Here is a 113,021-nt window from a genome sequence, read left to right on the forward strand (position 1 = left end):
CGGGGCGACCTTGTGAATCACATCTCGACGTAATTGGGCCCGCCGCCGCCCTCGGGGGCGACCCAGACGATGTTCTGGGTCGGGTCCTTGATGTCGCAGGTCTTGCAGTGCACGCAGTTCTGCGCATTGATCTGCAGGCGCTTGCCCTGAGGGCTGGCTGCATCGTCGATGAACTCGTACACGCCCGCCGGGCAGTAACGTGCCTCGGGTCCGCCGTATTGCTTGAGGTTGACCTGCACCGGCACGCTGGCATCCTTGAGCGTCAGGTGCGCCGGCTGGTCCTCGCTGTGGTTGGTGTTGCTGATGAATACGCTCGAGAGCCGGTCGAAGGTGATGACACCATCGGGTTTCGGATAGTCGATCTTGGCGCACTGCGCCGCTGGCTTGAGGAAGGTGTGGTCGGGCGCGGGGTTCCTGAGCGTCCACGGCGGTGTCTTGATGCCCAGCCTGGGCAGCAGCCAGTGCTCGATGCCGGTCATCAGCATGCCAACGGTGCGGCCTTTCTTAAACCATGGCTTGAAGTTGCTGGCGGCCTTGAGCTCCTGGTACAGCCAACTCTTCTCGAACGCCTGCGGGTAGGCGCTCAGCAGATCGTGCTGGCGCCCGGCTTGTACCGCCTCGAACACCGCCTCGGCCGCCAGCATGCCGCTCTTGATCGCCGCGTGGCTGCCCTTGATGCGGCTGGCGTTGAGGTAGCCTGCATTGCAACCCACCAGCGCGCCACCGGGGAAGATGGTCCTGGGTAGACTGGGGATGCCGCCGTTGTTGATCGCCCGCGCGCCGTAGCCCAGGCGCTTGCCACCTTCGATGTGCTTGAGAATGGCTGGGTGTTTTTTCCAGCGCTGCATCTCCTCAAACGGGCTCAGCCACGGGTTCTTGTAGTCCAGGCCGATGACAAAGCCCAGCGTGACCTTGTTGCCTTCCATGTGGTAGAGAAAGCCCCCGCCGAAGGTTTCCTTGTCCATCGGCCAGCCGGCTGTGTGGACCACCAGGCCAGGCTGCGCCTTCTCGGGCGGCACTTCCCATAGCTCCTTGATGCCGATGCCAAAGCTCTGCGGCGCCGAGTCGGACTGGAGGTTGAATTGCTCCAGCAGCTGGCGCCCGAGCTGGCCACGCGCGCCCTCGGCAAAGATGGTGTACTTGCCGTGCAGTTCCATACCGAGCTGGAACTCGGCCGTGGGCTGGCCGTCCTTGCCCAGCCCCATGTTGCCGGTGGCAATGCCCTTGACGGAGCCGTCTTCGTTGTAGACGACTTCGGTGGCGGCAAAGCCGGGGAAGATTTCCACGCCCAGTGCTTCGGCCTGCTGGCTGAGCCAGCGCACGACGTTGCCCAGGCTGATGACGTAGTTGCCCTTGTTGTGAAAGTTGTCGGGCACCAGTGCCGCAGGCGTCTTGGTAGCGCCAGTCTCGCTGAGTAGCAGCACTTCGTCGGCGGTGACAGGCTGGTTCAGCGGCGCGCCCTTGTCCTTCCAGTCGGGGATGAGCTCGCTCAACGCAATCGGGTCCATCACCGCGCCCGAGAGGATGTGCGCACCGGGCTCGGAGCCCTTCTCAAGCACGACGACGTTGATCTCCTGGTCTTTCTCGGCTGCCAGCTGCTTGAGCCGGATCGCCGTAGCCAGCCCGGCCGGCCCGGCGCCAACAATCACCACGTCGTATTCCATCGACTCACGCGGGCCGTACTGCTCTAGGATTTCTTGCGGGGTCATCTTGGCTGGTTCCTGTGGGGGAGGTGCCGAGTGCATCGCTCGGCACGCACATAGGTGTGTCTGTTCTGGCGGTGTCGATGGGCAAATGCCCTGCGGCAAGCTTGCCGCTTTCTTGTGGCAATGCCTGTCCTGTGTGTGACCGGGACAAGCCTTGTTACTGCTAACAATGGGCCAGTTCTAACTTGGCCCGATGGGCGGTCAATCATACAAGGAAGCACCCATGGCTTACAGCATTGATCTGTCGGGGAAAACGGCGCTCGTCACGGGGGCCTCCAGTGGACTGGGGGCGCAGTTCGCGCAGACGCTGGCAGCAGCCGGTGCTGCCGTGGTGCTGGCCAGTCGGCGCCGCGCCAGCCTGGAGGCGTTGCAAGCCAGCATTGCCGAGGCTGGCGGTACGGCCCATGTGGTCCAGCTGGATGTGACGGACTTTGGCGGCATTGATGCGGCCATCGCGTGCGCCGAGCAGATCGCCGGTCCGATCGACATCCTGGTCAATAACTCCGGTGTGAGCACGACGCAGAAGCTGCAGGACGTGATGCAGCAAGACTGGGACTTCGTGCTGGACACCAATCTCAAGGGCGCATTCTTTGTCGCGCAGGCGGTGAGCCGGCGCATGCTGGCACGTGCGCGCGCCAATGGCGGCTGGATCGAGGGCGCGCGCATCATCAATATCGCATCAATGGCTGGACTCAAGGTGCTGCCCATGATCGGCATCTATGCCATCAGCAAGGCAGGCGTGGTGCAGATGACCAAGGCCATGGCCATCGAGTGGGGGCGCTATGGCATCAATGTCAATGCGCTGTGCCCCGGCTACATCGAAACGGAGATCAACCGCGCTCATTTCCAGACCGATGAAGGCAAGAAGCTGGTGAATATGCTGCCGCGCAGGAAGGTTGGCCAGCCGCAGGATCTGGACGGCCTCATCGTGCTACTGGCCAGTGCCCAGAGCCATTTTGTCAACGGTGCGGTGATTGCGGCCGACGATGGCTTTGCCGTGTGAGGATGGCGCGGCGGATGCCGATATCCAAGGAACGTTGCAAGCGCTGTTGCCAGCGCGAGAGCGTGCAGCGGAAGCAGTGTGCAGGCAGCTTGCGGGCGTTTCGGCTGTTTCCTACAGTGCGCAGCGCGCCATCGCGTTAACATAGCTCCCAGCAAGGGGCATTCGGCGCGCGGTGCGCAGGCATCGGCAGGACATGGTCTTGTCCTGGCCCGGGATGCCACTACATGGTTTTTTTGCGGCCGTTGGCCGTATCACAAGGGAGGTTCAGCATGGGAATTTTTTCTGGCAAGTCGCAACCGCGTGACGATTTCGAGCGTCTGGTCAACGAGCTGCGTGACGTGATCTCCAGCCGCGATCTGGATGATGTGCCGCAGATTCGCCAGTTGCGTCAGAAGTTCGACGATGGCGTGCACAGCCTGCAGGATCTGCGTGAATCGGCGGTGCGTACCGCACAGGAGGCTGCTGCGCGTGCCCGTGAGGGCGCCGATGTCGCCAATCGCTACGCCCACGATGAGCCGTGGCAGGTTGCCGGCGTGGCGCTGGCTGCTGGTGCGCTGATTGGCTTTCTGCTCGCCCGTCGCTAAACGCCGCATGCATGGCTGCGGTTTGGCCTTGCTGCTTGGGCAGCATGGCCTGCCAGCCAAGCGCTTGCGCCAGCTGTCTGGTCATGGGATCCCGGGCCTGGCAGCTGGCGTTTTTCATGGCCGGCCTATGCACGGTTTTCGTAGTCCGTGACGCATCCTGGCGGTGCACAGCGGGGAAGGTCGTGCACAGCGCTTCAAGGAGTTGATCGTGTCCATTGACTGGCAATCATTGCTTGGTATTACGCGTGTTCGCGAGACCGCGCGCTATTGGCTGGAGGAAGGCAGCATCGCCGTTTCCGACCGGCTCGATCTGTTGGGCATTGAAGCCAAGCGCCAGATGGTGGCGGTAGTTGGCGTGGTCGTTGGTGCGGTGCTGGCGCTCGTGTTCCTGTTTGGCCTGCTGTTCATCGGCTCGATCGCCGCGCTGCTGCACTACGCCCACACTCCCGCATGGGGTACCGCATTGTGGGTGGTGCTCGGCGCCTGGGCACTGGCGTTGGTCATTGCTGCGGTGGTTGCAGCATGCATGGTCCGGCGCCTGGCCAAGCCCTTTGCGCTGACCAGGCAGGTGATTGCTCAGGACATTGCCACATTCAAGGAGCGACTATGACGACGCAACGAGCGCCGGGAACCGGTGCCATGCATTCGCGCAATGACAGCCTTGCCCGCATGCAAGAGACGTTGGACGTGGCCGCCACGGGCGCGCTTGCTGGTGTTCCTGTCAGCGCCGAGGAAGAGCAGGTACTGCGACGCATCGCCGAGCAGCGCAGGCGCATCATCGAGCGCCGTGCGCGTGCGGGCAGCCAGGCGGTGGCTATGGGCCTGCATGGCCAGCGGGACGAGGGCGGTGCGCCGCATGCTTCCTCATTGCTGGAGCATCCGGTGGTTGCTGCCGGGCGCGATGCTGTCCTGCGCCATCCGATTGCCATTGGCTTTGCCCTGGGTTCGGCGCTGGTGCTGGGGCCGCGGCGGCTGTGGCGCGTGGCACTGGTGGCCGCGCCGTGGGCGCTGCGCGGCTGGCGGCTGATTGAGCGTACCAATCGGGGCAAGGTGCGCGCACGCCGCTGAGGATCGGTTCTCGATCTTTTCATGCGTTGTGTTGACGCAGCCGGTGGCGCTGCGGTAGCGGCATGCGCGGCGGATTTGTGCTGAAATGAGCGCTTTCTGTTGTCGTTATCTGACTGAACCGCCATGCACGCTTTGCCACTTTCGCAGTCGCTAGCGCCTGATGCCGCGCTGTCGCATCTGACGCGCAAATGGGACGAGGACATCCTCGATTGCCTCAAGCGCTACATTGAGGTGCCTGCCAAGTCGCCGATGTTCGAGAGGGACTGGGAGACATTGGGTTTCATTGACCGTGTCGTCACCGACGCTGCCGACTGGGTTCGGGCACAGCAGATTCGTGGCCTGCAGCTGGAGATCGTGCGCCTGCCAGGGCGCACCCCGGTGCTGTTCTTCGAAGTGGCAGCTTCCGGGCATGCGTCGCAGCAGACCGTGCTGGTCTATGGCCACCTGGACAAGCAGCCGGAGTTTTCCGGCTGGCGCAGCGATCTGGCGCCGTGGACGCCGAAGTACGAGAACGGCAAGCTCTATGGGCGAGGCGGTGCCGACGACGGCTATGCGGTTTATGCCAGCGTGGCGGCGATTCAGGAGCTGCAGCGCCAGAACGTCGCGCATCCACGCATCGTTGGGCTGATCGAGACTTCCGAGGAAAGCGGCTCGGTCGATCTTTTGCCGTATATCGAGGCGCTCAGGCCGCGCATTGGCGACGTTGCGCTGGTGGTCTGTCTTGATTCGGGCGCAGGCAATTACGACCAGCTGTGGCTGACAACCAGCCTTCGCGGCAACATCACCGGCACGCTGAAGGTGGAAATCCTCACGGAAGGCGTGCATTCGGGTGAGGCGTCGGGCCTGGTGCCGTCGTCGTTTCGCATCATGCGCGAGGTACTGGACCGGCTGGAGGACAGCCGCAGTGGCCGGCTGCTGCCCGAGATTTTCCATTGTGCTATTCCCCCAGAGCGCATCGCGCAGGCGCGTGCGACCGCCGCCATCCTCGGCAATGACAGCCAGACGCGCTTTCCCTGGGTGCATTACGACTGCGGCGGCACCACGCAATGGGCGTTGCCGACCACGCAGGATCCCGTGGAAGCGCTGTTGCGGCGCACCTGGCGGCCTACGCTCAGCGTCACCGGTGCGGAAGGCCTGCCGCCCCTTGACAGTGCCGGCAACGTGCTGCGGCCTTACACGGCCTTCAAGCTGAGCATTCGCACCCCGCCGCTGGTGGACGTGGCCGCCTGCGTGGCGCAGATGAAGCGCCTGCTTGAGGACAATGCGCCCTACCAGGCGCGCGTGACCTTCGAGGACGTGCAGGGTGCCGATGGCTGGAATGCGCCTGCCATGGATGACTGGTTCCGCAGTGCCGTGCAGCAGGCCAGCCAGACTTATTTTGGCGCCGACTGCGGCTACATTGGTCAGGGCGGCACGATTCCGCTCATGGGGCTGCTCAGCCAGGGCTTTCCGGCCGCACAGATGATGGTCTGCGGCGTGCTGGGGCCCAAGAGCAATGCCCATGGCCCCAACGAGTTTCTGCATGTGCCCTATGCCAAGCGCCTGACGGCAGCGGTTGCGCACGTCATTGCCAGCATGCCGGCAGGCCAAGCATAGCGGTCTGTGCCGTCGCGGGGCGGCCGGTGCGACTGCGCGAAAGTTTTAGCCCGCGCCTTCGCGCAGGCACAAGGAGTCGGTCAACTGGGCCAGCATGGCGTCACAGGCGTCGAGCTGGGCCAGCTCGATGTATTCGTCGGCCTTGTGTGCCACCTCGATGCTGCCGGGCCCGCAGACGACGACGGGTGTCTTGTCCCACAGTTGCTGGAACAGGCCGCCCTCGGTGCCAAAGGCCACCTTGGTGTGGGGCGTGTGCGCAGGCAGGCAGCGGGCCAGCAGCTGCACGCCCGGAGCGTTGCTGGCGGTGCGCAGGCCGGGGTAGGCCACCAGCTGCTCAATGGCGGGTGCTGCGGGCGCTGTGGTGCAGCCCTGCAGCTGCGCTGCCTGCTGCATGCGCACCAGTGTCTTTTCGCGTACGCATGCCAGGACGTCGTCCGGATGGTCGTCGGTCACGAAGCGGATCTCGAAATCCAGCACGCATTCGCCGGGCACGATGTTCAGGGCCTTGCCGCCTTCGATCCTGCCGGCGTGGATGGTGGTGTAGGGGATGGCGTAACCCGCTTCGCGCGGCCCGGTCGTGGCCAGGTCACTTTGTACCTCGCGGATGGCGCTGACCAGATCGGCAGCGGCGTGGATGGCATTGGCAAAGCGTGGCGCAAGCCCGGAGTGGCCTTCCTGGCCACAGCAGCGCGCGCGGTAAGCCGACTTGCCCTTGTGACCCAGGCCGATCTGCATCAGCGTGGGCTCGCCGACCAGGCACAGCAGTGGCGCAGGCAAGTTGCGCTGCCGTAGCGCCTGCAGCAGGTGGCGCACGCCAACGCAGCCGATTTCCTCATCGTACGACAGAGCCAGGTGCAGCGGCCTCTGCAGGGGCTTGTCGGCAGCCTGCAGCATGGTGTGCACGGCACAGGCGACAAAGCCCTTCATGTCTGCACTGCCGCGGCCGTAGATGCGGCCATCGCGCTGCGTGGCCTCGAAGGGCGGGCTGGTCCATGGCTGGCCTTGCACTGGTACGACGTCGGTGTGGCCCGACAGTACGATGCCGGGTGCATCCATCGGTCCGGTACTGGCAAACAGGTTGGCGCGGCCCGGATCCGTGGGATCGCACACCAGCGAGGATGCAATCCCGGCCTGGTTCAGAAGCGCCTGGATGCGTTCGAGCAGCGCAATGTTGGGGCTGCGCGAGACGGAAGGAAAGGCAATCAGCTCGTGCAGCAACGCCAGGCTGGATGGGGTGGCAGTCATGGTCTCAGGCGCCGCTGTCGGCGGCAGGGGTGGTCATGTGGGGGTCGAAGAAACTGGGCGCGCTCATGCCCGGAATGTACTGGTCGGAGATGTAGGCGCGGCAGCGCTGCATGAACACCCGTGTGAGGTGGGATTGCTCCATGGGCTTGTAGGTTGCCAGACCCAACAACATGGGACGCTGCTGACCGGCCAGGCGCACGCGCACGAAGCGCTTGCCATCGAGCGAGTAGTTGGAGCGCGGGCGCACGTTGAACAGGGCGTAGCCAATACCGTTGGCCACCATGGAGCGCACCACATCCTCCGAGCGCGAGCGGGCCACGATATTGGGCTCCAGCCCCTTTTGCGCGAACACCGAGAGGAAGTAGTCCCGGCTCATCGGCAGGTCCAGCAGCACCATGGGCAACGCGGCCAGCTCTTCGAGCGTGACCGCCGACTGCTGCGCCAGCGGATGCAGCTCACTGACCAGCACGTGCAGCGGCAGGCGTGCCAGTGCCTCGAATTCAATGCCGTCGCTCAGCTGCAGGTCGTAGGTGAGCGCGACGTCAATCTCGACGTTTTGCAGCCGGGCCATCAGCGTGCGCTGATCGCCCTCGACCATCTGCAGGTTGACCTTCTCGAACGCCCGCGCGAAGCCGTAGATGACCTCCGGCGCGATCATCGGCGCCAGTGACTGGAAGCACCCCACGCGCAGCGCGCCCTGCATCACGCCGTTGGCCGCAGAGGCAATCTCGTACAGGCTGGAGGCGCGCTCCAGCAGGGCCTCGCACTCTTGCTTGAGCTGGGTGCCAATGGCGGTCAGTGCCAGCCCTTTGGAGGGATGGCGCACGAACAGCTGCACGCCCAGCTCCGCTTCAATGTGCGCGATGGCGGCCGAGATGGAAGGCGAGGAAATGTGGATTTGCGCGGACGCCGTGGCGATGCTGCCATGTTTGGCAGTGGCCACGAAGTACTCCATTTGACGCAAAGAGATGCGGTTGAGCATAGGGGTGATCAGCGGGCTGGAGGGAGGCTGCGTATTCTCCTGCGAAGTGTCGCGCGCGTTGGCAGGCAGTCGGCGGTGGGGTTATTGGCGAGCTGGCCATTGGCCAGGCTCTGCGGGGGGGCGCAACTCAAGGATTGCCGGGCACCCCAAAGCTGGGCGCAGCGCGCGGATCGAGCGCGCGGGTGACGTAATCCTGCGCCTGGGGTCCGTAGACCGACCATGCGCGCTGCAGCGCGGCAATCGGGTCTTCCTCGACCCAGTCGATGCGCAGATCAATGATCGGCCACTCCAGGCGGTCGCACACCAGCAGGCCTGCTGAATGGACCGGGCCAGCTTCGCCGCCCGCTGCCTCGCCCGCAGCCAGTGCCTGCATCAGGCGATCGGCCAGGCATCCGTGTGCCTGCTCGAACGCCGCCAGCATCGCGGCAGGCACGGTGTCGCTGGCCAGCAGGTTGCCGGCGCAGGCGGCGTCACGGCCACTGGCGCTGGCAATGGTGCCCAGCGTGGCTGCCCCAGTGAAGATGGCCGGCGCATGGGCGGCATCGATGGCCATGAGCTGTCGGTATTCGATGAACGGCACTTGCGCAAAGGAGGCCAGTGCCTGCTCGGGCGTCATGCCGGCGGCCATGCGGTCGAGCGCTTGCGGGCCCAGCTGCGGGTCGGTGGTGCACTGGCTGACGGCAGCGCCAATGCCGCTGCGCACGCGGATGCAACGTGCTGCCACGGCGGGTGAGGAGGAGGCCACGGCCGCGCCGAACTGGCCGGATGCGGGGCAGCGTGCAATGATGGAAAAGGTCATGCCGATGGGGCGGGTAGGGGCTGCGATCAGTCGGGGATGACGGCGGTGGCATCGATCTCCACCAGCCATTCCGGCCGGGCCAGGGCGGAGACCACCAGACCGGTGGAAACAGGGAACACGCCCTTGAGCCAGCGGCCCACGACGCGGTAGACCTCCTCGCGGTAGCGGGGGTCGACCAGATAGATGGTGATCTTGCAGATGTCCTGCAGCTCGCCGCCCGCTTCGCGCAGCAGCATGTCGATATTGGCCATGGCCTGCTCGGCCTGGCCCTTGGCGTCGCCGATGCAGACGCTTTCGGAGGTGTCCAGGTTCTGGCCGATCTGGCCGCGCAGAAACACGGTACGGCCCCGCGCGACGACGGCCTGGCAGAGGTCGTTGTCCAGGCGTTGCTCCGGGTAAGTGTCCTTGGTGTTGAAGGTGCGAATGCGGGTGTGCTTCATGGCAATCAGGGGAAGGGGACAATGCAACCGGCCGGCGCTGCCGCCGTGTCGGAGGTGGGCTGCGCCCGTGCGGCCAGCCTTGACGGGGCGCAATCGTCGCGCAACGGCGCAGTCCTGCCTATTTGGGATTTCCGGCTGCGTGTGTCGGAATTTCCGATCCATGGCGCGTGCGTGTGCCCTGCAATGCCGGTGGGGGGCTGCGCGGGCGGTTCGTCAGGAATTGCGAGCCATCCGTAAGGAAAAGGCGACTTGGCGTAGTGCCGGGCCTCTTTCATCATTCATGCGCACCACACTGGCGGGCGCCACGTTCCTGCGCTGGGCTGGTGTTTTCCGACAAGGCGCCTGCGTCGCCTCCGCTTTCCTGGTTTTACCCATCTCCGATTGAAAGAGGTTTTCCATGATCCAAAAATTGATTGCCGCCAGCACATTGGCCAGCGCGGTACTCGCCAGCACCGCCTGGGCGCAGGAGCCACTGGTTGTCAGCACCTGGGGCGGCAGCTTCCGCGACCTGATCGATGAGAACATCGGCCAGGAGTTCACCCGCCAGACCGGTGTGCCGGTGCGGTACATCACTGGCGGCACCATTGATCGCCTCAACAAGGCCAAGCTCGCCAGCACGCCCGAGAGCGACATCACCTTCACCACCTCGCACATCGGCTGGCTGTATGCCGATGCCGGCCTGTTCGAGCCGCTGGACACCAGCAAGCTGGCCAACTACGACCATGTGGTCGAGCAGGCCAAGATCAGCCCCTACCACGTCGGTAGCTGGGCCTATGTCTACACCATTGGCTACCGCCCGGATCTGGTGCCCCCCAGCATCACGTTCGAGAGCTGGGAAGACCTGTGGAGCGAGCAGCTGCGCGGGCGCATCGCTGCACCGGACTTCGATCCCAGCCACATCATCGCCGTGGCGGCCAAGCTCTCCGGTGCGGATGCGGGGAACTGGGAGCAAGGCCAGGACAAGCTCAAGGCGCTCAAGCCCAACTTCAAGGCGTTCTACACCAACGATGCCAACAGCCAGCAGCTAATTGCCTCCGGTGAGACGCCCATCCAGGTTGTGCTGTCCATGAATGCCTACCACATGATTGGGCAGGGCGTTCCCATCAAGGTGGTCGTGCCCAAGGAGGGGGCCGTGCTCGGCGTGGACGCGATGGGCATCATGAAGGGCAGCAAGCAGCAGGAGCTGGCCTACAAGTTCATGAGCATCGCCCTCTCTCCGGAGGTGCAGGCCAAGATCGTGGCTGCCAAGAAGGCTAGCCCCGTGGTCGATAACGCTACTGTCAGTGCCGAGGATGCGGCACTGCCCGGGGTGTTCACGACGCCCGAGCAGTGGCAGACGCAGGCACTGGTGATTGACCACAAGTTGCGTGCCGAGAAAACCGCTGAATGGCGCAAGTGGTTCACGGAAAACATCATGAACTAAAGCGCCTGCGGGGCGCCGGCAGACAGCCTGCGGCAGCCGATGCGGTTGCCGGGCCCGTCACGGTGCCCCGGCAGTATTTGTGCAACCCCGAGGGGCGCCGGAGCAGGCGGCAGCCTGCGAAGCCCTCGGCACTATTTTTTTTGACATGAATCAGCGATCCGGGTTGAAGGCGTGGCTGGTCTCGCCTGCCATGCTGGTGGCGCTGTGCATCTGTGCCGCGCTGCTGACCGTCTTCCAGTTCAGTTTCCGTGCATTCGTTCCCGGCTCGCTCGGCGTGGGTGGCTTCACGCTGGAGAACTTTGCCGGGTTTGGCAAGGCCATCTACGCGCAGGCCTTCTGGAACACCTTTTTGCTCAGCCTTGAAACCACCGTGGTCACGCTGGTGGTGGCGTATCCGCTGGCCTATGCCATGGTGCGCGTGCGCCACCGCGGTCTGAAGGCATTCATTCTCATCGTCTCCATCACACCGCTGTTTCTCGGCGAGATCGTGCGCACCTATTCCTGGCTGATCGTGCTGGGAAGCACGGGCTTCATCAATACGGTGTTGCGCCAGTTGGGCGTGATCGAGTGGCCGCTGCAGCTGATGTTCTCGCATCTTGGCGTGCTGATCGCGCTGGTGCATGTGACCATTCCGGTGGTCGTGCTGATGCTGGCAACGGCCATTTCCCATATCGACCGTGACTACGAGAAGGCAGCCCAGAGCCTGGGTGCCGGGCCGGTGCGCACCTTTGTGACGGTGACCCTGCCACTTTCCATGCCGGGCATTCTCGCCAGCATCACCACGGCCTTCGCCTGGACGTTCAGCGCCTTTGCAACGCCACAGATGATCGGTGGCGGTCGGGTGCATACGGTCTCCACTTTGGTGTATCAGCTGGGCTTTTCCTCGATGAATTTCCCCCTGGCAGCAAGCCTGAGTGTTGCTGGCCTGGTGCTGACCGTGGTGTCGCTGATGGCACTGGGCGTGGTGACACGCAAACTCAAGAAAATCGGAGGGCACTGACATGCGCATGCGTTCTTCTCTGCCGTTGCCCCTGCGCATGGCTGGTTACCTGGTCGTGGCGCTGCTGCTGGCCTTCGTGCTGCTGCCGGTTCTGGTGGTGACCGTTGCGGCCTTCAACGAGCAGGCCATTTTGAGTTTCCCGCCCCAGTCGTGGTCGTGGAAATGGTTCGAGCGCGTCTTTACCTACCCGGACTTTCGCAACGGCTTTCGCGCCAGCCTGATCGTCACCGCCTGGGCTTCCGTGCTGGCGCTGGCGATTGGTACGGCGCTGGCGATTGCCGTCAAGCGCATGGACTTCGCCGGCAAGCAGACCCTGCAGGCCATCTTGCTGTCGCCGTTGGTCATTCCCCACTTCACGCTGGGCCTGGGGCTGCTGATGCTGACGGCACAGTTCAATGTCGGACGCAATTATGCGGTGGTCATTCTGTGCCACGTCATGCTGGTATTGCCCTTTGTGCTGCGCAGCGTCTACGTCTCGATGGAAAACCTGGATGAACGCCTGGAGCAAGCGGCCGCGAGCTTGGGGGCATCGCCCGTGCGGGTGCTGTGGACGGTCACCATTCCGCTGCTGGCACCCGGTCTTTTCGGGGGCTGGCTGTTTGCCGCCATCATGTCGTTCAACGAGTTCACGGCGTCGCTGTTCATCACCAACCAGAGTACCCAGACGCTGCCGGTTACCATGTACAACTATGTGCGCGAGTATGCCGATCCGACACTGGCGGCGCTGTCGGTGGTCTACATCGTGGTGACGGCCAGCCTGCTGGTGGTGGCCAACCAGTTTCTCGGCCTGGGCAAGGTGCTCAATATCGAGCAGGGGCGCTGACCCGCAAGTCCCGAAGTCCTGGGCAAGCGAAAAAAAGCCGCGTTGGTTCGCGGCTTTTTTGCTGCCTGCGGCAATCGTCAGTAGCCGCGTGCGGCCTCGACCTGGTGATGGGGAGGCTGGCCCTGGCTGACGCGCAGGATGTTCTGGGCAATCTGCTCGGCGGCCGAAGCGGGAATCGCCACGGACGCCAGGTGCGGCGTGATCAGCACGTTCTCCATGCGCCATAGCGGGTCGTCGGCAGGCAGGGGTTCGTGCTCGAACACATCCAGCGTTGCGCTGCCCAGGTGGCCCTGCTGCAGCAGCTCGGTCATGGCGGTCTGGTCGATGAGTGCGCCCCTGGCGACGTTGACGACGGCCGCACCTTGGGGCAGCAGTTGCAGGCGTCGGCGATCGAGCAGGCGGTGGGTCTGCGCCGTCAGTGGCAGCATGACCACCAGGATGTCCGCAAGCCGCAGCACGTCCTCCAGCGTCTCCATGCCGCTGTGGCAGTGCACCCCGGCGATGGTGCGTGGGCTGCGTGACCAGCCGTGGACCTCGAAGCCCTGGCGCTGCAGCTCCGCTGCGGCATGCGCGCCCAGTGCCCCCAGCCCCAGCACACCCACCCGGATCTCGGCCGGTGCGCGCGGGTGGCGGTAGGCCCAGGTGCGTTGGCGCTGCGCCTGCTCGAAGTAGGGGATGTCGCGGGCATGGCGCAGCACGGCAAAAAGCACGTAGCCGGCCATCATCTGCGACATTTTCGGATCGACGATGCGGGTGATGGGAACGCCGCTGGGTAGATCGCTGCGGCCCACCAGCGAATCGACGCCGGCGCCGAGATTGATGATCAGCCGCAGGTTGGACATCTGCGCGAAGAAGCCCGCAGGGGGCTTCCAGACCAGCGCGTAGTGGATGGCGCGGGGGTCATGCACTTCATCGGGGTGCAGGATCTGCAGTTGTGGCAGCTGCGCCTGCAGCGCGCGCTTCCAGACGGAGAAATCGTCGCACGCGCTGAAGAAGACCAGCGCGCCGGAAGGGGGTGTTGCGGTCGAGGGTGTCATGGCGTCAGCGTCAGTGTGCACGGGCGATCAGGCGGGCCATCGCCTCCAGTGCCATTTCATAGCCATCGGCACCCAGGCCTGCGATCACGCCGTCGGCGGCCTTGGAGATGTACGAGTGGTGGCGAAACGCCTCGCGCCGCCAGATGTTGCTCATGTGCACTTCGAGAATGCGCCCCGGATAGGCCAGCAGCGCATCGAGGATCGGCACCGAGCTGTAGGTCAGCCCCGCTGCGTTGATGATGATGCCGGCACTGGTGCCGCGCGCCTGCTGGATCCAGTCGACCAGCTGCCCTTCATGGTTCGATTGCACGAACCGCAGCTGCAGCTGCAGCTGCGCAGCCCTGGCCTCGCAGCGCTGCTGCAGGACGGGAAAGCTGTCGCTGCCGTAGGTCTGGTTGGCATCCAGTCCATACAGGTTGGCATTGGGGCCGTTGAGAAACCAGACGGTGGGCGCGGTGGAGACAGATGTAGTGGGCATCACAGACAAGGGATTCAGGCTTCGTGAGGAATGGTGGCCTGCATGGCCGGCAGCGCGGCAAAGCGCGCAAACCACGCCGCCGCTTCAGGGTGTGCTGCGCGCCAGTCCAGCTCGGGGAAGCGGAAGTCGAGGTAGCCCAGCGCGCAGCCGATGGCGACTTCGCCAATGCTTGGCGCCTGCACGGCAAGCGTGGCGGCCTGGGCATCGATGGTCGCCACACAAGCCTGGACCTTGCCCAGCTGGGCCTGCCGCCACGCGGGGAACTGCAGCGCGGGCGGGCGGGCAACCGTCTCATAGCGGGCCAGCAGGGCGGCGTCCAGCAGGCCATCACCCAGCGCCTGCAGCGTCAGTGCGTGCCAGCGCTGCGGCCCGCTGGGAAACAAGGTCGCAGGCGATTGCGTGCTGGCCAGGTATTCGCAGATGACCCGGCTGTCATAGAGGCTCTGCCCGTCGGGCAGGATCAGCGTGGGGACCTTGGCCATGGGATTGTGGGCTGCAATGCGTGCATCGCGCCGCAAGGGGTTGGCCGCGCTGTCGAGCAGTTCGATCTGGTCGCGCAGCCCGCACAGCTGGGCGCAGACCATGACCTTGCGGACAAAAGGGGAGGTAGGGGCGTAGAGCAGTTTCAGCATGATGGGTCAACAATTTCGGTGAGGCGGTTGCACTGGCCTTGACGTCCTGAACCCGTGGTGCTCGTAGCGTCCTGGTAGCTGGCAGAGTACGGCGCAGAAGGCCTTTCCATGCCATTTTTCTGCTGGCGCTTTGGAGGGGGGCGTTTGCAACGCCCGCTTTGCCTGCATCACGGTCACTGGGTTTGCAGCACGAGCTTGCCGAACACCGCGCCACTTTCAAGCAGCGTGTGCGCCTTGGTGGCCTCGTGCAGAGGCAGCGTGGCATGCAGCGTCGGGCCGACGCGGCCATCGGCAACCAGCGGCAGAACGTGCTGGCGCAGCGCGCGCGCCATGCGGGTCTTTTCGGCGTGGGTCTGCGGGCGCATGGTCGACGAGTGCAGGCTGAGCTGTTTCTGCATCAACGTCAGCAGATCCAGTGCCACGGTCGCGCCGCGCATGAAGGACAGGCTGACATGACGCCCGCCGAATGCCAGCGCCTCGAGGTTGCGTGCCACGTAGTCACCGCCGACGATGTCCAGCACCACGTCCACGCCGCGGCCCTGAGTGAAGGCCAGGCATGCCGCGGTGAAGTCGGCGCTGGTGTAGTCGATCACCTGCGCTGCGCCCAGCGCCTGCAGGGCCGCAGCGCGCGCCGCGTGCCCGTCCGTGGTGATGACTGTTGCGCCCGCGGCATGCGCCATGCGGATGGCCAGGGTGCCGATGCCACCGCCGCCGCCGTGAATCAGCACCGTCTCGCCCATGCGCAGCCGGCCCAGCTCGAATAGGTTGTGCCAGACCGTGAACAGGCCTTCGGGCAGCGCCGCGGCGGCTTCGACGCCAAGGCCGGGAGGGCAGGGCAGGCAGTGGTCCAGGTCGGCAACCGCCCATTGCGCGTAGCCGCCGCCCGGCAGCAGCGCCATCAGGCGCTGGCCGAGCCAGCACGACGCCACGCCGGGGCCACAGGCTGCGACGACACCGCATGCTTCGAGGCCCAGGATGTCGGTCACGCCGGCAGGGGGCGTGGCCTTGCCTTCACGCTGCATGATGTCGGGCCGATTGACGCCGGCGGCATGAACCTGCAGCAGGACTTGCCCGGGCCCTGGCGTCGGCACGGGACGCTCGACCAGCGTCAGCACGCTGGCGTCGCCCGGTTCGCGGGCGATGATCGCCTGCATCGAGGAGGGGATGGTGCTCATGCGTGTCTGGCCTCCGGCTGGAAGATGCTGATACCGTCATCGGGCAGGGCCAGGCCGACGACGGCGCTGACGGGCCACTGCTGCATGGCCTGCAGGCCGGGGCTGCGCACCATCACGCGCTGGCGGCCCTCCACCGGGATGTCCACGTCGACGTAGGTGTTGATGTGATCGCCCTGGAAGACGTGGTTGACGACGGTGCCGCTGAGCACCGACTGCGCGTGCAGCGGCTCAAGCTGGATTTGCTCGGGGCGGATGTAGACATCCAGCCGGCCGCCGTCATGCTGCTGGCCGACCAGGCGCGTGCGATTGACGCTGATCAGGCCGCTGCCCAGACGCAGCTGGATCATGCCGCCCTGCTCGCCGTGGTATTGCGCCGGCAGGATGTTGACGTCGCCGAGGAACGAGGCCACGAACGGATCCTGCGGACTGCGGTAGAGCGCATCCGGCGTGGCGATCTGGCGGATTCTGCCTGCCGACATGACGGCGATGCGATCGGACATGCTCAGCGCCTCGCCCTGGTCGTGCGTGACGAAAACGGTGGTGACGCCCAGCTGGCGCTGGATATCGCGGATCTCCACCTGCATGGCACCGCGCAGGCTCTTGTCCAGAGCGGAGAAAGGCTCGTCAAGCAGCAGCACCTTGGGGCGGATGACCAGTGCGCGTGCCAGCGCCACACGTTGCTGCTGGCCGCCCGAGAGCTCCTTGGGCTTGCGCTGGCCCAGTCCATCGAGTTTGACCAGCCGCATCACATCTGCCACGCGCTCGGCGATTTCCTGTGCCGGCACGCCCCGCATCTTCAGGCCGTAGCCGATGTTGCGCTCGACGTTCATGTGCGGGAACAGCGCGTAGTTCTGGAACACGATGCCGATGTGGCGCTGGTGGGCCGGCAAATTGGTCACCAGTTGCCCGTCGATGAAGATCTCGCCGTTGTCGGCCTCGGCAAAGCCGGCGATCAGGTTGAGCAGGGTGGTCTTGCCGCAGCCCGATGGGCCGAGCAGGGTCAGGAACTCGCCACGCGCGATCTTGAGCGTCAGCGCGTGCAGAACGGTCTGGTCACGGTATTTCTTGACCACGCCTTCGAGACTGACGGCGATGTCGGCGCCGTGTGGGTCCTCTGCGGACATGGGGCTATCACTGGAGCGCATGGTGTGCTGGTTCGGTTAGGTCCTGGCGGCGCATACGGCATGCCGTGCGCGCCGCAGCGGGAACGAAGGCAAAGGGCGCGGGCGCGCGATCTGCGCGGCGCGGCAAAAGCGGGAAAAGGTGGTCAACACCTCCTGGCGAAAAAGTGTGCCAGATGCGCTGCGCAAAAGGTTGGCTTGGCGCTTTGTCGTTCCTGATGACCATGTTCGGAAAAACGAAAGCGGCAGCGACCACGCCGTGCGGCACCGCTGCGTTCCAACGGCCGTGGGCGGGCTTTGCTTTTTCCGAGGCGCCGCGTCCAAAAATCCAAGTTCTCAAGCGGTGGCCGTTTGCGCACACTTGCCGGCGAAGCGATCGGGCACAAGCGCCGCGCCCATGCCCTGCGAGGCCGGCGCGCGTGCCTGAGCGCAGATGCGCGGCGTCAGCCCGTGTGAAGCCCAAGCGGCCGGGCGTGCGCAGTGCGCGCCGTACTCTTGATACTTGATGAAGGAAAAAAATGGCAGTCGAACATTTCGATACGGTGGTCGTCGGTGCCGGCCAGGCAGGCGTTGCGATGAGCGAGCACCTGCGCGACCAGGGCATCGAGCACGTGGTGCTTGAGCGCAGCCGCATTGCCGAGCGCTGGCGTTCAGAGCGCTGGGATTCGCTGGTGGCCAATGGGCCGGCCTGGCATGATCGTTTCCCCAACATGCAGTTCGACGATGTCGACCCGGATGTGTTTCCGCCCAAGGAACGCATGGCCAAATACTTCGAGGACTATGCGCGCATGATCCAGGCGCCGATCCGCACCGGCGTGAATGTGGAATGGGTCCGGGCCAACAAGGGACGGCCTGGTTTCACGATCAAGACCTCGGAAGGCACCATTGAGGCCAACCACGTGGTGGCCGCGACGGGGCCGTTCCAGAAGCCGAGCTTTCCGGACATCGTGCCGCAGTCTGCAGGCATCAAGCAGCTGCATTCGTCGGCCTACAAGAATCCGTCGCAGTTGCTGCCGGGCGGGGTGTTGGTGGTCGGGGGTGGTGCATCGGGTGCGCAGATTGCCGAGGAGCTCAACAAGGCCGGACGCAAGGTGTATCTGTCCATCGGCGAGCACTACCGTCCGCCGCGCTCCTACCGCCAGCGCGACTACTGCTGGTGGCTGGGCCCGCTGGGCATGTGGGACGAGGTCGGCAAGCAGAAGAAGAAGCACGTCGCGTTCGCCGTCAGCGGCTATGACGGTGGTCGCACGGTGGACTTTCGCCGGCTCGCGCACGACGGCATCACCCTGGTGGGCGTGACCAAGAGCTTCGAGAACGGCACCGTGCATTTCGCCGACGACCTGGTGCGCAACATTGCCCAGGGCGATGCGGATTACTTCGAGGTGCTGCGCGAAGCCGACGCCTACGTGGAGCGCACCGGCATGGATTTGCCGCCGGAGCCCGAAGCGTGGGAGCTGCTGCCCGATCCCGAATGCCTCAAACATCCTGTGCTGAGCCTGGATCTGGCTGCTGCCGGCATCACCAACATCGTGTGGGCCACGGGCTTTCAGTTCGACTTCAGCTGGCTGCAGGTCAACGCCTTTGACGAAACTGGCGCGCCGCTGCACAAGCGCGGCATCTCCTCGGAAGTGGGCATTTACTTCGTGGGCCTGCCCAATCTGACCAACCGCTCGTCGTCCTTCATCTGGGGCGCATGGCGCGATGCCAAGTTCATCGCGGACCACATCGCCATCCAGCGCAACTATCTGGCCTATCGCAAGGCGTAATGGCGCGCGCGGCGCAGCGCCGGCGCCGCTGTCACTGGGCTTTGCCCGCCTGTTGCGCCTGCCAGCTGCGCTGCCACAGCTGCAGCTGCCATTCCAGCCGCGCCTTGGCCGCCGGCAGCGCCAGGGTGGTCCAACGCGCGCGGGCTGCGGCGTTGATGGGGCCAAAGGCGCAGCGGCTGGTCAGCGCGATGGCCAGGCCCGTTTGCCGTGCAAGCTGCTGCAGCGCGATCTCCAGGTTATGGTGCAGCGTCCCGTTGCCGGTGGTGGCTACCAGCAGGCCATCCAACCCAGCGCCTGCCAGCGCCTGCAGCCATCGCGCATCGAAGCCGGCGTGGCTGGTCAGCCAGCCCACCACCGGTGGGGCTGGCAAGCGCTCTGCTGCGCACTGCAGCAGCCAGGCATGGCCCCCGGCTGGCATTGCGGCATCGTGCTCCGGGCCTGCCGTGTGCAGCGTCACGGCGCCGCCCTGAATCTGGCCGAGCGGCCCGACGACGCCGCTGGAGAAGGCGCGCAGTGCCCAAGGGTGCACTTTCTGGACGTACTGCGCAGCATGCACCTCGCCCGCAGCGACGGCCACGACTCCACAAAACCGCCCGTCCAGTGCTGCCACGCAGCCGTCGTACAGGTTGCGAGGGCCATCGGCATCGGGCGCATCGGCCGGGCGCATTGCGCTGACCAGCACCACGGGCTTGTGCTGCGCGGGCAATACGCGGTGCAGAAACCAGGCCGTCTCCTCCAGCGTATCGGTGCCGTGGGTGATGACGACAGCGGTGACCTGTGGGTCCTGCAGCGCCTGCCAGGTGGCGGTGGCGATGGCCAGCCAGTCCTGCGGATCCATGTCCTTGCTGTCTTTCTGCAGCAGCTGTTGCGCCTGGATCCGGGCAGGCAGGCCGTGCAGCTGCGGCACGGCCTCCAGCAGTTGCGTGACATCGCGTCGGGCGGCATGGTAGCCACCGCTGGCGGTGGCATCACGCTGGCCAGCAATGGTGCCGCCGGTGGCCAGGATGCGCAGGATGGGCGTAGCGCCCTGCTTGGCTGTCATCATGGTCAGGTTCCAGTGACGCTGTCGCGCAGGTCCAGCAGGTGGGCGTGCACACTGCCTGCGCGCAGGTAGCGCAGGCGTCGCCACCCCAGGCTTGCGAGTTGCGGCGCCGTCCATTCGCGGCTGCTCTCCAGATACACCTGACCGTGCGGCGCCAGTGTCGTGCGGATGGCTGCGAGCGCCTGCGTCTCCAGCGCCGATGCGTAGGGGGGGTCGATGAAGGCAACGTCCCACCCGCCCGCGGCAGCTGCAGGCCGCTGTGCGAGCGCCCGCAGGCCGTCGCCACGCTGTACGAGCAGATTCTGGGCCCGCAGGCGCTGGGCATTGGCCTGTAGCTGCGCTGCGACCTTCGCATCCTGCTCAACCAGCAGCACATGCGCGGCGTGGCGCGAGGCGGCCTCGAACCCCAGCGCGCCGCTGCCGGCAAAGGCGTCGATGCAGGACAGTCCCGTGAGATCCTGCCCCAGCCAGTTGAACAGCGTTTCGCGTACGCGATCTGGTGTGGGGCGCAGGCCGGGCTTGGTCGCAACCGGCAGCAGGCTGCGTCGCCACTGGCCGCCGATGATGCGCACCTTGCCCGTGCCTTGCTGCACGGCAAGGGAGGTCCGGGGGCGCACCGCCGCACCGGATAAATCGCGGGGTGTGCTCAAGGCTTGCTGCCTCCGACGATGACGGTGACCATGCGCTCTGGCTGCAGCACGCGTTGCACGACGCGGCGGACATCGCCAACGGTGATGGCGGCGACACGGTCGGTCCAGTGCTCCAGATAATCGAGCGGCAAATCGTTCCAGGCGATGTTGGCAACGTTGCCCAGCAGCTTCTCATTGCTGTCGATACGCAGTGCAAATCCGCCGATCAGGTTGGCCTTGGCATCTTGCAGTTCCCGATCAGTTGGCCCGTCGGCAACGAACGCGCGCACGACCTGATTGACCAGCTGTGTGGCCGCCTCGGCCTGATCGGCGCGAGTCTGCAGTGCAATGGTGATGGCGCCAGCATGGTTGCCGGGGTTGAAGCTGCTGTAAATGCCATAGACCAGACCGCGCTCCTCGCGCACCTGCTCCATCAGCCGTGAGCCAAAGCCGCTGCCGCCGAGAATGTGATTGGCCACCAGATAGGTCAGAAAGTCCGGATCGTTGCGGCGGATGCCGGGTTGGCCAATGAGAATCTGTGCCTGCTCGGCATCGAACGAGATGCGCTCAGTGCGCGCCTGCGCAAGAGGCGTGACCTCGGGGATTTCTGGCAAAGGCGCGCAGCCTGTCTGTTGAGGAAGACCTGCCAGCAGCGTGCGCACCAGCGCATCGGCCTGCGCACGGTCCACCGCACCGACGACCGAGACCTTGGCACGGCAGGGCAGGACGTGCCGGGCATAGAAGGCCTGCATGTCTGTCACGTCGATGCGCGCCAGCGTCTCAGGGGTGGTCTGCTGGCCGTAAGGGTGCTCGCCGTAGACAGCGCGCTCGAACGCCTGGCGAGCCACCACGTCAGGGCGGGTCTGCGCCTCGCGCAATGCGGCGCTCCAGCGCTGGCGCTCGCGCTGCCAGATGGCCGCAGGCCAGCTGGGCTGGCCGATCTGGCGCGCGGCCAGTTTTGTCGCCTGCTGCAGCACGGGCTGTTGCGTCAGGCTGCGCAGGCGCAGGGTGAAGCGGTCGTTGCCAGCGGCTGCCGACAGCGAAGCCCCGAGATCGGCCCAGGCCTGCTCCAGGGCCTCTTCATCGAGCGCCGGATGGCCCCCGCCTGCGGCAATGCCCTTGCCGAGCATCGCCGCGGTGGCTGCCGCCAGACCAGCCTGCGGGGCCGGGTCGCGGCGGGAGCCGCCGTCGAAATCGATCTGCACGTCGACCATGGGCAGGCTGGGGCTGGTGACCAACCAGACCTGTGCGCCGCTGGGCTGTTGCCAGTGTTCAATGGGCAGCAGCTTGTCTGCAGCCAGGGCGCCCAGACTGGTGCCTGCGAGCAGGCAGGTGCAGGCCAGGTATCGACAGGCCTTGAATGCAAGGGTGAAGGGTGAGCGTGACGCGATCATTGCGTGGCTCCTTGAATGTCCATGGATGTGGCGGGAACGGACTGGCCTGAGGTGGGGGCGGCCCCAGAATCGGGCTGCAGTTCGGCGATGGTCAGGGCGCTGCCGCCGAAGTACTTGCGCGCGACCGCCTGCACCTGCGCCGGCGTGACTTCGCGCAGCAGGGCGAGGGTGCGTTCGGTGGCGTCGAGCGGCCAGCCGAGAATCCAGTTGCTGCCCAGTTCGCTGGCCTGTGCGTACATGGAATCCTGCCCATAGATGGTGGCGGCCGACCATTGCGTGATGACGCGGCGCAGCTCCTGCTGGCTGATGCCGTGCGTGGCCACATCCTGTATCGCCTGTTGCAGCGCCTGCTGGACCTCTGCCGTACTGCGACCTGCGGCGGGGATGGCGCTGAGCAGGAACAGGCCGTTGCCGCTGCGCCCGCTGAGCGTGGCACTGCTGCCGGCGCTGTCGGCAAGGCGCGGGATGCCGCGCGTGAGGCTGCGTTCAAGCCGCGCGCCGTCGTAACCACTGAGTACGCCATCCAGTGCCATCAGTGCCAGTGCCTCGCGGTCGCTGCTGCTGGGGTTGGTGATATTGGTAAGTGCCGGCACCTTGTAAGCCATCAGCAGCACCGCCTGTTCCGCGCGGTCACGCAGAACCAGATGGCGCGGCCCCTGCTGCAGGGGCTCGCGCGAAATCTTGCGCGCTGGAATCGCTCCAGCAGGGATGGCACCGTAGTGGCGTTGCGCCAGCGCCAGCACCTGGCGGGGCTCGACATTGCCCACGACCACTACTGCGGCGTTGCCTGGCACGTACCACTGGCGGTGAAAGGCGCGCACCTCATCGGCGGTGATAGCGGCGATGTCGTCCATCCAGCCGATGACCGGGCGTCGCTCGGGCGAGGCCAGATACGCAGTGGCCATCAGCTGCTCAAACAGCTTGGCGCGTGGCTGGTCATCGGTGCGCATGCGGCGCTCCTCCTTGATGACCTCCAGCTCGCGGGTGAACTCCTCATCGGGCCACTGATTGGTGGCGAGCCGGTCGGCCTCCAGCGCCATGACCGCACCCAGCTGGGCAGAAGGCACCTGCTGGAAGTAGCCGGTGTAGTCCCGGTTGGTGAACGCGTTGTCGCGCCCGCCCAGTTCCGCCACCCGGCGGGAGAATTCGCCCGCTGCGAGCTTTTCGCTGCCCTTGAACATCATGTGCTCCAGCACATGCGCGATGCCCGTGGTGCCATCGTTCTCGTCGATGGAGCCCACGCGTACCCAGAGCATGTGGATGGCCGTGGGAGCGCGCCGGTCCGGCTTGACAATGACTTCCAGGCCATTGGCCAGGCGATAGTGTGCGAGCGTGTCGCTCTCCTGCAGGATTTCCACTGCAGGATCCGGCGTGACGGTGGCGTCTTTTGCTGCGCCACCGGGTGTGGCGCACGCTGCCAGCAGGCACGCCAGCAGCCAGGTGCAAATCGTTGACAATCGCTTCATACAATCGATCAGAGGTAGTTGCGGGAGGTGGCGTGGCCGGCGACGGCTCGCAAGCCGCCTGCCGATCAACAGCCCTACACTTGCTTGGTGCGTGCGGCGACGCATCGCCTGCACACAGGCCGCCAAGCACTACCGCATCAGACGGTCATCCAACCATTATGTTCAGTTTTCTCAAGAAAAAATCCGCGCCCAACCCTCCTGCCCCTTCGCCGGCGCCGCTTCCTGACGGTGGCGATGCCGCGCAGCAGGCGCCTGCCGATGCCGCATCGGCTGCGCCGCAGGCTCCCCAGCCGGATGCCGCCGAACCGCCCCGCACGGGGGTGATGGGTTGGCTGCGCAAGTCGTTCGGTGCGGGCGAGGTCGAGACGCCCGCGCCTGCAGAGCATGCGGCTGCGCAGGAGCCGCCCCCGGCCACGCACGAAGCCGAGCATGTGGCAGCGCCCGTAGTATCCGCAGAGCCTGCACCGCAGGAGCATGCGGCTACGCCTGCGGTGCCGGTGGTGCCGGAGGCCGACAGCCAGACCTCCGCCCAGACGGCGGCGGCTGAGCGCAAAAGCTGGGTCGAAAAGCTCAAGGCGGGCCTGCGCAAGACGGGCAGCACCCTGACCACGGTGTTCACCGGCACCCGCATCGACGACGAACTCTACGAGGAGCTGGAAGCGGCCCTGCTGATGGCCGATGCGGGCGTGAAGGCCACGACCTTTCTGCTCGATGATCTGCGCGCGCGCGTCAAGGCCGCCAAGGTGACCGACCCCGCCCAGGTCAAGGGCCTGCTGATCGATGCGATTGCCGATCTGCTGCAGCCGCTGGAGAAAACGCTGGTCATCGGCGAGCACGTGCCCACGGTCATCATGGTGGCGGGGGTCAATGGCGCGGGCAAGACCACCTCGATCGGCAAGCTCACGCGCCATCTGGCCGAAGCCGAGGCCCAGGTGCTGCTGGCCGCAGCCGATACCTTCCGCGCGGCTGCGCGCGAGCAGCTGGGCGTTTGGGCCACGCGCAACACGGTGGAGATCGTCGGACAGGAAGGGGGCGATCCCGCCGCCGTGAGCTTTGACGCCGTCAGCGCGGGCAGGGCGCGCGGCAAGGACGTGGTGCTGGTCGATACCGCCGGGCGGTTGCCGACGCAGCTGCATCTGATGGAGGAGCTCAAGAAGATCAAGCGCGTGATTGGCAAGGCCGATGCCGGTGCACCGCATGAGGTGCTGCTGGTCATCGACGGCAACACCGGCCAGAATGCGCTGGCGCAGGTCAAGGCCTTTGACGACGCGCTGCAACTTACCGGTCTGATCGTTACAAAGTTGGACGGTACCGCCAAGGGTGGCGTGCTGGCCGCCATTGCGCAGGAGCGGCCCGTGCCCGTCTACTTCATCGGCGTTGGCGAGAAACTCGAAGACCTGCAGACCTTCAACGCGCGCGAATTTGCGCAGGCGTTGCTGGGCTGATGCCGCGGTAGCCCGAGCATCAGCCAAACCATTCCGACTCAACACCACGAATGACCAAGACACTGACCATTACCCGCCCCGACGACTGGCATCTGCACCTGCGCGACGGCGACGCCCTCCGAACCACGGTGGCGCACGCGGCGGCACAGTTTGCCCGCGCCATCGTCATGCCCAATCTGCGCCCGCCGGTGACGGATGTCGGGCAGGCGCGGGCCTATCGCCAGCGCATTCTGGACGTGCTGCGCGCTCAAGCGCCGCACGCTGCGTTCGAACCCTTGATGACGCTGTATCTGACCGACCGCATGACGGCCGCGACGATCCGCGCAGCCCATGCCGAGGGTGTTGTGGCCTGCAAGCTCTATCCGGCGGGGGCCACCACCAACAGCGATGCGGGCGTGACGGCCATGCGCAACATCTATCCGGTGCTGGAAGCCATGCAGGACGTTGGCATGGTGCTGCTGGTGCATGGCGAGGTTACCGATCCAAACATCGATCTGTTCGACCGTGAGGCGGTTTTCATCGATCAGCAGCTGATCCCGTTGCGGCGCGACTTTCCGCAGCTCAAGATCGTGATGGAGCACATCACCACGCGTGAAGCGGCGCAATACGTCGCCGATGCCGGCCAGTACCAGGCCGCCACCATCACCGCGCACCACCTGCTCTACAACCGCAATGCGCTGTTTCTGGGCGGCATCCGGCCGCACTACTACTGCCTGCCCGTGCTCAAGCGCGAGATCCACCGCCAGGCGCTGCTGCAGGCGGCAGCGTCGGGCAACCCGCGCTTCTTCCTGGGCACCGACAGTGCGCCGCATGCCGCGCCCCTGAAGGAGGCCGCGGTGGGATGCGCCGGCTGTTACACGGCTGCGGCGGCCATCGAGCTGTATGCGGAAGCGTTCGAACAGGCCGAAGCGCTCGATCGGCTGGAAGCGTTCGCAGCCTTCCACGGTGCTGACTTCTATGGCCTGCCGCGCAGTACGGCCACCATCACGCTGGAGAAAAAGCCCTGGCAGATGCCACAGTCCTACCCCTACGGACAGACAGAGCTCAAGCCCCTGCGTGCCGGCGAAAGCATGGCTTGGCAGATTGCGCACCAGTCGTGAACGGCCCCAGCTTTTCCGATCCCAAGCGTTCTATGCGCAATTTTGAAACCAGAAAACTGGCATGAAACCGCGGCGACGGTCAAAGAGCAAGCAGCTGGCGCAGTGATGGTGCGCCAGGCGTGGCTTCTCGCCACGGTGTGTGTTGCAAATGCGATTTTGCAAGCGTGTGGTATTGAAATCCTGGTGCAATCGTTCTTGGGGTGTAAAACGGCATGAATCCATTGAGACGGTTCAAGGACGAGCGTTTTCGCCTCCATCTGCACGGCAATGTATGCGAAATCAGTAGTCGCTTAATGTGGTACCCGGCCTTGTACCTATTCGGCGTGTTCCCGATCGCAGTGCCTTTCCTGGGCATCCTGAGTGGCGCGCTGTTGCCATGGGACGACAGGAACTGGGCGGGTATGGCGTTGTTTCTGACTGCAGCGATGCTATTCATGCTTGTGAGCGGGCGGCGCTACGTCTACAGGCAACGGGTGAAAATCGACGTGGCGCAGCAAACGATCACGGTTGAGCGTCGCAGTGTTTTGCGCCGGCATCCCGTGCAGACGATACGGTATGCATCGCTCGAGAGGTTGCAAGTGCTGTATGCGACGAACCGGCGTATCTCAGTCAAGTTGCTGCTCGTCTACGATGGAGGGCAACAGTTGCCGTTGCTGCAGGATGCAGTCTGGGAAAGTGAGTTCAAGGACAGGCGAAATCTGCTGGCCGAATTTCTGAAGGTGCCCCTGCAGGGGCCGGAATGAGCACGAGCGTATCGGCAGGCGCCATGGTCGCGATGGCGCGGTACGCCTCGTGTGCCGATGCATGGTGCTCAGCGCCTGCGCAACGCTTTTTCACCCGTCGTGCAGCCAGGCAAAAATGCGGTGGGCAACGCCCGGTGCAGGGGCGTTTTGTCTGGGCGGCCCTTCAGGTTGCCTCGCCCGCGGCGCGTCCTTGGGTTATTCCTGCTGCCGCCGCGCGCGTGCCTTGGCCATGATCTCGGCCAGCAGTTTGCTGCGCTCAGGCTGGGCGGAGTGGGGCGTTGCCGGTGCAGGGGCGGATGTGCCGTCCGCAGCGGGGCGCAGTACAGGTGTGCGCCGCTGGTGAAGCGGAGCCGGGGCGTCGCCAATGGCCTGGCCCAGCCTGCGCGTGCGGCGCTCGTAGGCCTGGCGCGCGCGTTGCGCCTGGGTGTCGCTCCAGGCCTGCCAGCCGGTGCGGCTGCCGCTGGCATTTTCGAGTGTGATGCAGTCCACCGGGCAAACCGGTACGCACAGCTCGCAGCCTGTGCAGTCCTGCTCGATGACGGTGTGCATCGTCTTGTTGGCGCCAACGATGGCATCGACCGGACAGGCTTTCAGGCACAGCGTGCAGCCGATGCACCAGTCTTCATCGATGACGGCCAGCGTGCGTGGCAACTCCTGACCGTGTGCCGGATCAAGTGGTCGCGCGGCAAGGCCTGTGATCTTGGCGAGCCGGGAAATGCCCTCGGCCCCGCCTGGCGGGCACTGGTTGATGCCCGCCCTGCCTTCGGCAATGGCCTGCGCATAGGCGCTGCAATCGGGATAGCCGCAGCGGGTGCACTGGGTCTGCGGCAGTGCCGCGTCAATGCGCTGCGCGAGCGCCAAGGTGCTGCCTGCCTGGACTGTCTCTGCCATTGGGAGATGGGACTCTGATTGCGCGGACGGGAAGTTTATGTGCTGCTGTCGTTTGCGGCGCTGCCGCTGGGGGCGGGCACTGTGGCGGCGGGCGCTTGCGGTGATTGCGCTCCGGCCTGGGTGGTGCCCGGGCGAGAGCGTGCAGCGGCTTCGAAGGCGTTGAGTGGCTCGCGTGTCGCGCGCGCGCGGCCTGGAGGCGGTGTTTTCTTGGCCGCAGCGGGACGCTGGAGGGCAGAAGATGGCTTTTTCGTTGCTGGCTGCGCTGCGGGCGCAGCAGCTTGACTGTCTGGCGCACGGCCTGCGCGCTTCGCGGCAGCCGCGGCGCGGCCTGAGGCAGTGCGGGGCGGGTTATGCGCAGGCGTCGCTGCTGGAGCGTCAGCGGCGGCCGCTGCTGTCGTGCCGCTTGGCTCAGCCGATGTGCGCGACCGCTTGGCATTGGTGCTGCCTGCGCGGCGAACTGGTGCCTTCGCGGCTGGTGTCCGAGAGGGCTTGGCCGCCGCTGCCGTCGGTGTTGCCGGCTCGGAAGGCGTGGGCTGCACGGTCGCGGATGGGGCGGGGTCATCGCCATGCATGGCAACGTGCGCCTGCGTGCCGGGGCGAGCGATGGGCTGGCCCGATGGGTCCGTCTGCCGGGCTGGTTCGAAGCGGCGGAAAAATGCCGCCAATTCCGGATAGACGATCTTGCGCCAGCGGCTGCCGCTGAAAATGCCGTAGTGTCCGGCGCCGGGCACTTCCAGATGCGCACGGTGCGTCGCAGGAATGCCTGTGCACAGCCTGTGTGCTGCACGGGTCTGGCCGATCCCAGAAATGTCGTCGAGCTCACCCTCGACGGTAATCAGTGCGGTGGTCCGGATGTCCTGCGGCCGCACCAGCTCCAGTGCTCCCTCGGGATTGCGCACCTGCCACGTGCCCTCGACGAGTCGGTACTTCTGGAACACGGTGTCAATGGTTTCCAGGTAGTAATTGGCGTCCATGTCGAGTACGGCGTTGTACTCGTCGTAGAACTTGCGGTGGTGTTCGGTGGCATCCTCATCGCCCTTGATGAGGTTGCGGAAGTAGTCGTAGTGGCTGCTGGCGTGGCGATTGGGGTTCATGGCCACGAAACCCGTGTATTGCAGAAAACCCGGATAAACGCGCCGCCCCTCGCCCGGATAGCCGTAGGGGACGCGGTAGATCAGGTTGTTCTCGAACCACTCAAAACTGCGCTCGGTGGCGAGATTGTTGACGGTGGTCGGCGTCTGGCGCGCATCGATGGGGCCTCCCATCATGACCATGGACAGTGGCGTGGTTTCCCCACGCGAGGCCATCAGCGAAATGGCAGCCAGCACCGGCACGGTGGGCTGGCACACGCTCATGACATGGACGTTGCCATGCTTGGCCTGCAGGTGGCGGATGAACGCCTGCACGTAGTTGACGTAGTCGTCCAGGTGGAAGTCGCCCTCACTCAAAGGCACCATGCGGGCATTCTTCCAGTCCGTGATGTACACCTTGTGGCCCGAAAGCAGCATGCGCACGGTTTCACGCAACAGCGTGGCGTAGTGGCCGGAAAGCGGCGCGACAACCAGCACAACGGGTTGCTCCAGCATGGTCTGCAGCGTTTGTGGATTGTCCGAAAAGCGCTTGAAGCGGCGCAGCTCGCAAAACGGCTTGTCCATTTCGATGCGCTCGTGAATGGCCACTTCGACTCCATCGACCGGCACGGTTTCAATGCCGAACGCGGGTTTTTCGTAATCCTTGCCGAGGCGGTAGAGCAGGTCGTAGGTGGCGGCAATGCGCTGTGACAGCGGCAGCTGGGAGAACGCAAGTGAAGGGTTGGAGAACAGCTTCGAGGTGGCCTTGGCAAAGTCGGCAAAGGGCTCGGAGATGGCGCGCTGGACTTCGTAGAGCTGGTAGAGCATGGCAAGGACTCCAAGTTTTGTTGCGTTGCACAATATAACAGCCGCCCGTTGCATTGCCTATTCTGTGCATCCCGCAGGTGCCGGGCTGTGGTCGGCCTGACAACATGTCACAGGGCTTGCCGCGGTGCAGGCTGCCTTGCCAGACGCCAGCGTGCCGCACAGGCGCCTGCCTGGACCTAGAAGTCCCAGGCGAAATGCCAACGCAGGCGCGCTGCCTGGGTCAGTTCCAGCACGTGCTGGATGTCGTTGAGGTCCTGAAGTACTCCTTCGGGATCTTCCAGCGCGTCGGGCTGCTCCTGAATCAGGTCAATGACGGCCTGTACCCAGGCCACGCCATCGGCGGCGTCAAACCATTGACCGGTATCTGCAGTGTCGTCCTCATCGTCTTCGCCTGCGTCGTCCTCGAAACGCTCCAGTGCATCGGCCTCCTGGCCGACGAAGCTGTCGAGCAGCGGCAACCCTACCTCCTCGCACAGGGCATCGATCTCGTCGGCAGCCTGGGCGATGGCCTTGCCTTCGACGAACACGTCAAATCCGGGGTCGATCGCATCGACGACGATGTAAAGCGCCAGTGACATCGGTGAACTCCTTGGCTGCGGGCCATTGCAGGCCCGCGATTGTCACACAAGGCAGGACCGCGCAGGCTGGCGTTATGGCAGGTCTGCCACAGCAACCGGATCGACGTCCCGGCGCGGTCCGATGGACTCGCCAAGGCGGGCATGCAGCGTCTGCGGCTTGCCGCTGAGAATGGCGCCGTACACGGTCGCGTTGGCCAGCACCTTCTGCACATAGTTGCGGGTTTCGTTGAACGGGATGTTCTCGGCCCAGATGGCCGTCTCCAGCACCGGGCCATTGCGCCAGTTGCGCGGGCGGCCTGGCCCGGCGTTGTAGGCTGCAGCGGCCAGCGGCATGGAGCCGGAGAATTCGTCCAGCGCCAGCTTGAGATAAGCGGTGCCGATGGTGATGTTGGTGTCCTTGTCGTTGATGTCGCTGGCCTTGAAGTCGCTCAGGCCGATCTTGCGGGCCGTCCATCGCGCGGTGGCGGGCATGACCTGCATCAATCCTGACGCGCCGACACTGGAGCGTGCGTCCATGATGAAGCGGCTCTCCTGGCGGATCAGGCCATAGACATAGGCGGGGTCGAGGTCGATCTGGGCTGAGCGGGCGACCACCGCTTCCCGGAACGGCATAGGGTAGCGCTGGGCAAAGCTCATGAAGGCCTTGGTGCGCTCACTGGTGTTGATGCAGCGGTCCCAGACTTGCTCCTGGCAGGCCAACTCGGCCGCAGCCAGCAGCTCACGGTCGGCCATGCCACCGGGCTGGTGCAGGTTGGTGGTGTAGTTCCACTCGCGCACGCCCTCGCTGCGCAGCCCTGCGCGGATTGCGTACAGGCTGCGTTGCAGCCCTGGATTGTTGCGCGCGCGTGCCATTTCCGCTTGCGTCAGCGCCGCAGGTTCAGGCGGGACCTGAATGGTGCCACCCAGCGCGTGGTAGGCCAGCTGCTCGTAAAAGCCCGTCAGTCCTGCAATGCTCTGGAGAATGGCCTGCGCGCGGGTCTGGTCCTCGGCGTTGCCGGCTGCCTGCAGCGCGCGCGCGCGCCAGTAGGCCCAGGTGGGCGATGCCTGATCCGAGGCGCTCATGGCGTCGATGGTTTGGGCTACCTGCTGCCAGTGGCCGGCACGCAGGGCAACGCGCACCTTCCAGTGCTGTTGCTCGTCAAGCAGGTTGCGGTCGTCTTCGACGCGCGCGAAGTACGCAGGCGCATCAGGCGAGAGGCGGATGCCGGCCCAGCGGCCAATGGCACCCCAGACGAAGTCGCGCTCGGCAGCGCTCAGGCGCGAGCCCCAGCGCGCATCCATCAGTTCGGCAGCGGCGACGTGGTCGGCAGCCGCCAGCCGTGCCAGTGCCAGCGGCACCAGGGCGCGGCGGGCCGGGTCGGTGGGCGTGGCGCTATGGTTCAGAAAGGCGGCGGCCTTGCCCATGGCATTGGCCACATGCCGCAGCGATTCGGGTGCCACGATGGCCACGGCTGAGCGCACGACCGCAGCGCGGTTGTAGTGGGCGCCGATGCGGGCGCGCTGCCAGATGGCATCGGCCTGGATGCGCCCGTCCGCATACAGTTCGCTGACCGCGTGAGTGCAGCCGTCATCGGCGTTGCGCTGCCCCCACCACAGTGACAGCAGCTGCTGCGCGATGGTGGCCGGTGCCTGGCCCTGAATGTCCTGAATCAGCAGTTCGTAGCACTTGACCTGCGGATCGTCCTGCATGCGAAAGTCCGCCGCATAGTGGCTGAATTCAGCCCATTGTCGGCGCTCACCGAGCAGCAGCATCCAGTCATTGCGCAGCCGGTCCTCGTAATAGGTGCCCTGCCATCTGGCGAGAAAAGCGTCAATCTCCTCGCGCTGGGCATCGCGCAGGCGGTTGTTCAGCTCCCAGTAGGCACCCCAGCCCTCGAGCGTGTGGCCACGTGCCTGCGGCAGCAGCTGCGCCAGTCGCGCGCGGTCCTTGGCAGCGTAGGCCTGTCGCATCTCCAGGATGATGCGGTCGTCCTCCTGCGCAGAGGGCGCAGCAGTCTGCGCGTGCGCGGCGGCGCAGGCCAGCGCCAGGCAGGCGCAAAGTGATGTCAGAATGGAAGGCAGTCGCATGCTTGGGATTATCAAATGGACAAAGCCACGCTGAGAAAAAGGCTGGTGCAGCAGCGGGTCAATATGGCTGCGCGCGCCGAAAAGAATGCCCGGCTGCAGCAGGTCATGCGGTTCTGGCTGGTGGACCGCCCCGAGCTGGTGATCGGCGCGTACTGGCCCATCAAGGGAGAGTTCGACCCGTTGCCAGCGCTGCACCGCTGGAAAGAAGATGGTGAGCTGCTCGATGACCCGCAGATGCGCCGCATCGCGCTGCCGGTGGTGGACAAGCAGTCGGGCACGCTGCGCTTTCACGCATGGTACCCCGGTTGTCCGATGGAGGAGGACGCCTATGGCATTCCCAAGCCGAAGGACACGGAGATTCTCGAGCCGGCGCTGCTGTTCGTGCCATGCGTTGGCTATGGGGCCGGGGGCTACCGCTTGGGATATGGCGGGGGCTTTTACGACCGCACGCTGGCACAGCTGCAGCCCCGGCCTTTCACTGTCGGGCTGGGCTATACGGAAGGGTTTGTGGTGGATTTCGAGCCCGAATCACACGACGTGCCACTGGACGCCATCCTCAATGACAATGGGGTGGTCTGGCCGGTGTGAAAAGAGCGTGCGCAGGTTCCTGGCGCGCAGCCGTTCGTAACGGTCCAAGCCCCACCGAGGAGATGCAGCCATGTCCGAAAGCCTGACCCTTTACATCGGCAACAAGAACTACTCATCCTGGTCGATGCGGGCCTGGGTGCTGTTGCGCCAAAAGGGGATCGCGTTTCGCGAGGTCAAGGTGCGCTTTGACAGCTTTGCCGCCGATTCGGAGTTCAAGAGGATCATCCGAGCCATCAACCCCACGGGCACGGTACCGGTGTTGGTCGACGGCAATCTGGTCATCTGGGATTCGCTGGCCATCGCGGAATATGCCGCCGAGAAATATCCCGCACTGGGTCTGTGGCCGTCTTCCGCGGCGCATCGCGCGCGGGCGCGCAGCATCTGCGCCGAAATGCACGCGGGTTTCGCCGCCCTGCGCAGCAGCTGCCCGATGAACATCGAGGCGGATCTGCACATCGCTGGCGCGATCGCTTGGCGCGACAACGCGCGGCTGCGGCAGGACGTGGCTCGCCTGGAAGCGATGTGGGGCGAGCTGCTGCGCGTCCATGGCGGGCCCTTCCTGTTCGGCGATTTTTGCGTGGCAGATGCGTACTTCGCGCCGGTGGTCATGCGGCTGCTGCGCTACGCCTTGCCGGTTGGCGAGGCGACGCGGCATTACATGGACACCGTATGCGCCACCAGTGCCGTGCAGCAGTGGGTGGCAGATGCGTTGAACGAGCATGACTTTCGCCCATTCGAGGAACCTTATCGCATGCAGGGCAGCACGTCATGAAGGAGGCGGTCAAGTCGCAAGTGCAAGGTCCAACCATTGCGCTGGCGCCGCCGGCGCAGGTCTATCTGGTGGGCGGCGCGGTGCGCGATCGGCTGCTGGGGCGACCTGTGCACGACCGTGACTGGGTGGTTGTTGGCGCCACGCCGCAGCACCTGCTCGATCAGGGCTTCGTGCCGGTAGGCAAGGACTTTCCGGTATTCCTGCATCCCGACACGCACGAGGAGTACGCGCTGGCGCGCACCGAGCGCAAGAGCGGCAAGGGCTACAAGGGCTTCGCCGTGTATGCCAGCCCCGACGTCACGCTGGAGCAGGACCTGGCGCGGCGCGACCTGACCATCAATGCCATGGCTGAGCGCGTGCTGCCCGACGGGCGCATCGAACACATTGATCCGTTTGGCGGCGCGCACGACCTACAGCACAGGCTGCTGCGCCACGTCACCGAGGCGTTTGCCGAAGATCCGCTACGCGTGCTGCGCGTGGCCCGCTTTGCCGCGCGCTTTGGCGACTTTACCGTCGCTCCCGAAACCATGGCTCTGATGCGTACGATGGTGCAGTCGGGCGAACTGGACCAGCTGGTGCCCGAGCGCATCTGGCAGGAACTCGCCCGCGGTTTGATGGAGCCATATCCGGTGCGCATGTTCGAAGTGCTGCAGACCTGTGGTGCGCTGCCGGTCCTGTTGCCGGCATTGGCGCAGGCCATGGCATCGGGCGATATTGCGCACAGCCTGCCGATGCGGGCACTGACACTGGCGGCTGCAAGCCAGGCGCCGCTTGCAGTGCGCTATGCCTGTGTGTTCTCGCAATGCGAGGAATCCGGGCTGGAGGCGGTGGCCCAGCGCCTGAAGACACCGCTGGATGCGCGGGAGGTAGCGGCAGTGCTGGTGCGCGAGCAGGCAACCCTGGCGCGGGCCGAGGCACTGTCCGCACAGGCCTGCATGCAACTGCTGGAGCGTTGTGACGCGCTGCGCCGGCCGCAGCGCTTTGCGCAGGTGCTGTGGGCCAGTGCCTGCGTCGAGGTGGCGCGCAGGCAGCCGGACGCGGCAGAGGCGCTGGCGGTGCAGCTTCACCCCGCGCGCCAGCGCATGCTGGAGGCGCTGGCCGCGACCCAGCAGATCGATCGCCAGGCCATCACCCGCCAGGCGCAAGAAGACGGCTTGCGGGGGCCGCAGATGGGCGCACGTATCCGCGCGGCCCAGATCACCGCCATTGCAGCGGCGAAAGTCCCGCAGCCTACATACCCAGAATCGGCACCAGCGACGCCACCAGCAGCGCCGCCATCACCCGATTGAAGGCACGCATGCGGCGTGCACTGCGCAGCCAGTGCCGCAGACCTACGCCAAACCATGTCCACACGGAAATGCTGGGAAGATTGACCGCGCCGGCAATCAGGGCAGCCAGCGCCAGTTGCAGTGCGAATGGGCCGCTGGGAATATAGAGCGCCACCACGCCCAGGATCATGGCCCACACCTTGGGGTTGACCCACTGGAATGCAGCCGCCTGCCAGAAGGACAGCGGTCGGTCGGTCTCCGGCGCGGACGCCGCCGGGGCAGCGGCGAGAGAAGTGGGGGCAGTGGCAGTGCGCCATGCCAGGTGCAGCAGATAGGCGCCGCAGGCGAGCTTGAGTAGCGTATGCAGCAGCGGCCAGCGCACGAACATCTGGCCAGCGCCCATGCCCACCACCAGCAGCATGGCCATGCAGCCGGCACTGATGCCCAGCATGTGCGGCACGCTGCGGCGAAAGCCATGGCGCAGGCCGGAACTCGCCAGCATGATGTTGTTGGGCCCCGGAGTGATGGAGGAGACAAAGAAGAAAGCGGCCATTGGCCACCAGGTGGCGAGTGTGTTTTCCATGCTGTGAACAAGCGAGAGGAGGATGCAAGGGAAGGGCTGCGCAACGCAATGGGCACTGTAGGACTGGTTGCCTGTACAGTACCGGTACACTTCACCAATTAATTCATTAGCTGTATTGGTTATCTGCCATGGCAACTATCCGCGTCGATGCTTTCGTTGCGCCGCAGCGGGATGCAGACCAGTCACTGGTCGCGCAGCTCGTGGCCATGGTCCGCCACCGCATCGAACTGTTGGCCTTGCGTCCGGGCAGCAGGCTGCCGTCGATCCGGGCGATGGCGGACCATCTTGGCGTCAGCCGCTTCACGGTGGTGGAGGCGTACGAGCAGCTCTGCGCGCAGGGCTGGCTGCAGGCGCGCCGTGGCGCAGGCTTTTACGTGGCAGCGCGGGCTGTACCGCATGATGGCAACGCGCTGGCGGTGCCCGCAGAGGGAGGGCAGGGAGAACGCGCAGCCGCGCCTGCCGATGCCGCGCAGCCACTGGATGTGCGTTGGCTGCTTGAGAACACGTTACGGGAGATGGGCGGCGTTGGCACTTTGCGGCCGGCATCTTCGGCACTGCTGCCGGGCGACTGGCTGGATGCAACCATGCTTGCCGAGGCCACCCGCAGCGTGGCGCGCGTGCCGCACGCGTCGCTGCTCGGTTATGGCTCGGCACAGGGGTACTTGCCATTGCGCCGCACGGTGGCCGAGCACCTGGCATCGGTAGGCGTGCCGGCCGATGCACAGCGCAATCTGGTGCTGACCAGTGGCGTCACGCATGCAGTCGACCTCGTGCTGCGGGCACTTACCCGTCCCGGCGACACGGTACTGGTAGAGGATCCCGCGTGGTTTCTCGTGTTTGGCCGGCTGGCGGCAGCCGGTGTGCGCGTGCTGGGCGTTCCGCGCACGCCGCACGGGCCTGATCTGCAGGTGCTGGAGCACCTGGCGCGCTCCTGGCGGCCACGTCTGTTTCTTGTCAACAGCGTGGTGCACAACCCGACCGGACACAGCCTGTCACCACGCACTGCCCATGCGCTGCTGAAGCTGGCGCAGGAGCACGATTTCTACGTGCTGGAAGATGACACCTACGCCGACTTGCATCCGGGCGGTGCCATCCGCCTGGCGGCGCTGGACGGGCTCGAGCGCGTGTTGCTGACATCGGGCTATTCCAAGACGCTGGCGGCAGGCCTGCGCGTGGCCTGGCTGGCAGGCGATGCTGCGCTGATTGCGCAGATCACCGACGTGAAGCTGCTTTCGGGATTGACGACGCCGGAGCTGCCCGAGCGTGTCGTACATACGGTGCTGGGTTCCGGCCAGTATGCCCGGCAGGTGCAGCGCGTGCGCCAGCGTGTCAACGAAGCGCGCGTGCAGCTGCTGGCCTTTCTTGCCGAATTGGGCTACGGGGTCGCGCAGCCGCCTGCGGCGGGCATGTTTGTGTGGCTGGACTGTCGGCAGGACAGTGAGCAGCTGGCGCGCCGCGCCGTACAGCGGGGGCTGGTGCTGGCGCCGGGCCGGCTGTTCTCACCGTCACAGGCGCCCAGCACGCATGTGCGCATCTCCGTTGCCGCCGCGCAGGAGCCGCATACGCTGGCTTTGCTACGTCAGGTGCTGCAGTCGCGCTGACCGAGCCCGCACATGCGCTTTCAGCCGACAGGGCATGGCGGATAGCGGCTAGAGAATGCGGGTCGGAGCGCACGGCTTTGTGCGAGCGTGCACGCCATGGGTAACAAGGAGTAGCGCCATGCGACTGAATGTGGGATGTGAACTGGAAATTCAGGCTGATGCCGATTGCCCCATCGTGGCCATGCTGCGTCCGCGCAGCGGTCAGGCGTAGTGGCTGCACAGCGAGCGCTATGCCTTCAGCCCCTGGGTGCGCACGACCGAGCACATTGATGGCTTCGGCAACCTGTGCCAGCGCCTGGTGGTGCCGCAGGGCAGCATGCAGATCAGGGTTGAGGCGGTGGTGGAGACCGATGAGCGCGTGTCCATCGACCACGACGCCCCGGCCGACCTGATCAGCCAGTTGCCCGAGGACGTGCTGCAGTACCTGTTGCCCAGTCGCTACTGCCCTTCTGACAAGGTATGGGAGCGCGCACGCAACGTCGCGGCCGATCTTCCGCCTGGCTACGCGCAGGTGGAGGCCATCCGCCACTGGATCAATGAAAACATCGAATACCGCTACGGTACCAGCGATGCCAGCACGGATGCTCTGGAGACGCTGGCCAAGGGGGTGGGCGTATGCCGTGACTTTTCCCACATCGGCATCTCGCTATGCCGCAGTCTGCAGATTCCGGCCCGGATGGTGGTGGGCTATCTGCATACACTTGAGCCGATGGACCTGCATGCGTGGTTCGAGGCCTTTCTTGGTGGGCGCTGGTACACGTTCGATGCCACGCAGTCGGATGCCCGGGGCGGGCGGGTGGTACTGGGCTACGGACGTGATGCCGCGGACGTTGCATTCATCACGAATTACGGTCCGTTGGAGACCACCCAGATGCGTGTCTGGGTCAACGAGGTGGCGAGCGATCGCCTCGCTGGACCAGATCAGGCATCGTCATGAGGGTTCGCCTTGGCGCGGCTTGCGCCCGCGCCCGGCCAGTGCCCGGTCGAACAGCCAGTTGGGAAGCACACGCAGCAGGCGTGCCACCCAGGCCATTTGCCAGGGGATGACCACATGGCTGCGCTGCGCGGCGATGGCGCGTACGGCACGCGCGGCGAAGGCATCGGCCTCAATGAGAAACGGCATGGAAAAGGGGTTCTTGGCCGTCATGGCGGTTCTGACAAAGCCCGGGTTGATGGTCACGACGGCCACGCCCGAGCCGCGCAGGTCGCCGCGCAGGCTCTCGCAATACGCGATGGCGGCGGCCTTGCTGGCACAGTAGCCGGCATGGCCGGGCAGGCCCCGCACGCCAGCGACACTGCCAATGCCCACCAGCGTGCCGCTGCCACGCGCGCGCATCGGTGCAATGAACGGGATGAAAGTGGCAGCCATGCCAAGGTTGTTGGTACGCCAGATGCTGTGCATGGCCTCCAGGTCTTCCCAGGTGGCCGTGTCGATGCCGTGACTGATGCCGGCACTGGCAATGACGACATCGGGCAGTCCCTGCTCGGCCAGACAGGCCTGTGCGGCGCTGCGGATGCTTTCAGGCTGCGCGACATCGGCGGCGTAGATGTGGCATTGACCTGCATCCAGACCCTGGGCGCGACGCCAGTCGGTCAGGACTTCGCCGCGGCGCGCGACCAAGGCCAGGCGCCAACCCTGCTGCGCATACCGCGCCGCCAGTGCCTGGCCAAGCCCGCTGGAGGCGCCGGTAATGAAGGCCAGCGGCGCGTCGGCACGTGCTGGGGCTGCGGAGGGGTCGGTGGGGCTGGGCATGGATCTTCAGCGGTTGGGAGCGGTGGTGCTGCCGGGCTGCAGGGTGGTGCGCACGCGTCCGTCCAGCGTCATGGTCTGGCTTTTGCGGTCGTAGGTCAGGCGTTCACCGGTCATGCGGTCACTGCCGCGCATCAGTTGCACGGGCAGGTCGCTGCGCACACGCTCCTCCTGCGGCCAGAGGTACAGCTGTTCGCCGCGGAATTCCAGGCGCGGCGTGTCCCCTGTCGCCTGCTGGATGATCACGGCGTTGCCCCTGAGCTGCAGGTGCGAGCCATCGCCATTGCTGGTGCCGGTGTCTGCGGTGGCAGTGATGACGCGCCCGTCCTCGGTGAAGATGCGCGCGCGCAGCACATCCACTTGCAGCGTGTCATCGAGCGGATAGTGGCGCGCCTGATCGCCAAACAGCTCCAGCGTCGGGCGTCCATCGGGCGTATAGCTGCGCACGGCAAAGCGGTGGATGCGGTAGTCCGGCTCGTCGGGCTGGACTTCGACGGTAGGGGCATCGTCCGCCGCCTGCTCGGTGCGCAGCAGCCAATAGGTGGCCAAGGCCAGCAGTGCCATCACTAGGGCCGGTGCATAGACCGTCAGTTTCTCGAGCCGGTAACGCAGGCCGCGACTGGCATGGTTCATGGCTGCAACCGGTGCGCATCGGGCGCGTTGAGAGCCTGCTGCAGCAAAGCACCATAGAGGCCGTGCGCACTGAGCAGCAGATCGCAGAGCTCACGCACCGCACCCTGGCCGCCGCCTGCCTGCGTGACGTAGTGCACGCGCGTGAGAACCTCGGCATGCGCACCGGGTGGCGCCGCCGCAAATGCTGTGCGTGTGAGCACGGGCAGATCGGGCCAGTCGTCCCCAATGGCGGCGGCCTGGTGCCATTGCAGTTGCAGTTGAGCAAGCAGGCTTTCAGCGGCCGGCAACTTGTCCTCCGTGCCGAATACGGCATGCTGCACGCCCAGCGCGGCCAGCCGCACCCGCAGCGCAGGGCTGTCGCGCCCGGTGATGACGGCAGGGGTCACGCCCGCCTGCATGAGCAGCTTGATGCCGTGGCCGTCCAGGGTGTGAAAACGCTTGAGCTGCTCACCCTCCGGGCCGAAGTACAGGCTGCCATCCGTCAGCACGCCATCGACATCCAAAAAGAGCACACGCACCGGTACCGCGCGCTCAAGCAGGCAGTGGGTAAAACGCTGGGGGAGTGCGATGGCGGGCATGACTGGTGTGGAAGCGGGAGACGAAACGGCGGATGGCCGCTCAAATGACCTTGGCGCGCATCAGATCGCCCACATGTAGGGCGCCCACAAGCGTGCCGTCGGCCTCGGTGACCAGCAAGCAGGTGATGCGGTGGCGCTCCATCAGCTCTGCGGCCTGTGTTGCCAGTGCATCGGGCGCGATGGTGAAGGGGTTGGCGTGCATCAGATCGCCAGCCGTGACGGCACGCAAATCCTGACCGGCTTCGATGCAGCGGCGCAGGTCGCCATCGGTGAACACGCCAAGCAGGCGGCCCTGCGCGTCGGTGATGGCGGTGGCGCCCATGCCTTTGGAGGATATTTCGTGCATCAGGGTGGCAAACCCGGCGTCGGGCGGAACCCGGGGAATATCCTGGCCGCTGCGCATCACGTCCCGCACATGGGTCAGCAGGCGCCGGCCCAGTGCCCCGCCCGGGTGCGAGCGGGCAAAGTCCTCGGCGCGAAAGCCGCGAGCATCCAACACGGCAATGGCCAGTGCATCCCCCAGCGCAAGCTGCACGGTGGTGCTGGATGTTGGCGCCAGACCCAGCGGGTCGGCCTCCTGCGTGACATGGCTGTCGAGCACGACGTCCGCGTGGCACGCCAGCGAGGAGTGGACGCTCCCCGTCATTGCGATGATGCGCGTACCCAGCCGCTTGATGACCGGCAGGATGCTGACCAGTTCCTCGCTTTCGCCACTGTTGGAGATGGCCAGCACGACGTCAGCAGCGGTGACCATACCCAGGTCGCCGTGGCTGGCCTCGGCGGGATGGAGAAAGAACGCCGGCGTTCCGGTGGAGGCGAGCGTTGCGGCGATCTTGCGCCCGACATGACCGCTCTTGCCCATGCCGGTGACGATGACCCGCGCCGGTGTTTGCAGGATCATCCCCACGGCCTGCACGAAGGCGTCGTCAAGCCGGTCATGCAGGGCCTGCAGCTGTGCAATCTCGATCAGAATCGCCTGACGGCCTATGGCCAGTGCCTGCTCTGGCACGACAGCGGGGGAGGGCGGTGTCACAACTTCGATCATCAGGCGATTCTAGTGCGCTGCTGCCTCAGCAGGCGGCAATGGCCGGGCACTTGGCGCAGGTGCTACACGCCGCGCCTTGGCAAGCCAGCCGTGCAACGTTTAGCGTAGCCAGCGCATCACGTCCTGCGCGGCGGCCTCGTCAGGCTGGTGGGCCGCGAGAATCTCCTTGGCCAGCGACTTGCCCAGTTCGACACCCCACTGGTCGAAGCTGTTGATGCCCCACAGACGGCCCGCCACAAAGGTGCGGTGTTCATACAGTGCGATCAGCGCGCCGACGGAGGCCGGATCCAGCCGGTCCAGGACCAGCATGGTGCTGGGGCGATTGCCGGGACAGTGCTTGTAGGCCGGGCCATCGTGCTTGCCAAATGTCAGCGCGCGTGCCTGCGCCACCGCGTTGGCCTGCAGGGCGCGGTGCTGTGCGGCGGTGCCGAGTCCGTGTTCACGCAGGACGATGAACTCCACCGGGATGACTTGCGGTCCCTGGTGAATGAGCTGGAAGAATGCGTGCTGGCAGTTGGTGCCAGCCTCGCCCCAGATGACAGGGGCGGTTGCCAGCGTGATCGGGTCACCATTCCAGTCGCAGCCCTTGCCGTTGCTTTCCATCTCCAGCTGCTGCAGGTACGCGGGCAGACGGCGCAGCCCGTGGCTGTAGGGTGCGATGCAACGTGTGGGAAAACCGTGGAAGTTGCGATACCAGATATCCAGCAATGCGAGTTGCACGGGAAGGTTGCGTGCGACGGGGGTCGTTCGGAAATGCTGGTCCATCGCGTGGGCGCCAGTCAGCAGGGCGCGAAAGTGCTGCGTGCCAATGGCAATCGCAATTGACAGGCCGATGCTCGACCACAGCGAGAAACGCCCACCCACCCAGTCGGCGAAGGGGAAGATGGTGGTGATGCCGAAGGCATTGGCAGCCTGGGCATTGCTGGTCATGGCGACGAAGCGGCGCGAGAGCAGCGCGCGCAGCGCATCGGGCACGTCATCGGGCAAGGGCTGAACGCCCTGCTGCTGCGCCTCCGGTAGCACGTAGCCGTGCGCGGCGAGCAGCCAGGCGCGCGCCACCTGCGCATTGACCATGGTCTCAGCCGTGCCAAAGGATTTGGAGGCCACAAGAAACAGCGTCCGAGCGGGGTCAAGGCCACGCAGGGTCAGACCCAGATCGTCGCCATCCATGTTCGAGACGAAATGGATGCGTTTGCCCGCAGTCCGGTAGGCCTCCAGCGCCTGCACAACCACCGCTGGCCCCAGGTCCGACCCACCAATGCCGATGTTGACGACATCGGTGATGCTCTCATCCAGACGCACCTGCTCGGCATAACTGAGAAATGCATCCTGCGAGGCCTGCACGTTCATCAGTGCCTGGGCCATCGCCGGGTGCTCCGGCGCAAAGCCCGGAGGGCAGCGCAGCAGCACATGCCATGCAGCGCGCCCCTCGGTGGTATTGAGTGGCAGCCCACTGAACAGGGCATCGATGGAGGCTTGCAACTGGCATTGCTGTGCCAGTGCATTGAGCAACTGCAGGGTGCTTGCATCCAGCAGGTTGCGCGAGAAATCGGCCCGCACGTGAGGTGCCTCAATGGCCATCTGCGCAAAGCGCTGCGGCTCTGCCTGCAGGGCCTGACGCACATCGAAATGGCGGCCTTGCGTCTCGAAATAGCTTTGCAGGTCGCGCCAGGCCTGTGTCGTATCGCAGCGCGGCGTTGCCAGAAATGCGGGGCCCGAAGAAGTCGATGTCGTCATGGTCATGCAGCGAGGGCTCGTGGAGGCAATTCAGGTGGCGGCCTGCAGCAGGGCGTCGAGCTTGATGGCGTCGGCCGCAAATGCGCGGATACCCTCGGCCAGCTTTTCCGTTGCCATGGCGTCCTCATTGAGCGCAAAGCGAAAGCCTGCCTCGTCGAAGTGCACGCGCTGCTGAGGGGTGGCCCTGGCGGCCTGTGCGTCGAGCGCAAGGGACACTGGCCCTTCGCTGCTGGCCAGCTGCTGCAGCAGCTCGGGCGAAATCGTCAGCAGATCACAACCGGCAAGCGCCAGGATCTGGCCGGTGTTGCGAAAGCTCGCTCCCATCACCTCGGTCTCGATGCCAAAGTGTTTGTAATAGTCGAAGATGCGCTTAACGGACTGCACGCCAGGGTCGTTGACGCCTGCGTGTGCGGCCTCGTCCCATTGGCTGCCCGCCTGCTTCTTGTACCAGTCGTAGATGCGGCCGACAAAGGGCGAGATCAGCTGCACCTGCGCATCGGCGCAGGCCACTGCCTGGACGAAGGAAAACAGCAGCGTCAGATTCGTGCGGATGCCACGCTGCTGCAGCGCTGCCGCTGCCTGAATGCCTTCCCACGTTGCCGCAATCTTGATCAGCACGCGGTCTGAGTCGATGCCTTCGCTGCGGTAGAGCGCCATGATGCGCTCGGCGCGCGCGATCGTCGCAGCCGTGTCAAAGCTCAGCCGTGCATCGACTTCAGTGGACACGCGCCCCGGGATGTGCTGCAGGATCTCCAGCCCGAAGCGCACGATGAGCCGATCCATGCGCTCGTCCAGGCTGCCGGACTGCACCGTCTGCTTCAGCAGCCCCGCATAGTCGGGCTTTTGCACGGCCTTGAGAATCAGCGACGGGTTGGTGGTGGCATCCTGCGGCTGGTAGGCCGCGATCTGGTGAAAATCTCCGGTGTCGGCTACTACCTTGGTAAATTGTTTGAGTGAGTCTAGTTGCGATGGCATGCAGCAATGTTTGGGGATATATGGGATAAGCAAGTGTAGCGGTTCAAACAACGACTTTGCGTCTCGTCACGAGAATGCCATAGGCAAAAAAAAGGAGCATGCGACGCATGCTCCCTTACAACTCTGGCCGTTAGGCCAGATTTTTTCGCTTCAACCGAAACTTGGCGTTACGCCAAGCACTCGATTAGAAGTTGTGGCGGATACCGATACCGAAGTTGTCCTTGCCCCAATCGTCAGGACGGGCAATGCGGCCAGCCTTGCCGGTAGCCTTCTCATTGTAAGCGTACACGCCGTAGATGAAGGTGCGGTTCGACAGTGCATACTTGGCTTCGACCAATGCATCGGTGGTGTCACTTTCGTCTTCGTAAGCGACCGAAGCGCCGAGGCTGAATGCGCCAAACGGAACCAATGCACTCAGGCTTGCACCTTTGTAGTCTTGGCCGTTGAATGCGGCATTGTTGCCACTAAAACCGTAGAACGTGCCTTGGTGGTAGGAAGCTGCCAGCTGGAAGGAACCGAAGTCGTAGCTCGCGCCAAGTTCCCAGCCTTCTGCGTCATTGCTCTTGCCGGTACCGACGCCATTGCCACGATCCTTGTTCCAATCATCTGCACTAGCGTAGTTCAGGGCTGCTGCCAGAGGACCGTTTTCATACATCAAAGCCAGTTCGTACTTGGCGTTGCGGTCGGCGGTGTCCGGCTCACTGTAATCGTTATCTTCGAAGACATACGCTGCTTGGGCGCTGAAGCCACCAAACGAAGGGGTGACATAAAGAACTTGAGCGTTGTTGCGCGAACCAGAAGCCCCAGCGTAACCGAACTGGTTGGAGATCACCGAGTAGTTCGGGTCGCCCAGGATGTCCCAAACGGCGCGGGCGTTGCCAGCAGGCGACGTAGCGCGGCCAAGGCGCAGCAGACCAAAGTCACCACCCAGTGCGACCCAAGCCTGACGCTGAAAGCCGCCGGATGAGCCATCAGCCAAGCTCACACCTTGTTCGAAATTGAAGGAAGCCTTCAGGCCATTGCCCAAGTCTTCCACACCGCGGAAGCCAATGCGGCTGGTGCCGTTATTCAGGGGGCCGTTGGCGAACGCGCCGGTAGTGTCATCGTTGTTCTTGGACTGGTAACCGAGACTGACGTCAGCCACGCCATACAGGGTCACGGAAGATTGCGCCATCGCCAGGCCAGAAGCGGCGAGGGCGGCCAATGCGATCAGGGATTTTTTCATTGCGGATACTCCAAGGTTAAACATAGGGCTCCGGTACGGGGGGTCTAGGGCTGTAGTGAGCCTGGTTAGCAAGTCCCGCCGGTTCCCCGAGCCAACCTCCTGGTGGGGAAGTTGGATGTATTGCAACAGAGCCCCGCGAAGTTGGCAAAGGGTATTTGCCGTTTGAGGCCGCTTGCGTGCCAGATTGTTGTGCATCGGCAACAAGGAAAGTGATGAATTGGGGCGTGCATGCACCAGCAAAGGGCTTGTTGGGGCGCCGCGCCCGTTAATGTGTTGCTGGATCGCAACATGGCATGGCTGCGGAGCGCCATTCCTTTCCGTTGCCCGTCGGCACGTTGTCTATGAAACGCAGCGTGTAGGAATAGTCTGTCATTGAATCATCGCTGAATTGTCTCTTCATTGTCACGTGGCTTGGCTCCAATCGCTCCCACTGCACCACCTGAGCTTGTCAACCGCGCACTGGGCGACTGTTTGGGAGTGTCAGCACAACCCTGGCCTTGCCGGCAGTTTTCCGGGAGGCTGCGCACAACCTGTTTGGAGTGAAGACGATGAAGAAGACTTTGATTGCGGTGGCAACCGCTTCGATGCTGGTAGGCGGCGCTGTTGCGCAGTCGAACGTGGTGATCTATGGCGAGCTCGATGCCGGTATCGGCCAGCGCTACAGTGGTGAGGACGTTGGGATGATCTCCAACTACGCAGGTACCTCGCGTTGGGGATTGCGTGGTTCTGAAGATTTGGGTAATGGACTGAAAGCCAACTTCAACTTCGAGTCCGGCTCGATTGAACTGGGGGATGGCTCAGTTGGCGGGAGTGGCAGCTTCAATCGCCAAGCGTGGGTAGGCCTGAGTGGTAGCTTCGGTAGCTTGATGGTTGGTCGTACCACGACGCCACAGAATCGTGTCATGGGCACCTTTGATTTGAACGGTACAGCCGATGGTTCTTCGGCCCTTAAAGCGATCGGCCTCGCGGCAAATGGTAACTTGGGCGGTTCACGCCAAAATGCGCAAGTGCAATATGCGACGCCGAATTTTAACGGTTTGCAATTGCGCGTTGCCTACGCCACTAATGACAACACCGAAACTGACAAAGCGTTTGCGCAAGCTGCAGTCAGCTATAAGACGGGTGGCCTGACGATCGGCGGTGTGATTCACAAAAAGATGAACGACGCGCAGCGTACAGGATATGCCTTGGGTGCCAAATACGATTTTGGCAGTATTGTTGTGAGTGGCTTCTACACACGCGACGAGACTGAAGATACCCGCACCAACCTCGGTGGCGGCGATGGCTTTGGTCTGGGGATTGCTGCGCCTATCGGTGCATTCACCGTGGGTTTGCAGGCAGCCTACCTCAATCACGACAACAATGCTGTGGACGGCGCTACGGCGTATGAGCTTTTTGGTAACTACAGCTTGTCCAAGCGTACCAAATTGTATGCCGCTGCTGGTTATGTCAACGATGAGGCTGAGCGCCGGGGTGGATACAAGGAAGACACCACCTTCGGCATCGGTATCTTGCACAAGTTCTGATCGGGCATTGCCTGCAGGCCCATGGTTGTGGGACATCCATGGGCCGATGATGACAGCCGCTTAAAGCGTGCGGATACTCCAAGGCATACTGGGTCGCTGTGGTGGGCGACCCTTTTTTTATTGGGCGTGGTGCGCAAGATTGGTGAAGGTTCAGGTCAGTGCGTGGTCGGAGTCGGTGTTTCCGTCGCGCCGTTGGACGGGAAAACGGCCTGCCATAGTGCCAGGCCGGCCTGGCGCAGCGGGGCGGCTTCCTCCGGTTCGAGCCGCGAGGGTTGCTCGTTCAGGCGTGCGGTGTGCTGGCGTCGGCGCATCTCGCGGTACGCGTCGGCAGCCCGCGTGCCGATTCCAGCCGGCAAAAGCTTGAGCGCTTCGGCCAGCCGCAGCAGGGCGATGTTGCCGGTGTTGGCGGCCAGCTCGGCGTGGTCAATGGCGTGAGCGAGCACCAGGTATTGCGTGGCAAATTCAATGTCGATCATGCCGCCGCGACTGTGCTTGAGATCAAACAGGCCGCCAGGCTCCGGATGCGCCTGGCGCATGCGCTCGCGCATGGCGATGATCTCGGCGCGCAGCGCGGCGCGGTCGCGCGGTGCCTGGATGACGGCCTGGCGCACCTGCGCAAAGCGTTCGGCCAGCGCGGGCTCCCCCAGCACGAAGCGCGCGCGCGTGATGGCCTGGTGCTCCCAGGTCCATGCGGTGTTGCTGCCGCGCTGCTGCTGGTAGTTGGCGTAGGCGGAGAAGCTGGTCACGAGCAGACCGGAGTTGCCGTTGGGGCGCAACGCAGTGTCGATCTCGTACAGGTCGCCCTCGGCGGTCTTGGCGGTCAGCCAGGTGATGAGCTTGCGGACCAGATTGGCGTAGACCTCCGGGGCGTCGTCATGGTCGTCGTCGTAAACGAACACGATGTCCAGATCGCTGCCGTAGCCCAGCTCCTTGCCGCCCAGCTTGCCATAGCCGATGATGGCAAAGGCGGGCGTGTCCCGATGGCGCCGCCGCAGGCGCTGCCAGCACCAGCTGGTGGTGGTGGCGAGAATGCTGTCGGCCAGTGCGCTGAGGTCGTCGGCAACGGCCTCCACGCTGATTCTGTGTTCGACGTCGCGCGCCAGGGTGCGGAAGACTTCGGCGTGGTGGCCTCTGCGCAGCACGTTCATGAGTGCTTCGTCGTCGTCCTCGCCGGTGCGCTGCAGCGCGGCGCGGCGCAGTTCCAGCTCCTGCATGAACGCGCCGGCGTCAAAACGCTCATCCAGCATGCTGCCGCTGGCCAGCTCATCGACGACGACCGGGTGGCGCAGCATGTAGCGCAGCGGCCATTTGGCCGCGCCCAGCACGTGCACCAGGCGGGCATGGATGGCCGGGCGCTCGATCAGCAGCGCGAAATAGGTGTCGCGCCCCAGCAGGGATTCGAGCCAGTCGCAAAAGCGCAGCGCTGCATCCAGTGTGATCTCTTTCCTGGCCAGCCACTGGCCGGTGGTGGCCAGCAGTGTCAGCACGCGTGCCAGTGCATCCTCACGCAAGGTATCCAGGCGCGGGCGTTCCAGCCAGCTGCGCAGGTGTGCTGCCATCTCGGGCGGCACTTGCTGCAGCAGCTGCTCGAAAGTGACCGGCTGGGCCGCGTTCTTCACGCATTTGCCGCCACTGCACTTCCTGGTGTGCTGCGCGCCAAGCAGGGCGTCGAACTCCTCGGCGACGCGCTCGCGGTGCTGGTCGAGCGTGCGCAGGTAGCTGGCGGTATCGGCAAAGCCCATGCTTTGCGCCAGCCACAGCAGATCCAGGTCGTTGGTGGGCAGGATGTGGGTTTGCTGGTCGTCCAGATACTGGATGCGGTGCTCGGTACGTCGCAAAAAGACGTAGGCGGCATGCAGCTGTTCGGCCGTCTCTTGCGGCATCAGGCCAGCGCGTGCCAGGCGGGCGAGCGCCTCCAGCGTCGGCCGGCAGCGCAATTCGGGGAAGCTGCCGCCGCGCACGACCTGCAGCAACTGCACGATGAACTCGATCTCGCGGATGCCGCCGCGCGAGATTTTCACGTCGTTGGCACGCTCGGGTCGGCCCGCGCAGCGCGCGCTGGCGTGCTCGCGGATCTGGCGGTGCAGTGTCCGCAGGGCATCGAATACGGAATAGTCCAGATAGCGGCGAAACACGAACGGCAGCACCGCATCGCGCAGCTTGAGCACGTTCGCGCTGTTGCGAATGCAGTCGGTGGGGGCAACGACGCGGCTTTTCAGCCAGGCAAAGCGTTCCCACTCACGCCCGTGCGAGAGGAAGTACTGGTGCAGTGCGTCCAACGCGATTGCAGGCGGACCGGACTTGCCGTGCGGGCGCAGCGCCAGATCCATGCGAAAAACAAAGCCGTGCTCGGTGGTGTCACCCACCAGCGTCTGGATGTGGCGCACCAGCTGCGCGAAGTATTCCTGATTGCTGATGATGCCGCGTCCATCGGCGTTGCCACTGGTTTCGCCGTCGCGCTCGTAGACGTAGATCAGGTCGATATCGCTGGAGACGTTGAGCTCGCGCGCCCCCAGCTTGCCCATGCCAACAACCCAGAACTGTACGTCCCGCCCTTTCGCATCGCGCGGTACGCCATAGCGGGGCTGCAGCAGCGCGTGGGCTTCGGTGCAGGCCTGGTCCAATGCCAGCTCGGCCAGGCAGGTCATGGCCAGGGTAATGGTTTCCATCGGAGCGCCCTGCTCGACATCACTTTCGATCAGGCGCAGCAACAGCAGCTGGCGTAGAACCCGCAGCGCCGCGTCCAGTGGATATTGCGCACGCAGGGCCTGCAGCGTGGTCTCCAGCGTTTCGCGGCTGTATTCGCCCGGTGCCAGCAGGTCCAACTGCGCCGCATACCGCCGCTTCACACGTTGGTAATAACGGGAGTAGGTGGCGCAACCCTCGCAACCGGTGGCAGGCTCGGCAGTCTGGGGTTGCAGCAGGGCGGGGCGATCGGGTCGTGGCCTCAGGACAGGCAGCGCATCGGCAGACGAATTCATCGGGACGATATCGGGTGGGTCACATGCATTTCATTGTGTCGCAGACTGGCGCTTGCTGTCGCGCCGTCCGACATATCCATCGCCCAGCATCAACTACCGTTTGGAAGGACTCCTAAACAGGTTCTTACAACGCACATGCCCAAGGATGTACAGGTTCTCGGGATAATGTCGCACTTGCATGCGCCAATCCAACCTCGCCCCCCTTTCCGATAGCCACGCGCGTCAGCCTGTGCGCCGCGCGCGCTGGTTGCGCTGGTTGCGCGGGTTGTTGGTGCTGGCTGGCGCTGGCGCGCTGGCCGTGGTAGGGGCACTGCTGGCGGCGCATCTGTGGCTATTGCCGCGCCTGGACGACTGGCGCCCCTGGCTGGAGCAGCGCGTGCGCACCGCAACGGGCCTGGAAGTGACGTTGTCTCGTCTGCAGGCCGAGCCCGGGGGCTGGTTGCCCACCGTGTTGGTTGGGCCGGGGCAGGTACGCGATCCCGCAGGCCGCTGGCAGGTGAGCTGGCAGGCGCTGCGCCTGGAGTCGAGTCTGCCTGCCCTGTTGCGCGGTGGCGCCCAGGCGATCGTCGTGCAACAACCGCGCCTGCAGTGGCGCGGCAGTCAGGCATCGACAGCAGCAGCGGCGGCACCAGACGCGCAGCGGGCATGGATGCAGCATCCCGCATGGCGATGGCTGCTGGCGCAGCCCATGGTGCGCATCGTTGATGGCCATGTACAGGTGGAGGGCGCAGCGCTTGCCGCGCCGACTGGCCAGACGGTGTATCTGGACATGGATGCCACGCTGCAGCGCCAGCGTCTGTCAGGCCTCCACCATCTGGTGCTGCGCGTGGGCGGGACAGAAGGCGCGCAGCTGGCGGTGGATGCGCGGCTGCGGGGACTGACGCAGCTCCCCCGCCATGGGCAGGGCTGGCCTGCTGCCAGTGGTGATGTGCGGCTGAATGTGACGGGGTGGACTCTGCGGGCCCTGGAGCGCGCCAGCGGCGTGCACCTGCCGGATGTCGGGGCGCTGGCTGGCGAGGCCCATCTGACGCTCGAAGAAGGGTATCTGCGCGACAGCGATCTGGCGCTGCGCTGGCAGGCAAGCGCAGCGGATGCCGGTGCCCAGACCGACGGGTGGGAGCAGCTGGCGCTACGTGCGCGACTGCAAGAGGCGCCCGTGGGGGAGTCTGCAACGCGCTGGACGGCGCGCAGCCTGCAGCTGCAGGTGCAGCGCGACGGTCAGCAATGGGACAGCGGTGAACTGCGCGGCGCGCTGCAGCTCGCGCACGGCTGGATGCCTGCATCGGCCAATTCGCTGGCAAGCGTGCAGCAGATGCAACTGCAGTGGAAGCAGCTGGACCTGACGGCGCTGCAGGCTGTACTCGCCAGTGCCGGGGACGCAGGTCCGGCTCCCTCGTTGGACAGGCCTCAGGATGACTGGCTGGTGCAGGCCTGGGAGTGGCTGCAGCAGCAGCAGGTGCGCTGGCGGCCCGCTGGTGTGGTGCGCGACCTCACGCTGTCGTGGCAGGCGCCGCAGGACGCCGACGCCATGGCCGTGCCTGACAACGCCGTCGAACAGCTCTCGCGCGGTCAGTGGCAAGCGCAGGCGACGCTGCAGGCGCTGGCACTGGGTGTGCCTGCTGACACCATAGGCGAACCGCCCGCCAATGCCGCCCCGTGGGGCGTGCAAGGGCTCTCCGGGCACGTAGCAGGCAGCAGCGGCAATGGCCGCGCGCAGCTGGAGATCGCACAGGGCAGCCTGTACTTGCCGCGGCTGTTCGAGTATCCGCATATGGCTGTCGAACATTTGCGTACTACGCTGCAGTGGCAGCGCACCGCAGAAGGCGGCATTGCCGTCAACTTCGATGCCCCGGAGTTTGCCAACGTCGATCTGCGCGGTCAGGTCCGAGGCTTCTGGCGCCCCTCCACGCGGCAGGAGGTGGCGCAACTGCCCCCGCGGCACGGTCGTGCGGCAGCGGCCTTGCCTGGCTATCTCGACCTGCAGGGGGTGCTGACGCAGGCCGATGGCACGCAGGTCTGGCGCTACCTGCCGCTGGTGATCAAACCGGACGTACGCCGCTACGTGCGCGAAGCCGTGCAGGCAGGCAAGGCTTCAGATGTGCAAATCGCCGTGCGCGGCCAGCTGCAGCGCTTTCCATTTGCGCACGAGCGCCGCGACGACGAATGGTTTCGCATCCGGGCCGCCATTGAGGATGCCGCCTACCGTTACGTGCCGCATTACCTGATGCGCGGCGAGGACGCCGGTCGCAGTTGGCCCGACCTGCAGGATGTGAAGGGATTGCTGACGTTCCAAGGCAGCGCCATGGCTTTGCAGGTGTCAGAGGGGCGGCTGGCGCAGCAGCCCGAGGTCGCGATCACGCAGGGCAGCGCCATCATCCGGGATTTCGAGGCGGCCAGCGTGGCGGTGAAGGTAGATGCCCAGGGCCCACTGCAGCAGCAGCTGGATGCGCTGGGAGAAACGCCGGTGGCGCGCATGACCGATGGCCTGCTGAATGCCTTGCGTGCCGATGGCCAGGCCAGCCTGCAGCTGGCGCTGGAGATTCCCCTGGGCAAGCAAGCCGCCACGCACCGCCCCCGCGTGCAGGGCACCATTGCGTTGCCGGGTAACACCCTGCGCTGGCTGCCTGCAGTGCCGCAGCTGCAGCAGGCCAGAGGCCGAGTGCAGTTCACCGACCGAGGGTTTCACACAACGGGCTTGCAGGCAAGGGCGCTGGGCGGGCCGGTCGCGCTGGACGTGACCATGGCCGACCGCGAGCCTGGTGCGCCACCGCGCGTGCAGGTGCGAGCGCAGGGCCGCTTTACGGCAAGTGGATTGCAGCAGTATGCCGCGCGGGCCACGCGCAACCCTACCGTCGATGCCCTTGCGCGTGCACTGGAGGGAGAGGCCGACTACGCGCTGCAGGTGCAGACGATTGGCGCTGCAGTCTACCTGACGCTGGACAGTGACCTGGTGGGCCTGGCCAGCAGACTGCCGCCGCCGCTGGACAAACAGGCACAGCAGGCCAGTGCGTTGCGCATCGACTGGGCACCGCCCGACCAGGCCGGCGAGGAAGTGCTGCAGCTCACGTTGGGAGAGCGCGTTTATGCGCGCTACCTCCTGCAATCGGATGTGACGGCTATGACGGCGGCTGGCCAGCCCGAGGAGGCGCTTGCGCACCGCGCGGCCGGTTCCGGGCCGAGCGATTCCGCAACGAGCCGGTCCTCCGATCGGCCTCAGCAGCGCCGCGTGAAATCGGGCAATGTGCTGATCGGCGCCTTCACGGAGGACGAGCGACGCCTGTCGGGCTTTATTCCGCATGACTTCGCCGCGCCACCAATACCCGAGACAGTGCGTGCCACCATCATGTGGGATGAATGGGACGCCGCGGCGTGGCTGCCCTGGCTGCGTGGGGCCCCGCTTCAGGATGCGGGCCCGGAGCTGGGCCATGATGGTGCGGCCAGTGGTGTGATGGCGCAGTTTCTGCCGGATGTCTGGTACGGCAACTTCCAACGCTGGCGCTGGGGGGCGCTCGCCATCGACAATGTGCGCGCGCAGCTCTATCGGGAAGGGCCTACGCGCAACATCTGGGTGGCCAAGGTACAGTCCGACCAAGCGCGTGGCACGGTGGAATACCACCCGGACTATCTGCAGGCCACCGGCCTGCTGCGCGGCAAGATCGAATACCTGGAGCTGCCCGCAGGACTTGCACAGCCGCATGCCGAACAAGGCGCGGCGGCCAGCCAGGATTCGGCTACGCCGATGCTCGCAGGCCAGCTGCGCAGCCTGCCCACCGTTGATCTGGAGATTGAGCGGCTGCTGTTTGCCAACCGCGATTGGGGCAAGGTGGCGTTACAGGCGATCAATCACGTCGAGGCCGGCATACCCAGCGAGTGGCGCATCCGCTACCTGACCGTGCAGACGCCCGAAGCGCGGCTGACGGCGCGCGGCAGCTGGCAGTCGGCCGAGCAGAGCGCGCAGCAGCGGTGGCAGCCGCTGCTGTCAGGGCGCAAGCGCATGGACATGCAGTTCACGCTGGAGGTGTTCGACGGTGGGCAGCTGCTGGCGCGGCTGGGCCGCCCCAGCCTGCTGGCGCAAGGCCAGGGCGTGCTCGATGGCCGGCTGAGCTGGCTTGGCTCGCCGCTCAAACTCGATCTGCCGTCACTGTCCGGCACTGTTCATATCGACATGCGCCGGGGGCAGTTCCTGCCGGCGGACGCGGGGGCAGGTCGTCTGCTTGGCGTGCTGAGCCTGCAGGCCTTGCCAAGGCGGCTGAGCCTGGACTTCCGGGACATATTCAGTGCCGGCTTTGCCTTTGATCTGGTGCGCGGCGACATTGCCCTGCAATCGGGCGTAGCGCGAACCAACAATTTGCAGATGCAGGGCATCAACGCCGGCGTGGTACTGGAGGGGCAGGCCAGTCTGGTGGACGAAACCCAGGATCTGAAGGTGGTGGTCGTGCCGGAGCTCGACGCCAGCACCGCAGCGCTGGTTGCCACCGCGATCAATCCGGCGGTGGGGGCAGGTGCATTCCTGGCGCAGATGTTTTTGGCCAAGCCACTGGCACAGACCGCTGCGCGCACCTTTCACATTCACGGCAGCTGGGCCGATCCGGTGGTCGAGCGCGTAGAAAGTGCTGTGGCGGGCCGTCCCGCGCAGTTGCCGTGAGAGCCTGCTTGGGCAGGCACGAAAAAGCCCGCCTGTCTGGCGGGCGTGGGGCTGGCGGTGCAGCCGGGTGGCGTTACTGCGCAGGTTCGCCTACGAAGATTTCCACGCGACGGTTGCGCGCCCGACCTTCCGCGGTGGCGTTGCTGGCGACCGGCTCATAGGAGCCACGGCCCTCGATCTGGATGCGGTGGGATGCCACACCACGCGAGACCAGGTACTGGCGCGTGGCTTCGGCACGGTTGCGCGACAGCGGGTTGTTGATGGCGTCATTGCCGGTGCTGTCGGTATGGCCGACGATCAGCACTTCCGTATTGGGGTTTTCCTGCAGGCTGCGCGCAAAGCGATCGAGCAATGGCGCGAACTCGGGCTTGATGTCGTAGCGGTTGGTATCGAACGAGATGTCGCTGGGGATGTTGAGCTTGAGCCGGTTGTCGGACGTCTGGGTGACGACCACGCCGGTGTCAGCCATGGCGCGGTCCATCTCGGCGCGCTGGCGCTCCATGCGCTGCGACCAGACATAGCCGCCCAGGCCCCCGAGGGTGGCCCCGACGGCGGCACCGCGGCCATCGCCAACCAGGCCGCCGACGATGGCACCAGCTGCGGTGCCGATGCCCACGCCAGTGGCAGTATTGCGCTGGCCTTCGGTCATGTTGGCGCAACCTGTCAGAAACAGGGCGCAGCTAGCACTGGCAGCCAACAGGCTGCGTGCGAACGTGCCCGGCAAGCGGGCGGTCGTAGTGGTTTGCATGGTCATTCTCCTTTTGTGCAGCGATGGCAAATGAAAGGCTTGTTAATGATTGCTGAAATGCGTTACCTCAGCACGTGCGGCATCTGTGGATAATGCGCGTTTTCCCGTCAAAGCCAGTCTGCTGCGTCAGCGCCATGTGCGAGCAGCTTCGTTGGCAACGGGCGCAGCGGCAACGGGTGTCGCGAATTGTCCGAAAGAGCCTGCGCGCAGGAAGCAAGTGCAAGCAGGCTCTTGCCCCCACACGAGCAATATAACGTTTCAGCGGCGCACGCGTTGTCAGATCGCTTCTGCAATTGCCAACATTGGCGTCCTGCCTGGCTGTGATACGGGTTGTTGGCACCTTTTTACGAATGCGGGGGGTAAGGCTGCTCCGTCGCCGACAGCGGTGGCGCCAGTGTGGCGCGGTGACCTTGCGCGATGCGTTGCCCCTGCGAGATGGAAATGGATTGTTGTGGCAAGCTCTGAAGTCCGTATGTTTCGAACCCTGATGCGCGCCGCGGCCGTTTGCGCGACGGCCGTGTTGGCTGCTTGCAGCACCCCTCCTGCCAGTGTCCCGTCCGAGGGAGGGGCACTGCCTGCGTCTGATGCCGTGGTGCGTCCCAGTGCCCTGCCGCAGTTGCGCCCGCATGCCATCGGCCCCACGGTGCGACGTGAGGCGGCGTTGTGGACGCCCGTGCCCTGGAGCGATCTGCCAGGCTTTGAGCAGGACGATCTGAGCGATGCATGGGCCTCCTGGCTGCGCAGCTGTGAGCGTCCGCTGCCCGCCTGGCAGCAGGCCTGCGGCGAGATTCGTGCACTGCAACTGGCGGATGACGCCACGCGCCGCGCCTGGATGCGCCGCAGCCTGCAGCCGTATCTGGTGCGCAGCCACGAAGGCAGCGACCTGGGGCTGCTGACGGCGTACTACGAGCCGGTGATGCGTGGGCGGCGCCTGCGAGGCGGCGGTTTTGACGTGCCGCTGTATGCCATGCCAGCGGGGTATTCCGGACAGGGGCGCTGGTTCAGTCGCCAGCAGATCGAGTCCAATCATCCCGCTGCCGCGATGGCGCTGGCGGGGCGGGAGATCGCCTGGCTGGAGAATCCGGTCGATGCGATGGTGCTGCACATCCAGGGATCGGGGCGCCTGATCCTGCAGGAGCCCAACGGAGACATTCACCAAGTCCGCCTTGCTTACGCCGGCACCAACAACCACGCCTATGGCAGCGTCGGGCGCTGGTTGCTGCAGCGTGGTCTTGTCAAGGATGCGACGTGGCCGGGCATCAAAGCCTGGGTCGAGGCCAATCCGCAGCGCGTGCAGGAGATGCTGTGGAGCAATCCCCGCTACGTATTCTTCCGCGAGGAGCCGTTGCTGCTGGAGGAGCAGAATGTCGGTCCCAAGGGCGCCCAAGGCGTGCCGTTGACGCCGGGCCGCTCGATTGCAGTCGATCGCCGCAGCATTCCGTACGGCACGCCAGTATGGCTGATGACCGCAGGCCCGACCCTCAATGAAAAGCGGCTGGTGCTGGCGCAGGACACGGGCAGTGCCATCGTCGGCGCGGTGCGCGCCGACTACTTCGCAGGCTGGGGCGAGCAGGCGGGAGAATTGGCCGGGCGCGTCAAGCAGGATTTGTACCTGTGGGCCTTGTGGCCCAAGGGCATGCCAATCCCATGAGTGCAGCCGATCTCATTCGCCGTCGAACTCGACCAGCTTGAACAGGGGCTTGCCGGTTTGCGCCAGCTTGGCCGAACCGCCAAGCTCGGGCAGGTCGACGATGACGGCGCACTCGGTGACGATGCCGCCAAGGCGCTCAAGCAGCTTGATGCCGGCAATCATGGTGCCGCCGGTGGCGATCAGGTCGTCGATCAGCAGTACTTTCTGGCCGTTGGAGATCGCATCTGTGTGCAGCTCAACAGTGGCGCTGCCATACTCCAGTTCGTAGGTTTCAGCCACCGTCGTGAAGGGCAGCTTGCCCTTCTTGCGGATGGGCACAAAGCCGACATTCAGCTCGTAGGCGACAACCGCACCAATGATGAAACCGCGCGCGTCAAGGCCAGCGACCACGTCGGGGCGTAACCCAGGTGCCATGTAGCGGTGCACGAAGGCATCGATCAGCACGCGAAACACGCGCGGATCCTGCAGCAGCGGAGTGATGTCGCGAAACTGCACGCCGGTGCTGGGCCAGTCGGGCACGGTGCGGATGTGCTGGCGCAGAAAGTCGGAAACATCGAGTTGGACGGTGGAGGCGGTCATGGCAATGGTCGGCGGCGGTATCGCGGCAGAAGTGTCGCGGCGGTAGTGTAAAGTCGTTGCGTCGCAGGCTCGGGCGCAACGTGCGCCTAGGCAGTGTCAATGCCGGGTGGTGGCACCGCGATTCTTCCAACAAACATTCGAGACAGGTTGAACTATGAGCATTCAGACAGTAGGCATCATCGGTGCTGGCACCATGGGGAACGGGATTGCGCAGGCCGTCGCAGCGGCGGGCTTGCATGCCACGGTAGTGGACATTTCCGATGCGGCGGTGGAAAAGGGCATCCAAACCGTGGCCAGTAGCCTGGACCGTCTGATCAAGAAGGAGAAAATCAGTGCGGCCGACAAAAATGCCATCCTCGGGCGCATCCATGGCACGACCGACTATGCCGCCCTCGGCGAGGCTGACCTGATCATCGAGGCTGCGACGGAGAACTACGAGCTCAAGGTCAAGATCCTTCGGCAGATTGAACAGGTGGCCAAGTCGCAGGCCATCATTGCTTCCAATACCTCTTCGATTTCCATCACCAAGCTGGCAGCGCAGACGCAAAAGCCCGAGCAGTTCATCGGCATGCACTTTTTCAATCCGGTGCCGTTGATGGCGCTGGTAGAGGTCATCCGCGGGATCCAGACCAGCGACGCGACGCACGACACCGTGGCGGAGCTGGCGCGCAAGCTCGGCAAGACGCCGGTTTCCGTCAAGAACGCGCCGGGCTTTGTCGTCAACCGCATTCTGGTGCCGATGATCAACGAGGCCTTCTTCGTGCTGGCCGAAGGCGTGGCCGAGCCCGAGGCGATCGACGAAGCGATGAAACTCGGCGCCAATCATCCGATCGGACCGCTGGCGCTGGCCGATCTGGTCGGCCTGGATGTGTGTCTGGCGGTCATGGAAGTGTATCTGCAGGAGTTTGGCGACAGCAAGTATCGGCCGGCCCCGCTGCTGCGCGAACTGGTCGCTGCCGGTCACCTTGGGCGCAAGACTGGCCGGGGCGTCTACCGGTACTGAATCAACGTCAGCCAAAATGGGCCCGCTGCGCGCGCACGTTGGCTGGCCACTGTGCAAAGCAGGTTGCCTTTTCTGCCAACGCGGCAGGTAGCAAGGGCGGTGGGCAGGCGTCCGTCCCACAATGTCTGCATGCCGCCTTCGTGGCGGCGCAGCACACAAGGAGACATGCAATGAGCAACCTGCCGGGTCTGAACTTCCAGCTGGGAGAGGACATTGATGCACTGCGTGATGCAGTGCGCGAATTTGCCCAGGAACAGATTGCGCCGCTGGCTGCGCAGATTGACCGCAGCGACCAGTTTCCCATGCACCTGTGGCGCCAGATGGGCGAGCTCGGCGTGCTGGGCATTACCGTGCCCGAGGAATATGGCGGCGCCAACATGGGCTACCTGGCGCACATGATCGCCATGGAGGAAATCTCCCGCGCATCGGCCTCCGTGGGCCTCTCGTATGGCGCGCACAGCAATCTTTGTGTCAATCAGATCCGCCGTAACGGCAGTCAGGCGCAAAAGCGTAAATACCTGCCCAAGCTGGTCTCGGGCGAGCATGTCGGGGCACTGGCCATGAGCGAGGCTGGTGCTGGCTCGGACGTGATCAGCATGAAGCTGCGTGCCGAGGACAAGGGCGGCTATTTCCTGCTCAACGGCACCAAAATGTGGATTACCAATGGACCGGATGCCGACACGCTGGTGGTGTATGCCAAAACGGATCCGGACCTGGGCGCGCGGGGCGTGACGGCCTTCCTGATCGAGAAAGGCATGAAGGGCTTTACGGTGGCGCAAAAGCTCGACAAGCTCGGCATGCGCGGAAGCCACACCGGCGAGCTCGTGTTCGAAAATGTGGAAGTGCCGCAGGAGAATATCCTGGGCGGCCTCAACCAGGGCTCCCGGGTGCTGATGAGCGGGCTGGATTACGAACGTGCCGTGCTGGCTGCCGGCCCGGTCGGCATCATGCAGGCGGTGATGGACAGTGTCGTGCCCTACATTCACGAACGCAAGCAGTTCGGCCAGAGCATTGGCGAGTTCCAGCTCATCCAGGCCAAGATGGCGGACATGTACACCGTGCTGCAGGCCGGGCGATCCTTTCTGTACACCATTGGCAAGCACCTCGATCTGCTCGGCGCCGAACACGTGCGTCAGGTGCGCAAGGACTGCGCTTCGGTCATTCTCTGGTGCGCCGAACAGGCCACCAGGATGGCGGGCGAGGGCATCCAGATATTCGGCGGCAATGGCTACATCAACGAGTATCCGCTGGGGCGCCTGTGGCGCGATGCCAAGCTTTATGAAATCGGTGCTGGCACGAGTGAAATCCGCCGCATGTTGATCGGGCGCGAGCTGTTTGCCGAAACCGCCTGAGTCGCCGCGCCCCGGATACCGTCGGGCGGTGCTGTCAAGTCGGCGAGGCAGGCGCCTTGGCGCCGTTGTGGCCATCGGCTGGTGGCATGTTGCGGTGCGACAATACAGCGGTTAACGTTCAAACTACAAAGGCGATGCCCACACTGAAGCAACTTTTCGAGAACAACCGCAAATGGGCCGAGAGCGTCGAGCGTGAGCGCCCCGGTTTCTTCACCCGCCTGCAGGCGCAGCAACATCCCAAGTACATGTGGATCGGCTGCTCCGACAGCCGCGTGCCGGCCAACCAGATCACCGGGCTGGATCCGGGGGAAGTCTTCGTGCATCGCAACGTGGCCAACGTTGTCGTGCCGTCGGACCTGAACTGCCTGACGACCATTCAGTACGCGGTGGACCAGTTGCATGTGGAGCATCTGATGGTGGTCGGTCACTACGGCTGCGGCGGCGTGTACGCGGCATTGACCGACCAGCGTGTCGGACTGGCCGACAACTGGATCCGGCACGTCAAGGACGTGCGTGACAAGCACTGGAAGCTGCTGGAACAGGTGCCGGAGGCGCGGCGCCATGATGCGCTGTGCGAGCTCAATGCGATCGAGCAGGTGCTCAATGTGGCGCATACCACCGTCGTCAAGGATGCCTGGGCCAATGGTCAGAAGCTCATCCTGCACGGCTGGTGCTACCACCTCACCAATGGCCTGATTACCGATCTGGAAATGACCGTGACCGGGCTGGACAGCCTGCGCCAGGCCTACGCCACGGCGCTGCAACGTGTTGCACGGGTGCAGCGCGATGGCGATCCTGCCAATGGCGTCAGCGCGCCGCCGCCCGGTGTGCTGGAGGCCAGGCCCTGAACGGCCGCAGGGACTGTAGCGTGCGCTGTGTATGATATGCCGGGAGACCGCATGCAGGTTGTGAACAAACAGCACAGGAGTTGGAGATGAGCAACGCAAGTGAATCGATCGTCATCATTGGCGCTGCGCGCACCCCGATGGGCGCATTTCAGGGCGCGTTCAGTCCCATGCAGGCATGGCAGCTCGGTGCCGTTGCGATCAAGGGGGCGCTGGAGAAGGCCGGTGTGGCGCCCGAGCGGGTCGATGAGGTGTTCTTCGGCAACGTGCTGACGGCTGGCCAGGGGCAGAACCCGACGCGTCAGGCTACTTTGGCGGCAGGCCTGCCCAAGGGCGTGTCGGCCACGACGGTTGGCAAGGTGTGCGGCTCGGCGATGAAAGCCACCATGCTCGGACACGATGCGCTCAAGGCAGGCTCGGCAGACGTCATCGTTGCCGGTGGCATGGAGAGCATGACTAATGCGCCCTATCTGCTCAAGAAGGGCCGCGGCGGTTATCGGCTGGGCCATGACAAGCTGTTCGATCACATGATGCTCGATGGCCTGGAGGATGCCTACACCGGCGGCTCCATGGGCACCTTCGGCGAACTGTGCGCCGAGAAGTACGCGTTCACGCGCGCGCAGCAGGATGCGTTTGCCACCGCCAGCGTCACGCGGGCGCAGCAGGCGATCGAGTCCGGCGCGTTCAAGGACGAGATCATGCCCGTCACCGTCAGCACCCGCAAGGGCGATGTGGTGGTTGAGCAGGATGAGGGGCCAACTCGGATCAACGTCGAGAAGATTCCGCAGCTCAAGCCGGCCTTCAAGAAGGATGGCACCATCACCGCAGCGGCCAGTTCCAGCATCAACGACGGCGCGGCGGCGCTGGTGCTGGTGCGCGAGTCGACCGCGCGCGATCTGGGCGCCACGCCGCTTGCCCGTATCGTCAGCACGGCGCAGCACTCCCAGGAGCCCGAGTGGTTCACCACCGCACCGGTCGATGCGGCCAGAAATGCGCTCAAGAAAGCCGGCTGGGGGGTGGAGGACGTGGACCTGTGGGAGGTCAACGAAGCGTTTGCGGTCGTGACCATGGCTCTCATGAAAGAGCTGAATGTGCCGCACGAGAAGGTCAACGTCCATGGCGGTGCCTGTGCGCTGGGTCACCCCATCGGTGCCAGCGGCGCGCGCATCGTCGTCACGCTGCTCAATGCGCTCAAGCGCCGCGGCCTGAAGAAGGGGCTGGCCACGCTGTGCATCGGCGGCGGCGAGGCCACCGCCATCACAGTGGAAATGCTCTGAGCGACGGCCGATGTCTTTGCAACGAGGCGCCGCAGACGGCGCCTTTTTCGTGCGTCCAAGCCGTTGCGTCAGCGAAATCCTGGCATGTCCGGCACTTCGTTGGGCTGGCGCGTGGCCGGATCGTGGCGCGGGAAATGCGCGGCAAGCAGTACGCCAACTTCCTCTACCGCCAGTTGCAGGCCCCTGGCGTAGTCGCCGGCGCGCAGCGCTGTGCCCAGGTGCTCGACCACCGGTTGCCATGCTGCGTCATCGAGCCTTGCGCGCAGGCCGCGGTCGGCCACGATTTCGATGGCGTGTTCGGCAATCAGGAGATAGATCAGCACGCCGTTGTTGTCGGCCGTGTCCCATACGCCCAATTTTCCGAACAGCGCCCAGGCGCGATCGCGCGCTGTCTTGTCCTCGCGGACGTAGTGGCCGGGCAGGCCGCCTTCAACGTAGATGGCGATCTGGCCCGTGTGGGTGGCTTCGCTGCGGCTGATCTGCTCGGCCAGCGAGCGCTGCAGTGTCGGCGTCATCAGGCGCCTGGCCTGCGGTTCATCCCAGCGATGGCGCAGCAGCCGCATGAAGCGCTGCCACCAGTTGCGCGTGCCGCGCTGACCGGTCGCTGCCGTTGAAGTCGGTGTCTGAGGGGTGCTCGCTACCATCGTCCTGAAGCGCCTCCGCCGCCAAAGCTGCCACCGCCGCCGGAGCCAAAGCCTCCGCCGCCAAAACCGCCGCCACCAAAACCGCCGCCGCCGAATCCACCGCCCCCGCCACGGGGTCCGGTGCCGATGCCCACCTGGCTACCCATCGAGAAGGCGATCAACATTCCGGCAATGCCAGCAATCAGGGCCACCAGAAGCGCGCCTGAAAAAAGGTAGACCACTGCACCGATGGCACCACCACTGGCGAGTGCACCCAGCTTGCGCCCGAGCAGCTGGCGCATCAGGGGAGCGCCCAGGGTCAGTGCGAAGTAGGCCAGCACGATCAGTGTGGGGATGTCCACGCCAGCGTCGCCGAATGCGCGCATGCCGGCGTTGCGTTCCGCGCCGCTGGCAGGGGGAGGCGGAGGATCACCCGCCAGCGCAGCCTCCACGCCATCCAGTCCCGCCAGAATGCCCGCAGCAAAGTTGCCTTGCCGGAATGCGGGAGTGATCTGCTCGTCGATGATGCGCGCAGCGCGCAGGTCCGGAATGGTGCCTTCCAGCGCCCGAGCAACCTCAAAGCGCAATGTGCGGTCGTTCTTGGCGATCACCAGCAACAGGCCATCGCCCACATCGGCGCGGCCGATTTTCCAGGTATCGGCCACCCGATGCGCATAGGGCGCAATGTCTTCCGGAGCGGTGGTGGCAACCATCAGCACCACCACCTGTGTGCCAAAGCGTTCTTCCAGCGCCGCGAGCTTTTGGCGGATCGCAGCCGTCTCGGCTGGCGAAAGCGTTGCGGTCTGGTCGATGATGCGATCCGTCAGCGCAGGCACCGGTTGCAGGCCCGATTGTGCCGCCAGCGTAGCGGCAAAGAGCAGCAACATCAGGGCAGCCACCCACTGGCTCAGCCGGCGCCAGCCAGCGCGCATGCGCCGCCCTGGGGACGTGTCCAAAATGGGCATGGATGCCATGGCGCGGATGGTCAGGCCGGTCACGGAGTGGCCGGGCTGCCTTCGGTGCTCAGGTTGGCCGGCATCTCGATGCGTGGCGGCGTGGCGATCTCGGCCTCATTGGCGACGCTGAAGTTGGGCTTCTCGTCGTAACCGAAGATCATGCCGGTGAGATTGGTGGGAAAGCTGCGGCGCAACACGTTGTACTGCTGCACGGCCTGGATGTACTGGTTGCGGGCCACGGCGATGCGGTTTTCCGTGCCCTCCAGCGTCACCGCCAGGTCGCGGAAGGCCTGGTTGGTCTGCAGCTCCGGATAGGCCTCGGCGACCGCCATCAGTCGCGCCAGCGCGCTGCCCAGCTGGTTCTGTGCCTGCTGGTATTGCGCCAGCGCTTGCGGGTCCTGCAGCGTCTCGGGCGTGACCTGGATGGAGGTTGCGCGTGCCCGCGCTTCGATCACGGCGGTGAGTGTGTTGCGTTCGAAATTGGCCTGCCGCTCCACGACGGCCTGCAGATTGGGGATCAGGTCGGCACGGCGCTGGTACTGGTTGACGACTTCACTCCAGGCCGCCTTGGTCTGTTCGTCCAGACGCTGGTAATCGTTGTAGCCACAGCCGCCGACGAGCAGAGTGATAAACAGGGTCAACATCCATCCAAGGCGTTGCATAGTTGTTCTCCGTGGTTTGTCTAGCGCGCCCATTGTGACACGGCGCCTGTGCCGTCCGACCATCCCGTGGGCTTATTGCGGCTTTGCCGCACCTGCGGTGTCGACCGGCACGATGGACTCGTTCTCACTCAAGCCCAGCACTGTTGCGGCATCGTCTGGTGGCGGCATTCCGGTCCGTGCCGCGCCAGCCTGCAGGACGGCCTGGCGCAGACGCTGCAACTCCTGTTGCTGCTGCAGGCGGTACTGCGCACGCTGCTGTGCGGAGGCAGTGCGGTGCGCCGCTTCGTTTTCCTGGCGCTGACGCGTCAGCGGATCGACGAACAGGTCGCCAGCAGTGGCCTGCGGACACGGTGTCTGCTGGTAGGAGACGTGGCCCTGGGCATTGGTGCACTTGAAGGCCTGGGCTTGCACGTACGCAGCAGTGCCGCATAGGGTGAGCACCAAGGCGCACGGCAGGGCGATGCGTCGCAGCGCTGTCCGTTCGGCGATGGGGGCAAGGTCTGTCCTGGTCATGGTGGAGTGCAAATAGGAGGTTCAAGCATACCCGCAATGCCCGGATACCGGAATCGCCGCCTCACGTCACCACGGTGAGTTTGGCGACGGCCAGCAGCAGCAGTTTCGTGCCATGGCGGCCGAAGTTGACCTTGGCCTTGCTGTCGCAGCCACTGCCTTCGATGGCCAGCACCTCTCCTTCGCCGAATTTGGTGTGGAACACGCGCTGGCCGGCGCGGATGCCAAAGGAGTTGGCACCGCTCTGACTGGCGGCGGTAGCGGGCACGGGCTGCGCGGTCGCGGCGCGCCAGGCCGCATCCTCGGCGCTGGTGCGCGCCGGGTAGCGGCCCTGCCGCGTCGTGCCGTAGCTGCTGGCGCCAGACCACGGCGCGCTGCCGGCGAATCCGGCGGGGCCGCCGCCAGCGGCACTTGCGGTCAGCTTGTTGCGCCTGGGCGTGAGCCAGCGCACGGACTCTTCGGGCAGCTCGTCGAGAAAACGGCTGGGCAGGTTGTACTGGGTCTGGCCATTGAGCATGCGCTCCATGGCCAGGCTGAGGTACAGGCGCTTGCGCGCGCGCGTGATGGCCACATACATCAGGCGGCGCTCCTCCTCTAGCCCATCCTGGTCGGCCAGGCTGTTGTAGTGCGGAAACAGCCCTTCTTCCATGCCCATGATGAACACGGCATCGAACTCCAAGCCTTTGGAGGCGTGCACGGTCATCAGTTGGATGGCATCCTGGCCAGCCTGGGCCTGGTTGTCGCCCGCCTCCAGCGCGGCATGGGTGAGAAAGGCCGCCAGCGGCGTCAGCGTCTCGCCGGTGTCGGCGTCGTAGAACAGGGACTGGTTGGCATCCAGCGCCGCGGGCTGCACCGCGGGTAGACGTGTGGGCAGTGCTGCAGCATCCAGCGGGGCGTCGGGATCAATGCCCTGGCTGGCTGGCCCTTGCGTGAGCGGCTGGCCATGCTCGTCGATCGGCAGCGCCGTGGCATCCAGGCCATAGCCTTCCTGGGCCACGAAGCTCTCTGCGGCATTGACCAGCTCCTCCAGGTTCTCCACCCGGTCCACGCCGTCCTTTTCGGCGCGGTAGTGTTCGAGCAGGCCGCTGTGCTCCAGCATCAGCGTGATGACCTCGCGCAGTGGCTGGCCGTAGCTGGCCTCTCGGAGCCGGTCGACAAGCTGCACGAAAGCGCGCAGCTTGTCGCCGGTCTTGCCGGGCACGTCCTGCACTGCCAGGTACAGCGGTACGTTGCGGGCACGGGCGGCATCCTGCAGTGCTTCGAGCGTGCGCGCGCCAATGCCGCGTGTCGGGAAGTTCACCACGCGCAGAAAGCTGGTGTCGTCGCCAGGGTTCTCGATCAGGCGCAGATAGGCCAGCGCGTGCTTGATTTCGGCCCGTTCGAAAAAGCGCAGGCCGCCGTAGATCCGGTAGGGCACCTTGGCGGCGATCAGGGCGGACTCCAGCACGCGGCTTTGCGCGTTGCTGCGGTAGAGCACGCAGATTTCGTGGCGCGCAAAGCCGTCGACCTGCAGCAGCTGGCGCACTTCGTCGACCATCCATTGCGCCTCGGCGATGTCGTTGCTAGCCTCATGCACGCGCAGCGGCTCGCCAGCGCCCTGGTCGGTGCGCAGGTTCTTGCCCAGGCGCTGGCGGTTATGGGCGATCAGGGCATTGGCCGAGTCCAGGATGTGGCTGTAGGAGCGGTAGTTCTGCTCCAGCTTGATGGGGTCACGCACGCCAAAGTCCCGCAGGAAATCGGCCATGTTGCCCACGCGCGCGCCGCGGAAGGCGTAAATGCTCTGGTCATCGTCACCGACGGCCACGACGCTGGTGAGCACCGGGCCGTCGCGGTGGTTGGCAGGCAGGCTGGCACCGGCCATCAGCTTGAGCCAGAGGTACTGCAGCCGGTTGGTATCCTGAAACTCGTCGATCAGCACATGCGCAAAGCGCTGCTGGTAGTGCTGGCGCACGGCGGCGTTGTCGCGCAGCAGCTCATAGCTGCGCAGCATCAGCTCGCCGAAATCCACCACCCCTTCACGCTGGCACTGCTCCTCATAGAGACGATACAGCTCCACGCGCTGGCGCGACTCGCCATCGCGTGCGGGCACGTCCACGGCGCGCAGGCCCTCCTCCTTGCAGCTGTTGATGAATGATTGCAGCTTCTTGGGCGGCTGCATCTCGGCATCGACGTTGTGCGTCTTGAGCAGCCGTTTGATGGCCGAGAGTTGGTCTTGCATGTCCAGGATCTGGAACTGCTTGGGCAGCCCGACGGTGGTGGCATGGGCACGCAGCATGCGGTTGCACAGGCCGTGGAAGGTGCCGATCCACATGCCGCGCACCGACACCGGCACCATGGCCGTGAGGCGCGCGACCATCTCGCGCGCAGCCTTGTTGGTAAAGGTCACGGCCAGGATGCCGCCGGGCGAAGCCTGGCCGGTCTGCAGCAGCCAGGCGATGCGGGTGGTCAGTACGCGCGTCTTGCCGGAGCCGGCGCCGGCGAGAATCAGCGCATTGCCGCCAAGGAAGGTGACGGCGGCCTTTTGTTCCGGGTTGAGCCCGGCCAGAAGGGGAGAGTCGAAAGCAGGCCGCGCGGCCGAGGAAAATGACATGCGGCGATTGTATGCGGCGCCCGCACCCGCGGCAGCCCGCCGGCGAGCGCGGCCCAGTCAGCCCGCAATGGCACCCGCGGCAGCCGGCGGCTTCTTGCGGTAGGCGTAGGTGTCGGCAAAGCGCGAGAGCATGTAGTCGCTGCAGATCACGTCCGGATAGCGCCGCGGCCGGTCGGGCCCATGGCAGCCCGGCAGGCAGTCGATCAGCGTATCCGGGTGCGGTTCGGCAAAGAACGGCATGGAGTAGCGCTCCCGGTCGCGCGGGCTGATCACGCGGTGCGGGGTGGATTTGTAGCGGTCGTTGCTCCAGCGCGCCATCATGTCGCCGATGTTGACCACGAAGGTGCCTTCGATGAAGGGGGCATCCAGCCATTGCCCTTCGAGATTGCGCACCTGCAGGCCGCCAACCGGATCCTGGTAGAGCAGGGTGATGCAGCCATAGTCGGTGTGCTCGCCAGCGCCCTTGGGCGCATCGTCAGCGTCCGGGCGCGGCGGATAGTGCAGCAGCCGCATGGCGCTGATGGGCTCGTGAAAGCGCTGGGCAAAGAACTCGCGCTCGGCCCCCAGGGCCTGCGCGATGGCGCGCAGCAGCGTCAGCGACAGCTGGTGCATGTCCTGGTAGTGGCCTTCGAGGAGCTCCCGCCAGCCGGGCAGGTCAGGGTGCCGATTGGGGCCGCGCAGCGGTTTGCCAGCCAGCACGTCCGGATGATCGGCCGGCATGTGAAAGCCCATGTCGAAGGCTTCCTTGAAGTCAGCGCTCTGGGTCGGGTCGAGCTGCTCCGCTTGCAGCGCGCCATAGCCGCGGTGGTGGGCACTTTGCGTGATGTCGATCTTGCGCTTTTCCTCGATCGGCAGCGCGAAGAAGCGCCGTCCCGCATCCAGCACCGCATCAATCTGCGACTGTGCAATGGGGTGGCCCTTGATGTAGAAGAACCCCCAGGTGCGGCACGCGGCGTCGATGGCCTGGCTCACTTGCGACCAGGCGGCCTCATCCCGCTGGTAGAGCGGGGAAATGTCGATGATGGGCAGCGTGTTCATAGGTCAATGATAGGGCACCGGCGCATGCGCAGCCGGGTCCCAATGCAGCGTTACTTCGGCAGTTCGGACTGAATGCCCTCGACGTAGAAGTCCATGCCCGCCAGGTCCGCGTCGCTGGCCACGCTGCCTTCGGGGATGCGCACCTGGCCGCTCTGGTCCTTGATGGGGCCGGTGAACGGGTGGAATTCGCCCGAGCGGATGCTGGCAATAATGGTTTCCGCTTCGGCCTTGATGGCGGCGGGCACGTTGTCGCTGAGCGGCGTTTGCACAACGTCCTCGGCCATACCGCCCCAGTAGTCGCGTGGCTGCCAGCTGCCATCGAGGACCGACTGCGTGGTGCTGACGTAATAAGGCGCCCAGTTGTTGACGACGGAAGTAAGAATGGCCTTGGGAGCGAACGACAGCATGTCCGAAGCGTAGCCGACGGCGTAGACACCGCGACGTTCGGCGGTCTGTGCCGGTGCCGGGCTGTCGGTATGCTGGAAGATCACGTCTGCGCCTTGGTCGATCAGGGCATTGGCGGCATCGGCCTCCTTGCCCGGGTCGAACCAGGTGTTGATCCACATCACCTTGACTTCCGCACCGGGGTTGTACTTGTTCAGCGCCAGCTGGATGGCATTGATGTCACGCAGCACTTCCGGGATGGGAAAGGATGCGACGTAACCCACCACCTTGCTCTTGGTCATCTTCGCGGCCAGGAAGCCACCCACGTAACGTGCCTCGTAGCTGCGGGCCAGATAGGTGCCGAGGTTCTTGTCGCGCTTGTAGCCGGTGGCGTGCTCGAAGGTCACGTCGGGAAACATCTTGGCGACCTTGGCGGTCGGGTTCATGTAGCCAAACGATGTCGTGTAGATCAGCTTGTGGCCGCTGCTGGCGAGGTTGCGGATCACCCGTTCGGCGTCCGCGCCCTCGGGCACGCTCTCGACATAGGTGGTCTCAACCTTGTCGCCGAGCTGCGCCTCCAGCGCCTTGCGGCCCTGGTCGTGCTGGTAGGTCCAGCCGTGGTCCCCGATGGGTCCGATGTAGACGAACCCGACCTTGAGCGGGGTATCGGCAGCGGCCGTCATGCTGGCCGTTGCAGCAACGGCTGTAAGCAGGCCTGCGCGTAGCAGGTGAGAGAGTCGGCAATGTTGCATAGAGAGGCTCCTGTGGACAGTAGAGAAAAATGGGCAAAGAGTGCATCAGTGACCGGTGGTCAGGCAGTGGACCGGTCAATGGCCCGGCTTCCAGGGGCGGCCCAGTGACACTGGCGCAAACAGCCGAGTCTTGGCGGCATCGCGCGAGAGTGCAACCAGCACCAGCACCGTGGCCACGTACGGCAGCATCGCCAGCAGATTGCCTGGAATGGCCACGCTCAGCCCCTGTGCGACTAGATGCAGGATGCTGGCCAGGCCAAACAGCCAGGCGCCCAGCAGCACGCGAAACACCTGCCAGCTGGCAAAGACCACCAGTGCCAGCGCAATCCAGCCACGTCCGGCGGTGATGTTTTCGGTCCACATCGGGGTATAGGCCAGCGACATGTAGGCGCCTGCCAGCCCCGCCATGGCTCCGCCAAACAGCACGGCGCCGGTGCGCACCCACAGCACCGGCAGGCCGGTGGCGCTGGCCGCATCAGGGTTTTCGCCGACTGCCTTGATGATCAGGCCAATGCGGCTGCGCAGCAGCGCCCAGGCCACCAGCGCAAACAGTACAAACGAGAGGTAGACCAGCAGATCCTGCGCGAACAGCATGCGCCCGATGACGGGGAGCTCCGACAACACGGGGATGGCCACGGGCTCGAAACCGCTGATGGGCTTGCCCACCCAGCTCGCGCCGATGAAGGAGGACAGTCCCACACCAAGAATCGTCAGCGCCAGGCCGGTGGCGACCTGGTTGGCCGCCAGATGCACTGCCACGAAGGCAAACAGCGTCGACATCACGGCGCCGGCCAGCGCGCCACATGCCGTGCCCAGCCACAGATTGCCCGAGGACAGGCCGACGATGAAGCCGGCGACGGCGCCCAGCAGCATCATGCCTTCCTGTCCGAGGTTGAGTACCCCGGCCTTTTCGCAGACGAGCTCGCCCAGCGCCACCAGCAGCAGTGGCGTGCCGGTGCGTACCATGGCGTAGAGGATGTTGGTCAGCAGTTCAATGTCCATCGTCTTGCTCCGTTCATGCCGGGGTGGTGGCCGCAGGGACCGGACGCTGGCGACGCGCCCAGCGCAGACCCCAGCGCGGGCGGTAGAGGATCAGCACGTCGCAGGCCAGCAGGAAGAACAGCACCATGCCCTGAAACAGCTCGGTGATGGACTTGGGCAGGTTGGCTGCGATCTGTGCGTTCTCGCCACCGACATACAGCAGTGCCATCAGCAGCGCTGCCGCGACGATACCCAGCGGGTTGAGCCGGCCCAGAAACGCCACCGTGATCGCCGCGTAGCCATAGCCGGGGGAGATCTGCGGCACCAGCTGACCAATCGGCCCGATAACTTCGCCCACGCCCGCCAGACCGGCCAATGCGCCGCTGATTGCCATGGCCAGCCAGACCAGCCGGGTCTCACGGAAACCGACGTAGTGCGCCGCGCGTGGATCGTGGCCCATGACCTTGATCTGAAAGCCCAGAAAGCTCCTTTGCAGCAACACCCACACCAGCGCCAGTGCGGCCAGCGCCAGCAGCAGGCCCGCGTGCAGCCGGGTGCCCTCCCAGAGGATGGGCAGTCTGGTCGCATCACCGAACAGGGCCGACTCCGGGAAGTTGAAGCCGGAAGGGTCCTTCAGCGGTCCGTGTACGGCGTACAGCAGCAGGTTCAGTGCGATGTAATTGAACATGATGCTGGTGAGAATGATGTTGGCATTGAAGTGCGTGCGCAGCCAGGCGCATACCCAGCCCCAGAATGCGCCACTGGCAGCGCCTGCGAGCAGTGCCGCAACCATTGCCCAGCGACTGTCCCAGGCAATCAGTTGCAATGCCACGGTGCTGCCGGCCAGCCCGCCCATCAGCAACTGGCCTTCGGCACCGATATTCCAGATCTGCGCCCGGTAGGCGACGGCCAGGCCCAGCGCGCACAGCAGGATGGGCAGGGCCTTGACCAGCAGCTCCGAAATGCCGTAGCCATCGCGGACGGGATCCACCAAGAGCACGCGCAGGGTCTCTAGCGGTGGGTGGCCCAGTGCAAGAAACAGCAGGCTGCCGGCCAGCAGCGTGAGTGCGGCTGCGAGCACGGGCGAGCCCCACAGCATCAGGCGAGAGGGTTCTCCACGAGGGATGAGGCTGATCAACATGGCTGACAGTGTCCTAATGCGCCAAGGCGTTGGGGGCTACGGATACGGCGTCGAACTGGCCGGCCATCCATTGCCCGACCAGCGCCGGTGTGCAGGCAGCTGTTGGCTGTGGCGGGGAGAGCTGCCCGTTGCACAGCGCCGCCATGCGGTCGCTGATGTGAAACAGCTCGTCAAGGTCTTCGGAGATGACCAGGATGGCCACGCCGGCATCGCGCAATGCGAACAGCGCTTGGTGAATCACGGCGGTGGCGCCCACGTCCACCCCCCAGGTGGGGTGGGCCGCGACCATCAGCTTCGGCGACTGCAGAATTTCGCGGCCGAGGATGAACTTCTGCAGGTTGCCACCGGAGAGGCTGCGCGCGGGCGCGTGGGGCCCGGCCGCCTTGACGGCAAAGCGCGCGATGATTTTCTCGGCAAAGTCCAGCACCGCTGTCGGCTGCACCATGCCGCGGCGCAGCATTCCGGGTTGCTGAAAGCCCGTCAGCAGAGCATTGTCGGCCAGAGGCAGGTCCGGCACGGCACCCTGGCCGAGCCGTTCGGCAGGCACGAACGCCAGTCCCATGGCGCGGCGCTGATCCGGATACAGGTTGCCAAATGGCTGGCCATCCATGCTCAGGCGCTCGCGCTCATGTGCGGGCAGACGCGTCTCGCCGCTGAGCAGGCCAAGCAGTTCGTCCTGCCCGTTGCCGGCCACGCCGGCGATGCCGACGATTTCCCCCGCGTTGACGGTCAGGCGGACGTTGGCCAGCGAGGTGCCAAATGGCGAGCGGCTCTGCCAGCTCAGGTCGTCGATGCGCAGGCGCGGGATACGCAGTGGCTCGCTGCGGGCAGCGGGGCGTGCGGCCTGCACCGCATCGGCATTGCCGACCATCAGGGCGGCCAGCTCCCGGTCCGAGCACTGTGCGGGAATGCAATGGCCGGCGACCTTGCCGCCGCGCAGCACGGTGGCGCTATGGCACAGCGCGCGTACCTCGCGCAGCTTGTGGCTGATGAACAGAATGCTGCAGCCTTCGGCTGCCAGGCGGCGCAGCGTCACGAACAGGTTATCGGCTTCCTGCGGCGTCAGCACGGAGGTGGGTTCATCCAGAATCAGCAGCTTGATGTCCTGCATCAGGCAGCGCACGATCTCCACACGCTGGCGTTCACCGATGGAGAGGCTGTGCACGAGCCGCCTTGGCTCCAGCGGCATGCCGTAGCGCTGGGAGATCTCCTCGATGCGCGGCTCAAGCGTCCCGGGGGTGCCTGCCTGGCGTCCCAGCGCCAGAGAGATGTTCTGCGCCACGCTGAGGGTCTCAAACAGTGAGAAGTGCTGGAAAACCATGCCGACGCCCCGCTCGCGTGCCTGAGCGGGATGGCGCATCTGCACCGTCTGTCCCTCCCACTCGATGCTGCCCTCGTCAGGCTGGATCACGCCGTAAATGATCTTCATCAGCGTGCTTTTGCCGGCGCCGTTCTCACCGAGCAGGGCGTGGATCTCGCCGGGCTGGATGGTCAGATCGACCCCATCATTGGCGACCGTACCGGGATAGCGCTTGGTGATGCCGCGCAGGGCCAGCCGGGGCTGAGAAGAAAAAGTGTCCATTCAGTGTGATCGGTGAATCAGCGCTGCCTGCAGCACGGCAGCGAAACACGGACCACGGAATGCAATAACCATGCCTGTACAGACATGGACGGGATGCGGGCGGGTGTGGCCTTCAGTCCGAGGCAGGCTGTGCCTTGGGCTCGCGGCACCGCCTGTTCACAGTTCTTTCCTACGCCTGCGTTGCCTTCGCGGCGTATGCAACGATCGTGAACCGGCGCTTAGCGCGCCAGGGCGGCAGCCAGCGCGGTGTACTCGTGCACGGGGATCTCCTCGGCGCGGCGCTGCAGATCGAAGTGGCCGGTGAAGCCCTGCGCATCCAGCCACTTGCCCAGCGTATGCCGCACCAGCTTGCGCTTTTGGCTGAAGGCGACCTTGACCAGCTCCTCCAGCAAGGGCTGCGGCACCTGCGCCCAGTCGCGCAGCGGCACCATGCGCACGACGGCGCTGTCCACCTTGGGAGGTGGCTCGAACGCCTGCGGTGACACATCCAGCACCCGTTCCATCGCATAGCGCCATTGCAACATCACGCTGAGGCGGCCGAACGCGGAGGTGGCCGGTTGTGCCAGCATGCGGTCGATCACTTCCTTTTGCAGCATGAAGTGCTGGTCGCGCACCACATCGATGGCCTCTAGCAGATGGAACATCAACGGGGTGGAAATGTTGTAGGGCAGGTTGCCGACGATGCGCAGCTGGCTGCTGCCGAGTTGGTGGGCCAGCTGGCGAAAGTTGACCTGCAGCACATCGCTGGCGATGACGTGCAGTTGCGGGTTGCGGCGCAGCCTGACGATCAGATCGCGGTCGAGTTCAATCACCGTCAACCGCTCCAGCCGCTCCAGCAGGGGCGTGGTCAGGGCAGCCATGCCGGGGCCGATCTCAATAACTGGCTCGCCGTGTTGCGGCGCGATGGCCTGGACAATCGCGTGGATAACGCCGTCATCGACCAGGAAGTGCTGGCCAAAGCGCTTGCGGGGGATGTGTCGCACGGTTAGCGTCCGCCCTCATCGTCGCGAATCTCGATGAAGGCGCGCGCGCGCAGCCCTTCGATCCATTTCACGTATTCCTCGTTGACCTTCTGCTCGCGCACATGGCCGCGCACCATTTCCCGCATCTCTGCCTGAGTGAGACGAGCCTGGCGGCGCTCGAGCAGCTGGATCAGGTGCAGACCAAAGCGCGAGGCGACCGGATAGCTGACCTCGCCAGGCTGCAGCTCGTCGAGCACGGCCTGGAACTCGGGCACGAACATGCCTGGGCCGGCCCAGCCCAGATCGCCGCCCTGGGCAGCGCTGCCGTCTTCGGAATACTCGCGCGCCAATACGGCGAAGTCTTCCCCGCCATTGACGATGCGATCGCGGATTTCGTTGAGGATTTGGCCCACTTCCTGCGGGCTGCGGCCTGAGCCGGGGGTCATGAGGATGTGACGAGCGTGGTTCTGGATGACGATACCTGCGCCACCTTCCTGTCGCTCAAGCACCTTCAGCAGATGAAAGCCTGCGCCGGAGCGGATTGGCCCCACCACGCTGCCCATGGGGTGGCCCTGCGTGGCCTCCAGGAACAGCTCGGGATACTGGTTTTCTGGGCGCAGGCCCAGCTCGCCGCCGGTGCGGCCTTCCGGCGCGTCGGAAAACTCACGGGCCACCTCGGCGAAGTCCCGGCCGTCCTGCAGCGCCTGGGCGGCAGCCTCGATACGCTGGCGCAGCTGCGCCTCCTGTTCGGCAGAGGCGTCCTCGGGCACGATCACGAGCACATGACCGAGATTGATGGCCGGGGGCGTCTGGGCGCCCAAATCAACGGGGTTGTCGCGCAGAAAGCGGTCCAGCTCCTGGTCGCTGACGCGCACGCGCGAATCCACCAACCGTTCGCGCACCCGCATCAGGGTGAGCTGGTCGCGCAGCTGATTGCGAAATTGCTCCCGGCTGATGCCTTCGGCGGCAAGTTCGCGGTACATGGCGCTGACGCTGACGCCGTTTTGTTCGGCGACGTTGCGTTCGGCCTGCTCCAGCGTGTAGTCATCGATTGTCATACCCAGATTGCGCGCTTCCTGCAATTGCAGGCGTTCGGCGATCAGCACGTTGAGCGCTTCCTGGCGGATCTGGTCGTCACTGGGGGAGATGCCCTGCTGCGCGAAGAAGGCGCGGGCGCGCTGCATGCGCCGTTGCAGGTCGAGATTGGTGATGGGCTCGGAGTTGACCAGTGCGACGATGTGGTCGGCCTGCTGCGGGCCAGTGGCCTGACCGTTGCCGCTGGCCAGTGCCGGCGCGTCCTGCAGCTCGCCGGAGTATGCAGGCGAACGCAGGCTGCCGCCCGCCGCCGAGGGGCTGCCTGGCAGGCGCAGGCCCTGCTGGGCCTGCACGGCCAGCGGCAGTGCGGCGCACAGCAACAGGGTGCAGGCGCAGCTGGCGCGCCGAAGTAGTCGGGAAAGGTGAGAGAAGGTCATTGGCTCAAAGCGAATACGCATGGGAAAAGGGTACCGAGCAACGGACGCGCGCAGACAAGATCGCAGCGGGCAGGGTGCCAGGCACGCGTTTATCCGGCTGGTCACTACATGAAAAGCTCATAAGCAAAGGCTCAGTCATAGGCGCTGAAGCGGCTCGACGGCGCGGGTTGCTGCGGACGCACTTCCTGATAGTAGGGCACATTGTTGCGCAGTGAGCCCAATGGGTTGGCGCCGATATTGATCCGCGACAGTCCAGCAAGTTCAAGTTGGAACAGGATGCGGGTGTTGGCGCTTTGCCAGCTGTTCTGCAGCCGCTCCACGACGATGCGGCCTACCCAGCAGCAGCCGTTGTACTCCATGCCCACAATGGTGTCGACCAGCTTGCTGTCGCGCATGCTGTAGTTGAGGCGGCCAACCGTGTACCAGCGCCCGCGCGCGTCGCCCGCCGTGTCGCCTCCAAACAGCGAGGCCAGCGGCCACTGCCAGCCGAGCTCGACCTGCTTGCTGGAGTCACGCTTCATGCGGTAGCCGGCGCTGAGGACGCGGTATTCGCCAGGCCGGTAATGGCCCGTGAGCGTGTAGCGCACGCTGCGGCGCTGGTCGAAGTCGTACTGCAGGATGCCGCTGGTGGCCCAGCGTGGCGTCCAGTTCACGCTGCCGCCCAGGAGAATGTCCGACCAGCCCTTTTCGTAGGGAGGCTCGCCGCGCAGCGTTACGCGTTGGTCCTTGAAGCGCATGCGCTGGGCCACGCTGGCGCGCACCAGTTCTGCGCCATCGTCGGCCGACAGCAGGCGCGATGTCAGGCCCAGTGTCAGCAGGTTGTTGTCGGCGAAGCGGTCATTGCCGACATAGGCATCCGGGGAGTAGATGCTGGCGAAGGTGAAGTCCAGTTCGGCCGTGTCGTAGGCGGGCAGGTGGCTCTGGTCGCGGTAAGGGGTGTAAGTGTAGAAGGCACGCGGCTCCAGCGTCTGCAGCAGGTTGCGCCCCAGCAGGGCGGTTTCGCGCTCGAACACCAGGCCGCCGTCCAGGCTGTAGGTCGGCACGACGCGACTGTGGCTGGTGCTGCCGTCGGCAAGCGGGCGGTCGAACCGGTAGTGGCTGGCGTGCAGCTGGACCGAGGGCGTGAAGAAGCCATAGGGCGCAATCCAGGGGCGACTGAGGTTGAACCTGGCGTAACTGCGGTCACCGTCGATCAGCTGTGCGGCGAAGGCGCGATCGGCACGGAACCGCGTGGTATCGAACTCGGCGCTGACTTCCAGCCCGCCACCGACGTTCCAGGGCGTGTAGCGCAGGTTGAGCTGCGGCAGCATGTCGTAAGGCGGCAAGATGATGGAGTCGACGTCCTGCAGCGTCTGCCACTTCAGGCTGCGCATGTGCAGTTGCCAGTCGCCTTGCTGCCAGCGGGCATTGAGCTCGCTGGGCAACAGGCGCTCGGCCAGGCCATAGGAGCTGCGGGGAAAGTCACGCCAGTAATCGTCGTCGCTGACGCGGTTGAGGTCGAGATCGACTCGGACGTCACCCACTGGCGAGGCCACCAGCTGGCGGTGGCGGATGGCTGTGCTCCAGCGGTCGCGGTCGCGCAGGCGGTCAGCTGGCATGTAGCGCCCGGCAATCTCTCCGCTGAAGCTGGGTTCGAGATAGCGGAATTCGCCTCCCAGGTTCACGCCGCGACGCGCCATCAGTGAGGTGGTCAGCGTGGCGTCGCGGTTCGGTGCGATGTTCCAGTAGAACGGCTGTTCGTACTGCAGGCCCGAGACGCTGTCCAGCCCGACGGTAGGTGGCAGAAAGCCGGTCTTGCGCCGATCGGAAAGCGGAAAGCTCAGATACGGCACCGGCAGCACGGGCACGCCCATGAACTGCAAGGTCGCGCCCCGCGCCACTCCCTCGTCAGCGGCGCGGTCGATGGTGAGCTCACGCGCATGGATGCGCCAAGCCGGGCGCCAGTCGGGGTCGTGCGCGGCGCGCTGGCAGGTGGTGTAGTCGGCCTCGTGCACGACGTAGCGGTCACGGTCGATGAAGTCCGCACGTTCGGCTTGACCATGCGCCTGGTTCTCAAACAGGCGATAGCGCACGTCGTCGAAATACCCTTCATAGGTGTCGACATTGAGCTGCAGCCGCCTGCCATGAAAGCGTCCGGTGGTGGTGTCCACGCGCACATTGCCCAGTGCGGATGCCTGCCGCGTCGACGGGTCGTAGCGCAGCTCGTCGGCACGCACGGCCGTATCCGCGCGGCGCAGGAGGGCGTCGCCCTGCAGGCGCACCTGCTCATCCTGCTGGCCCTCCATGCGGTCGCCGCTGAGGTAGACGGGCCGGCGCTCGGCCTGCTGTGTTGGCACGCGTTCCTCCAGCGTGGGGGTGGACCGCAATTGCGGGCCCACCCAGCTGCCCTGCCCTCTGGGAGCGGTTGCGTCCTGCGCCCCTGCGGGTTGCGCCAACACCGGCCATGCAGCGGCCAAGGCCGCACCTGTCAGGAGGGCGGCACGCAGCGACTTCCGGCGATGGGATTGCGGAGGAAAGAGCACGACTACCATGAAGTAACAGCAGGACCAGAAGGCGCCTGCAGCACAGGCGCGCACCACGCAACTGCAGGCAAAATGGCCGCCATGTTACCAGCGGCAGCGCTGGCAGGCCCTAGAATCGCGCCCGCGCCGCACCTCTTTCCCTTCCGCACGTGAATGGTTTTTCCCACATGACCGATTCCATCGTCTGGGCCGAGCCCTCTCGGCAAGCCCTGTTCGAGCAGTGGCTGCAGGCCGTTGCGCCCGCGCACGGGCTGGTGCCGGCAACGCTGCGCCCGGCGTCTGCCGATGCGAGCTTTCGCCGCTACCTGCACATCGCAGACGCGAGCGGCACGCAGCGCATCATCATGGATGCGCCGCCACAGCAGGAGCCGCTTGCTCCCTTCCTGCATGTGGCTGGCCTGCTCCAGCAGGCGGGGTTGCCGGTGCCGCAGTTGCTGGCAGTGGATGAACAGGCAGGCTTTGCGCTGCTGAGCGAAGTTGGCCAGGAGACGGTGCTGCAGCACCTGGCCCCGGATTACGATGCTGCTGTGGCGCAGCCGCTCATGGTGCAGGCGGTGGATTGGCTGGTGCGGATGCAGTGCCATGTGCGTGCCGATGTGCCTGCATACGACGAGGCGGTGCTGCGCCGCGAGCTGCAGCTGTTTCCCCAGTGGTATCTCGGTGCCTATCGGCAGGCAGAGCTGAGTCCGGCGCAGCAGCAGACGCTGCATAACAGCTTTGATGCCATCGTCGCGCGCAATCTGGCAGCGCCGAAGGTGTTCGTGCATCGCGACTACATGCTGCGCAACCTGATGGTGGCGCCAGATGGCGCAGGCGGCGTCCGGCTCAGCGGGCTGCTGGACTTTCAGGATGCCCTGCACGGTCCACTGACCTATGACCTGGCCAGTCTGCTGCGCGACGCATTCCACAGCTGGGACGAGGACTTGTTGATCGACGTGGCGGTGCGCTACTGGGAACGGGCGCGCAAGGCGGGCCTGCTTGCGCTGGCGCCAGAATGGGAAAGTGACTTCGGTGCCTTCTACGAAGCCGTGGAGTGGATGGGACTGCAGCGCCATCTGAAGGTGGCCGGCATCTTCGCACGCCTGACGCTGCGCGATGGCAAGCCGCAGTATCTGGCCGATACACCGCGCTTCATTGCCTACATCCGCGCCACGGCCAGCCGCTACCGGGAGCTGTTTCCCCTCCTGCGCCTTCTCGATGCCATCGAGCAGACTCCGCAGACGCCAGCGTTTTCGTTTGGGCGGCTCTGAAAGCGATTTCGACGACGCCATGGCCTTGCCGCGTATTTACTGCACCGACCACTTGCAGCCAGGGCTGGAGCTGGATTTGCCATCGGGCGCAGCACGCCATGTGCAGGTGCTGCGCATGCAGCCCGGGCAGGCGCTTTGCCTGTTTCCCGGCACGCAGGCCAATGGCGAGTTCACTGCCAGCATCCTCGAAATGGGCCGTCAGCACGTACGGGTGCGGGTTGAGCAGGCCCATACGGTGGATCGCGAGGCTGCCTTGGCGCTGCATCTGGCCGTGGGCATGCCGGCTAATGACCGCATGGACTGGCTGGTGGAAAAGGCCACGGAACTGGGCGTGGCACGCATCACCCCTCTGATGACCGAGCGCAGTGTGCTGCGCCTCAAAGCCGAGCGTGCGGACAAGAAGCGGCAGCACTGGCAGGCCATTGCCATCGCTGCTTGCGAGCAGAGCGGACGCAATACGGTGCCCGTTGTCGACGCGCCATGCACGTTGGCGGAGTTCGTCGCCACAGTTGGGGCGGCGGGCCAGCCAGCCCATAGTGAGCGCTGGGTGCTGAGTCTGGCCGCAGATGCCAGGCCAGTGACACAGCGCCTGGCCGCATTGCCGCAGCCGTGCCAGGGCACGCATGCAGGGCGTGTGTTGGCACTGTCAGGGCCAGAAGGGGGGCTGAGCGCGCCCGAGGAGACCTTGCTGCGTGCGCAGGGATTTTCCCCAGTCAGCCTGGGCGCGCGGACGTTGCGGGCCGACACGGCCGCCATTGCGCTGACAAGTGCGGCCACGCTTTATCTGCCAGAGAAACGGGCGCACGCCTAGGGCTGCACCATGATGCTCATGAATGAGTGCATCGTAATGGTGCGCGCATCTTTATAGTGCGCACATACATCTCGTGCCACGCCATAACATTTAATTTTCATTTTTAGTATTCAGAAATGAAAATTAATCAGCACGAGAGAATCGATTAGATTGCAAGCCTTATCGCATTCTTCCTACAAGGAGTGCGATGACCCCATGCCATGCGCGCAGTCCACGCCTGCATGACTGCGCGGGAACGTGGCGTCCGGTTGCCGGCATGCCGCTCGACGCCGCTGCTGTGCAGTGTGCTTTTGTTGATGGATTGCCGCCTTGAAAAATCCACCTGAGTGAGCCGGTGCATTGCAGGCTCAGCCGGTTGGATGCGGTGCGCATCCGGCGGCCATGTTGTGCCATGCAGCCGTGATGAGTAAGTCTTGCACCTTTCATGTCCGATCGCGTTGAGCAATTTCGCATCTTCATCCACGTCGCAGAAACCGGCAGTTTCATCGGTGCCGCGCGGGCGCTGAAATTGCCGCCGGCGACGGTCTCCACCTCCATACGCAAACTCGAAAAGCAGTTGGGCACGCAGCTGTTGCGGCGCACGACCCGCAAGGTCAGTCTCACGGAGGACGGCAGGAAGACGCTGCCGATGGCGCGCAAAATCGTCGGCGACCTCGACGAGTTCTACAACCTCTTCAAGCATTCCAGCAATGCGGTGGCAGGGCGGCTCAATGTGGATGTGCACAGCCGCATTGCCGCGCGCATCATCGTGCCGGCACTGCCTTCACTGCTTGAGATGCATCCGCAGCTGGAGCTGAGTCTGGGCAGCAGCGACAAGGAGTTGAATCTCAGTGAGGCGGACATCGACTGTGCCATCCGTGTCGGCGCGTACCAGCAGGACCATCTCGTTGTGCGTCCGCTGGGCCAGCTGGCCATGGTCAGCTGCGCCAGCGAGGACTATCTGCGGCGCTGTGGCCTGCCGCAGACCCCGCAGGAGCTCGATCGCCACTGCGCCATCGGCTATTTGCCTGCGCAGCCGCAGCAGCACCCGGCCGTCTGGGAATACCAGGACGAGGACGGGCAGAGCCACAGCGTACAGATGCAGCACCGGGTGATGGTCACCAGCGCCGAAAACTACCTGGCATGCGGCGTGGCCGGTCTGGGATTGATTCAGGTGCCGCGCTTTGATGTGCAGGAGTTGCTGCAGACGGGCAAGCTGATCGAGGTGCTGCCGCATTGGCCTGCACCCCCCAAACAGGTTTGCGCCCTCTATCTGCACCGCAAGCAGCGCTCGAAGCGATTGCTGGCGTTTCTGGACTGGATTCACGCACTGTTGCGCAAGAGCCCAGGGGTGCTGGCATAGCCCTGTGGACAGGGGCCGCACGTAGAACAGCCCGCCATGTGGGCGGGCTTGGGTGCCGCGTGAACAGCTGATTAGAAGTTCAGTGCGCGCTTGTCGACGGCCAGTGCCGCTTCCTTGGTGGCTTCCGAGAGCGTCGGGTGGGCGTGGCAGATGCGCGCGATGTCTTCGCTGCTGGCCTTGAATTCCATCGCCATCACGGCTTCGGCGATCAGTTCGCTGGCCTGCGGGCCGACGATGTGCACGCCCAGCACCTCATCCGTGTCGGCGTGCGCAATCACCTTGACCAGACCGGTCGTGTCGCCCAGTGCACGTGCGCGTCCGTTGGCCAGGAACGGGAAGGTGCCGGCCTTGTACTTGACGCCTTCGCTCTTGAGCTGCTGCTCGGTCTTGCCCACCCAGGAGATTTCCGGGCTGGTGTAGATCACGTAGGGAATGGTGTTGAAGTTGACGTGACCGTGCTGGCCGGCGATGCGTTCGGCCACGGCCACGCCTTCCTCCTCGGCCTTGTGCGCCAGCATCGGGCCGCGTACCACGTCACCCACCGCCCAGATGCCTGGGACGCTGGTCTTGCAGTGTTCATCGACGACCACGGCACCGCGTTCATCAAGCTGGACGCCAACGGCTTCGGGGTTGAGGCCCTCGGTATTGGCGATGCGGCCGATGGAGACGATCAGCTTGTCGACCTTAAGCGTCTGGGCCTCACCGGCTGCGTTGGTGTAGCTGACGGTCACGCCGGTTCTGGCGGTCTTGACCTCGCTGACCTTGGCGCCGAGCTCAATCTTCAGGCCCTGCTTGTCGAATGCCTTCTTGGCTTCCTTGGCAATCTGCACGTCTGCGGCGGGCAGGAATTCCGACATGCCTTCGAGGATGGTGACATCCGCGCCCAGACGGCGCCAGACCGAGCCCAGTTCCAGCCCGATGACGCCAGAGCCGATGACCCCCAGCTTCTTGGGCACGGCAGCAATGTCCAGTGCGCCGTCGTTGGAGAGAATCTGTTGCTCGTCAAATGCCACGCCAGGCAGGGCGCGTGGCTTGGAACCGGTGGCGATGATCACCTGCTTGCCCACCAGCGTCTCTTCGCTGGGCCCCTTGACCTGCACTTCGAAGCCACCCTCAACGGCCTTGGCGAAACTGCCGCGACCGTGGAAGAAGGTGATCTTGTTCTTCTTGAACAGGTAGAGGATGCCCTCGTTGTTCTGCTTGACCACGGTGGCCTTGCGCGCGAGCATCTGTGCAACGTTCATGCTGAGCTTGCCAGTGGTGATGCCATGCTCGGCAAAATGCTCCTTGGCATGCTCGAAATGCTCGCTGGACTGCAGCAGCGCCTTGGACGGAATGCAGCCTACGTTGGTGCAGGTGCCGCCAGGGGCGGGCTTGCCGTCCGGGGTTGTCCATTCGTCGATGCAGGCGACGTTCATGCCCAGCTGCGCTGCGCGGATGGCGGCCACGTAACCGCCGGGACCCGCGCCGATGACGACGAGATCGAAGTTCTTGCTCATGGTGATTGCTCCAGTGTCTTGACTATGCGGCGATGAAAAACGCACACACCACCGGCATTCCAGTGGAGGTGTGCGTGGTTCATGCGGCGGCGCGGATTACAGATCGAACAGCAGGCGGGCCGGGTCTTCCAGCGCGTCCTTCATGGCCACCAGCGACAGCACGGCTTCGCGGCCGTCGATGATGCGGTGGTCATACGACAGCGCCAGGTAATTCATGGGGCGCACAACCACCTGCCCGTTCTCGACCACGGCACGTTCCTTGGTGGCATGGATGCCGAGAATGGCCGATTGCGGTGGGTTGATGATGGGCGTGGACATCATCGATCCGAACACGCCACCGTTGGAGATGGAGAAGGTGCCTCCGGTCATCTCCTCGATGGTCAGCTTGCCGTCCTTGGCCTTGGCACCGAACTCGGCAATCTTCTTCTCGATTTCGGCAAACGAGAGCTGGTCGGCATCACGCAGAATGGGCACGACCAGACCGCGCGGCGAGCCGACCGCGATGCCGATATCGAAGTAGCCGTGGTAGATGATGTCGTTGCCATCGACCGAGGCGTTGACGATCGGGTACTGCTTGAGCGCATGCACGGCGGCCTTGACGAAGAAGCTCATGAAGCCCAGGCGCACGCCGTGCTGCTTCTCGAACTTCTCCTGGTACTTCTTGCGCAGGGCCATCACTGGCGCCATGTTGACCTCGTTGAAGGTCGTCAGGATGGCATTGGTGGCTTGCGACTGCAGCAGCCGCTCGGCGATGCGCGCGCGCAGGCGGGTCATCGGCACACGCTGCTCGGGACGCTCACCGGCGACGGCCTGTACCACTGGCGCCGGTGCCGCTGCAGCGGGCTTGGCGGGTGCAGCCGACGCGGCCTGGGCATCGGCCTTGGTGATGCGGCCGTCCTTGCCAGTGCCTTGTACGTTGGCGGGGTCAATGCCCTTTTCGGAGAGGATCTTTGCGGCAGCGGGCATAGCCACGCCGACCTTGGCGTTGGACGTTGCAGCCTCGGCAACGGCGGGCTGGGTTGCAGCAGGTTGGGCGGCCGGCGCGGCAGCGGGCGCAGGCGCATCTGCCGGTGTGGCGGCAGCCTTGGCTTCGCTGTCGATGCGGGCAATGACCTGGCCGGAGGTGACGGTGGCACCGTCGCCTTCGACGATCTCGGTGAGCACGCCAGCAGAAGGCGCGGGCACTTCGAGCACGACCTTGTCGGTTTCGATCTCGATCAGAATCTCATCGACGGCCACGGCATCACCGGGCTTCTTCTTCCACTGCAGCAGCGTTGCTTCGGAGACGGATTCGGACAGTTCGGGGACTTTGACTTCAAAGACGGCCATGGGTGTTTCTCTGGGTTGGAATGGGTGGAAAGTTGGAAGATGCGCGACTGCCGCCCAGCGGGCGGCAGTCCTGAACCGGGCTTACTTGGTCAGCACAAAACCCTTGAGCTTGGCAAAGGCAGCGTTGACCAGGTTCTTCTGCTGCTCCTGATGCAGGTGGAAGTAACCCACTGCAGGCGAGGCGGAAGGTGCCCGGCCGGCATAGCCGAGTTTCTGGCCGTCGAGCATGTTCTCGTGGATGTAGTGCTGCACGAAGAACCAGGCGCCCTGGTTCTGCGGCTCATCCTGGCACCAGACGATGTCCTTGGCGTTGGAGAAGCGCTTGACCTCGGCGCCGAAGGCCTTGTGCGGGAACGGGTAGAGCTGTTCGACGCGGATGATGGCCACATCGTCACGCTCAAGTTCCCGACGCTTCTTGACCAGGTCGAAGTACACCTTGCCGGAGCAGGCGATGATGCGCTTGACCTTGGCGGCATTGGCGACGATGGCTTCATCCTGCTCGCCGATGACGTTGCGGAAGGCGCCGTCGGTGAAGTCGGAGATGGGCGAGGTGGCATCCTTGTTGCGCAGCAGCGACTTGGGCGTGAAGATCACCAGTGGAATGCGCAGCGGGCGCAGGATCTGGCGGCGCAGCAGGTGGAAGATCTGGCTGGCCGTGGTCGGTTGTACCAACTGCATGTTGGTATCCGCCGACAGCTGCATGAAACGCTCGATGCGTGCCGAGCTGTGTTCCGGGCCCTGGCCTTCGTAGCCGTGCGGCAGCATCAGCGTCAGGCCGTTGAGGCGGCCCCACTTGACCTCGCCGGACGCGATGAACTGGTCGATCACAACTTGTGCGCCGTTGGCGAAATCGCCGAACTGCGCTTCCCAGATGACCAGGCTGTGCGGGTCATTGGAGGCGTAGCCGTATTCGAAGCCCAGCACCGCTTCCTCGGAGAGGATGGAGTCGATGACGACGAAGGGGGCCTGGTTGTCCGCGATGTTCTGCAGCGGCACATAGCTGCCGTCGAAGTAGTTCTCGCGCTTCTGGTCGTGAATGACGGCATGGCGGTGGCTGAAGGTGCCGCGGCCGCTGTCCTCGCCGGAGAGGCGGATCGGATAGCCGCTGGCCACCAGCGAGGCGAAGGCCATGGCCTCGCCCATACCCCAGTCGACCGGAATATCGCCGCGGCCCATGGCCGCGCGGTCGGCATAGACCTTCTTGACCAGTTGGTGGGGCGTGACGGTATCGGGGATGGTGGTTAGCCGCTCTGCAAGGCGCTTCCACTCGGACAGCGGAATGGCGGTCTCGGCCTCGTCGGTCCACTTGCGGCCCAGATAGGGCGACCAGTCCACCGCATACTGGCGCTTGAAGTTGGTCAGTACCGGATCGACCGTGTGACGGCCCTCGTCCATGGCCACGCGGTAGGCCTTGACCATCTCGTCAGGCCCTTCGGGTGGCAGCACGCCCTGGGCGATCAGCTTGTCGCCATAGAGCTTGCGGGTGCCCGGGTGCTTGCTGATGGTGCGGTACATCAGCGGTTGCGTCAGTGCCGGCGTGTCCTGCTCGTTGTGGCCGAGCTTGCGGAAGCATACGATGTCCACGACCACATCACGGCCAAATTCCATGCGGTATTCGAGCGCCAGGTTGGTGGCCAGCACCACCGCCTCCGGGTCGTCACCGTTGACGTGCAGCACTGGCGCCTCGATCATCTTCACCACATCGGTGCAGTAAAAGGTCGAGCGGGTGTCGCGCGGATCGGAGGTGGTAAAGCCAATCTGGTTGTTGATGACGAAGTGGACCGTGCCACCTGTGGAGTAGCCACGCGTTTGCGACAGCGCCAGCGTCTCCTGCACCACGCCCTGGCCGGCGATGGCGGCATCGCCATGCACCAGCACCGGCAGCACCTGGCGTCCTTTGGGGTCGCCGCGGCGATCCATGCGCGAGCGCACGGAGCCTTCCACCACCGGGTTGACGATCTCCAGGTGCGATGGGTTGAAGGCCAGCGTCAGGTGAATCGGCCCGCCAGCTGTTGGAACATCGGAACTGAAGCCCTGGTGGTACTTGACGTCCCCGGAGGGCAGATCCTCAGGAGCGGTGTGCTCGAACTCGGCAAACAGGTCCTTGGGCATCTTGCCCAGTGTATTGACCAGCACGTTCAGGCGCCCGCGGTGGGCCATGCCAATCACCACTTCCTGCACGCCGGACAGGCCGGCTGACTGCACCAGTGCGTCCATGGCCACGATGAAACTCTCGCCACCTTCCAACGAGAAGCGCTTTTGCCCCACGTACTTGGTGTGCAGATAGCGCTCCAGCCCTTCCGCCGCGGTGAGGCGTTCGAGGACGTGAATCTTCTCCTCAGCGTTGAGCTTGGGGTTTGTGCGGGCGCTTTCGAGCTTTTCCTGCCACCAGCGTTTCTGCGCCTGGTCCGAGATGTACATGTACTCGGCACCAATGGTGGTGGTATAGGTCTCGCGCAGGGCGTTGAGCAGCTCGCGCAGCGGCATCGACTCCTTGCCGAAGAAGGTGTTGCTGGTGTTGAACACCGTCTCCATATCGGCATCAGTCAGGCCGTAGAAGGCAGGATCAAGCTCGGGGATATGCGGGCGCGGGGTGCGCTTGAGCGGATCCAGGTCGGCCCAGCGCTGGCCGACATTGCGGTAGGCGGCAATGAGCTGCTGCACGGCCGTGCGCTTGCGGCCCAGCTCGGTGTCGGCACCGCTGGCGACGACGATCTGCGTGTGGCCCTGGCGGGCGCGCTCGGCAAACGCGCTGATGACGGGTTGGTGGGGAATGTCACGCGACGCATCGCCATGCACGGATGGCGTGTTCTGCAGCGCGTCGAAGTAGGCGCGCCAGCTGTCGGAGACGCTGTTGGGGTCGGCCAGATAGCTCTCGTACATCTCCTCGACGTAGGGAGCATTGTTGCCGAACAAATAGGTGTTGCCCTGGTATTGCTGGTACAGGGACGAAGATTCGCTCATGATCCGCAGGACCTCCGCACTTCTTCGAAGCGCATTAGTTGGTTCGCTTGAAAAACCTTCCGCGACACGGCTTGACCGATTGGCGGATGCGACAGTGGCGTTGGAAGGCGCCTAAAACGCAAATTGTGCCACCGGCACATTTTTTGTGTATGACCAAATGTTCTTTCTGATGCAGAGCAGTGCGGTTTAGCAATCCATTTGCGCGTTTGCAACACTGCGGGCGTATCTGCATGCGCGCATGGCTGACGCGAAGTTGGCCGCTGCTGGGCTACATTAGCGCCAGCGCAATGGGCGCTGCCGTGCATTTGGCGTCGGCGGTGGCTCGGCGCGGTGTTCGGCATCTTTTCAGGCCGGGCGTGCAGGTTGCTTTCTCGGAAGGTGGATGCCATGGATAGAAATACGCTGCAAAGTCGCGCGTTTCTCGCACTCCTGATCGGCGTGACGATCGCGTTTTTCATTTTGCTCAAGCCGTTTTACGGGGCCATTTTCTGGGCAGCGACACTTGCGACCCTGTTCTGGCCGGTGTATCAGCGCATCCTGCGTCGTATGCCGGGGCGGCGCAACACCGCCGCCGTGCTCTCGCTCTTGGTGTGTGTATTGGTGGTCATCATTCCGCTGTCGCTGGTGGTCACCTCGCTGGTGCAGGAAGTCCTGCAGCTCTACGCGCGCGTCAATACCGAGGGCAGCAGCCTGCAGCACTACTACCAGCAGATCGTGGCGGCGGTGCCGCCGCAGGTCTGGGCGCTGCTTGATCGCTTTGGCCTGAATACCTTTGCCGATATCCAGCCGAAGCTGATTGAGGCGGCCAACCAGGCGCTGCGGGTGGTGTCCACCCATGCAGTCAGCTTCGGGCAGAACACGCTGCAGTTCGGTTTGGCCTTCGCGCTGATGCTGTATCTGCTGTTCTTCTTTTTCCGTGATGGCGCGCAGTTGACGGCGATGCTGCGCGACGCCATTCCGATGGACGAGCGGTATTCGCGGGAGTTGTCGAGCAAGTTCAGTGCTGTGGTCAAAGCCACGGTTAAGGGCAATCTCGTGGTCGCTGCGGTGCAGGGAGCCATGGGTGGGGTGATGTTCTGGGCGATGGGCATTCAGGGCCCGATGCTCTGGGGTGTGGTGATGGCAGTGCTCTCACTGCTGCCGGCCGTTGGCGCCGGGCTGGTCTGGGCGCCTGTGGCGATCTACCTGATTGCCACCGGTTCCATCCTCAAGGGGATTTTGATGATTGCCATCGGCGCAGGCGTGATTGGCTTGGTGGACAACGTGCTGCGCCCCATTCTGGTGGGCAAGGAAACCAAGATGCCCGATTACCTGGTGCTGCTCTCGACGCTGGGGGGGCTGTCGCTGTTTGGCATCACTGGCTTCGTTGCTGGCCCTGTCATCGCCGCCCTGTTCATGTCGATCTGGGCGATCTTCATCACCAAGAAGGACGAGGGATCGCTGGATCGTTGAGCGACGTGGGCGAGTTCGCCGCCCGCCCGTTTTAACGCGTCTCTGCCTGCATGGCCGCCACGAGCTCGGCGGCGGAGCCGAATGCCAGCGTGACGCCCAGGGCGCCGTGGCCGGTGTTGACCCAGAGGTTGCGCAGCAGCCGGGTGCGGCGGGTGATGGGCAGGCCGGTGGGCGTGGCAGGGCGCATGCCGGTCCAGGGCGCGCATGCCTCGCCGGCGTGCTGCACGGCCTCGGCCAGGTCGGGGAACACTGCCGCGGTGGATGCCTTGAGGCTGGCGATGCGGGCCGCATCCAGTGACTCGTCGGGCCCGACTAGCTCAACCATGCCGGCCACGCGCAAGCGCGTGCCAAGACGCGCAAACACCACTTTCCGGGCGGAATCGGTCACGCTCACGCGCGGCGCGGCGCCTTGCCAGTCAACGTTGTCCGCCTGCAGCGGCACGGTGATGCTGTAGCCCTTGAGTGGATAGACCGGCACAGTTTCCCCGGCCTGACGCAGCAGCGCGGTGCTGCGCCAGCCGGTGCTGACCACGAACTGGTCGGCGGAAATGTTGCCGCCAGCACTGCGCAGTGCAATGGCACGGTCGCCCTGCGTGATCCAGCCCAGCGCGCGCGTATTCCAGATGAAGGTCACGCCGCGTGCCTGCAGCCAGCTGGCCAGCTGCTGGCACAGCGCCATGGCATCGATCACGCATTCACTGGGCGTGTGCACGGCCGCCGTGAATTGCGGGGCGTAGCGCCGCAGGCTTGGTTCCACGGCCACGGCTTCATCGCTGCGAAGAATGTGCTGTGGCGCGCCACCGAGCTGTGCCTGCAGCGCAACCTGCTGCCGCGCCGCGGCCAGCGCCGCCTCGGTGGGCAGCAGTACCAGCTTGCCCGGTGCGGCGAAGTCGCAGCGGACGCCCGTGGTGGCGAGCATGTGTTCGTAGCCGAGACGGCTTTGCGCCGCCAGTGCCAGCAATGCGCGTGTGGTGACGTGCGAGCGCGTCGTGGTGCAGGCGGCCATGAATCGCAGCATCCAGGCCCATTGGGCAGGGTCGGCCTGCAGGCGGAACGTCAGCGGCGAGTCGGCCTGTAGCAGCAGCTTGGGCAGCATGCGCCAGATGGCGGGGTCGGCCAGAGGCTGAACGTAGGAATAGCTGAGCTGGGCACCGTTGCCCGCGCTGGCTCCCGTTCCGGCTGTGCCTGCCTGGTCCACAACCGTGATCCGATGGCCCTGCTGGTGCAGGGAGTAGGCGCTGGCCAGCCCCACGATGCCTGCACCGAGCACACAGATATGCATTGCAATTGCCCCTTCAGTGGAATTGGCAGCAGATCTTCCTGTTGCCTCTGGCGCGTATTTTGCTTCAGTTCAAGGGCCTTGCTGACGAACAGGTGCGGGGTTTCCCCGCTTGGCGCCTTTGCGCCAGTCGCCTATCGTCACAGCGTCATTTCGCATCAGATCCAACAAGGAGTTCCTATTACCATGCACATTGCTCTGAAGACGACTGCGCTCGCGCTTGCTGCCAGCGCGGCACTTGCTGCGCAGGCCGATACCCTGGCCAAGGTGGCCGAATCCGGCGAGATCACGTTGGCGTACCGCGAATCGTCGGTGCCCTTCAGCTATCTGAGCGGTCCGAACGAGCCGATCGGGTTCGCCGTCGACATTGCCAAGGCCGTGGTCGAACAGGTCAAGAAGGAACTGAACAAGCCCGACATCACGATCAAGTGGCAGGCCGTTACGTCACAGAACCGCATTCCGCTGCTGGTCAACGGCACCATTGACCTGGAGTGCGGCTCGACCACCAACAACACCGCGCGCGGCCAGGATGTGGCTTTTGCCATCAACCATTTCTACACCGGCACGCGTCTGCTCGTGAAGAAGTCCTCCGGCATCCAGAACTATGCCGATACCAAAGGCAAGGCCATCGCCACAACGACCGGCACTACCAACTTCCAGGTGCTGCGCCGTTACGACCGCGACAACGATATGGGGTGGAACATCATCTCGGCCAAGGACCATGCCGATGCGTTCCTGCTGGTGCAGTCCGATCGTGCGGTCGGCTTTGGCATGGACGACATCCTGTTGTACGGTCTGCGCGCTAATGCACAGAATCCGCAGGAGTTCGAGGTGGTTGGTGATTCGCTGCAGGTCGAGCCCTATGCGTGCATGTTGCGCAAGGACGATCCCAAGTTCAAGGCAGTGGTGGATGGCGCCATCGCTACCCTGATGGATTCTGGCGAATTCGCCAAGCTGTACGACCAGTGGTTCCTGCAGCCCATTCCTCCGCGCAACGTGCCGCTGGGTCTGGAGATGAGCGAGGATCTCAAGCGCAACCTCACCGAAAAGAGCGACGCGCCGGCGACCTGACGGTAGCCGGTGCATGGCACTGTCAAGGGCGCCCCGCGCGGGGCGCCTTTTTCATGCGCGTGGGTACCGTTTGCAGCTATATTTCCGCCAACTCCTTCATTTCGCTGCACGTCATGAGCCAAGCAGGCGCCCCGCTTTCTTCTGCTGTCCCGCAGACCCGCAAAGTCGGCATTTTGGGAGGAATGGGGCCTGCAGCCGGTGCCGATTTTGTGCGCCTGTTCGTTCAGGCCTGCACCGAGCAGTTGCGTCGGCGGGGCGCTGCGGTGGTGGATCAGGCCTTCCCGGAGCATTGGCTGGCGCAGATTCCCGCGCCAGACCGCACCAGCGCCATCGCCGCACCCGAGCGACCGGAGATCAGCCCATTGGATGCGATGAGCCACGCCGTGCAGCAGTTGCACAGCCTGGATGTGCGCATTGTGGCGATTGCCTGCAACACCGCCCATTACTGGCACCAGCCCCTGCAGCAGCGTCATTCGCAGGTGCGGATTCTGCACATCATCAATGAGACGATTGCGCACCTGCAGCAAGCCGGTGTGCGCGAGGTGCTGCTGATGGCCACCCAGGGCACCCATCGGTCCCGGTTGTACGACAGTGCGCTGGAGGCAGCGGGCATTGCCGTGCACACGCCATTGCCGCACGAGCGTGAGCAGGTCATGCAAGGCATTTTCGAAGGTGTCAAGCGTGGCCGGCTGGATGTGGCCAACCAGTATTTCGGCCCGGTGGTGCAGGCGTTGCGCCAGCGGCATGCTGCCGATACGCTCGTGATGGCCTGTACCGAAATTCCCTTGGCGCTGCCCCAGGCATCGCAGGCGCAGGGGCTGAAACTGATCGACCCGGCATGGGTTTTGGCGCAGGCGCTGGCGGCACAGGCCTACGTCTGAGCACTGCCCGTGCGCGCTTGGCCCGCACCCAGGTCCGGTGCTTGGGCGCATACGCATAGCAGCCACTCACGCAAGGCGGCCAGGGCAGGCTGCTCGGCCTTGCGTTCCGGCACGATGAGCCAGTAGGCGCGCTCGGTGGTCAGAGGCTGGCTGCTCAGGGCAATGAGCTGGCCGCTGTCCATCTCGCGCTGAATCAGAAACGGCGGGATCAGTGCCACACCCATGCGCTCGATGGCCGCCTGCGCCAGCATGGAAAACAGCTCAAGCCGCATGCCAGCCATGTCGTGCCCGACCCGCAGGCCCTGCGCTTCGAACCAGTTGCGCCAGGCGTAGGGCCGCGTGGACTGCTGCAGCAGGGGCAGCGCGGCGATGGCTTCCGGGTCCAGTCCCTCGGCCGGGATGGCGGGCAGGCCCGGCAGATCAGGACTGCACACCGGCACCGGAAACTCACGCATCAGAAAGTGCGCGACCGTACCCGGCCAGCCAGCATCGCCAAAGTAGATGGCGGCATCGTAACGGGTCTGTTCGAACAGGAACGGTCGCGTCTGCGTGTTCATGTGTACCAGCACCTGCGGATGCTGGCGCTGAAATTGCGGCAGCCTCGGCAGCAGCCAGCGTGTTGCGAAAGTGGGGACCACGGCCAGTTCCAGCTCGGTGCCCGCGCCTTTCTGTGCCATCAGGTTCAGCGTGTCGCGGGCGAGCGCATCCAGCTGCGGCGTGATCTGGCGGTAGTAGCGCTGGCCGGCGTCGGTCAGCTGTACGCCGCGGCGAGTGCGGCGAAACAGGGCCACGCCAAGGTACTGCTCCAACGCGCCGATCTGGCGACACACCGCGCTTTGCGTGAGTGCCAGCTCGGCGGCGGCGCGGGTGTAGCTCTCGTGCCGGGCAGCGGCCTCGAAGGCCATCAGACTGTTGGTGCTGGGAATGCGACGACGCATGGAAAGGCGCGATTGAAATTTTCGGTGTGCATATTTTGTACATGTTGATGCCGAAAAAGCGTTTGATGTACGAAATGAGGGTTCCTAGAATGCCGATCTAGCACTTCAACCGAAGAATGGCAGCATCACGTCAAGGAGACCTCATTCATGTCCAAGCCCGTTTTCAACTGGGAAGACCCGCTCGATCTGGAAAGTCAGCTCACACCGGAAGAGCGCCAGATCCGCGATGCGGCGCGCTCCTATTGTCAGGACAAGCTCAGGCCCCGTGTGCAGCAGGCGTTTCGCAACGAGGCGACCGACCCGGCGATCTTCCGCGAAATGGGCCAGTTGGGCTTGTTAGGGGCGACCATTCCCGAGCAGTACGGCGGTGCCGGCCTGAATTACGTGGCCTATGGGTTGATCGCGCGGGAGGTCGAGCGGGTCGATTCGGGCTACCGTTCTATGATGAGCGTGCAGTCCTCGTTGGTGATGCTGCCCATTCACGCTTTCGGCAACGAGGCAACCAGGCAGAAGTATTTGCCCAAGCTGGCCTCGGGCGAATGGATTGGCTGCTTTGGCCTGACCGAACCCGACCATGGCTCCGATCCCGGCAGCATGGCAACGCGCGCCCGCAAGGTCGACGGTGGTTATGTACTCAAGGGCAGCAAGATGTGGATTACCAACAGTCCGATCGCCGACGTGTTCGTGGTCTGGGCCAAGGATGATGGCGGCCAGATCCGGGGCTTCGTGCTGGAAAAGGGCTGGCAGGGGCTGTCGGCGCCCGCCATCCATGGCAAGGTGGGCCTGCGCGCATCCATCACCGGCGAAATCGTCATGGATGACGTGTTCGTGCCGGAGGAGAACGCTTTTCCCGACGTGCGCGGCCTCAAGGGCCCGTTCACCTGCCTTAACAGTGCGCGCTATGGCATCGCCTGGGGCGCACTGGGTGCTGCCGAGGACTGCCTGGCCGTGGCGCGGCAGTACACGCTCGATCGCCGGCAGTTCGGCCGTCCGCTCGCTGCCAATCAGCTGATCCAGAAGAAGCTTGCGGACGCACTGACGGAAATTCACATCGGGCTGCAGGCCTGCCTGCAGGTGGGCCGTCTCAAGGAGGCGGGTCGCGCGCCGGTGGAAATCACCTCCATCATCAAGCGCAACAGCTGTGGCAAGGCGCTGGAGATCGCCCGCCAGGCACGTGACATGCTCGGCGGCAATGGCATCAGCGATGAGTTTTCGGTGGCGCGCCACCTCGTCAACCTGGAGGTGGTCAACACCTACGAGGGCACGCACGATGTGCATGCGCTGATACTGGGGCGAGCCATCACCGGCATTGCCGCATTCGCCAACTGATTGCGTTGTTTCTCGGGAGGCCGCGCCCAGTAGCCACAGACTTCGATCGCACGAATAGTGCTCCGGACGTTGGCCTCCCACCCTGTTCCAGTTATTTTCCCGATCAAAGGCCCAGGCACTATGGCAGGCGCACTCTCGCACATCCGCGTATTGGATCTCTCGCGCATTCTGGCCGGGCCATGGGCCGGGCAACTGCTGGCTGATCTGGGCGCGGATGTCATCAAGGTCGAGCGTCCCGGCGCGGGCGACGACACGCGCCGCTGGGGCCCTCCCTGGGTCAGGGGCGAAGAAGGCCAGGATACCGCCATCGCTGCCTACTATCTGGCCGCCAACCGCAACAAACGTTCCATGACCATCGACATCGCCCAGCCCGAGGGACAGGATCTGGTCAGGCAGCTGGCGGCGAAGTCCGATGTGGTGTTGGAGAACTACAAGTGTGGCGGCCTGCGCAAGTACGGGCTGGATTACGAAGCGCTGTCAGCTATCAACCCGCGGCTGGTGTACTGCTCCATTACCGGCTTCGGCCAGACTGGACCGTACGCCGCGCGTGCCGGCTACGACTTTCTGATTCAGGGTTTGGGTGGGCTCATGAGCCTGACCGGCCGCCCCGACGGCGAGCCGGGTGCGGGACCGATGAAGGCAGGTGTGGCGCTGACGGACATCCTCACGGGGCTGTATGCGTGCAACGCCGTGTTGGCCGCGCTGGCCTGGCGCGATCAGCACGGTGCGCACGGGCGTGGCCAGCACATTGACCTGTCGTTGCTGGATGTGCAGGTGGCATGTCTGGCGAATCAGGCGCTGGGCTATCTTGCCACTGGCGAGAACCCGCAGCGGCTGGGCAACGCCCATCCCAGCATCGTGCCCTACCAGGATTTCCCGACAGCCGACGGTTACATGATTCTGGCCATTGGCAATGACGGCCAGTTTCAGCGCTTTTGCGCCGAGGCAGGCAGGCCGGAGCTCGCCGCTGACGCGCGTTTTGCCACCAACGCACAGCGCGTGGCCCATCGCGCGCGGCTGATTCCGTTGCTCAACCAGCTGACCGTGACGCGCACGACCGCGCAGTGGATCGAGGCACTGGAAGCCCAGGCTGTACCGTGCGGGCCGATCAACCGCCTCAGTGAGGTATTTGCCGATCCGCAAGTCCGGGCGCGGGGCATGGCCTTTGCCATGCCGCATCCGCAGGCTGGCAGCGTGCCGCAGGTGGCCTGTCCGATCAGGCTGTCTGCCACGCCGGTGGAAAACCGCAAGGCGCCGCCGGCACTCGGTCAGCACACGGAAGAAATCCTCAAGGAACTGGGCATGGACGCCGCTGCGCGCGCCAGTCTCAAGGCGCGTGGCGTGGTGTAGGGGCGGGTGCTGCTGGTGGCCGCGCGCTGCGCTCGGCTACTTTCCGGCAGAGGGGTCGCGCAGCCCAAAGTCCGCATCCTTCCAGTGCGGCGGCATGCTCATATTGCCGACCGCCTGCATCAGCGACGGCATCATGGTGTCACCGTGCGTCAGATCCGGCCAGAGGTGAAATTGCGCCTTCAATCCCGGCCATTGGAGTGCCGTCAGTTGCTCGGCCATTTCGCGCGCGCGGGTGATCTGCAGGCGCACGGTGTGGCGCTGGCCGGTAGGTGGTGCATTGGCCGGACGGGCCTCGCCGGTGGGTTCCTCGAGCGAGCCAGCGTAGAGAAACACGTTGGCGTGACGCTGGTTCGGGTCTGCCGAAGGTGCCTGCCCGCGCGCGGGGGCAGGCGCCTGGTAAAAGCGTGCCTGGCTGGCACTGAACGCTTGTTGCTCCTGCAGCAGGTAGGCGTCGTGCCACCAGATCGATGGGCTGGCCGCGTAGTAGTCCGTAAACAGGTGAGGCCGCGTGAACAGCGCATGCAGCACGAACAGGCCGCTGAGCGAATGGCCGAACAGGCCGATGCGGCGTGGGTCGAGCGGCAGGCGCGGGGTCCAGCCAGCCAGCAACGTGTGTTCGAGAAAGTCCAGCAGGATATCCGCGCCGCCCTGCGACGGCACGACACCGGGCGCGGCAGGGGTGTAGTCGCGGTTGCGCGCGGCCGAGTCGAACAGGGCATCACCGGGATGGCCAATGCCGATGATGACGCAAGGCTCCCCACGCACATAGGCTGGACGCGTCTGCTGCAGGCGCGACCATTGCGCTGCGAGTGGAAAAATGGCATTGCCATCCATCACCAGCAGCGCGGGGTAGCCTTCGGGCGGGGCAGGCAATTCCGGCATCTGCAGCCAGATGCGCCACTGGTGGCCCGATTGCCGGTCCTGCCAATCCAGCCAGCTCGAGCGCGGCAAGCGTGTTGGCTGCATGGGGAGATCGGCAATGTCGACGGGCATGGATGGGGTCCTGGTGTGTGCGCAGCCTGCCAGCACCGTAGCCAGCACGCCGCTGGCGCCCGCGCGCAGCACAGTGCGGCGGGTGGCTGGCAGGGGGAGAAAAGGCGTCGGCAAATTGGTCATCAGAGGGTCAGGTCGTAGCCAATGGTCAGGGGCGCATGGTCCGAGAACTTCTCGTCCTTGTAGATCTGCTCGGTGCGCGCCAGGGCTGCCAGCGCAGGTGTTGCCAGGTGGTAGTCCAGCCGCCAGCCTACGTTGTTGGCATAGGCCTGCCCCCGGTTGCTCCACCAGGTGTAGCACGTGTCGGTGGCATCGGGCCGCAGCTGGCGGTAGACATCTACCAACGGCGTGCGGGTGGCGTTGTCCTCCTGCAGCAGCCGGGTCATCCACGCACGTTCCTCGGGTAGAAAGCCACTGTTTTTCTGGTTGCTGCGCCAGTTCTTCAGGTCGATCTGCTGGTGGGCAATGTTGACATCGCCGCAGAGGACGAACTCGCGCTGCTGCGCGAGCGCGTCGAGATGCGGGAAGAATCCGTCCAGAAAGCGGTACTTGGCAGCCTGCCGATCCTCGCCCGAGCTGCCGCTGGGGAAGTAGCAGCTGATGATGGACAGGCGCCGCGACGGGGTATCAAAGCGCAGCTCGATGTAGCGGCCCTCGGCATCGAACTCGCCGCCATCCCAGCCGCATATCACATCGCTGGGCTCGTGGCGGCTATATATCGCCACGCCCGAATAGCCTTTTTTCTGCGCCGTGTGAAAGTAGCCGCGCAGCCCGCCAAGCTCCAGCAACCCGGCCTTGTCCAGATCGGCCGGTTGCGCCTTGAGTTCCTGCACGCACATACAATCGGGCGCAGTCCTTTCCACCCAGGGCACCAGCCCTTTGTTGGCGGCAGAGCGGATGCCGTTGGCATTGAGGGTGGTTAGTCGAAACAAGGCGCTATCCATCAAGAAAATCCGTAGAAAAAGAGCACATCATGCAAGAGTCCGAGCTGCAGCACCGCAGTGATCCGCATCCCGAAGGCGCCGACTCCGAGTCCGCCCAGGCATTCGTGGCCTTTGCGTTGGAAAGCGGCGTGCTGCGTTTTGGCGAATTCGTCACCAAGGCAGGTCGTCTGAGTCCGTATTTCTTCAATGCTGGCCTGTTCAACGACGGCGCCAAACTGCTGCGGCTGGCGCGATTCTATGCAAATGCCATCGTGCGCAGTGGCATTGCCTTCGACATGGTTTTTGGCCCGGCCTACAAGGGCATCGTACTGGCTTCTGCGGTGGCGATGGAGCTTGCGCGGCTGGGACACAACGTGCCGTTCGCCTACAACCGCAAGGAAGCCAAGGACCACGGCGAGGGCGGACTGCTGGTGGGCGCACCGCTGAAGGGGCGTGTGCTGATCGTCGATGACGTGATCTCCGCAGGTACCGCAGTGCGCGAGGCGATGGCCATCATTCGCCAGGCCGGAGCCACCCCGCATGCGCTGGCGATTGCGCTGGATCGTCAGGAGATGGCGACGGAGAACGGCCAGGACATTCCCGTCAGTGCCGTGCAGCAGGTGCAAAGGCAGCTGGGGCTGCAGGTGTGTGCGGTGGCAACGCTCGATGACATCCTGCGCTACTTGCAACGCGATACATCCGTTACCATGGCTGCCAAGGAGCTGGCGGCGCACCATGCCGCCGTTCAGGCGTACCGGCAGCGCTACGGCATATAGAGCACAGTAGGTGCCCGAGGCTGTCGCGCCGGAGGCCTTGCGGCGGGCCGCTGGCGTGTCTTTTCAGGGAAGGCGTGAGGGGAATATGCACAAGCAACTGGCGATGGCGGTGACGGTGCTGACGCTGGCCTGGCAGGCTGCCGCGCTTGCGCAGCAGGGTGCGCGGGCCCGTATCTACACCTGTGTCGATGCCGCAGGGCGGACGTTGACCTCTGAGCGGCCGATTCCGGCATGCCTAGACAGGCCGCAGCGCATCATCGATGGCGTCACCGGCCATCTTCAGGGTGTATTGCCGCCCAGTTACACCGATGCCGAGCGCGAGGAAATGGCGCGCAGACAGCAGGCGCTGCAGGCGCAAAAGGAGGCCGAGCGCGAGCGCCGCTACCGCGAGCGCGTGCTGCTGACCCGTTACCCGACCGAGCGCGCACACCAGATCAGTCGCGAGAGCGCCAAGGAGTCCGTGCAGGTGGTGATTGCGGGCGCGCAGGCGCGGCTGGAACATCTGGCGCAGGAGCGCCAGCGCCTGGATGCCGAGATGGAGTTCTATGCGGCCAATCCCGACAGCGCGCCTGCGGCCCTCAAGCGGCAGATCGCCGCCAACACCCAGGAAATGCAGGACCAGCAGCGCTTCATCGATGGCAAGCGTGCCGAGCTCGCCCGCATCGATGAGCAGTTCGATGCCGAACTGGCCGAGCTGCGCGCGCTCTGGGCGCGGCAGCAGTAGCGCTGCCGCGCCGCTCAGGTGGCCGCAGCAGGCGCGTGCACTGCGCTGGCAGCGGCATCGCGCCGCAAGCGGGCACGTGCCAGCATCAGTCCCGCCTCCTGGGTACTGAGTCCGTAAGTATCGGCAAAGTCTGCCACGGTGCCGCCGGTCGCCTCATAGGCGGCGAGCATAGCCTCTTCACGAGCGGCCAGTGCGCTGAGCTGCTCGACGACACGCTCCAGCACGGCCCTGACCTGCGCATCGCGCGTAGAGGCGGCCTCGGCAAACGCCGTCGCTGGCAGGCCGGACTGCGTGATGGCCTGACTCAGGCGGCGCTCGAACCACTGCCACTGTGCGGCGACGTCACCGTCATCCCTGCGTCGGGCACCGGATGCGGGGGCTCCTGCTGCAGCGTTGGCCGCGCGCCGCAGACGCCGACGCAGCAATTCGGTCAGGGCGTGAAATACATGCGCAGGCGCCATGGCCTCGACGACTTCTCCCTGGAGGTTGTGGCGGGGCTTGCCGCTGGCAACGGCCTGCAGATAGGCATTCGAGCGCGTGTGCTGCGCCAGTGCGAGTTTGAGTGCCGCCTCATCCTCGCCGTCGAGGGCAAGCTGCAGGTCGCTGAAGATGCCAACCTTCAGGGGCAGCGGCTGAGCGCCGAATACGGCGGGAAAACGCTCGGCCAGTGTCTGCAGAAGTGGATGGCGCTGGCGCGGCGATGCGGCTGGCGAGGCGTTGCCCTTGCGCCGGCCGGCATGCCCGGGCCGCTGGCTGGCAGCAGGCGCGGGGGCGGTCGCCCGCGGCGTTTCGGTCGAGGTCGCGGAAGATGTCTCGGACGCCGCAGAAACGGGGGCCGCAGGCTGCGTGGAATCGTTCATGGTGAGCGGGAAAATCGGTGAGAAGTGCGCTGTGGCCCCACTGGGGGCCATTCAGGGATGCGGCACGCGGCAAAGGGCGGCATCATGCCACCATTGGCGCGCCATGCACAGTAGACGCTGCTGCAACCTCACGGCGCAGTGGATGGGCTCAGCACTTGATGCCAACGTGCAGCGCAGCGATGCCGGCAGTCAGGTTATGGTAGTCGACATGGCCAAAACCCGCATCATGCATCATGGCCTTGAGCGTGGCCTGATCCGGGTGCATGCGGATCGACTCGGCCAGGTAGCGGTAGCTGTCCGCATCCTTGGCGATGGCCTGACCCATCTTGGGCAAAACGTTAAAGGAGTACCAGTCATACGCCTTGCGCAATGGCGGGGCGATCTGCGAGAACTCCAGCACCAGCAGTTTGCCGCGTGGCTTGAGCACGCGTTGCATTTCCGCCAGGGCAATCTCCTTGTGCGTCATGTTGCGCAGGCCGAAGGCGACGCTGACAACGTCGAAATAACCGTCCTGAAAAGGCAGTTGCTCGGCATCGCACACCACGGTGGGCAAGATCAGCCCACGATTGAGCAGCCGGTCACGGCCTGTGCGCAGCATGGCCTCGTTGATGTCGGTGTGCACCACCGTACCCGTCGGCCCGACCCGCTTGGCGAAGGCCTGGGCCAGATCGCCCGTGCCGGCGGCGATGTCCAGTGCGCGCTGGCCCTCGCGCAGGTTGGCAACCAGGACCGTGTAGGCCTTCCAGGCGCGGTGCAGGCCCACCGACATGAGGTCATTCATCACGTCGTACTTGGGCGCGACGGAGTCGAACACCTGACGGACCTTGCTGGCCTTTTCCTGTTCGTCGACGGTCTGGAAACCGAAATGGGTATTGCTCATGCGTGTCTTCCTTGCGCAAATCCTGCGCGATGGCGCAATTATGAAGCGTGGCGCGAAAGCATGGGGCATTGCGCGCGTGTCCGTCCCCATCAGCGCGGTTGCACAGCCTGCGCTAGCGACTTCTGCCAAGACGTGTCAACCGGTGCGAACGGGCGTATCCGCCGCAACCTGTCACGGCTGCGCCGTTTGCCGGGTTGCCTGCCATGGCGCATTGGCCTGGCCGACGATAGTACCCTGCATGCGGTTGCCATCGACCGTGCCGACGTACTGCGCGCCGTCGATCTCGAAACGGATGGCGGCGCCTTGCAGTTGCGGGTTGGTCAGCGCCTGTTGCGCGCCATCGTTGCCGTGCAGGTGGCCTTCGATCTGCTGGTACTGCTGGCTCAGCTGCATGGTCGCAGGCGCCTCCAGTGCGGGAGTCTGCAGCTGCCAGGTGCCGGCCACCCTGGCGGGCACGATCCAGGAGTAGGCATTGCAGAATTCGCTGCAGCTGGGGCCGGCCTCGACGGAATCATCGGGTTGCCAGTCTCCCATCAGAAAGGAGTTGGAGACGACCCGCGTGCCCGGTGCCATCTCAAGCAAGGTGGGACGCAGCCGCAGGTTGAGCTCGGGCAGCAGGAAGAGGGTGACGACCGTGGCATTGGAGAAGTCGCTCTCGAAGATGTCGCCCTGCTCGAAGGTGGCCAGCTCGCTCACGCCTGCCTCATGCGCGTTCTTGCGCGACAGCGCCACCATGTCCGGGTTGTACTCGATGCCGTGCGCGCGCGTGCCACGGCGCGCTGCGGCGATCACGGTGCGGCCATCCCCGGAGCCGAGGTCGACCAGGAAGTCAGCGGGCGTGATGGCGGCCATGTCGAGCATGTGCTCGACCAGCGTGTCGGCTGTGGGCACCCAGATCACGTCCTTGCCGGGTTGGCCGACGACCGGGGTGTATTGAAAGTCGGGCGCGTGGGTGGCGTCGCCACTTGCCTGGGCGGTATCGGCAGCAGCGGGCATGGACGCCAACGCAGCAGCCAGTGTCAGCGCGATGCAGGGTGCAAGCGCATACCGGAACAGGGAAGGGGGCATGGTGTGATCTCCTGATGGGTGAAACAAACGTCAGCAGCGGCTTCAGGCGTCCATGGCGTGGCCACGCCGGACGAACAGCAGCAGGGGCAACCCCGCCACCAGCACAGCCAGCCCGATCCAGCCAGCCTGGCCTGCATACTGCAGGCCGGAATGCAGCATGTACGTGCAGAACACCACGAACAGCGCGGGCACCAGCGGGTACAGTGGGACGCGATAGGGCAGCGCGCGCTGCGGATAGCGCCAGCGAAGCACGAACAATGCCAGCGCAACCAGCAGCATGAAGCCCCAGAACACTGGGGCGGTGTAATTGACCATGGCGGAGAAGCCATCGAGGTGGCGCGTCGCCAAGGCGATCAGCGCCAGCGCCCACAGTCCCTGGGCGAGCAGGGCATTGGCGGGCGTCTTGCCGCGCCCATCCCAGATGCCCATCCAGCGGCCAATGCGCAGGTCGCAGGCCATGGCATAGAAAACACGCCCACCGGTGAAGATCGTGGCATTGAGCGTGGACATCGCTGCCACCACGATGGCCAGTGCGACGACAGTGCCGCCAGCGGGGCCGGCCACATGCTGCATCATCTCGGTGGCGACCACGCTGGAGCCGCGCAGCCCGTCCAGGCCGAGAATGGACAGCAGTGCGTAGTTGGTCAGCAGGTACAGCGCCACCAGTACGGCCGTGCCGATGATCAGCATGCGCGCGACATTGCGCTGCGGATCCTTGAGTTCGCCGCTGAGGTAGGCTGCCTCGTTCCAGCCGCCATAGGTCAGCAGCACAAATACCATGGCCATGCCCAGCGCCGCCGTGCCCGGGTCGACGATTGGTGGTGGGACGGGCGCATCCGCAGGCGTGCCGAGCAGGCCGAACACAATGATGGCGACGATGGCACCCAGTTCAATGCAGGTCACCGCAACTTGCAGCCGTTTGCTCTGCACCGTGCCGATGGTGTTGACAGCGGTGAAGACGATCACGGACACGGCCGCATACAACGCCGGGCCGTGAGGGCCGAGTGGCCACAACTGGTGGGCGTAGTCGCCCAGCGCGAAAGCCACCGCAGCGATGGAGCCGGTCTGGATGACCGTGCAGCGCGCCCACCCGAACAGCAACGCTACGGGCCGACCATAGGCCCGCGCGAGAAAGTGGTATTCGCCGCCGGCATGCGGATGCGCGCTGGCCAGCTCGGCATAGCACAGTGCGCCAATCAGCGTGATCACGCCGCCGAGCACCCACACCAGCAGGAACATGGTCTCTGAATCCACGCTGCCCGCCACCGTTGCAGGCGTGCGGAAAATGCCGATGCCGACGACAAGGCCGACCATGATGGTGACGGCATCGAACAGCGACAGCAGTGGCTGAGGTTTGGCCTGCGCGGTTGGCGCGGCGGAATCCGGCATGGGCAGCTCCTGCGATGCACCGCCGCGCCGGTTTCGACCTGGGGCAGGCACGTGCCAGTGGGAGAGTTGGCGCTGGAAAAATTGTAAGGGAGTGGAAATACTGGCCGTCGCGCAGGTGTATTTGCGCCGCAGCGCCGATCAGGCCGTAGCGCGTAGCGGCAGCGTGGCGAACTGGCGCTTCGTAGGCCATGGCATGTGACGCTAGACTGGCGCTTATGACAGACACGTCCTTGCCTTCTGATATGCCCGATCCGCGCGCGCCGCAGCGCCTGCGCCATCCCTTGCGTTTTCGCAGGCTCAAGGTTCTGCGCCGCGAGCAGATCACGCCCCATCTGCTACGCATTACCCTGACCGGCGAAGAGTTGCAGGGCTTTTTCAGCCCCGGTTTTGATGACCATGCCAAGCTGCTGTTTCCCGATCCGGTCACTGGCCAGCTGCAGCTACCCAGTGTCAGCAGTGACGGCAAGCCCGTCTGGGGTGATGGCCCCAGGCCTGCGGCGCGCGATTACACGCCACGCGCCTACGATGCGCAGGCGGGTGAGCTGGTATTCGACTTTGCGCTGCACCAGGCCGGTCCGGCAACCGCCTGGGCTGAGCGCGCCCGCCCCGGCGACATCATTGGTGTGGGCGGGCCGCGCGGCTCGTTCGTGTTGCCGGTCGACTTCGATGGCCATGTCCTGATAGGCGATGACACGGCGCTGCCAGCGATCTGGCGGCGCCTGCAGGAGCTGCCCGCACACACGCGCGTGCTGGTGCTGGCCGAAGTGGAGAGTCCGCAGGACGAGGTGGCGCTGCCCACGCGTGCACAGGCGCAGATCCGCTGGATATACCGCCGGGACCTGCCGCAGGCGGTGCCTGGCGCTGGTTTGCTGCAAGCGCTGCAGCAGGCCCGCCTGCCCGCCGGCGACGTGTTTGCGTGGATTGCCTGCGAAAGCAGCGCGGCCAAGGCGCTGCGCGCCTATCTTGTGGCGCAGCACAGCTGGCCGGTGCGGCGCGTGCGTGCCAGCGGCTATTGGCGCCTTGGCAGCGCCGCCGTCCACGAAACCGTGGAATAGCCGGCAAGTCGGCGTAGCACCCCTCAATGCCAGGGCGACTGCCATCGGCAGTCGCCCTGGCACATGCGGAACATCAGGTTGAGGCCAGGCTGATGCGTTGCCAGTCGGCGTCCCCGGTGCCTGCTGGCGCAAGCCGCAGCACTTCGGCGCGCGCGGGCCGGGCTTCAAGATCCCAATCCGACAGCACGATGCGCCGCAGCCCATCGCCCAGATCGTGGCTGGCGGGCATGTGGGTGTGGCCGTGGATCAGCGTGCTGCAGCCAGAGGCGTGCAGCCATGCGCGCGTGGCATCGGCATTGAGGTCGACGTAGCTGGCCGCGTCCTGCTCCTGCTTGCGTGACTGGCTTTCGTGGCGGATGCTGGCGGCAAAGGCACGGCGCGCGGCCAGTGGCTGGGCGAGAAACTTCTGCTGCCACGCCGGATTGCGGCTAACGGCGCGAAACTGCTGGTAGGGCAGATCATCGGTGCAGAGTGCATCGCCGTGCGACAGCAGCCAGGCGCCTGCACCCTGGACCCGCAGAATGGTGGGGTCCTGCAGCAGCTGCGCCCCGGTGGCAGCGGCGAAATCCTGGCCGATGACGAAGTCACGGTTGCCGTGCATGAAGTAGACGGCCTTGCCACCCGCGGTGCAGTCGCGCAGCGCCTGCGCGACCTCGGCCTCGAAGCTGCCGCGTTCCTGCAGGCAGTCATCCCCCACCCAGACTTCGAACAAATCGCCCAGCAGCAGGATGTGGCTGGCCGGTGTGCCCTCCAGATAAGTGCGAAAGGCCTGCCAGGTCCTGGGCTGGCTGCGTTGCAGATGCAGATCCGCCAGGCAGTCGATCACGCCGGGTTGGCTGCTGGCGCCGCATGGCAGCACCGTCAGCTCGGCGAACGTCATCGGCATGGCGCCGCCCGCATGGTGCGGCGAGGAGTCAGACATGGCGGGCTGCTCGCTCAGAGCGCAACAGCTTTGGTGATCACGACGTCTTCCTTGGGCACATCATCGTGAAAGCCCTTGCGGCCGGTTGCAACGTCCTTGATCTTGTCCACCACTTCCGTGCCCTCGACGACCTTGCCGAACACCGCATAGCCCCAGCCATCCTGGCCGGGGTAGTTGAGAAAGTCGTTGTCGCGCACGTTGATGAAGAACTGGGCGGTGGCCGAATGCGGCGCGCTGGTGCGTGCCATGGCGACGGTGTACTTGTCGTTCTTCAGGCCGTTCTTGGCTTCGTTCTCGATTTCGGCACCGGTGGGCTTTTGCTGCATGCCAGGCGCGAAGCCGCCGCCCTGGATCATGAAATTGCTGATGACGCGGTGGAAGATGGTGTTGTCGTAGTGGCCGTTGTTGACGTAGGAGAGGAAGTTGGCGGTGGATTTCGGCGCCTTCTCGGCGTCGAGCTCCAGGGTGATGGTGCCGTGATTGGTGTGCAGTTCTACCTTGGGGTTGTTCATGATGGTCCTTGATGAAGGGAGGGGAAGGCGCGTCGCGGCGATCGTGACACGCCAGAGAAAGCGGCAGCGTGCCTACTGGATCTGGGTGGCAGAGAGGATGACGACCGGCGTGACCGGGACATTCTGGTGAGGGCCCTTGCTCGTGGTGGGCACGGCCCGGATCTGGTCAACCACGTCCATGCCTTCGATGACCTTGCCGAACACCGCATAGCCAGGGTTGCCCGGCCCGGCGTTCAAGGGGGTGTTGTTGGCCACGTTGATGAAGAACTGGCTGGTTGCCGAATTGGGCACCATGGTACGCGCCATGGCAATGGTGCCGCGATCGTTCTTCAGGCCGTTGTCGGATTCCAGCACGATGGGCGCCCGGGTGGGCTTTTGCGTGAAATCCTCGGTGAAGCCGCCGCCCTGAATCATGAAGCCATCGATCACACGGTGGAAGATCGTGCCGTCGTAGTGCTTGTCGGCCACGTAGGAGAGAAAGTTTTCCACGGTGCGCGGCGCCTTCTGCGGCTCAAGCTCGACCACGATGTCGCCCTTGGTGGTTTGCAGTTTCACGCGGGGCAGGTCGCTGGCGGCTTCCTGTGCGAAGACGGGGTGCAGCACTGCGGCGGCAACAAGGCCGGTCAGCAGCACGCGCAGGGTGGAACGTTTCGAGGTACTGGTCATGGTCACGATGATAGAAGTTGAGGCACGCGCCGTGCGCGTCGCAGCGAAGCTGTCGGTGATAAGGCCACATTGCATGCTGGAAGTTCCCGACGGGCCGGGCACGGGCATCGCCGCCAGGTCGCCTCGGCTCAGTGGGGCGCAACCAGCGCCCGCAGCGCCTGCAGGCGTGCCTGCGTGTCAGCCTGATGCGCCAGCTGGTTGGCCGCCTCCAGATGGCGGATGGCCAATTGCAGCAGTACATCGGCCATGTTGCGGTGTGCGTCCGCGTAGTCCGGATTGCTGGTCAACGCCTGCGCCAGCAGCTGCTGCGCCTCATCCAGGCGGCCCTGGCCGGCACGGATGACGGCCAGGTTGTTCCAGGGCTCGGCCAGTTCGGGGTAGTTCTGTGTCAACTGCGTCAGGCTGGCTGCGGCGGCGTCGGTCTGACCCAGTGCCAGCTCGGCATTGGCCTTGAGAAACTGCAGCTGCGGATCGCGTGGCGTTTCAGCCAGTGCACGCGTGGCCTGCTCCAGTGCCACCTGGGCATTGCCGGCGGCCAATTGGGCGGCGATCTCGCGGTGCACCACCGTCTGCGCGGCAGCGAGCGCGCCGGCAAGACTGCAGGCCAGGAGCACGGCTGCCGCCGCGCGACGCAGCCCGTGCGCCAGAGCTGCCGACAGGGAAGGCAAGATGTTAAGCATGGGTGTGATGGAAAATGCCGGGCCAGAGAACGCCAAGCGTGCAGTTACGCGAGTGGCAACAGCCCATAGCATAGTATAGGAAACGCCATGCACGCGGGCCGTGGCCGGGCGCTGCTGGCGCAAACGCGGGATAATGGCCGGTTTCGCTTTGCGCGGCGTGCCCTACAGCCCATCTTGAAGGTCGGCGCGCTGCCTGCGACCTGCAGCCAGGTTCAATCATTTCGAGACCCCACAGAAACCAGATCACGCCATGGGCCTTCGCATCTACAACACCCTGCAGCGTTCGCTGCAAGACTTCACGCCGCTTGAGCCAGGTCACGTGCGCATGTACGTATGCGGCATGACGGTGTATGACTATTGCCATCTGGGGCATGCGCGCTCGATGGTTGCCTTTGATGTGGTGCAGCGCTGGCTCAAGGCGTCGGGCCTGCGCGTGACCTACGTGCGCAACATCACCGATATCGACGACAAGATCATCCGCCGCGCCGCCGAGAACGGCGAAACCATCCGCAGCCTGACCGATCGCATGATTGCGGCGCTGCACGAGGACGCCGATGCCCTGGGCGTGGAGCGGCCCACGCATGAGCCGCGCGCCACCGATTACGTGCCCCACATGCTGCAGATGATCGGCAAGCTTGAGAGCAAGGGGCTGGCCTACCGTAGCGGTGGTGTCGATCGCGCCGCTGACGTGAACTTTGCGGTGCGCAAGTTTCCCGGCTACGGCAAGCTCTCGGGCAAGTCGCTGGAAGAGCTGCGCGCCGGCGAGCGCGTGGCGGTGCTCGACGGCAAGCAAGATCCGCTGGACTTCGTGCTGTGGAAGAGCGCCAAGCCCGATGAGCCCGCCGAGGCGCGCTGGGACAGCCCCTATGGCGCGGGCCGGCCGGGCTGGCACATCGAGTGCTCGGCCATGGGCTGCGCGCTGCTGGGCGAGCAGTTCGACATCCATGGCGGTGGTGCCGACCTGACCTTTCCGCACCATGAGAACGAGATCGCGCAGAGCGAGGGCGCCAACGGCAAGCCGCCGGCCAATGTCTGGATGCACAATGGCTTCATCAACGTCGACAACGAGAAGATGTCCAAGAGCCTGGGCAACTTCTTCACCATCCGTGACGTGCTCAAGCAGTTCGATGCCGAGACGGTACGCTTTTTCATCCTGCGCAGCCACTACCGCAGCCCGCTGGCCTACAGCGATGTGCATCTGAAGGATGCGCGAGCTGCGCTGCGGCGCCTGTACACCGCACTGGATGCGGTAGCGCCGCAGGCCCCGGCGCAGATCGACTGGAGCGAGCCGCATGTTGCCCGCTTTGCCGCGGCGATGAACGAGGACTTCGGCACGCCCGAGGCGGTGGCGGTGCTGTTCGAGCTGGCTGGCGAAGTCAACCGCACCGGGGACGCACAGCTGGCGGGACTGCTGCGGGCGCTGGGCGGAGTGCTCGGCATTTTGCAGCGCCCGCCAGGCGAGTTCCTGCGGGGACAGACGCAGGGGATGGATGCCGCAGCCGTCGAGGCGCTGATTGCCGAGCGCGCCGCTGCCAAGAAGGCCCGCGATTTTGCCCGCGCCGATGCGATCCGTGCGCAGCTGCTGGCCCAGGGCGTGGTGCTCAAGGACACGCCGCAGGGCACGACCTGGGAGCTTGCGCTGTCATGATCGCATCGAAAACCGGTGTCCATGCATCGAACCGTGCTGCATCACCACAGCACCAAGCCGTTGCAGACCGTGCGACCACTGTGACCCAGCCGGATCTCCCCGCCGAGGGCAAGCCCGATTACTGGGATGAGGCATGCCGGCATCTTGTCAAGAAGGACCGGATCCTGCGCAGGATCATCCCGCGCTATCCCGGCATGAGCCTGCAGTCGCGCGGCGACGCGTTCGAGACGCTGGCGCGCAGCATCGTCGGCCAGCAGATCTCCACCAAGGCGGCAGCGGCCGTGTGGGCGCGCGTTGCGCAGGGCGTGGCCGCAGGCGCTGCCGTGACGCCATCGGCGGTGCTGGCGCTGCAGACGGATGCGCTGCGCGCGCTGGGTCTGTCGCAGCGCAAGGCCGAATATCTGCGCGACCTGGCGCACCACTTCGACCAGGGCTTGCTCAACGTGCAGGACTGGCCGCAGCTGGAAGACGAGGCCATCATCGCCCAGCTTGTGGCCGTGCGTGGCATCGGCCGCTGGACTGCCGAGATGTTCCTGATGTTCCACATGCTGCGCCCGAACGTGCTGCCCCTGGATGACGCGGGCCTGATCCAGGGCATCAGCCGCAACTATTTCTCCGGCGAGCCCGTCACGCGCAGTGACGCGCGCGAGGTGGCGCAGGCCTGGAAGCCCTATCGCACCGTTGCAACCTGGTATATGTGGCGCTCGCTGGCCGAGCCGCAGGCGTATTGACCGCTGCCCTATTGCCGCTTCTATAAAATGGCCCGATTGCCCAGGCGGCCGGCGCCGCCCAACCACCGACACCATGGCCAAGAAAACCTATCTGGACTTTGAACAACCCATTGCCGATCTGGAGCAGCGCATCGAGGAGCTGCGCACCGTCAACGACGGGCATGAATCGGTCAATCTCGCGGCGGAGCTGGAGCAGCTGGCCAAGAAAAGCCAGCAGCTCACGCGCGACATCTACAAGAACCTCACGCCCTGGCAGACGACCAAGGTCGCCCGCCATGCCGACCGGCCCTACACGCTGGACTATGTGCGCGAGATCTTCACCGATTTCACTGAGCTGCACGGTGACCGGCACTTTGCTGACGACAACTCCATCGTCGGTGGACTGGCGCGGCTTGAAGGCCAGCCCTGCGTGGTCATCGGCCACCAGAAGGGGCGCGACACCAAGGAACGTGCGCGCCGCAACTTCGGCATGACCAAGCCCGAGGGCTACCGCAAGGCATTGCGCCTGATGAAGCTGGGCGAGAAGTTCCGTCTGCCGGTGTTCACCTTTGTCGACACGCCTGGCGCCTATCCGGGCATTGAGGCCGAGGAGCGCAATCAGTCCGAGGCCATTGGCCGCAACATCTTCGAGATGGCGCAGCTGCGCACGCCCATCATCTCCACCATCATCGGTGAGGGCGGCTCGGGCGGCGCGCTAGCCATCAGTGTTGCCGATGCGGTCATCATGCTGCAGTACTCGGTCTATTCGGTCATCAGCCCGGAAGGCTGCGCCTCCATTCTCTGGAAGACCAGTGAAAAGGCCGAGGAAGCCGCTGCCGCCCTGGGCATCACGGCCGACCGGCTGAAGACGCTGGGCTTGATCGATACGGTGGTGGATGAACCGCTGGGCGGCGCGCACCGCGATCACAAGATGATGGCCTACCAGCTCAAGCGCCAGCTTGAGCGCAGCCTGGCCGAGCTGCAGGAGCTGTCCACCGACGCGTTGCTTGAACGCCGCCATCAGCGCCTGCTCAGTTACGGCAAGTTCAATGAAACGCTGGCTGGCAAGTCGCGCCGCTGAGACCGCCGCGGCGCCGCGGTCGGTGCATGCGAAGGCATGAGCGCTGCCGACGGCATCGAACAGGCCCTGAAGGGCTTTAACCCTAGGCTGCCACTGGCTGTGGCGTTCAGCGGCGGGGCAGACTCGACCGCACTTGTGCTGGCATGCCAGCAGCGCTGGCCGGGGCAGGTTGCAGCCATCCATGTACACCACGGCCTGCAGGCTGCTGCCGACGACTTTGCGCAGTTCTGCCGGAGACTGTGCACCGAGCACGATGTTCCGCTGGAAGTGGTGCATTGCCAGGCCCGGCATGCGCGGGGCCAGAGTCCTGAAGATGCTGCGCGCAAGGCGCGCTATCGGGCACTGACGGCCGGTGCGCACGCGCTGACCGCGAGGCTGCAGCGCCCGGTTGCGTCGATCGCGCTGGCCCAGCATGCCGATGACCAGGTCGAGACGCTGCTGCTGGCGCTCAGCCGTGGAGCCGGCCTGCCCGGGCTGGCGGCCATGCCGGGGCACTGGCAGCGCGATGGATTCGACTGGTACCGCCCCTTTCTGCAGGTGCCCGGCCAGGCACTGCGTGAATGGCTGGCCGCGCGTGGGCAATCGTGGATGGAAGATCCCACCAATGCCGATCTGGCTTACACGCGCAACCGCATCCGCCACCAGGTGCTGCCGGCGCTGCAGGCGGTCTTTCCGATGTTTCGCACGACCTTCGCCCGCAGCAGCCAACACGCTGCGCAGGCGCAGGCCCTGCTGCAGGAGGTGGCGCAGCAGGACGCGCAGCACAGCGGCCTGCCTCCGCGCATTGCAGCGCTGCAACAGCTTTCCCCGGCGCGCCAGGCCAACCTGCTGCGCTACTGGCTGAATGCCATGCACGGTGTCACGCCCAGCGCGGCGCAGCTTCGGGAGCTGCAGCGCCAGCTGGCCGCGTGCACGACGCGAGGACACGCCATTGATCTCAAAGTGGCCGATGGCCATGTGAAGCGCCAGGGGGCGCATTTGCTGTGGCTAAAATAGCCGGCTTTGCGCCTTGTGCGGCGCCGGCTGCCAGCGACACCGGTCCGCCCTAACCCTGAAGCTCGAAATGGCATTGATTGTTCACAAGTACGGTGGCACCTCCATGGGCACCACCGAGCGCATCCGCAACGTCGCCAAGCGCGTCAAGAAATGGGTTGCCGCAGGTCATCGCGTCGTCGTCGTGCCCAGTGCCATGAGCGGCGAAACCAATCGGCTGCTGGGCCTGGCCGCGGAACTTGAGCCCAAGGAGCGCACCAGTGCGTCGCGCCGCGAGCTCGACGCGCTGGCGGCCACCGGCGAGCAGGCATCGTCGGCGCTGCTGGCCATTGCTCTGCAGGCCGAGGGGCAGGCCGCTGTCAGCTTTACTGGCTGGCAGGTGCCGGTGCGCACCGACAGCAGTTACATGAAGGCACGCATCGAGTCCATCGATGGCGAGCGCATTCATCGGGAACTGGACGCGGGGCGGGTCGTTATCGTCACCGGCTTTCAGGGTATCGACGCGTCGGGCAACATCACCACCCTAGGGCGCGGCGGCAGCGATACATCGGCAGTGGCCATCGCTGCGGCGATCAAGGCCGACGAGTGCCTGATCTATACCGACGTTGACGGCGTCTACACCACCGACCCGCGCGTGGTGCCCAATGCCCAGCGCCTGAAGACCATCAGCTTCGAGGAAATGCTGGAGCTGGCCAGCCTTGGCTCGAAAGTGCTGCAGATCCGCTCGGTGGAATTTGCCGGCAAGTACCACGTGCCGCTGCGCGTGCTCTCGAGCTTCACCCCGTGGGACATCGATCTGGCCGAGGAGTCACGGTCGGGCACACTCATCACCTTCGAGGAAGACGAAAAAATGGAAAAAGCAGTCGTATCGGGCATCGCCTTCACCCGCGATGAGGCCAAGGTTTCCGTACTGGGTGTGCCGGACAAGCCCGGCATCGCGCACGCCATTCTCGGCGCTGTTGCCGACGCCAACATCGAAGTGGACGTCATCATCCAGAATCTCAGCAAGGACGGCAAGACCGACTTCAGCTTCACCGTCAGCCGGGGTGATTACGAGCGCACCATCAAGCTGCTCAATGAGCAGGTGCTGCCGCAACTCGGTGAGGGCACCAGCGTGGTCGGCAACACCCACATCAGTAAGGTCAGCATTGTGGGCATCGGCATGAAAAGCCATGCAGGTGTCGCCAGCACGATGTTCCGTGCACTCAGCCAGGAGGGCATCAACATCCAGATGATCTCCACTTCGGAAATCAAGACCTCGGTGGTGATTGACGAGAAGTACGTCGAGCTGGCCGTGCGCGCGCTGCACACAGCCTTTGGTCTGGATGGCGAGACCAGCATCGAAGTGCCCAAGCGCAACGATGAAAAGTGACGCATAGGCACAGATTTGTCTGAACTGTCACGAAAGTCGGGCATAATGCCGGATTCAAGCGGAGACGTGACCGAGAGGCCGAAGGTGCTCCCCTGCTAAGGGAGTATGCGGTGATGAGCTGCATCGAGGGTTCGAATCCCTCCGTCTCCGCCAAAAGCGATCCATAAAAAACCACCTGCGGGTGGTTTTTTCATGTCTGCGGGGTGCTGGCCTGGGGCAGTGGGGCTGTCGCCGCGAACGCGCGGGCGATTTCCGGCGCGACGCGCTCGCAGGTCAGCAGCACGAGCGATTGCCCGGCGCGGGTCATTGCCATGTAGAGTTTGCGCGCGCGTGCTTCTATGGCGGCGCTGTGGTCCCTGGCCTGCGCATCTGCCAAGGCAGCCGCCGATACCAGCTCTTCGACACCGACCAGAAACACGACGCCCGCCTCCAGCCCGGTGGCCGTGTCGACGTTGGCCATGCGCAGGTAAGCGCGTCCGTAGCCCGCCGGAGGCTGCCTGCGTGTTTCGGACTTGTTGAACCACCACACGGTCTCGCCGCCGAAGTGCCTGCCCAGCTGCTCGTAAAGGGCGTAAGCGCTGACGCGACTGCCATAGACGACCAGCA

At 64.9% G+C, this 113,021-nt stretch carries 98 protein-coding genes and 1 tRNA gene (1 of these 99 running past the window's edge); 41 read left to right on the top strand and 58 right to left on the bottom strand.

Annotated elements, in window-relative coordinates; translation table 11 throughout:
* Positions 1–17: 17 nt before the first annotated feature.
* Positions 18–1,709, bottom strand: a complete 1,692-nt coding sequence (locus AAV94_RS13430; protein WP_046741805.1) for an electron transfer flavoprotein-ubiquinone oxidoreductase — start codon at positions 1,707–1,709, stop codon at positions 18–20.
* 220 nt (positions 1,710–1,929) lie between these two features.
* Between AAV94_RS13430 and AAV94_RS13435 the strand changes: the two genes are divergently transcribed.
* The 5 genes from AAV94_RS13435 to AAV94_RS13455 all read left to right on the top strand — a co-directional run bounded on the left by AAV94_RS13435 (position 1,930) and on the right by AAV94_RS13455 (position 5,957).
* Positions 1,930–2,709, top strand: coding sequence for an SDR family oxidoreductase (locus AAV94_RS13435; RefSeq protein WP_046742856.1), 780 nt, complete (start codon positions 1,930–1,932; stop codon positions 2,707–2,709).
* 269 nt (positions 2,710–2,978) lie between these two features.
* A complete protein-coding gene (locus tag AAV94_RS13440) occupies positions 2,979–3,293 on the top strand; it encodes a glycine zipper domain-containing protein (protein ID WP_046742733.1) in 315 nt (104 codons plus the stop codon).
* A gap of 208 nt (positions 3,294–3,501) precedes the next feature.
* Complete coding sequence (locus AAV94_RS13445; RefSeq protein ID WP_197408074.1) at positions 3,502–3,903, top strand: phage holin family protein; 402 nt, start codon at positions 3,502–3,504, stop codon at positions 3,901–3,903.
* Complete coding sequence (locus AAV94_RS13450; protein WP_046742735.1) at positions 3,900–4,361, top strand: hypothetical protein; 462 nt, start codon at positions 3,900–3,902, stop codon at positions 4,359–4,361. Before AAV94_RS13445 ends, AAV94_RS13450 begins: the two co-directional genes overlap by 4 nt.
* A gap of 123 nt (positions 4,362–4,484) precedes the next feature.
* Positions 4,485–5,957, top strand: coding sequence for a M20/M25/M40 family metallo-hydrolase (locus tag AAV94_RS13455; protein ID WP_046742736.1), 1,473 nt, complete (start codon positions 4,485–4,487; stop codon positions 5,955–5,957).
* A 45-nt stretch (positions 5,958–6,002) separates the two neighbouring features.
* Here AAV94_RS13455 and argE read toward each other — a convergent pair whose 3' ends face one another.
* The 4 genes from argE to AAV94_RS13475 form a co-directional block, all read right to left on the bottom strand.
* Positions 6,003–7,202 carry an acetylornithine deacetylase gene (gene argE, locus AAV94_RS13460; protein WP_046742737.1) on the bottom strand — a complete coding sequence of 400 codons (1,200 nt, stop codon included), beginning with the start codon at positions 7,200–7,202 and terminating at the stop codon, positions 6,003–6,005.
* A gap of 4 nt (positions 7,203–7,206) precedes the next feature.
* A complete protein-coding gene (locus AAV94_RS13465) occupies positions 7,207–8,184 on the bottom strand; it encodes a LysR substrate-binding domain-containing protein (protein WP_046742738.1) in 978 nt (325 codons plus the stop codon).
* 127 nt (positions 8,185–8,311) lie between these two features.
* Positions 8,312–8,983 (bottom strand): DUF1028 domain-containing protein, encoded by a 672-nt coding sequence (locus AAV94_RS13470; protein ID WP_046742739.1) that lies wholly within the window; start codon positions 8,981–8,983, stop codon positions 8,312–8,314.
* A 26-nt stretch (positions 8,984–9,009) separates the two neighbouring features.
* Positions 9,010–9,423: a RidA family protein gene (locus AAV94_RS13475; RefSeq protein ID WP_046742740.1), complete on the bottom strand. Its 414-nt coding sequence runs from the start codon at positions 9,421–9,423 to the stop codon at positions 9,010–9,012.
* 397 nt (positions 9,424–9,820) lie between these two features.
* On the opposite strand from AAV94_RS13475, the gene AAV94_RS13480 reads away from it, so the two are divergent.
* The 3 genes from AAV94_RS13480 to AAV94_RS13490 all read left to right on the top strand — a co-directional run bounded on the left by AAV94_RS13480 (position 9,821) and on the right by AAV94_RS13490 (position 12,669).
* The gene (locus AAV94_RS13480) at positions 9,821–10,846 is read left to right on the top strand and encodes an ABC transporter substrate-binding protein (RefSeq protein ID WP_046742741.1); all 1,026 of its coding nucleotides are present in this window, start codon (positions 9,821–9,823) and stop codon (positions 10,844–10,846) included.
* Positions 10,847–10,991: 145 nt separating this feature from the next.
* Positions 10,992–11,846, top strand: a complete 855-nt coding sequence (locus tag AAV94_RS13485; RefSeq protein ID WP_046742742.1) for an ABC transporter permease — start codon at positions 10,992–10,994, stop codon at positions 11,844–11,846.
* Between the two features lie 7 nt (positions 11,847–11,853).
* A complete protein-coding gene (locus AAV94_RS13490; protein ID WP_231731435.1) occupies positions 11,854–12,669 on the top strand; it encodes an ABC transporter permease in 816 nt (271 codons plus the stop codon).
* A 77-nt stretch (positions 12,670–12,746) separates the two neighbouring features.
* Here AAV94_RS13490 and AAV94_RS13495 read toward each other — a convergent pair whose 3' ends face one another.
* The 5 genes from AAV94_RS13495 to AAV94_RS13515 form a co-directional block, all read right to left on the bottom strand.
* Complete coding sequence (locus AAV94_RS13495; protein WP_046742744.1) at positions 12,747–13,706, bottom strand: 2-hydroxyacid dehydrogenase; 960 nt, start codon at positions 13,704–13,706, stop codon at positions 12,747–12,749.
* A gap of 10 nt (positions 13,707–13,716) precedes the next feature.
* Complete coding sequence (locus AAV94_RS13500; RefSeq protein WP_046742745.1) at positions 13,717–14,184, bottom strand: type II 3-dehydroquinate dehydratase; 468 nt, start codon at positions 14,182–14,184, stop codon at positions 13,717–13,719.
* Between the two features lie 14 nt (positions 14,185–14,198).
* On the bottom strand, positions 14,199–14,816 hold the full coding sequence (locus AAV94_RS13505; RefSeq protein WP_084824939.1) for a glutathione S-transferase: 618 nt from the start codon (positions 14,814–14,816) through the stop codon (positions 14,199–14,201).
* A 173-nt stretch (positions 14,817–14,989) separates the two neighbouring features.
* A complete protein-coding gene (locus AAV94_RS13510) occupies positions 14,990–15,991 on the bottom strand; it encodes an NAD(P)H-quinone oxidoreductase (RefSeq protein WP_046742746.1) in 1,002 nt (333 codons plus the stop codon).
* Positions 15,988–17,115 carry an ABC transporter ATP-binding protein gene (locus AAV94_RS13515; RefSeq protein WP_231731436.1) on the bottom strand — a complete coding sequence of 376 codons (1,128 nt, stop codon included), beginning with the start codon at positions 17,113–17,115 and terminating at the stop codon, positions 15,988–15,990. Before AAV94_RS13515 ends, AAV94_RS13510 begins: the two co-directional genes overlap by 4 nt.
* A gap of 515 nt (positions 17,116–17,630) precedes the next feature.
* On the opposite strand from AAV94_RS13515, the gene AAV94_RS13525 reads away from it, so the two are divergent.
* Positions 17,631–18,878 carry a flavin-containing monooxygenase gene (locus tag AAV94_RS13525; RefSeq protein WP_046742749.1) on the top strand — a complete coding sequence of 416 codons (1,248 nt, stop codon included), beginning with the start codon at positions 17,631–17,633 and terminating at the stop codon, positions 18,876–18,878.
* Between the two features lie 31 nt (positions 18,879–18,909).
* Here AAV94_RS13525 and AAV94_RS13530 read toward each other — a convergent pair whose 3' ends face one another.
* Genes AAV94_RS13530 through AAV94_RS13545 form a run of 4 tightly spaced genes read right to left on the bottom strand, consistent with a single transcriptional unit; the run spans position 18,910 to position 23,409 of the window.
* Positions 18,910–19,923: an asparaginase gene (locus tag AAV94_RS13530; RefSeq protein ID WP_052755066.1), complete on the bottom strand. Its 1,014-nt coding sequence runs from the start codon at positions 19,921–19,923 to the stop codon at positions 18,910–18,912.
* A 2-nt stretch (positions 19,924–19,925) separates the two neighbouring features.
* Positions 19,926–20,570 (bottom strand): 16S rRNA (guanine(966)-N(2))-methyltransferase RsmD, encoded by a 645-nt coding sequence (rsmD, locus tag AAV94_RS13535; RefSeq protein ID WP_084824940.1) that lies wholly within the window; start codon positions 20,568–20,570, stop codon positions 19,926–19,928.
* On the bottom strand, positions 20,567–21,943 hold the full coding sequence (locus AAV94_RS13540) for a M16 family metallopeptidase (RefSeq protein WP_046742751.1): 1,377 nt from the start codon (positions 21,941–21,943) through the stop codon (positions 20,567–20,569). The genes rsmD and AAV94_RS13540 overlap by 4 nt, the downstream gene beginning before the upstream one ends.
* On the bottom strand, positions 21,940–23,409 hold the full coding sequence (locus AAV94_RS13545) for a M16 family metallopeptidase (protein WP_046742752.1): 1,470 nt from the start codon (positions 23,407–23,409) through the stop codon (positions 21,940–21,942). The genes AAV94_RS13540 and AAV94_RS13545 overlap by 4 nt, the downstream gene beginning before the upstream one ends.
* Before the next feature lie 158 nt (positions 23,410–23,567).
* Here AAV94_RS13545 and ftsY point away from each other — a divergent pair, with 158 nt between their 5' ends.
* From ftsY to AAV94_RS13560, 3 genes are all read left to right on the top strand, one after another.
* Positions 23,568–24,854: a signal recognition particle-docking protein FtsY gene (gene ftsY, locus AAV94_RS13550; RefSeq protein ID WP_046742753.1), complete on the top strand. Its 1,287-nt coding sequence runs from the start codon at positions 23,568–23,570 to the stop codon at positions 24,852–24,854.
* A gap of 50 nt (positions 24,855–24,904) precedes the next feature.
* Complete coding sequence (gene pyrC, locus AAV94_RS13555; RefSeq protein WP_046742754.1) at positions 24,905–25,954, top strand: dihydroorotase; 1,050 nt, start codon at positions 24,905–24,907, stop codon at positions 25,952–25,954.
* 212 nt (positions 25,955–26,166) lie between these two features.
* Entirely contained in the window at positions 26,167–26,697 is a 531-nt protein-coding gene (locus tag AAV94_RS13560) for a hypothetical protein (protein WP_156454453.1), read from the top strand.
* Positions 26,698–26,892: 195 nt separating this feature from the next.
* On the opposite strand, the gene rsxB is transcribed toward AAV94_RS13560, so the two are convergent.
* The 4 genes from rsxB to AAV94_RS13580 form a co-directional block, all read right to left on the bottom strand.
* Positions 26,893–27,588, bottom strand: coding sequence for an electron transport complex subunit RsxB (gene rsxB / locus AAV94_RS13565; RefSeq protein ID WP_046742756.1), 696 nt, complete (start codon positions 27,586–27,588; stop codon positions 26,893–26,895).
* 35 nt (positions 27,589–27,623) lie between these two features.
* Complete coding sequence (gene phaZ / locus AAV94_RS13570; RefSeq protein WP_084824941.1) at positions 27,624–29,486, bottom strand: polyhydroxyalkanoate depolymerase; 1,863 nt, start codon at positions 29,484–29,486, stop codon at positions 27,624–27,626.
* Between the two features lie 176 nt (positions 29,487–29,662).
* Positions 29,663–30,064: a hypothetical protein gene (locus AAV94_RS13575; RefSeq protein ID WP_046742757.1), complete on the bottom strand. Its 402-nt coding sequence runs from the start codon at positions 30,062–30,064 to the stop codon at positions 29,663–29,665.
* A gap of 72 nt (positions 30,065–30,136) precedes the next feature.
* Complete coding sequence (locus AAV94_RS13580) at positions 30,137–32,131, bottom strand: lytic transglycosylase domain-containing protein (RefSeq protein ID WP_046742758.1); 1,995 nt, start codon at positions 32,129–32,131, stop codon at positions 30,137–30,139.
* 15 nt (positions 32,132–32,146) lie between these two features.
* Between AAV94_RS13580 and AAV94_RS13585 the strand changes: the two genes are divergently transcribed.
* From AAV94_RS13585 to AAV94_RS13595, 3 genes are all read left to right on the top strand, one after another.
* Positions 32,147–32,719 carry a 5-formyltetrahydrofolate cyclo-ligase gene (locus tag AAV94_RS13585; protein WP_046742759.1) on the top strand — a complete coding sequence of 191 codons (573 nt, stop codon included), beginning with the start codon at positions 32,147–32,149 and terminating at the stop codon, positions 32,717–32,719.
* A 70-nt stretch (positions 32,720–32,789) separates the two neighbouring features.
* Positions 32,790–33,491, top strand: coding sequence for a glutathione S-transferase family protein (locus tag AAV94_RS13590; RefSeq protein ID WP_046742760.1), 702 nt, complete (start codon positions 32,790–32,792; stop codon positions 33,489–33,491).
* Positions 33,488–34,780, top strand: a complete 1,293-nt coding sequence (locus AAV94_RS13595) for a hypothetical protein (RefSeq protein WP_084824942.1) — start codon at positions 33,488–33,490, stop codon at positions 34,778–34,780. Before AAV94_RS13590 ends, AAV94_RS13595 begins: the two co-directional genes overlap by 4 nt.
* On the opposite strand, the gene AAV94_RS13600 is transcribed toward AAV94_RS13595, so the two are convergent.
* Positions 34,722–35,342, bottom strand: a complete 621-nt coding sequence (locus AAV94_RS13600) for a LysE family translocator (protein ID WP_046742761.1) — start codon at positions 35,340–35,342, stop codon at positions 34,722–34,724. The genes AAV94_RS13595 and AAV94_RS13600 overlap by 59 nt on opposite strands.
* Positions 35,343–35,470: 128 nt before the next feature.
* Between AAV94_RS13600 and AAV94_RS13605 the strand changes: the two genes are divergently transcribed.
* Positions 35,471–36,943: an aminotransferase-like domain-containing protein gene (locus tag AAV94_RS13605; RefSeq protein ID WP_046742762.1), complete on the top strand. Its 1,473-nt coding sequence runs from the start codon at positions 35,471–35,473 to the stop codon at positions 36,941–36,943.
* 247 nt (positions 36,944–37,190) lie between these two features.
* The gene (locus AAV94_RS13610; RefSeq protein WP_231731437.1) at positions 37,191–37,880 is read left to right on the top strand and encodes a transglutaminase-like domain-containing protein; all 690 of its coding nucleotides are present in this window, start codon (positions 37,191–37,193) and stop codon (positions 37,878–37,880) included.
* Here AAV94_RS13610 and AAV94_RS13615 read toward each other — a convergent pair.
* The 7 genes from AAV94_RS13615 to AAV94_RS14485 all read right to left on the bottom strand — a co-directional run bounded on the left by AAV94_RS13615 (position 37,875) and on the right by AAV94_RS14485 (position 44,886).
* Positions 37,875–38,696: an SDR family oxidoreductase gene (locus AAV94_RS13615; RefSeq protein ID WP_046742763.1), complete on the bottom strand. Its 822-nt coding sequence runs from the start codon at positions 38,694–38,696 to the stop codon at positions 37,875–37,877. The two genes, AAV94_RS13610 and AAV94_RS13615, sit on opposite strands and share 6 nt — an antisense overlap.
* 6 nt (positions 38,697–38,702) lie before the next feature.
* Entirely contained in the window at positions 38,703–39,326 is a 624-nt protein-coding gene (gene lptC, locus AAV94_RS13620; RefSeq protein WP_046742764.1) for an LPS export ABC transporter periplasmic protein LptC, read from the bottom strand.
* Positions 39,323–39,904, bottom strand: a complete 582-nt coding sequence (locus AAV94_RS13625; RefSeq protein WP_046742765.1) for a KdsC family phosphatase — start codon at positions 39,902–39,904, stop codon at positions 39,323–39,325. Before AAV94_RS13625 ends, lptC begins: the two co-directional genes overlap by 4 nt.
* Positions 39,905–39,944: 40 nt before the next feature.
* Positions 39,945–40,949: a KpsF/GutQ family sugar-phosphate isomerase gene (locus AAV94_RS13630; RefSeq protein ID WP_046742766.1), complete on the bottom strand. Its 1,005-nt coding sequence runs from the start codon at positions 40,947–40,949 to the stop codon at positions 39,945–39,947.
* Positions 40,950–41,048: 99 nt separating this feature from the next.
* Positions 41,049–42,692: a glucose-6-phosphate isomerase gene (pgi, locus tag AAV94_RS13635; protein WP_231731438.1), complete on the bottom strand. Its 1,644-nt coding sequence runs from the start codon at positions 42,690–42,692 to the stop codon at positions 41,049–41,051.
* A gap of 24 nt (positions 42,693–42,716) precedes the next feature.
* The gene (gene tal, locus AAV94_RS13640; protein ID WP_046742767.1) at positions 42,717–43,661 is read right to left on the bottom strand and encodes a transaldolase; all 945 of its coding nucleotides are present in this window, start codon (positions 43,659–43,661) and stop codon (positions 42,717–42,719) included.
* 184 nt (positions 43,662–43,845) lie between these two features.
* Entirely contained in the window at positions 43,846–44,886 is a 1,041-nt protein-coding gene (locus AAV94_RS14485; RefSeq protein WP_052755068.1) for a porin, read from the bottom strand.
* A gap of 548 nt (positions 44,887–45,434) precedes the next feature.
* On the opposite strand from AAV94_RS14485, the gene AAV94_RS13650 reads away from it, so the two are divergent.
* On the top strand, positions 45,435–46,412 hold the full coding sequence (locus AAV94_RS13650; RefSeq protein WP_156454454.1) for a porin: 978 nt from the start codon (positions 45,435–45,437) through the stop codon (positions 46,410–46,412).
* Between the two features lie 155 nt (positions 46,413–46,567).
* On the opposite strand, the gene glnE is transcribed toward AAV94_RS13650, so the two are convergent.
* A complete protein-coding gene (gene glnE / locus AAV94_RS13655) occupies positions 46,568–49,393 on the bottom strand; it encodes a bifunctional [glutamate--ammonia ligase]-adenylyl-L-tyrosine phosphorylase/[glutamate--ammonia-ligase] adenylyltransferase (RefSeq protein ID WP_084824944.1) in 2,826 nt (941 codons plus the stop codon).
* Positions 49,394–49,571: 178 nt separating this feature from the next.
* Between glnE and AAV94_RS13660 the strand changes: the two genes are divergently transcribed.
* Positions 49,572–54,038: a YhdP family phospholipid transporter gene (locus tag AAV94_RS13660; RefSeq protein ID WP_084824945.1), complete on the top strand. Its 4,467-nt coding sequence runs from the start codon at positions 49,572–49,574 to the stop codon at positions 54,036–54,038.
* A gap of 73 nt (positions 54,039–54,111) precedes the next feature.
* Here the strand turns inward: AAV94_RS13660 and AAV94_RS13665 are convergent, their stop codons facing one another.
* Entirely contained in the window at positions 54,112–54,786 is a 675-nt protein-coding gene (locus tag AAV94_RS13665; protein WP_046742864.1) for an OmpA family protein, read from the bottom strand.
* A gap of 472 nt (positions 54,787–55,258) precedes the next feature.
* Here AAV94_RS13665 and mltA point away from each other — a divergent pair, with 472 nt between their 5' ends.
* Positions 55,259–56,437 carry a murein transglycosylase A gene (mltA, locus tag AAV94_RS13670; RefSeq protein WP_084824946.1) on the top strand — a complete coding sequence of 393 codons (1,179 nt, stop codon included), beginning with the start codon at positions 55,259–55,261 and terminating at the stop codon, positions 56,435–56,437.
* A 12-nt stretch (positions 56,438–56,449) separates the two neighbouring features.
* On the opposite strand, the gene AAV94_RS13675 is transcribed toward mltA, so the two are convergent.
* On the bottom strand, positions 56,450–57,016 hold the full coding sequence (locus tag AAV94_RS13675; RefSeq protein ID WP_046742771.1) for an adenine phosphoribosyltransferase: 567 nt from the start codon (positions 57,014–57,016) through the stop codon (positions 56,450–56,452).
* Positions 57,017–57,170: 154 nt separating this feature from the next.
* Between AAV94_RS13675 and AAV94_RS13680 the strand changes: the two genes are divergently transcribed.
* From AAV94_RS13680 to AAV94_RS13695, 4 genes are all read left to right on the top strand, one after another.
* Complete coding sequence (locus AAV94_RS13680) at positions 57,171–58,019, top strand: 3-hydroxybutyryl-CoA dehydrogenase (RefSeq protein WP_046742772.1); 849 nt, start codon at positions 57,171–57,173, stop codon at positions 58,017–58,019.
* A gap of 170 nt (positions 58,020–58,189) precedes the next feature.
* On the top strand, positions 58,190–59,371 hold the full coding sequence (locus AAV94_RS13685) for an isovaleryl-CoA dehydrogenase (protein WP_046742773.1): 1,182 nt from the start codon (positions 58,190–58,192) through the stop codon (positions 59,369–59,371).
* Positions 59,372–59,505: 134 nt separating this feature from the next.
* Complete coding sequence (can, locus tag AAV94_RS13690) at positions 59,506–60,219, top strand: carbonate dehydratase (RefSeq protein WP_046742774.1); 714 nt, start codon at positions 59,506–59,508, stop codon at positions 60,217–60,219.
* Between the two features lie 86 nt (positions 60,220–60,305).
* Entirely contained in the window at positions 60,306–61,493 is a 1,188-nt protein-coding gene (locus AAV94_RS13695) for a thiolase family protein (RefSeq protein ID WP_046742775.1), read from the top strand.
* Positions 61,494–61,561: 68 nt separating this feature from the next.
* Here AAV94_RS13695 and AAV94_RS13700 read toward each other — a convergent pair whose 3' ends face one another.
* The 13 genes from AAV94_RS13700 to AAV94_RS13760 form a co-directional block, all read right to left on the bottom strand.
* Positions 61,562–62,137: a TPM domain-containing protein gene (locus AAV94_RS13700; RefSeq protein WP_231731439.1), complete on the bottom strand. Its 576-nt coding sequence runs from the start codon at positions 62,135–62,137 to the stop codon at positions 61,562–61,564.
* A complete protein-coding gene (locus AAV94_RS13705; RefSeq protein ID WP_231731440.1) occupies positions 62,131–63,090 on the bottom strand; it encodes a TPM domain-containing protein in 960 nt (319 codons plus the stop codon). The genes AAV94_RS13700 and AAV94_RS13705 overlap by 7 nt, the downstream gene beginning before the upstream one ends.
* 20 nt (positions 63,091–63,110) lie before the next feature.
* Positions 63,111–63,734: a LemA family protein gene (locus AAV94_RS13710; RefSeq protein WP_046742776.1), complete on the bottom strand. Its 624-nt coding sequence runs from the start codon at positions 63,732–63,734 to the stop codon at positions 63,111–63,113.
* 72 nt (positions 63,735–63,806) lie between these two features.
* On the bottom strand, positions 63,807–64,247 hold the full coding sequence (locus tag AAV94_RS13715) for a DUF4124 domain-containing protein (RefSeq protein ID WP_046742777.1): 441 nt from the start codon (positions 64,245–64,247) through the stop codon (positions 63,807–63,809).
* A gap of 61 nt (positions 64,248–64,308) precedes the next feature.
* A complete protein-coding gene (locus tag AAV94_RS13720; RefSeq protein WP_046742778.1) occupies positions 64,309–66,834 on the bottom strand; it encodes a UvrD-helicase domain-containing protein in 2,526 nt (841 codons plus the stop codon).
* A 57-nt stretch (positions 66,835–66,891) separates the two neighbouring features.
* A complete protein-coding gene (locus AAV94_RS13725; protein ID WP_046742779.1) occupies positions 66,892–67,872 on the bottom strand; it encodes a 2-oxoglutarate and iron-dependent oxygenase domain-containing protein in 981 nt (326 codons plus the stop codon).
* Between the two features lie 50 nt (positions 67,873–67,922).
* Positions 67,923–68,939: a BMP family ABC transporter substrate-binding protein gene (locus AAV94_RS13730; protein WP_231731441.1), complete on the bottom strand. Its 1,017-nt coding sequence runs from the start codon at positions 68,937–68,939 to the stop codon at positions 67,923–67,925.
* Between the two features lie 144 nt (positions 68,940–69,083).
* Positions 69,084–70,004, bottom strand: coding sequence for an ABC transporter permease (locus tag AAV94_RS13735; RefSeq protein ID WP_407927324.1), 921 nt, complete (start codon positions 70,002–70,004; stop codon positions 69,084–69,086).
* Positions 70,005–70,023: 19 nt separating this feature from the next.
* The gene (locus tag AAV94_RS13740) at positions 70,024–71,130 is read right to left on the bottom strand and encodes an ABC transporter permease (RefSeq protein ID WP_046742782.1); all 1,107 of its coding nucleotides are present in this window, start codon (positions 71,128–71,130) and stop codon (positions 70,024–70,026) included.
* Positions 71,131–71,143: 13 nt separating this feature from the next.
* A complete protein-coding gene (locus tag AAV94_RS13745) occupies positions 71,144–72,712 on the bottom strand; it encodes an ABC transporter ATP-binding protein (protein WP_046742783.1) in 1,569 nt (522 codons plus the stop codon).
* Between the two features lie 218 nt (positions 72,713–72,930).
* Positions 72,931–73,695 (bottom strand): 16S rRNA (adenine(1518)-N(6)/adenine(1519)-N(6))-dimethyltransferase RsmA, encoded by a 765-nt coding sequence (rsmA, locus tag AAV94_RS13750; protein ID WP_046742784.1) that lies wholly within the window; start codon positions 73,693–73,695, stop codon positions 72,931–72,933.
* 2 nt (positions 73,696–73,697) lie between these two features.
* Positions 73,698–75,146, bottom strand: a complete 1,449-nt coding sequence (locus AAV94_RS13755) for a peptidylprolyl isomerase (protein WP_046742785.1) — start codon at positions 75,144–75,146, stop codon at positions 73,698–73,700.
* 131 nt (positions 75,147–75,277) lie between these two features.
* Complete coding sequence (locus AAV94_RS13760) at positions 75,278–77,602, bottom strand: LPS-assembly protein LptD (protein WP_231731442.1); 2,325 nt, start codon at positions 77,600–77,602, stop codon at positions 75,278–75,280.
* A 233-nt stretch (positions 77,603–77,835) separates the two neighbouring features.
* On the opposite strand from AAV94_RS13760, the gene AAV94_RS13765 reads away from it, so the two are divergent.
* From AAV94_RS13765 to AAV94_RS13775, 3 genes are all read left to right on the top strand, one after another.
* Positions 77,836–78,918 (top strand): aminoglycoside phosphotransferase family protein, encoded by a 1,083-nt coding sequence (locus AAV94_RS13765; RefSeq protein WP_046742786.1) that lies wholly within the window; start codon positions 77,836–77,838, stop codon positions 78,916–78,918.
* 19 nt (positions 78,919–78,937) lie between these two features.
* A complete protein-coding gene (locus tag AAV94_RS13770) occupies positions 78,938–79,729 on the top strand; it encodes a 16S rRNA (uracil(1498)-N(3))-methyltransferase (RefSeq protein WP_331396833.1) in 792 nt (263 codons plus the stop codon).
* 424 nt (positions 79,730–80,153) lie between these two features.
* The gene (locus AAV94_RS13775) at positions 80,154–81,071 is read left to right on the top strand and encodes a LysR family transcriptional regulator (RefSeq protein WP_046742787.1); all 918 of its coding nucleotides are present in this window, start codon (positions 80,154–80,156) and stop codon (positions 81,069–81,071) included.
* Between the two features lie 71 nt (positions 81,072–81,142).
* Here AAV94_RS13775 and lpdA read toward each other — a convergent pair whose 3' ends face one another.
* The 3 genes from lpdA to AAV94_RS13790 form a co-directional block, all read right to left on the bottom strand.
* The gene (lpdA, locus tag AAV94_RS13780) at positions 81,143–82,570 is read right to left on the bottom strand and encodes a dihydrolipoyl dehydrogenase (protein WP_046742788.1); all 1,428 of its coding nucleotides are present in this window, start codon (positions 82,568–82,570) and stop codon (positions 81,143–81,145) included.
* Positions 82,571–82,666: 96 nt separating this feature from the next.
* Positions 82,667–83,899 carry a 2-oxoglutarate dehydrogenase complex dihydrolipoyllysine-residue succinyltransferase gene (gene odhB / locus AAV94_RS13785; protein ID WP_046742789.1) on the bottom strand — a complete coding sequence of 411 codons (1,233 nt, stop codon included), beginning with the start codon at positions 83,897–83,899 and terminating at the stop codon, positions 82,667–82,669.
* A gap of 81 nt (positions 83,900–83,980) precedes the next feature.
* On the bottom strand, positions 83,981–86,863 hold the full coding sequence (locus tag AAV94_RS13790) for a 2-oxoglutarate dehydrogenase E1 component (RefSeq protein WP_046742790.1): 2,883 nt from the start codon (positions 86,861–86,863) through the stop codon (positions 83,981–83,983).
* 387 nt (positions 86,864–87,250) lie between these two features.
* Here AAV94_RS13790 and AAV94_RS13795 point away from each other — a divergent pair, with 387 nt between their 5' ends.
* Complete coding sequence (locus tag AAV94_RS13795; protein WP_046742869.1) at positions 87,251–88,315, top strand: AI-2E family transporter; 1,065 nt, start codon at positions 87,251–87,253, stop codon at positions 88,313–88,315.
* A gap of 31 nt (positions 88,316–88,346) precedes the next feature.
* Here the strand turns inward: AAV94_RS13795 and AAV94_RS13800 are convergent, their stop codons facing one another.
* Positions 88,347–89,597 (bottom strand): D-amino acid dehydrogenase, encoded by a 1,251-nt coding sequence (locus tag AAV94_RS13800; RefSeq protein WP_046742791.1) that lies wholly within the window; start codon positions 89,595–89,597, stop codon positions 88,347–88,349.
* A gap of 183 nt (positions 89,598–89,780) precedes the next feature.
* Here AAV94_RS13800 and AAV94_RS13805 point away from each other — a divergent pair, with 183 nt between their 5' ends.
* Positions 89,781–90,665 carry a transporter substrate-binding domain-containing protein gene (locus tag AAV94_RS13805; RefSeq protein ID WP_046742792.1) on the top strand — a complete coding sequence of 295 codons (885 nt, stop codon included), beginning with the start codon at positions 89,781–89,783 and terminating at the stop codon, positions 90,663–90,665.
* A 113-nt stretch (positions 90,666–90,778) separates the two neighbouring features.
* Positions 90,779–91,546 carry an aspartate/glutamate racemase family protein gene (locus AAV94_RS13810; protein ID WP_046742870.1) on the top strand — a complete coding sequence of 256 codons (768 nt, stop codon included), beginning with the start codon at positions 90,779–90,781 and terminating at the stop codon, positions 91,544–91,546.
* Here AAV94_RS13810 and AAV94_RS13815 read toward each other — a convergent pair.
* A complete protein-coding gene (locus tag AAV94_RS13815; RefSeq protein ID WP_046742793.1) occupies positions 91,537–92,484 on the bottom strand; it encodes a LysR family transcriptional regulator in 948 nt (315 codons plus the stop codon). The two genes, AAV94_RS13810 and AAV94_RS13815, sit on opposite strands and share 10 nt — an antisense overlap.
* 147 nt (positions 92,485–92,631) lie before the next feature.
* Here AAV94_RS13815 and AAV94_RS13820 point away from each other — a divergent pair, with 147 nt between their 5' ends.
* Entirely contained in the window at positions 92,632–93,813 is a 1,182-nt protein-coding gene (locus tag AAV94_RS13820) for an acyl-CoA dehydrogenase (protein WP_046742794.1), read from the top strand.
* Between the two features lie 120 nt (positions 93,814–93,933).
* Positions 93,934–95,163 (top strand): CaiB/BaiF CoA transferase family protein, encoded by a 1,230-nt coding sequence (locus AAV94_RS13825; RefSeq protein WP_046742795.1) that lies wholly within the window; start codon positions 93,934–93,936, stop codon positions 95,161–95,163.
* A 36-nt stretch (positions 95,164–95,199) separates the two neighbouring features.
* Here AAV94_RS13825 and AAV94_RS13830 read toward each other — a convergent pair whose 3' ends face one another.
* The gene (locus AAV94_RS13830) at positions 95,200–96,279 is read right to left on the bottom strand and encodes an alpha/beta hydrolase (protein ID WP_052755069.1); all 1,080 of its coding nucleotides are present in this window, start codon (positions 96,277–96,279) and stop codon (positions 95,200–95,202) included.
* A complete protein-coding gene (locus AAV94_RS13835) occupies positions 96,279–97,088 on the bottom strand; it encodes an exodeoxyribonuclease III (protein WP_046742872.1) in 810 nt (269 codons plus the stop codon). Before AAV94_RS13835 ends, AAV94_RS13830 begins: the two co-directional genes overlap by 1 nt.
* Before the next feature lie 41 nt (positions 97,089–97,129).
* Here AAV94_RS13835 and pyrE point away from each other — a divergent pair, with 41 nt between their 5' ends.
* Entirely contained in the window at positions 97,130–97,855 is a 726-nt protein-coding gene (gene pyrE, locus AAV94_RS13840; RefSeq protein ID WP_084824947.1) for an orotate phosphoribosyltransferase, read from the top strand.
* A gap of 85 nt (positions 97,856–97,940) precedes the next feature.
* Positions 97,941–98,579, top strand: a complete 639-nt coding sequence (locus AAV94_RS13845) for a DUF4124 domain-containing protein (protein ID WP_052755070.1) — start codon at positions 97,941–97,943, stop codon at positions 98,577–98,579.
* 14 nt (positions 98,580–98,593) lie between these two features.
* Here AAV94_RS13845 and AAV94_RS13850 read toward each other — a convergent pair whose 3' ends face one another.
* The 4 genes from AAV94_RS13850 to AAV94_RS13865 form a co-directional block, all read right to left on the bottom strand.
* Entirely contained in the window at positions 98,594–99,439 is an 846-nt protein-coding gene (locus tag AAV94_RS13850) for a ProQ/FINO family protein (protein ID WP_052755071.1), read from the bottom strand.
* A gap of 148 nt (positions 99,440–99,587) precedes the next feature.
* Positions 99,588–100,319, bottom strand: coding sequence for a bifunctional demethylmenaquinone methyltransferase/2-methoxy-6-polyprenyl-1,4-benzoquinol methylase UbiE (gene ubiE, locus AAV94_RS13855; protein ID WP_046742796.1), 732 nt, complete (start codon positions 100,317–100,319; stop codon positions 99,588–99,590).
* 171 nt (positions 100,320–100,490) lie between these two features.
* Positions 100,491–101,387 (bottom strand): class I SAM-dependent methyltransferase, encoded by an 897-nt coding sequence (locus AAV94_RS13860; protein WP_046742797.1) that lies wholly within the window; start codon positions 101,385–101,387, stop codon positions 100,491–100,493.
* Between the two features lie 42 nt (positions 101,388–101,429).
* Positions 101,430–102,776: an APC family permease gene (locus AAV94_RS13865; protein WP_046742876.1), complete on the bottom strand. Its 1,347-nt coding sequence runs from the start codon at positions 102,774–102,776 to the stop codon at positions 101,430–101,432.
* A 215-nt stretch (positions 102,777–102,991) separates the two neighbouring features.
* Here AAV94_RS13865 and AAV94_RS13870 point away from each other — a divergent pair, with 215 nt between their 5' ends.
* Entirely contained in the window at positions 102,992–103,831 is an 840-nt protein-coding gene (locus tag AAV94_RS13870) for a siderophore-interacting protein (RefSeq protein WP_046742798.1), read from the top strand.
* 73 nt (positions 103,832–103,904) lie between these two features.
* Here AAV94_RS13870 and AAV94_RS13875 read toward each other — a convergent pair whose 3' ends face one another.
* The 4 genes from AAV94_RS13875 to AAV94_RS13890 all read right to left on the bottom strand — a co-directional run bounded on the left by AAV94_RS13875 (position 103,905) and on the right by AAV94_RS13890 (position 106,611).
* Complete coding sequence (locus AAV94_RS13875) at positions 103,905–104,753, bottom strand: UDP-2,3-diacylglucosamine diphosphatase (RefSeq protein ID WP_407927323.1); 849 nt, start codon at positions 104,751–104,753, stop codon at positions 103,905–103,907.
* Positions 104,754–104,767: 14 nt separating this feature from the next.
* Positions 104,768–105,265 (bottom strand): peptidylprolyl isomerase, encoded by a 498-nt coding sequence (locus AAV94_RS13880; RefSeq protein WP_046742799.1) that lies wholly within the window; start codon positions 105,263–105,265, stop codon positions 104,768–104,770.
* Positions 105,266–105,337: 72 nt separating this feature from the next.
* Entirely contained in the window at positions 105,338–105,931 is a 594-nt protein-coding gene (locus AAV94_RS13885) for a peptidylprolyl isomerase (protein ID WP_046742878.1), read from the bottom strand.
* Positions 105,932–106,059: 128 nt separating this feature from the next.
* Positions 106,060–106,611, bottom strand: coding sequence for a tetratricopeptide repeat protein (locus AAV94_RS13890; RefSeq protein ID WP_046742800.1), 552 nt, complete (start codon positions 106,609–106,611; stop codon positions 106,060–106,062).
* 250 nt (positions 106,612–106,861) lie between these two features.
* Here AAV94_RS13890 and cysS point away from each other — a divergent pair, with 250 nt between their 5' ends.
* The 6 genes from cysS (at position 106,862) to AAV94_RS13920 (ending at position 112,568) form a co-directional block, all read left to right on the top strand.
* Entirely contained in the window at positions 106,862–108,259 is a 1,398-nt protein-coding gene (gene cysS, locus AAV94_RS13895) for a cysteine--tRNA ligase (RefSeq protein WP_046742801.1), read from the top strand.
* Entirely contained in the window at positions 108,256–108,990 is a 735-nt protein-coding gene (locus tag AAV94_RS13900; protein WP_084824948.1) for a DNA-3-methyladenine glycosylase family protein, read from the top strand. Before cysS ends, AAV94_RS13900 begins: the two co-directional genes overlap by 4 nt.
* A 73-nt stretch (positions 108,991–109,063) precedes the next feature.
* Positions 109,064–110,050 (top strand): acetyl-CoA carboxylase carboxyltransferase subunit alpha, encoded by a 987-nt coding sequence (locus tag AAV94_RS13905; RefSeq protein ID WP_046742802.1) that lies wholly within the window; start codon positions 109,064–109,066, stop codon positions 110,048–110,050.
* 36 nt (positions 110,051–110,086) lie between these two features.
* Entirely contained in the window at positions 110,087–111,046 is a 960-nt protein-coding gene (tilS, locus tag AAV94_RS13910) for a tRNA lysidine(34) synthetase TilS (RefSeq protein ID WP_046742803.1), read from the top strand.
* A 67-nt stretch (positions 111,047–111,113) separates the two neighbouring features.
* Complete coding sequence (locus tag AAV94_RS13915; protein WP_046742804.1) at positions 111,114–112,415, top strand: aspartate kinase; 1,302 nt, start codon at positions 111,114–111,116, stop codon at positions 112,413–112,415.
* Positions 112,416–112,475: 60 nt separating this feature from the next.
* A tRNA-Ser gene (locus AAV94_RS13920) sits at positions 112,476–112,568 on the top strand.
* 37 nt (positions 112,569–112,605) lie between these two features.
* Here the strand turns inward: AAV94_RS13920 and AAV94_RS13925 are convergent.
* Positions 112,606–113,021: the 3' portion of a DEAD/DEAH box helicase gene (locus AAV94_RS13925; RefSeq protein WP_046742805.1), read on the bottom strand. 1,630 nt of this gene lie beyond the right edge of the window; 416 of the gene's 2,046 nt are visible here — the last part of the coding sequence; the start codon falls outside the window, past its right edge; its stop codon occupies positions 112,606–112,608.

The organism is Lampropedia cohaerens, from assembly GCF_001005215.1.
Classification (GTDB): Bacteria; Pseudomonadota; Gammaproteobacteria; order Burkholderiales; family Burkholderiaceae_C; genus Lampropedia; species Lampropedia cohaerens.

Excerpts from the sequence above, each read along its gene's own strand:
- AAV94_RS13430 (WP_046741805.1), bottom strand. The coding sequence starts at position 1,709 with ATGACCCCGCAAGAAATCCTAGAGCAGTACGGCCCGCGTGAGTCGATG.
- AAV94_RS13435 (WP_046742856.1), top strand. The coding sequence starts at position 1,930 with ATGGCTTACAGCATTGATCTGTCGGGGAAAACGGCGCTCGTCACGGGG.
- AAV94_RS13440 (WP_046742733.1), top strand. The coding sequence starts at position 2,979 with ATGGGAATTTTTTCTGGCAAGTCGCAACCGCGTGACGATTTCGAGCGT.
- AAV94_RS13450 (WP_046742735.1), top strand. The coding sequence starts at position 3,900 with ATGACGACGCAACGAGCGCCGGGAACCGGTGCCATGCATTCGCGCAAT.
- AAV94_RS13455 (WP_046742736.1), top strand. The coding sequence starts at position 4,485 with ATGCACGCTTTGCCACTTTCGCAGTCGCTAGCGCCTGATGCCGCGCTG.
- argE (WP_046742737.1), bottom strand. The coding sequence starts at position 7,202 with ATGACTGCCACCCCATCCAGCCTGGCGTTGCTGCACGAGCTGATTGCC.
- AAV94_RS13465 (WP_046742738.1), bottom strand. The coding sequence starts at position 8,184 with ATGCTCAACCGCATCTCTTTGCGTCAAATGGAGTACTTCGTGGCCACT.
- AAV94_RS13470 (WP_046742739.1), bottom strand. The coding sequence starts at position 8,983 with ATGACCTTTTCCATCATTGCACGCTGCCCCGCATCCGGCCAGTTCGGC.
- AAV94_RS13475 (WP_046742740.1), bottom strand. The coding sequence starts at position 9,423 with ATGAAGCACACCCGCATTCGCACCTTCAACACCAAGGACACTTACCCG.
- AAV94_RS13480 (WP_046742741.1), top strand. The coding sequence starts at position 9,821 with ATGATCCAAAAATTGATTGCCGCCAGCACATTGGCCAGCGCGGTACTC.
- AAV94_RS13485 (WP_046742742.1), top strand. The coding sequence starts at position 10,992 with ATGAATCAGCGATCCGGGTTGAAGGCGTGGCTGGTCTCGCCTGCCATG.
- AAV94_RS13490 (WP_231731435.1), top strand. The coding sequence starts at position 11,854 with ATGCGTTCTTCTCTGCCGTTGCCCCTGCGCATGGCTGGTTACCTGGTC.
- AAV94_RS13495 (WP_046742744.1), bottom strand. The coding sequence starts at position 13,706 with ATGACACCCTCGACCGCAACACCCCCTTCCGGCGCGCTGGTCTTCTTC.
- AAV94_RS13500 (WP_046742745.1), bottom strand. The coding sequence starts at position 14,184 with ATGCCCACTACATCTGTCTCCACCGCGCCCACCGTCTGGTTTCTCAAC.
- AAV94_RS13505 (WP_084824939.1), bottom strand. The coding sequence starts at position 14,816 with ATGCTGAAACTGCTCTACGCCCCTACCTCCCCTTTTGTCCGCAAGGTC.
- AAV94_RS13510 (WP_046742746.1), bottom strand. The coding sequence starts at position 15,991 with ATGAGCACCATCCCCTCCTCGATGCAGGCGATCATCGCCCGCGAACCG.
- AAV94_RS13515 (WP_231731436.1), bottom strand. The coding sequence starts at position 17,115 with ATGTCCGCAGAGGACCCACACGGCGCCGACATCGCCGTCAGTCTCGAA.
- AAV94_RS13525 (WP_046742749.1), top strand. The coding sequence starts at position 17,631 with ATGGCAGTCGAACATTTCGATACGGTGGTCGTCGGTGCCGGCCAGGCA.
- AAV94_RS13530 (WP_052755066.1), bottom strand. The coding sequence starts at position 19,923 with ATGATGACAGCCAAGCAGGGCGCTACGCCCATCCTGCGCATCCTGGCC.
- AAV94_RS13540 (WP_046742751.1), bottom strand. The coding sequence starts at position 21,943 with ATGATCGCGTCACGCTCACCCTTCACCCTTGCATTCAAGGCCTGTCGA.
- AAV94_RS13545 (WP_046742752.1), bottom strand. The coding sequence starts at position 23,409 with ATGAAGCGATTGTCAACGATTTGCACCTGGCTGCTGGCGTGCCTGCTG.
- ftsY (WP_046742753.1), top strand. The coding sequence starts at position 23,568 with ATGTTCAGTTTTCTCAAGAAAAAATCCGCGCCCAACCCTCCTGCCCCT.
- pyrC (WP_046742754.1), top strand. The coding sequence starts at position 24,905 with ATGACCAAGACACTGACCATTACCCGCCCCGACGACTGGCATCTGCAC.
- AAV94_RS13560 (WP_156454453.1), top strand. The coding sequence starts at position 26,167 with ATGAATCCATTGAGACGGTTCAAGGACGAGCGTTTTCGCCTCCATCTG.
- rsxB (WP_046742756.1), bottom strand. The coding sequence starts at position 27,588 with ATGGCAGAGACAGTCCAGGCAGGCAGCACCTTGGCGCTCGCGCAGCGC.
- phaZ (WP_084824941.1), bottom strand. The coding sequence starts at position 29,486 with ATGCTCTACCAGCTCTACGAAGTCCAGCGCGCCATCTCCGAGCCCTTT.
- AAV94_RS13575 (WP_046742757.1), bottom strand. The coding sequence starts at position 30,064 with ATGTCACTGGCGCTTTACATCGTCGTCGATGCGATCGACCCCGGATTT.
- AAV94_RS13580 (WP_046742758.1), bottom strand. The coding sequence starts at position 32,131 with ATGCGACTGCCTTCCATTCTGACATCACTTTGCGCCTGCCTGGCGCTG.
- AAV94_RS13585 (WP_046742759.1), top strand. The coding sequence starts at position 32,147 with ATGGACAAAGCCACGCTGAGAAAAAGGCTGGTGCAGCAGCGGGTCAAT.
- AAV94_RS13590 (WP_046742760.1), top strand. The coding sequence starts at position 32,790 with ATGTCCGAAAGCCTGACCCTTTACATCGGCAACAAGAACTACTCATCC.
- AAV94_RS13595 (WP_084824942.1), top strand. The coding sequence starts at position 33,488 with ATGAAGGAGGCGGTCAAGTCGCAAGTGCAAGGTCCAACCATTGCGCTG.
- AAV94_RS13600 (WP_046742761.1), bottom strand. The coding sequence starts at position 35,342 with ATGGAAAACACACTCGCCACCTGGTGGCCAATGGCCGCTTTCTTCTTT.
- AAV94_RS13605 (WP_046742762.1), top strand. The coding sequence starts at position 35,471 with ATGGCAACTATCCGCGTCGATGCTTTCGTTGCGCCGCAGCGGGATGCA.
- AAV94_RS13615 (WP_046742763.1), bottom strand. The coding sequence starts at position 38,696 with ATGCCCAGCCCCACCGACCCCTCCGCAGCCCCAGCACGTGCCGACGCG.
- lptC (WP_046742764.1), bottom strand. The coding sequence starts at position 39,326 with ATGAACCATGCCAGTCGCGGCCTGCGTTACCGGCTCGAGAAACTGACG.
- AAV94_RS13625 (WP_046742765.1), bottom strand. The coding sequence starts at position 39,904 with ATGCCCGCCATCGCACTCCCCCAGCGTTTTACCCACTGCCTGCTTGAG.
- AAV94_RS13630 (WP_046742766.1), bottom strand. The coding sequence starts at position 40,949 with ATGATCGAAGTTGTGACACCGCCCTCCCCCGCTGTCGTGCCAGAGCAG.
- pgi (WP_231731438.1), bottom strand. The coding sequence starts at position 42,692 with ATGACCATGACGACATCGACTTCTTCGGGCCCCGCATTTCTGGCAACG.
- tal (WP_046742767.1), bottom strand. The coding sequence starts at position 43,661 with ATGCCATCGCAACTAGACTCACTCAAACAATTTACCAAGGTAGTAGCC.
- AAV94_RS14485 (WP_052755068.1), bottom strand. The coding sequence starts at position 44,886 with ATGAAAAAATCCCTGATCGCATTGGCCGCCCTCGCCGCTTCTGGCCTG.
- AAV94_RS13650 (WP_156454454.1), top strand. The coding sequence starts at position 45,435 with ATGAAGAAGACTTTGATTGCGGTGGCAACCGCTTCGATGCTGGTAGGC.
- glnE (WP_084824944.1), bottom strand. The coding sequence starts at position 49,393 with ATGAATTCGTCTGCCGATGCGCTGCCTGTCCTGAGGCCACGACCCGAT.
- AAV94_RS13660 (WP_084824945.1), top strand. The coding sequence starts at position 49,572 with ATGCGCCAATCCAACCTCGCCCCCCTTTCCGATAGCCACGCGCGTCAG.
- AAV94_RS13665 (WP_046742864.1), bottom strand. The coding sequence starts at position 54,786 with ATGCAAACCACTACGACCGCCCGCTTGCCGGGCACGTTCGCACGCAGC.
- mltA (WP_084824946.1), top strand. The coding sequence starts at position 55,259 with ATGTTTCGAACCCTGATGCGCGCCGCGGCCGTTTGCGCGACGGCCGTG.
- AAV94_RS13675 (WP_046742771.1), bottom strand. The coding sequence starts at position 57,016 with ATGACCGCCTCCACCGTCCAACTCGATGTTTCCGACTTTCTGCGCCAG.
- AAV94_RS13680 (WP_046742772.1), top strand. The coding sequence starts at position 57,171 with ATGAGCATTCAGACAGTAGGCATCATCGGTGCTGGCACCATGGGGAAC.
- AAV94_RS13685 (WP_046742773.1), top strand. The coding sequence starts at position 58,190 with ATGAGCAACCTGCCGGGTCTGAACTTCCAGCTGGGAGAGGACATTGAT.
- can (WP_046742774.1), top strand. The coding sequence starts at position 59,506 with ATGCCCACACTGAAGCAACTTTTCGAGAACAACCGCAAATGGGCCGAG.
- AAV94_RS13695 (WP_046742775.1), top strand. The coding sequence starts at position 60,306 with ATGAGCAACGCAAGTGAATCGATCGTCATCATTGGCGCTGCGCGCACC.
- AAV94_RS13700 (WP_231731439.1), bottom strand. The coding sequence starts at position 62,137 with ATGGTAGCGAGCACCCCTCAGACACCGACTTCAACGGCAGCGACCGGT.
- AAV94_RS13705 (WP_231731440.1), bottom strand. The coding sequence starts at position 63,090 with ATGGCATCCATGCCCATTTTGGACACGTCCCCAGGGCGGCGCATGCGC.
- AAV94_RS13710 (WP_046742776.1), bottom strand. The coding sequence starts at position 63,734 with ATGCAACGCCTTGGATGGATGTTGACCCTGTTTATCACTCTGCTCGTC.
- AAV94_RS13715 (WP_046742777.1), bottom strand. The coding sequence starts at position 64,247 with ATGACCAGGACAGACCTTGCCCCCATCGCCGAACGGACAGCGCTGCGA.
- AAV94_RS13720 (WP_046742778.1), bottom strand. The coding sequence starts at position 66,834 with ATGTCATTTTCCTCGGCCGCGCGGCCTGCTTTCGACTCTCCCCTTCTG.
- AAV94_RS13725 (WP_046742779.1), bottom strand. The coding sequence starts at position 67,872 with ATGAACACGCTGCCCATCATCGACATTTCCCCGCTCTACCAGCGGGAT.
- AAV94_RS13730 (WP_231731441.1), bottom strand. The coding sequence starts at position 68,939 with ATGACGGCCGCTGCCGATACCCCGCTCAAGGTCGGGTTCGTCTACATC.
- AAV94_RS13740 (WP_046742782.1), bottom strand. The coding sequence starts at position 71,130 with ATGTTGATCAGCCTCATCCCTCGTGGAGAACCCTCTCGCCTGATGCTG.
- AAV94_RS13745 (WP_046742783.1), bottom strand. The coding sequence starts at position 72,712 with ATGGACACTTTTTCTTCTCAGCCCCGGCTGGCCCTGCGCGGCATCACC.
- AAV94_RS13755 (WP_046742785.1), bottom strand. The coding sequence starts at position 75,146 with ATGACCTTCTCTCACCTTTCCCGACTACTTCGGCGCGCCAGCTGCGCC.
- AAV94_RS13765 (WP_046742786.1), top strand. The coding sequence starts at position 77,836 with ATGACCGATTCCATCGTCTGGGCCGAGCCCTCTCGGCAAGCCCTGTTC.
- AAV94_RS13770 (WP_331396833.1), top strand. The coding sequence starts at position 78,938 with ATGGCCTTGCCGCGTATTTACTGCACCGACCACTTGCAGCCAGGGCTG.
- AAV94_RS13775 (WP_046742787.1), top strand. The coding sequence starts at position 80,154 with ATGTCCGATCGCGTTGAGCAATTTCGCATCTTCATCCACGTCGCAGAA.
- lpdA (WP_046742788.1), bottom strand. The coding sequence starts at position 82,570 with ATGAGCAAGAACTTCGATCTCGTCGTCATCGGCGCGGGTCCCGGCGGT.
- odhB (WP_046742789.1), bottom strand. The coding sequence starts at position 83,899 with ATGGCCGTCTTTGAAGTCAAAGTCCCCGAACTGTCCGAATCCGTCTCC.
- AAV94_RS13790 (WP_046742790.1), bottom strand. The coding sequence starts at position 86,863 with ATGAGCGAATCTTCGTCCCTGTACCAGCAATACCAGGGCAACACCTAT.
- AAV94_RS13795 (WP_046742869.1), top strand. The coding sequence starts at position 87,251 with ATGGATAGAAATACGCTGCAAAGTCGCGCGTTTCTCGCACTCCTGATC.
- AAV94_RS13800 (WP_046742791.1), bottom strand. The coding sequence starts at position 89,597 with ATGCATATCTGTGTGCTCGGTGCAGGCATCGTGGGGCTGGCCAGCGCC.
- AAV94_RS13805 (WP_046742792.1), top strand. The coding sequence starts at position 89,781 with ATGCACATTGCTCTGAAGACGACTGCGCTCGCGCTTGCTGCCAGCGCG.
- AAV94_RS13810 (WP_046742870.1), top strand. The coding sequence starts at position 90,779 with ATGAGCCAAGCAGGCGCCCCGCTTTCTTCTGCTGTCCCGCAGACCCGC.
- AAV94_RS13815 (WP_046742793.1), bottom strand. The coding sequence starts at position 92,484 with ATGCGTCGTCGCATTCCCAGCACCAACAGTCTGATGGCCTTCGAGGCC.
- AAV94_RS13820 (WP_046742794.1), top strand. The coding sequence starts at position 92,632 with ATGTCCAAGCCCGTTTTCAACTGGGAAGACCCGCTCGATCTGGAAAGT.
- AAV94_RS13825 (WP_046742795.1), top strand. The coding sequence starts at position 93,934 with ATGGCAGGCGCACTCTCGCACATCCGCGTATTGGATCTCTCGCGCATT.
- AAV94_RS13830 (WP_052755069.1), bottom strand. The coding sequence starts at position 96,279 with ATGACCAATTTGCCGACGCCTTTTCTCCCCCTGCCAGCCACCCGCCGC.
- pyrE (WP_084824947.1), top strand. The coding sequence starts at position 97,130 with ATGCAAGAGTCCGAGCTGCAGCACCGCAGTGATCCGCATCCCGAAGGC.
- AAV94_RS13845 (WP_052755070.1), top strand. The coding sequence starts at position 97,941 with ATGCACAAGCAACTGGCGATGGCGGTGACGGTGCTGACGCTGGCCTGG.
- AAV94_RS13850 (WP_052755071.1), bottom strand. The coding sequence starts at position 99,439 with ATGAACGATTCCACGCAGCCTGCGGCCCCCGTTTCTGCGGCGTCCGAG.
- ubiE (WP_046742796.1), bottom strand. The coding sequence starts at position 100,319 with ATGAGCAATACCCATTTCGGTTTCCAGACCGTCGACGAACAGGAAAAG.
- AAV94_RS13860 (WP_046742797.1), bottom strand. The coding sequence starts at position 101,387 with ATGCCCCCTTCCCTGTTCCGGTATGCGCTTGCACCCTGCATCGCGCTG.
- AAV94_RS13865 (WP_046742876.1), bottom strand. The coding sequence starts at position 102,776 with ATGCCGGATTCCGCCGCGCCAACCGCGCAGGCCAAACCTCAGCCACTG.
- AAV94_RS13870 (WP_046742798.1), top strand. The coding sequence starts at position 102,992 with ATGACAGACACGTCCTTGCCTTCTGATATGCCCGATCCGCGCGCGCCG.
- AAV94_RS13875 (WP_407927323.1), bottom strand. The coding sequence starts at position 104,753 with ATGTCTGACTCCTCGCCGCACCATGCGGGCGGCGCCATGCCGATGACG.
- AAV94_RS13880 (WP_046742799.1), bottom strand. The coding sequence starts at position 105,265 with ATGAACAACCCCAAGGTAGAACTGCACACCAATCACGGCACCATCACC.
- AAV94_RS13885 (WP_046742878.1), bottom strand. The coding sequence starts at position 105,931 with ATGACCAGTACCTCGAAACGTTCCACCCTGCGCGTGCTGCTGACCGGC.
- AAV94_RS13890 (WP_046742800.1), bottom strand. The coding sequence starts at position 106,611 with ATGCTTAACATCTTGCCTTCCCTGTCGGCAGCTCTGGCGCACGGGCTG.
- cysS (WP_046742801.1), top strand. The coding sequence starts at position 106,862 with ATGGGCCTTCGCATCTACAACACCCTGCAGCGTTCGCTGCAAGACTTC.
- AAV94_RS13900 (WP_084824948.1), top strand. The coding sequence starts at position 108,256 with ATGATCGCATCGAAAACCGGTGTCCATGCATCGAACCGTGCTGCATCA.
- AAV94_RS13905 (WP_046742802.1), top strand. The coding sequence starts at position 109,064 with ATGGCCAAGAAAACCTATCTGGACTTTGAACAACCCATTGCCGATCTG.
- tilS (WP_046742803.1), top strand. The coding sequence starts at position 110,087 with ATGAGCGCTGCCGACGGCATCGAACAGGCCCTGAAGGGCTTTAACCCT.
- AAV94_RS13915 (WP_046742804.1), top strand. The coding sequence starts at position 111,114 with ATGGCATTGATTGTTCACAAGTACGGTGGCACCTCCATGGGCACCACC.